The 113,058-nt window shown below is 64.5% G+C and carries 105 protein-coding genes, 1 tRNA gene and 1 pseudogene (1 of these 107 only partly in view); 65 read left to right on the top strand and 42 right to left on the bottom strand.

Annotated elements, in window-relative coordinates; genetic code table 11:
* Positions 1 to 798 precede the first annotated feature (798 nt).
* Together RND78_RS10570 and RND78_RS10565 are read right to left on the bottom strand one after the other, a co-directional pair.
* Positions 799 to 1,227 (bottom strand): GFA family protein, encoded by a 429-nt coding sequence (locus tag RND78_RS10570; RefSeq protein ID WP_312728507.1) that lies wholly within the window; start codon positions 1,225 to 1,227, stop codon positions 799 to 801.
* Positions 1,228 to 1,328: 101 nt separating this feature from the next.
* A complete protein-coding gene (locus RND78_RS10565; protein ID WP_007160531.1) occupies positions 1,329 to 1,610 on the bottom strand; it encodes a peptidylprolyl isomerase in 282 nt (93 codons plus the stop codon).
* 151 nt (positions 1,611 to 1,761) lie between these two features.
* Between RND78_RS10565 and RND78_RS10560 the strand changes: the two genes are divergently transcribed.
* Positions 1,762 to 2,610 (top strand): CAP domain-containing protein, encoded by an 849-nt coding sequence (locus RND78_RS10560; RefSeq protein WP_312728506.1) that lies wholly within the window; start codon positions 1,762 to 1,764, stop codon positions 2,608 to 2,610.
* Between the two features lie 21 nt (positions 2,611 to 2,631).
* On the opposite strand, the gene RND78_RS10555 is transcribed toward RND78_RS10560, so the two are convergent.
* Positions 2,632 to 3,012, bottom strand: coding sequence for a VOC family protein (locus RND78_RS10555; protein WP_312728851.1), 381 nt, complete (start codon positions 3,010 to 3,012; stop codon positions 2,632 to 2,634).
* Between the two features lie 64 nt (positions 3,013 to 3,076).
* On the bottom strand, positions 3,077 to 3,412 hold the full coding sequence (locus RND78_RS10550; RefSeq protein WP_312728504.1) for a DUF305 domain-containing protein: 336 nt from the start codon (positions 3,410 to 3,412) through the stop codon (positions 3,077 to 3,079).
* A gap of 565 nt (positions 3,413 to 3,977) precedes the next feature.
* Here RND78_RS10550 and RND78_RS10545 point away from each other — a divergent pair.
* Together RND78_RS10545 and RND78_RS10540 are read left to right on the top strand one after the other, a co-directional pair.
* On the top strand, positions 3,978 to 5,168 hold the full coding sequence (locus RND78_RS10545) for a sugar transporter (RefSeq protein WP_312728502.1): 1,191 nt from the start codon (positions 3,978 to 3,980) through the stop codon (positions 5,166 to 5,168).
* A gap of 161 nt (positions 5,169 to 5,329) precedes the next feature.
* Positions 5,330 to 5,797, top strand: a complete 468-nt coding sequence (locus RND78_RS10540) for a DUF4442 domain-containing protein (RefSeq protein ID WP_312728501.1) — start codon at positions 5,330 to 5,332, stop codon at positions 5,795 to 5,797.
* Between the two features lie 160 nt (positions 5,798 to 5,957).
* Here the strand turns inward: RND78_RS10540 and RND78_RS10535 are convergent, their stop codons facing one another.
* A complete protein-coding gene (locus tag RND78_RS10535; RefSeq protein WP_312728500.1) occupies positions 5,958 to 6,260 on the bottom strand; it encodes a hypothetical protein in 303 nt (100 codons plus the stop codon).
* A 210-nt stretch (positions 6,261 to 6,470) separates the two neighbouring features.
* Positions 6,471 to 8,870: a DEAD/DEAH box helicase gene (locus RND78_RS10530; RefSeq protein ID WP_312728499.1), complete on the bottom strand. Its 2,400-nt coding sequence runs from the start codon at positions 8,868 to 8,870 to the stop codon at positions 6,471 to 6,473.
* Between the two features lie 179 nt (positions 8,871 to 9,049).
* On the opposite strand from RND78_RS10530, the gene RND78_RS10525 reads away from it, so the two are divergent.
* The 3 genes from RND78_RS10525 (at position 9,050) to RND78_RS10515 (ending at position 11,861) form a co-directional block, all read left to right on the top strand.
* Positions 9,050 to 10,411, top strand: coding sequence for a cation:proton antiporter (locus RND78_RS10525; RefSeq protein ID WP_312728498.1), 1,362 nt, complete (start codon positions 9,050 to 9,052; stop codon positions 10,409 to 10,411).
* 284 nt (positions 10,412 to 10,695) lie between these two features.
* Positions 10,696 to 11,322, top strand: a complete 627-nt coding sequence (gene trhA, locus RND78_RS10520) for a PAQR family membrane homeostasis protein TrhA (protein WP_312728496.1) — start codon at positions 10,696 to 10,698, stop codon at positions 11,320 to 11,322.
* Between the two features lie 164 nt (positions 11,323 to 11,486).
* Positions 11,487 to 11,861 (top strand): septal ring lytic transglycosylase RlpA family protein, encoded by a 375-nt coding sequence (locus RND78_RS10515; protein ID WP_409457041.1) that lies wholly within the window; start codon positions 11,487 to 11,489, stop codon positions 11,859 to 11,861.
* A gap of 6 nt (positions 11,862 to 11,867) precedes the next feature.
* Here the strand turns inward: RND78_RS10515 and RND78_RS10510 are convergent, their stop codons facing one another.
* Entirely contained in the window at positions 11,868 to 12,884 is a 1,017-nt protein-coding gene (locus tag RND78_RS10510) for a GGDEF domain-containing protein (protein WP_312728494.1), read from the bottom strand.
* A 249-nt stretch (positions 12,885 to 13,133) separates the two neighbouring features.
* Between RND78_RS10510 and RND78_RS10505 the strand changes: the two genes are divergently transcribed.
* Together RND78_RS10505 and RND78_RS10500 are read left to right on the top strand one after the other, a co-directional pair.
* A complete protein-coding gene (locus RND78_RS10505; RefSeq protein WP_312728493.1) occupies positions 13,134 to 13,766 on the top strand; it encodes a DJ-1/PfpI family protein in 633 nt (210 codons plus the stop codon).
* On the top strand, positions 13,760 to 14,383 hold the full coding sequence (locus tag RND78_RS10500) for a glutathione S-transferase family protein (RefSeq protein ID WP_312728492.1): 624 nt from the start codon (positions 13,760 to 13,762) through the stop codon (positions 14,381 to 14,383). The genes RND78_RS10505 and RND78_RS10500 overlap by 7 nt, the downstream gene beginning before the upstream one ends.
* A gap of 39 nt (positions 14,384 to 14,422) precedes the next feature.
* Here the strand turns inward: RND78_RS10500 and RND78_RS10495 are convergent, their stop codons facing one another.
* From RND78_RS10495 to RND78_RS10460, 8 genes are all read right to left on the bottom strand, one after another.
* On the bottom strand, positions 14,423 to 14,770 hold the full coding sequence (locus RND78_RS10495; protein ID WP_007160512.1) for a cupin domain-containing protein: 348 nt from the start codon (positions 14,768 to 14,770) through the stop codon (positions 14,423 to 14,425).
* A 102-nt stretch (positions 14,771 to 14,872) separates the two neighbouring features.
* Entirely contained in the window at positions 14,873 to 15,901 is a 1,029-nt protein-coding gene (locus tag RND78_RS10490; RefSeq protein ID WP_312728490.1) for an ABC transporter substrate-binding protein, read from the bottom strand.
* Positions 15,892 to 17,028 carry an FAD-binding oxidoreductase gene (locus tag RND78_RS10485; RefSeq protein WP_312728489.1) on the bottom strand — a complete coding sequence of 379 codons (1,137 nt, stop codon included), beginning with the start codon at positions 17,026 to 17,028 and terminating at the stop codon, positions 15,892 to 15,894. Before RND78_RS10485 ends, RND78_RS10490 begins: the two co-directional genes overlap by 10 nt.
* Complete coding sequence (locus RND78_RS10480) at positions 17,025 to 18,386, bottom strand: FAD/NAD(P)-binding oxidoreductase (protein WP_312728487.1); 1,362 nt, start codon at positions 18,384 to 18,386, stop codon at positions 17,025 to 17,027. The genes RND78_RS10485 and RND78_RS10480 overlap by 4 nt, the downstream gene beginning before the upstream one ends.
* Entirely contained in the window at positions 18,383 to 18,673 is a 291-nt protein-coding gene (locus tag RND78_RS10475) for a (2Fe-2S)-binding protein (protein WP_007160508.1), read from the bottom strand. The genes RND78_RS10480 and RND78_RS10475 overlap by 4 nt, the downstream gene beginning before the upstream one ends.
* Before the next feature lie 17 nt (positions 18,674 to 18,690).
* Positions 18,691 to 19,485: an ABC transporter permease gene (locus RND78_RS10470; RefSeq protein ID WP_312728485.1), complete on the bottom strand. Its 795-nt coding sequence runs from the start codon at positions 19,483 to 19,485 to the stop codon at positions 18,691 to 18,693.
* Positions 19,486 to 19,489: 4 nt separating this feature from the next.
* Positions 19,490 to 20,356: an ABC transporter permease gene (locus RND78_RS10465; RefSeq protein ID WP_160923395.1), complete on the bottom strand. Its 867-nt coding sequence runs from the start codon at positions 20,354 to 20,356 to the stop codon at positions 19,490 to 19,492.
* On the bottom strand, positions 20,353 to 21,372 hold the full coding sequence (locus RND78_RS10460) for an ABC transporter ATP-binding protein (protein WP_312728482.1): 1,020 nt from the start codon (positions 21,370 to 21,372) through the stop codon (positions 20,353 to 20,355). Before RND78_RS10460 ends, RND78_RS10465 begins: the two co-directional genes overlap by 4 nt.
* 239 nt (positions 21,373 to 21,611) lie before the next feature.
* Here RND78_RS10460 and RND78_RS10455 point away from each other — a divergent pair, with 239 nt between their 5' ends.
* Entirely contained in the window at positions 21,612 to 22,442 is an 831-nt protein-coding gene (locus tag RND78_RS10455) for an IclR family transcriptional regulator (RefSeq protein ID WP_312728478.1), read from the top strand.
* A gap of 5 nt (positions 22,443 to 22,447) precedes the next feature.
* Here the strand turns inward: RND78_RS10455 and RND78_RS10450 are convergent, their stop codons facing one another.
* Positions 22,448 to 22,915 (bottom strand): RNA methyltransferase, encoded by a 468-nt coding sequence (locus tag RND78_RS10450; protein WP_184286285.1) that lies wholly within the window; start codon positions 22,913 to 22,915, stop codon positions 22,448 to 22,450.
* Between the two features lie 96 nt (positions 22,916 to 23,011).
* Between RND78_RS10450 and RND78_RS10445 the strand changes: the two genes are divergently transcribed.
* On the top strand, positions 23,012 to 23,755 hold the full coding sequence (locus RND78_RS10445) for a class I SAM-dependent methyltransferase (RefSeq protein WP_312728472.1): 744 nt from the start codon (positions 23,012 to 23,014) through the stop codon (positions 23,753 to 23,755).
* A gap of 139 nt (positions 23,756 to 23,894) precedes the next feature.
* Here the strand turns inward: RND78_RS10445 and RND78_RS10440 are convergent, their stop codons facing one another.
* Entirely contained in the window at positions 23,895 to 24,653 is a 759-nt protein-coding gene (locus tag RND78_RS10440; RefSeq protein WP_312728469.1) for an SDR family oxidoreductase, read from the bottom strand.
* 174 nt (positions 24,654 to 24,827) lie between these two features.
* Here RND78_RS10440 and RND78_RS10435 point away from each other — a divergent pair, with 174 nt between their 5' ends.
* Positions 24,828 to 25,703, top strand: coding sequence for a LysR family transcriptional regulator (locus tag RND78_RS10435; protein WP_312728467.1), 876 nt, complete (start codon positions 24,828 to 24,830; stop codon positions 25,701 to 25,703).
* A gap of 141 nt (positions 25,704 to 25,844) precedes the next feature.
* Here the strand turns inward: RND78_RS10435 and RND78_RS10430 are convergent, their stop codons facing one another.
* The 4 genes from RND78_RS10430 to RND78_RS10415 all read right to left on the bottom strand — a co-directional run bounded on the left by RND78_RS10430 (position 25,845) and on the right by RND78_RS10415 (position 29,006).
* Complete coding sequence (locus tag RND78_RS10430; RefSeq protein WP_312728465.1) at positions 25,845 to 26,375, bottom strand: REP-associated tyrosine transposase; 531 nt, start codon at positions 26,373 to 26,375, stop codon at positions 25,845 to 25,847.
* Between the two features lie 221 nt (positions 26,376 to 26,596).
* Positions 26,597 to 27,061: a GNAT family N-acetyltransferase gene (locus RND78_RS10425; RefSeq protein ID WP_312728463.1), complete on the bottom strand. Its 465-nt coding sequence runs from the start codon at positions 27,059 to 27,061 to the stop codon at positions 26,597 to 26,599.
* 52 nt (positions 27,062 to 27,113) lie between these two features.
* Positions 27,114 to 28,247, bottom strand: a complete 1,134-nt coding sequence (locus RND78_RS10420) for a GGDEF domain-containing protein (protein WP_312728462.1) — start codon at positions 28,245 to 28,247, stop codon at positions 27,114 to 27,116.
* Positions 28,248 to 28,565: 318 nt separating this feature from the next.
* A complete protein-coding gene (locus tag RND78_RS10415) occupies positions 28,566 to 29,006 on the bottom strand; it encodes a BRO family protein (protein ID WP_312728461.1) in 441 nt (146 codons plus the stop codon).
* A gap of 170 nt (positions 29,007 to 29,176) precedes the next feature.
* Between RND78_RS10415 and RND78_RS10410 the strand changes: the two genes are divergently transcribed.
* Complete coding sequence (locus RND78_RS10410; RefSeq protein WP_312728460.1) at positions 29,177 to 29,602, top strand: transcriptional regulator; 426 nt, start codon at positions 29,177 to 29,179, stop codon at positions 29,600 to 29,602.
* 281 nt (positions 29,603 to 29,883) lie between these two features.
* Here the strand turns inward: RND78_RS10410 and RND78_RS10405 are convergent, their stop codons facing one another.
* The 5 genes from RND78_RS10405 to RND78_RS10385 form a co-directional block, all read right to left on the bottom strand.
* Entirely contained in the window at positions 29,884 to 30,930 is a 1,047-nt protein-coding gene (locus tag RND78_RS10405; RefSeq protein WP_312728459.1) for a hypothetical protein, read from the bottom strand.
* Between the two features lie 691 nt (positions 30,931 to 31,621).
* Positions 31,622 to 32,707 carry a putative phage abortive infection protein gene (locus RND78_RS10400; protein WP_312728458.1) on the bottom strand — a complete coding sequence of 362 codons (1,086 nt, stop codon included), beginning with the start codon at positions 32,705 to 32,707 and terminating at the stop codon, positions 31,622 to 31,624.
* 104 nt (positions 32,708 to 32,811) lie between these two features.
* A complete protein-coding gene (locus RND78_RS10395) occupies positions 32,812 to 34,059 on the bottom strand; it encodes a ribonucleotide-diphosphate reductase subunit beta (RefSeq protein ID WP_059226754.1) in 1,248 nt (415 codons plus the stop codon).
* Between the two features lie 102 nt (positions 34,060 to 34,161).
* Complete coding sequence (locus RND78_RS10390) at positions 34,162 to 37,077, bottom strand: ribonucleoside-diphosphate reductase subunit alpha (protein ID WP_312728455.1); 2,916 nt, start codon at positions 37,075 to 37,077, stop codon at positions 34,162 to 34,164.
* A 583-nt stretch (positions 37,078 to 37,660) separates the two neighbouring features.
* Positions 37,661 to 38,485 carry a 4'-phosphopantetheinyl transferase superfamily protein gene (locus tag RND78_RS10385; protein ID WP_312728452.1) on the bottom strand — a complete coding sequence of 275 codons (825 nt, stop codon included), beginning with the start codon at positions 38,483 to 38,485 and terminating at the stop codon, positions 37,661 to 37,663.
* 339 nt (positions 38,486 to 38,824) lie between these two features.
* Here RND78_RS10385 and RND78_RS10380 point away from each other — a divergent pair, with 339 nt between their 5' ends.
* Positions 38,825 to 40,171, top strand: coding sequence for a dicarboxylate/amino acid:cation symporter (locus RND78_RS10380; protein WP_312728451.1), 1,347 nt, complete (start codon positions 38,825 to 38,827; stop codon positions 40,169 to 40,171).
* A gap of 431 nt (positions 40,172 to 40,602) precedes the next feature.
* Here RND78_RS10380 and RND78_RS10375 read toward each other — a convergent pair whose 3' ends face one another.
* The 3 genes from RND78_RS10375 to fabA all read right to left on the bottom strand — a co-directional run bounded on the left by RND78_RS10375 (position 40,603) and on the right by fabA (position 43,816).
* Positions 40,603 to 41,817, bottom strand: coding sequence for a sugar MFS transporter (locus tag RND78_RS10375; RefSeq protein WP_312728449.1), 1,215 nt, complete (start codon positions 41,815 to 41,817; stop codon positions 40,603 to 40,605).
* A gap of 254 nt (positions 41,818 to 42,071) precedes the next feature.
* Positions 42,072 to 43,289: a beta-ketoacyl-ACP synthase I gene (gene fabB / locus RND78_RS10370; protein WP_312728448.1), complete on the bottom strand. Its 1,218-nt coding sequence runs from the start codon at positions 43,287 to 43,289 to the stop codon at positions 42,072 to 42,074.
* Positions 43,290 to 43,300: 11 nt separating this feature from the next.
* On the bottom strand, positions 43,301 to 43,816 hold the full coding sequence (fabA, locus tag RND78_RS10365) for a 3-hydroxyacyl-[acyl-carrier-protein] dehydratase FabA (RefSeq protein WP_058761548.1): 516 nt from the start codon (positions 43,814 to 43,816) through the stop codon (positions 43,301 to 43,303).
* Between the two features lie 433 nt (positions 43,817 to 44,249).
* On the opposite strand from fabA, the gene RND78_RS10360 reads away from it, so the two are divergent.
* The 6 genes from RND78_RS10360 (at position 44,250) to RND78_RS10335 (ending at position 48,331) form a co-directional block, all read left to right on the top strand.
* On the top strand, positions 44,250 to 45,272 hold the full coding sequence (locus RND78_RS10360; protein ID WP_312728446.1) for an NAD(P)H-dependent glycerol-3-phosphate dehydrogenase: 1,023 nt from the start codon (positions 44,250 to 44,252) through the stop codon (positions 45,270 to 45,272).
* Between the two features lie 121 nt (positions 45,273 to 45,393).
* Positions 45,394 to 45,693 carry a DUF4389 domain-containing protein gene (locus RND78_RS10355; protein WP_312728444.1) on the top strand — a complete coding sequence of 100 codons (300 nt, stop codon included), beginning with the start codon at positions 45,394 to 45,396 and terminating at the stop codon, positions 45,691 to 45,693.
* Positions 45,690 to 46,145: a phosphohistidine phosphatase SixA gene (gene sixA / locus RND78_RS10350; protein WP_312728438.1), complete on the top strand. Its 456-nt coding sequence runs from the start codon at positions 45,690 to 45,692 to the stop codon at positions 46,143 to 46,145. The genes RND78_RS10355 and sixA overlap by 4 nt, the downstream gene beginning before the upstream one ends.
* A gap of 19 nt (positions 46,146 to 46,164) precedes the next feature.
* The gene (locus RND78_RS10345; protein ID WP_312728436.1) at positions 46,165 to 46,602 is read left to right on the top strand and encodes a hotdog fold thioesterase; all 438 of its coding nucleotides are present in this window, start codon (positions 46,165 to 46,167) and stop codon (positions 46,600 to 46,602) included.
* Positions 46,603 to 46,630: 28 nt separating this feature from the next.
* On the top strand, positions 46,631 to 47,512 hold the full coding sequence (locus tag RND78_RS10340) for an alpha/beta fold hydrolase (RefSeq protein ID WP_312728434.1): 882 nt from the start codon (positions 46,631 to 46,633) through the stop codon (positions 47,510 to 47,512).
* 6 nt (positions 47,513 to 47,518) lie between these two features.
* A complete protein-coding gene (locus RND78_RS10335; RefSeq protein ID WP_312728431.1) occupies positions 47,519 to 48,331 on the top strand; it encodes a DUF4892 domain-containing protein in 813 nt (270 codons plus the stop codon).
* 174 nt (positions 48,332 to 48,505) lie between these two features.
* On the opposite strand, the gene RND78_RS10330 is transcribed toward RND78_RS10335, so the two are convergent.
* Positions 48,506 to 49,696 (bottom strand): CynX/NimT family MFS transporter, encoded by a 1,191-nt coding sequence (locus tag RND78_RS10330; protein ID WP_312728428.1) that lies wholly within the window; start codon positions 49,694 to 49,696, stop codon positions 48,506 to 48,508.
* 341 nt (positions 49,697 to 50,037) lie between these two features.
* Here RND78_RS10330 and selD point away from each other — a divergent pair, with 341 nt between their 5' ends.
* The 5 genes and pseudogenes from selD (at position 50,038) to RND78_RS28260 (ending at position 54,645) form a co-directional block, all read left to right on the top strand.
* Positions 50,038 to 51,072: a selenide, water dikinase SelD gene (gene selD / locus RND78_RS10325; protein ID WP_312728426.1), complete on the top strand. Its 1,035-nt coding sequence runs from the start codon at positions 50,038 to 50,040 to the stop codon at positions 51,070 to 51,072.
* Positions 51,072 to 52,172: a tRNA 2-selenouridine(34) synthase MnmH gene (gene mnmH / locus RND78_RS10320; protein ID WP_312728423.1), complete on the top strand. Its 1,101-nt coding sequence runs from the start codon at positions 51,072 to 51,074 to the stop codon at positions 52,170 to 52,172. The genes selD and mnmH overlap by 1 nt, the downstream gene beginning before the upstream one ends.
* A gap of 79 nt (positions 52,173 to 52,251) precedes the next feature.
* A complete protein-coding gene (locus RND78_RS10315; RefSeq protein WP_059226769.1) occupies positions 52,252 to 52,542 on the top strand; it encodes a hypothetical protein in 291 nt (96 codons plus the stop codon).
* A 150-nt stretch (positions 52,543 to 52,692) separates the two neighbouring features.
* Positions 52,693 to 53,760 (top strand): annotated as a pseudogene (locus tag RND78_RS28265) (HAMP domain-containing protein); the annotation flags it as partial.
* A gap of 21 nt (positions 53,761 to 53,781) precedes the next feature.
* Entirely contained in the window at positions 53,782 to 54,645 is an 864-nt protein-coding gene (locus RND78_RS28260) for a methyl-accepting chemotaxis protein (protein WP_409457040.1), read from the top strand.
* A gap of 10 nt (positions 54,646 to 54,655) precedes the next feature.
* Here RND78_RS28260 and RND78_RS10305 read toward each other — a convergent pair whose 3' ends face one another.
* From RND78_RS10305 to RND78_RS10290, 4 genes are read right to left on the bottom strand one after another with little or no spacing between them, the layout of a single operon-like run.
* The gene (locus RND78_RS10305; protein WP_312728418.1) at positions 54,656 to 55,393 is read right to left on the bottom strand and encodes a YciK family oxidoreductase; all 738 of its coding nucleotides are present in this window, start codon (positions 55,391 to 55,393) and stop codon (positions 54,656 to 54,658) included.
* An 8-nt stretch (positions 55,394 to 55,401) separates the two neighbouring features.
* Positions 55,402 to 56,073, bottom strand: coding sequence for an N-acetylmuramic acid 6-phosphate phosphatase MupP (gene mupP / locus RND78_RS10300; protein ID WP_312728416.1), 672 nt, complete (start codon positions 56,071 to 56,073; stop codon positions 55,402 to 55,404).
* Positions 56,074 to 56,076: 3 nt separating this feature from the next.
* The gene (ubiG, locus tag RND78_RS10295; protein WP_312728414.1) at positions 56,077 to 56,775 is read right to left on the bottom strand and encodes a bifunctional 2-polyprenyl-6-hydroxyphenol methylase/3-demethylubiquinol 3-O-methyltransferase UbiG; all 699 of its coding nucleotides are present in this window, start codon (positions 56,773 to 56,775) and stop codon (positions 56,077 to 56,079) included.
* A gap of 33 nt (positions 56,776 to 56,808) precedes the next feature.
* Positions 56,809 to 58,134, bottom strand: coding sequence for a TRZ/ATZ family hydrolase (locus RND78_RS10290; RefSeq protein ID WP_312728411.1), 1,326 nt, complete (start codon positions 58,132 to 58,134; stop codon positions 56,809 to 56,811).
* Between the two features lie 118 nt (positions 58,135 to 58,252).
* Here RND78_RS10290 and mtnA point away from each other — a divergent pair, with 118 nt between their 5' ends.
* The 4 genes from mtnA (at position 58,253) to pheA (ending at position 64,579) form a co-directional block, all read left to right on the top strand.
* On the top strand, positions 58,253 to 59,326 hold the full coding sequence (mtnA, locus tag RND78_RS10285) for an S-methyl-5-thioribose-1-phosphate isomerase (protein WP_312728408.1): 1,074 nt from the start codon (positions 58,253 to 58,255) through the stop codon (positions 59,324 to 59,326).
* 233 nt (positions 59,327 to 59,559) lie between these two features.
* A complete protein-coding gene (gene gyrA / locus RND78_RS10280; protein ID WP_312728406.1) occupies positions 59,560 to 62,400 on the top strand; it encodes a DNA gyrase subunit A in 2,841 nt (946 codons plus the stop codon).
* Positions 62,397 to 63,482, top strand: a complete 1,086-nt coding sequence (gene serC, locus RND78_RS10275) for a 3-phosphoserine/phosphohydroxythreonine transaminase (protein ID WP_312728404.1) — start codon at positions 62,397 to 62,399, stop codon at positions 63,480 to 63,482. Before gyrA ends, serC begins: the two co-directional genes overlap by 4 nt.
* Positions 63,483 to 63,484: 2 nt before the next feature.
* Positions 63,485 to 64,579: a prephenate dehydratase gene (gene pheA, locus RND78_RS10270; RefSeq protein WP_312728402.1), complete on the top strand. Its 1,095-nt coding sequence runs from the start codon at positions 63,485 to 63,487 to the stop codon at positions 64,577 to 64,579.
* Positions 64,580 to 64,602: 23 nt separating this feature from the next.
* Here the strand turns inward: pheA and RND78_RS10265 are convergent, their stop codons facing one another.
* Positions 64,603 to 65,079, bottom strand: coding sequence for a DUF4124 domain-containing protein (locus RND78_RS10265; protein WP_312728400.1), 477 nt, complete (start codon positions 65,077 to 65,079; stop codon positions 64,603 to 64,605).
* Positions 65,080 to 65,365: 286 nt separating this feature from the next.
* Here RND78_RS10265 and mgtE point away from each other — a divergent pair, with 286 nt between their 5' ends.
* A complete protein-coding gene (gene mgtE, locus RND78_RS10260; protein WP_409457038.1) occupies positions 65,366 to 66,811 on the top strand; it encodes a magnesium transporter in 1,446 nt (481 codons plus the stop codon).
* A 52-nt stretch (positions 66,812 to 66,863) separates the two neighbouring features.
* Here the strand turns inward: mgtE and RND78_RS10255 are convergent, their stop codons facing one another.
* Positions 66,864 to 67,178, bottom strand: coding sequence for an Arc family DNA-binding protein (locus tag RND78_RS10255; RefSeq protein WP_295518957.1), 315 nt, complete (start codon positions 67,176 to 67,178; stop codon positions 66,864 to 66,866).
* Between the two features lie 259 nt (positions 67,179 to 67,437).
* On the opposite strand from RND78_RS10255, the gene RND78_RS10250 reads away from it, so the two are divergent.
* From RND78_RS10250 to RND78_RS10210, 9 genes are all read left to right on the top strand, one after another.
* A tRNA-Arg gene (locus RND78_RS10250) sits at positions 67,438 to 67,514 on the top strand.
* Between the two features lie 247 nt (positions 67,515 to 67,761).
* Positions 67,762 to 68,781 (top strand): glycosyltransferase, encoded by a 1,020-nt coding sequence (locus RND78_RS10245; RefSeq protein WP_312728392.1) that lies wholly within the window; start codon positions 67,762 to 67,764, stop codon positions 68,779 to 68,781.
* Positions 68,782 to 68,789: 8 nt separating this feature from the next.
* Positions 68,790 to 69,896 (top strand): FAD-dependent oxidoreductase, encoded by a 1,107-nt coding sequence (locus RND78_RS10240; protein WP_312728389.1) that lies wholly within the window; start codon positions 68,790 to 68,792, stop codon positions 69,894 to 69,896.
* A complete protein-coding gene (locus RND78_RS10235; RefSeq protein ID WP_312728387.1) occupies positions 69,877 to 71,508 on the top strand; it encodes a hypothetical protein in 1,632 nt (543 codons plus the stop codon). The genes RND78_RS10240 and RND78_RS10235 overlap by 20 nt, the downstream gene beginning before the upstream one ends.
* A 5-nt stretch (positions 71,509 to 71,513) precedes the next feature.
* Positions 71,514 to 72,302, top strand: coding sequence for a pyridine nucleotide transhydrogenase (locus RND78_RS10230; RefSeq protein ID WP_312728385.1), 789 nt, complete (start codon positions 71,514 to 71,516; stop codon positions 72,300 to 72,302).
* Positions 72,302 to 73,135, top strand: a complete 834-nt coding sequence (locus RND78_RS10225) for a sugar phosphate isomerase/epimerase family protein (protein WP_312728384.1) — start codon at positions 72,302 to 72,304, stop codon at positions 73,133 to 73,135. The genes RND78_RS10230 and RND78_RS10225 overlap by 1 nt, the downstream gene beginning before the upstream one ends.
* Positions 73,132 to 73,488, top strand: a complete 357-nt coding sequence (locus RND78_RS10220) for an SMR family transporter (protein WP_312728382.1) — start codon at positions 73,132 to 73,134, stop codon at positions 73,486 to 73,488. The genes RND78_RS10225 and RND78_RS10220 overlap by 4 nt, the downstream gene beginning before the upstream one ends.
* A gap of 13 nt (positions 73,489 to 73,501) precedes the next feature.
* Positions 73,502 to 74,350: a glycosyltransferase family 2 protein gene (locus RND78_RS10215; RefSeq protein ID WP_312728381.1), complete on the top strand. Its 849-nt coding sequence runs from the start codon at positions 73,502 to 73,504 to the stop codon at positions 74,348 to 74,350.
* Between the two features lie 231 nt (positions 74,351 to 74,581).
* Complete coding sequence (locus RND78_RS10210; RefSeq protein WP_312728379.1) at positions 74,582 to 75,940, top strand: MFS transporter; 1,359 nt, start codon at positions 74,582 to 74,584, stop codon at positions 75,938 to 75,940.
* 39 nt (positions 75,941 to 75,979) lie between these two features.
* Here RND78_RS10210 and RND78_RS10205 read toward each other — a convergent pair whose 3' ends face one another.
* The 4 genes from RND78_RS10205 to flgA form a co-directional block, all read right to left on the bottom strand.
* Positions 75,980 to 76,714 (bottom strand): flagellar regulator YcgR PilZN domain-containing protein, encoded by a 735-nt coding sequence (locus RND78_RS10205; RefSeq protein WP_312728377.1) that lies wholly within the window; start codon positions 76,712 to 76,714, stop codon positions 75,980 to 75,982.
* 89 nt (positions 76,715 to 76,803) lie between these two features.
* Positions 76,804 to 77,274 (bottom strand): flagellar protein FlgN, encoded by a 471-nt coding sequence (locus RND78_RS10200; RefSeq protein ID WP_312728375.1) that lies wholly within the window; start codon positions 77,272 to 77,274, stop codon positions 76,804 to 76,806.
* Positions 77,275 to 77,327: 53 nt separating this feature from the next.
* A complete protein-coding gene (flgM, locus tag RND78_RS10195; RefSeq protein WP_312728373.1) occupies positions 77,328 to 77,636 on the bottom strand; it encodes a flagellar biosynthesis anti-sigma factor FlgM in 309 nt (102 codons plus the stop codon).
* Positions 77,637 to 77,797: 161 nt separating this feature from the next.
* Entirely contained in the window at positions 77,798 to 78,556 is a 759-nt protein-coding gene (gene flgA, locus RND78_RS10190) for a flagellar basal body P-ring formation chaperone FlgA (RefSeq protein WP_312728371.1), read from the bottom strand.
* 67 nt (positions 78,557 to 78,623) lie between these two features.
* Here flgA and RND78_RS10185 point away from each other — a divergent pair, with 67 nt between their 5' ends.
* The 22 genes from RND78_RS10185 to RND78_RS10080 all read left to right on the top strand — a co-directional run bounded on the left by RND78_RS10185 (position 78,624) and on the right by RND78_RS10080 (position 102,248).
* The gene (locus RND78_RS10185; protein ID WP_312728369.1) at positions 78,624 to 79,556 is read left to right on the top strand and encodes a chemotaxis protein CheV; all 933 of its coding nucleotides are present in this window, start codon (positions 78,624 to 78,626) and stop codon (positions 79,554 to 79,556) included.
* 42 nt (positions 79,557 to 79,598) lie between these two features.
* Positions 79,599 to 80,426 (top strand): protein-glutamate O-methyltransferase CheR, encoded by an 828-nt coding sequence (gene cheR / locus RND78_RS10180; RefSeq protein ID WP_312728366.1) that lies wholly within the window; start codon positions 79,599 to 79,601, stop codon positions 80,424 to 80,426.
* 219 nt (positions 80,427 to 80,645) lie between these two features.
* On the top strand, positions 80,646 to 81,068 hold the full coding sequence (flgB, locus tag RND78_RS10175; RefSeq protein ID WP_312728365.1) for a flagellar basal body rod protein FlgB: 423 nt from the start codon (positions 80,646 to 80,648) through the stop codon (positions 81,066 to 81,068).
* A 2-nt stretch (positions 81,069 to 81,070) separates the two neighbouring features.
* Positions 81,071 to 81,508: a flagellar basal body rod protein FlgC gene (gene flgC, locus RND78_RS10170; protein WP_312728363.1), complete on the top strand. Its 438-nt coding sequence runs from the start codon at positions 81,071 to 81,073 to the stop codon at positions 81,506 to 81,508.
* Positions 81,509 to 81,524: 16 nt separating this feature from the next.
* Positions 81,525 to 82,247, top strand: a complete 723-nt coding sequence (locus RND78_RS10165) for a flagellar hook assembly protein FlgD (protein ID WP_312728361.1) — start codon at positions 81,525 to 81,527, stop codon at positions 82,245 to 82,247.
* A gap of 28 nt (positions 82,248 to 82,275) precedes the next feature.
* The gene (gene flgE / locus RND78_RS10160) at positions 82,276 to 83,586 is read left to right on the top strand and encodes a flagellar hook protein FlgE (RefSeq protein WP_312728359.1); all 1,311 of its coding nucleotides are present in this window, start codon (positions 82,276 to 82,278) and stop codon (positions 83,584 to 83,586) included.
* 149 nt (positions 83,587 to 83,735) lie between these two features.
* Positions 83,736 to 84,476: a flagellar basal body rod protein FlgF gene (locus RND78_RS10155; RefSeq protein WP_312728357.1), complete on the top strand. Its 741-nt coding sequence runs from the start codon at positions 83,736 to 83,738 to the stop codon at positions 84,474 to 84,476.
* Between the two features lie 47 nt (positions 84,477 to 84,523).
* Positions 84,524 to 85,309 (top strand): flagellar basal-body rod protein FlgG, encoded by a 786-nt coding sequence (gene flgG, locus RND78_RS10150; protein WP_312728355.1) that lies wholly within the window; start codon positions 84,524 to 84,526, stop codon positions 85,307 to 85,309.
* A gap of 26 nt (positions 85,310 to 85,335) precedes the next feature.
* The gene (gene flgH, locus RND78_RS10145) at positions 85,336 to 86,031 is read left to right on the top strand and encodes a flagellar basal body L-ring protein FlgH (RefSeq protein ID WP_312728353.1); all 696 of its coding nucleotides are present in this window, start codon (positions 85,336 to 85,338) and stop codon (positions 86,029 to 86,031) included.
* A 10-nt stretch (positions 86,032 to 86,041) separates the two neighbouring features.
* Positions 86,042 to 87,145, top strand: a complete 1,104-nt coding sequence (locus tag RND78_RS10140) for a flagellar basal body P-ring protein FlgI (protein ID WP_409457037.1) — start codon at positions 86,042 to 86,044, stop codon at positions 87,143 to 87,145.
* 13 nt (positions 87,146 to 87,158) lie between these two features.
* Positions 87,159 to 88,430 carry a flagellar assembly peptidoglycan hydrolase FlgJ gene (gene flgJ / locus RND78_RS10135; protein WP_312728351.1) on the top strand — a complete coding sequence of 424 codons (1,272 nt, stop codon included), beginning with the start codon at positions 87,159 to 87,161 and terminating at the stop codon, positions 88,428 to 88,430.
* Between the two features lie 9 nt (positions 88,431 to 88,439).
* Positions 88,440 to 90,449 (top strand): flagellar hook-associated protein FlgK, encoded by a 2,010-nt coding sequence (gene flgK / locus RND78_RS10130; protein WP_312728349.1) that lies wholly within the window; start codon positions 88,440 to 88,442, stop codon positions 90,447 to 90,449.
* Positions 90,450 to 90,461: 12 nt separating this feature from the next.
* The gene (locus RND78_RS10125) at positions 90,462 to 92,051 is read left to right on the top strand and encodes a flagellar hook-associated protein 3 (RefSeq protein WP_312728347.1); all 1,590 of its coding nucleotides are present in this window, start codon (positions 90,462 to 90,464) and stop codon (positions 92,049 to 92,051) included.
* A gap of 17 nt (positions 92,052 to 92,068) precedes the next feature.
* The gene (locus tag RND78_RS10120) at positions 92,069 to 92,719 is read left to right on the top strand and encodes a TIGR02466 family protein (protein WP_312728345.1); all 651 of its coding nucleotides are present in this window, start codon (positions 92,069 to 92,071) and stop codon (positions 92,717 to 92,719) included.
* Between the two features lie 74 nt (positions 92,720 to 92,793).
* A complete protein-coding gene (gene rfbF / locus RND78_RS10115) occupies positions 92,794 to 93,564 on the top strand; it encodes a glucose-1-phosphate cytidylyltransferase (RefSeq protein WP_312728343.1) in 771 nt (256 codons plus the stop codon).
* On the top strand, positions 93,546 to 94,625 hold the full coding sequence (rfbG, locus tag RND78_RS10110; protein ID WP_312728341.1) for a CDP-glucose 4,6-dehydratase: 1,080 nt from the start codon (positions 93,546 to 93,548) through the stop codon (positions 94,623 to 94,625). Before rfbF ends, rfbG begins: the two co-directional genes overlap by 19 nt.
* Positions 94,618 to 95,940: a lipopolysaccharide biosynthesis protein RfbH gene (rfbH, locus tag RND78_RS10105; protein ID WP_312728340.1), complete on the top strand. Its 1,323-nt coding sequence runs from the start codon at positions 94,618 to 94,620 to the stop codon at positions 95,938 to 95,940. Before rfbG ends, rfbH begins: the two co-directional genes overlap by 8 nt.
* Positions 95,937 to 97,472, top strand: a complete 1,536-nt coding sequence (locus RND78_RS10100; RefSeq protein ID WP_312728338.1) for an N-acetylneuraminate synthase family protein — start codon at positions 95,937 to 95,939, stop codon at positions 97,470 to 97,472. Before rfbH ends, RND78_RS10100 begins: the two co-directional genes overlap by 4 nt.
* Before the next feature lies 1 nt (position 97,473).
* The gene (locus RND78_RS10095; RefSeq protein ID WP_312728335.1) at positions 97,474 to 99,294 is read left to right on the top strand and encodes a thiamine pyrophosphate-binding protein; all 1,821 of its coding nucleotides are present in this window, start codon (positions 97,474 to 97,476) and stop codon (positions 99,292 to 99,294) included.
* A gap of 13 nt (positions 99,295 to 99,307) precedes the next feature.
* A complete protein-coding gene (locus tag RND78_RS10090; protein ID WP_312728334.1) occupies positions 99,308 to 100,192 on the top strand; it encodes an NAD(P)-dependent oxidoreductase in 885 nt (294 codons plus the stop codon).
* Positions 100,180 to 101,208, top strand: a complete 1,029-nt coding sequence (locus RND78_RS10085) for a GDP-mannose 4,6-dehydratase (RefSeq protein WP_312728333.1) — start codon at positions 100,180 to 100,182, stop codon at positions 101,206 to 101,208. Before RND78_RS10090 ends, RND78_RS10085 begins: the two co-directional genes overlap by 13 nt.
* Positions 101,205 to 102,248: a glycosyltransferase family 2 protein gene (locus RND78_RS10080; protein ID WP_312728331.1), complete on the top strand. Its 1,044-nt coding sequence runs from the start codon at positions 101,205 to 101,207 to the stop codon at positions 102,246 to 102,248. The genes RND78_RS10085 and RND78_RS10080 overlap by 4 nt, the downstream gene beginning before the upstream one ends.
* Here the strand turns inward: RND78_RS10080 and RND78_RS10075 are convergent.
* Both RND78_RS10075 and RND78_RS10070 read right to left on the bottom strand, forming a co-directional pair.
* On the bottom strand, positions 102,245 to 103,720 hold the full coding sequence (locus tag RND78_RS10075; RefSeq protein WP_312728328.1) for an FkbM family methyltransferase: 1,476 nt from the start codon (positions 103,718 to 103,720) through the stop codon (positions 102,245 to 102,247). The genes RND78_RS10080 and RND78_RS10075 overlap by 4 nt on opposite strands.
* Positions 103,717 to 104,973, bottom strand: coding sequence for an iron-containing alcohol dehydrogenase (locus RND78_RS10070; protein WP_312728325.1), 1,257 nt, complete (start codon positions 104,971 to 104,973; stop codon positions 103,717 to 103,719). The genes RND78_RS10075 and RND78_RS10070 overlap by 4 nt, the downstream gene beginning before the upstream one ends.
* Before the next feature lie 232 nt (positions 104,974 to 105,205).
* On the opposite strand from RND78_RS10070, the gene RND78_RS10065 reads away from it, so the two are divergent.
* The 5 genes from RND78_RS10065 to fliD all read left to right on the top strand — a co-directional run.
* The gene (locus tag RND78_RS10065; protein ID WP_312728322.1) at positions 105,206 to 106,261 is read left to right on the top strand and encodes an NAD(P)-dependent oxidoreductase; all 1,056 of its coding nucleotides are present in this window, start codon (positions 105,206 to 105,208) and stop codon (positions 106,259 to 106,261) included.
* 139 nt (positions 106,262 to 106,400) lie between these two features.
* A complete protein-coding gene (locus tag RND78_RS10060) occupies positions 106,401 to 110,708 on the top strand; it encodes a glycosyltransferase (RefSeq protein WP_312728319.1) in 4,308 nt (1,435 codons plus the stop codon).
* A 234-nt stretch (positions 110,709 to 110,942) separates the two neighbouring features.
* Positions 110,943 to 112,094: a flagellin gene (locus RND78_RS10055; protein WP_312728848.1), complete on the top strand. Its 1,152-nt coding sequence runs from the start codon at positions 110,943 to 110,945 to the stop codon at positions 112,092 to 112,094.
* A 71-nt stretch (positions 112,095 to 112,165) separates the two neighbouring features.
* Entirely contained in the window at positions 112,166 to 112,549 is a 384-nt protein-coding gene (locus RND78_RS10050) for a flagellar protein FlaG (protein WP_312728317.1), read from the top strand.
* Between the two features lie 64 nt (positions 112,550 to 112,613).
* A protein-coding gene (gene fliD / locus RND78_RS10045) for a flagellar filament capping protein FliD (RefSeq protein ID WP_312728314.1) crosses the window boundary here: on the top strand, positions 112,614 to 113,058 show its 5' portion. The gene runs 1,052 nt beyond the window's last position; only the first 445 of its 1,497 coding nucleotides appear in the window; its start codon is at positions 112,614 to 112,616; its stop codon lies beyond the right edge, outside the window.

The following is a 113,058-nucleotide window of genomic DNA, read 5'->3' as shown; positions in this document are numbered from 1 at the left end:
TCCCAACGCCTGGCAACGAGGTGGCGGTTGCCACCGGGGTGCCAGTCGCGAAGGCGAGCGGTGGGCCCAGCTGTCGAGTCATGTCGCCGTGCGTGCCTGCATGGATCCGGACGTCACCTCTGGCGACGCTGCCTCGAGCAGCGCGGCGTTCCAGTCGTCTTCTCTTGTAGTGAATTTTTGAAATCACTACGCAAGACGGCCCGAGGGTCACCCGGAGCCCAGGCGAGACCCGTATGGATAGGGGGTTCACGTCTGGTGCAGCTAAAGATTTGCAGGAGATCGAGGGGGCGTCAATGGTGTTTTGTAGTGCTTTCGTATAGTCACTACAAAAGTCGTAGGCCGCACGGAGAGTGGGTTTTGGGCGTCTATTGCTGACTCTTCGGTCGCGGCGCCGGGCAAAAGACGGCCGCAAGCCACGGCGTTGGCCGTGACCCTGCGGTCAGAGGAGGGGTGTTTCCCGCGCCGCCGGTGCTGCGCCCAGGTCGCTATCGCCAGCCGCGCGAGTCAGGCGACTGGCCGGTCGGTGCCGACGAACGGTGGTGACAGCGGATGCTGCCGGCGAGGGGATTCACGTGGAAAAGGATGTTCGGTACCCCACCGAGGACGAGTGTGGTGTTGCAGAAGTTAACTACACAATTTTGGCGGCGCTTTTTCGGCCGCAGCGGCGGACCGTCTGGGCGGCGTTGCCACTCCTCGCCATAGCCCTGCTATGACTTGTCGCGGCGCCTGGTCCAGTCGGAACGCCGAACCGCCAAACAATCACTCGCCAATTCTTGCGCGAACTTCTGAAACACCACACTAGGCGTCGTCGGACTGACCATGCGCGGCGAACAGTTCCGCGCCGGTCAGTTGACGGGTCTGGTTGGCGAAGCAGTACCAGGCCGGCTTCTCTTCGATGAAGACCTCGCTGGCCAGGCTCCAGTCCCCGCCGTCGAGCAGGCCCACCGGAATGGCGTAATGCGGCTCGGCCTTGAGCCGGTAGAACAGATGGGTCCCGCAGTGGATGCAGAAGCCGCGCTCCGCCCAGTCCGACGAGGCGTGGATACCCAGGGCATCGCCGCCGCCGATCACCGGCGGCTGGGCACATTCCACCGCAAGCAGCGGACCACCGCCCCAACGGCGACAGGTCTGGCAATGGCAGGCCGATACCTCAAGGCTATCGAGGCGGCAAGCGAGATGAACGGAGCCGCACAGGCACTGGCCGTGACGTTCGAGGGGAAGGGACATGGCGCTATCCTCGCGAGGGCAGGGGGGAGGCTGCAGGATAGCCGGGAATGCGGAGCAGGACAGTGACGACGCTCCCGCACGGGGCGGGAGCGCCCGCGGGATCAATCCTCGCGGCTGGTGACTTCCACCAGGTGGTAACCGAATTGGGTCTTCACCGGACCCTGGACCTGGTGCAGCGGGGCGCTGAACACCACGGTGTCGAATTCCTTGACCATCTGGCCCGGGCGGAAGGTACCCAGGTCACCGCCCTGGCGGCTGGAGGGGCAGCTGGAGTTGTCCTTGGCCACCTGGGCGAAGTCGGCGCCCCCTTCGATGGCGGCTTTGAGTTCGTTGCACTTGGCTTCGCTGGAAACCAGGATGTGGCGGGCAGAGGCTTTGGCCATGGGATGACTCCTGTTGAATTGACCGGCGAGCCTACCCCAATCCCCCGGGCAAGCAAACTGCCGTCCGTTCCTCGGTTGGCGAGATGTCTGGCTTGCGCCTCGGGATCAGGCCGGGTACATAGCGCTTCCCTGTTCCCGGATCGGCTCGTGCATGTCTCGTCTCCTCGCGGTTTCCCTGCTGCTCACCACTGGCCTGCTGGCCGATGCCGCCCTGGCGGCCACGCCCGAAGAGGCGCGCCTGCTCGAGCTGATCAATGCCTATCGCGCCGCGCCCCAGGGCTGTCCCGGTACGCGCGCCGCCGCACCGCTGGCCGCTGATAACCGCCTGGCAGCCGTTCGCCTGACGGGTAGGGATCGCCTGCAGGGCGACCTGCGCGCCGCGGGCTACCAGGCTGCCGCCGTACAGGTGATCCTGCTGGCAGGTGCGCCCACCGCCCAGGCGGCCATGGCCGGCTTGCGCCAGCAGTATTGCCGCCCGTTGGCCGGCGCCGACTACGCCCAGATCGGCGTGACCCAGCAGGGGCCACGTTGGCAACTGGTGCTGGCGCGGCCGGTGGTGAGCGCCGGCCTGGGCGACTGGCAGACGGCGGGCAAGGCCGTGCTGGCCGAGGTCAATCGCGCCCGCGCCCAGGGACGCACCTGCGGTACCCGCCGCTTTGCTGCCACCGCGCCGCTGCGCTGGAATCTAGCCCTGGCAAACGCTGCCCTGGCCCACAGCCAGGACATGGCCAGCCGCAATTACTTCGCCCATAGCGCCCCAGGTGGCGGCAGCGTGGCCGAGCGGGTGGCCAAGCAGGGTTACGGCTGGACGGGTATCGGCGAGAACATCGCCGCGGGTGCGGGCTCGGTCAGCCAGGCCATGCAAGGCTGGTTGGCCAGCCCCGGTCACTGTGCCAACCTGATGAATCCGGAGTTCACCGAGATGGGCGCGGCCTATGCCCTGAATCCGCGCAGCACCCATAGCCTCTACTGGACCCAGGTGTTCGGCCGGCCGCGCTAGCCCCAAACAGGCCATAGGGAATCAGGATCGGTACTCGGCTATCTCGATCAGGTTCAGATCCGGATCCCGCACATAGACCGAGCGGATCGGCCCCGTGGCACCGGTACGGTCCACCGGCCCCTCTACGATCGGCCAGCCTTCACGCTGGAGATGGGCGATCACCGCCTCCAGGGGCTGGGATGCGATGAAACAAAGGTCGAGGGCGCCCGGCACCGGCAGGTGCGCCTTGGGTTCGAATTCCCGGCCTCGCTCGTGCAGATTGATCTTCTGGTTGCCGTACCTCAGTGCCTTGCGTCCGGCGCCGAACTCTTCCAGGCGCATGCCCAGCACCCGGGTGTAGAAGTCCTCGCAGGCGGCGAGGTCCACGGTGGTCAGGACGAGATGATCCAGATGGTCGATCAGCATGATGACGAGTTCTGCGACAGGACTGGCCTTGCACTGTGCCAGTCCCGCTCACCCTCGGCCACTACTTGCCGTGGGCCTTGATCCAGCGCTTGAGCTGATCGATCTCTTTCTGCTGGGCCTGGATGATGTTCTCGGCCAGCTTGCGCATCTCCGGGTCCTTGCCATGCTCGAGCTCGTAGCGGGCCATGTCGATGGCGCCTTCGTGGTGGGCCAGCATGCCCTTGGCGAAGCCCAGATCCGGATCCTTGGCCTTGAGGCCTTCCGCCATGCCCTGGTGCATGGCGTCCATGCTCTTTTGCATGTCCTGATGGGCTTGGTGAGTGTCTTCGGCAGCGTTGGCGACACCGCTCGCCAGCAGGGTAAGGGCGAGCAGGGTGGTGGAGAGGGCGATACGCATGGGGGGAGGCTCCTGGACTAAGCTGACGATATCGAGGCTAGGCTCTATACGAAAAGTGCCTGCGCTCGGTGATGCTTCGCTGAAAAAGGCTTCGGAATGCTCATTTACCGCTCGTAAACTCCGCTTCCTCAGCCTTTTTCGCCTCGCCTGACCGTCGCTCGGCGACTTTTCGTACAGAACCTAGAGCTTGCCCCTGGGGCAAGGTCAACCGCTATGCTCTCTCCTGTGCGAGCCTGTGACGGCTAAAAGGTTTCGCGATGTTTTGTCGCAGCTCAAAGAGTTTGGCATGGCCTTTGGCTGACCGAAAAAGCGTGGCTAGTCAGCAGCTTGACTGACGATTGCGAAATCCTGACCGCCTGTGGGGCACCGCGCGGCGGTTGTGGTGGTCCGAATCGGCAGCGTAGAATTTTTACTACATCCAATACCAATCCAGACCTACGGCAGCCTTCTCGCTCGCGACCTTCTCGTCGCAGGCGGGCCAAGTCTTTGCTCGTGGGTTTTCGTCGTCGACTGCGCGCCGCGGAGTCGCTGCCCATCCATCCCGCTCTGGAGTAGAAGACCTTCCATGGATGCTACCGCCGAAGCCCGGAAACCCAGCTGGTCGGGCGTCATCGCCCTGGCCCTGGCCGCCTTCATCTTCAACACCACGGAATTCGTCCCGGTGGCGCTGCTCAGCGACATCGGCCGCAGCTTCGACATGCGTCCGGCGCAGGTCGGGCTGATGCTGACCATCTATGCCTGGGTGGTCGCCCTGATGTCCTTGCCGATGATGCTCGCTACCCGCGCCATCGAGCGCCGGCGCCTGCTGGTGTTCGTCTTCGTGGTGTTCATCGCCTGCCATGGGCTGTCGGGGGTGGCCTGGAGCTTCGAGGTGCTGGTGGCCAGTCGCGTCGGCATCGCCTTCGCCCATGCGGTGTTCTGGTCGATCACCGCCTCGCTGGCCGTGCGCATCGCCCCGCCCGGCAAGCAGACCCAGGCCCTCGGCCTGCTGGCCACCGGCACCTGCCTGGCCATGGTGCTGGGCATCCCGCTGGGCCGGGTGCTCGGCGAATTGCTCGGCTGGCGCTACACCTTCCTCGCCATCGCCGCGGTAGCCGTGGGCACGGTGCTCTGGCTGGCGCGCAATCTGCCGCTGTTGCCCAGCGAGAACTCCGGCTCCCTGGCCAGCCTGCCGGTGCTGTTCAAGCGGCCGGCCCTGTTGTGCATCTACCTGCTCACGGTGCTGGTGGTGACCGCCCACTTCACCGGCTACAGCTACATCGAGCCTTTCGCCGTGGAAGTGGCGGGCATGAGCGGCATGATGATCACCGCGCTGCTGCTGCTGTTCGGCGGCTCTGGCGTCATCGGCTCGCTGCTGTTCAGCCGCTACAGCCTGAGATTCCCCAACGGCTTCCTGGTCGTGGCCATCGGCGGTATCGCCCTCTCCCTGCTCCTGCTGCTGCCGTTCGCCTGGAAGGGCTACCTGCTCGAAGGCCTGAGCGTGGTCTGGGGCATCGCCATCATGAGCTTCGGCCTGGCGCTGCAGGCCAAGGTGCTGGCGCTGGCGAAGGACGCCACTGACGTGGCCATGGCGCTGTTCTCCGGCATCTACAACGTCGGCATCGGCGGTGGCGCCCTGCTGGGCAGCGTGGTGGGCACCCATGTCGGCATGCCTTACATCGGCCTCGTCGGCGGCAGCCTGGCAGTGGCCGGCCTGCTGTTCGCGATCTTCATGACCCGTCGCTACGCCGAGCAGCTCAACGCCAATCCGCTCTGATCCAGTCGGCGTCTCGGCATCGTCGAGACGCCGACGGTCGCGCGACCCAGGGGTCGCGAACTGTCTGCCCAGCCGCCTCCCCGAGCCATGGAGTGGCCCGGAATGACGCGCTAAGCTGCGGTACACCTGGCGCCTCAGCCAGGCTGCCGGAAGCGCTCGCCATGAATCGACTGCTGTTCAATCTCTTCGTCTGGACCAAGGTGCCCATCGCCAAGCTCGCCGGCCTGCGCCTGCGTCAGCTGGACGCCTCCGGCTGCCAGATGCAGGTCACCCATGGCTGGCTGAACCAGAATCCCTTCAAGAGCATGTTCTGGGCGGTGGAAGGCATGGCGGCTGAATTCTCCACCGGCATCCTCGCCGACTGGCACATCCGTCGCTCCGGCCAGCGCTACGCCATGCTGGTGGTGGCCCTGAGCGCGAGCTTCACCAAGAAGGCGGTAGGCACCATCGTCTTTCGTTGCGACCAGGGCGAGGCCATCGCCGCCGCCCTGGTGCTGGCCCGGGAGACCGGCGAGCCCCAGCAGGTCGAGCTGCGCAGTGTCGGCACCGACGAAAGCGGCGAGCAGGTGGCGGAATTCTTCTTCACCTGGAGCTTCAAGGCGCGGGTGCCGCTGGCGAAGTCCCTGTAGGAGCGGCAGGGGTTGACGCCTTGGTGGACCAGCCTGCCGCCTCACCGTAGCGTGGAAAACCGCGCAGCGTTTTACACTGGCCGGCTGCCTCGACCGGTGGATAAGGCTTCGCCGTTATCCAGGCCACGCGGCTGATCGCGACCATGGGCCGCTCCTACGGTTACCGCGGTGCCTGGGGCGGCTTGACCGCGATGCCTGCGCTCACCGTAGCGTGGAAAACCGCGCAGCGTTTTCCACTGGCCGGCTGCTTCGACCGGTGGAAGGCTTCGCCGTTATCCAGGCCACGCGGCTGATCGCGGCCATGGGCCGCTCCTACGGTTAGCGCGGTGCCTGCGGCGGCTTGACCGCGATGCCTGCAATCACCGTAGCGTGGAAAACCGAGCAGCGTTTTCCACTGGCCGGCTGCCCCGACCGGTGGATAAGGCTTCGCCGTTATCCAGGCTACGCGGCTGATCGCGGCCATGGGCCGCTCCTACGGTTACCGCGGTGCCTGTGGCGGTTTGACCGCGATGCCTGCGCTCACCGTAGCGTGGAAAGCCGCGCAGCGTTTTCCACTGGCCGACTGCCTCGACCGGTGGATAAGGCTTCGCCGTTATCCAGGCTACGTGGCTGATCGCGGCCATGGGCCGCTCCTACGGTTACCGCGGTGCCTGGGGCGGCTTGACCGCGCGGGCTAGCGGCCGAAGCGTCCGCCGCGGCGTTCGCTCCGTCCCTGGCGGCGTTCGCCCTTGCCTTTGCCCTGGCCTTGCTCCTGGCTACGTGGCCGCCGCCGGCGTGACAACTCGCGGGTGATGGCTTCGTTGAGCAGGCTGCGATGCTCTTCACCGCGGGCCAGAGCCGGAAACAGCTCGGGCAGGCTGCGCGCCAGGTGCAGGTAGGTCTCCACCACGTGCAGGGCGCTTTCCAGGCCGGCGAGATCGGTGCCCAGGGGAATGCGCGGCAGGTCCACCGGTTCGCCGCGGGCGACGCTGCGCAGCCAGCGTTGCGCCTGTCCGCTGGCCGGGCCTTCCAGGCCGCCACGGATCGGCGTGCAGGCGAAGATCCAGCGCAGTTGGAAGTCGATACCGGGCAGGTCGATCAGTTTGATCCATTCCGCCAACTCGTCCGGCAGCACCGAGACGAAGGCATCGCCGTAGTTGATGTTGCGGTTGAAGGTCAGCCAGCTGCGCAGCAGGCTGGGCTCCTGCATGAAGTCCGAGAGGGCGCGCAGGTGTTCCAGGCTCGGCCGCACCTGGAACTGGTGCAGGTCCACCGGATCGTCCGGGCTATGGAACAGCCGCTTGATGTTGCGCAGCACATGAGGCGCCAGGGCGGTGATCTCGCCCTCGGCATGGTGGCCGAAGCGGCCGGCGCGGCCGCCGATCTGCTTGACCTCCTGCACCCGCAGCGGTCGGTTCTCTACCCCGTCGAATTTCTCGTCGGTGTAGAAGCACAGGGTATGGGCGGGCAGGTTGAGGCCCATGCCCACGGCATCGGTGGCGACCATGATCTCGGTCTCGCCTTCGCGGAAGCGCCGGGCCTGTTCGCGGCGGACCTCCGGCGAAAGGGCACCGTAGACCACCGACACCCGGCGCCCGGCCATTTCCAGCATGCCCTTGAGTTCCAGCACCACGCGGCGGCTGAAGGCCACCAGCAGCGAGCCCGGCTCCAGTCGCTCCAGGGTGGTGGCATGGCGAGCCACCGTCACCGGCGACAGGCGCTTGGTGGGCCTGATTTCCAGGCGGTCCTCGCACAGTGCGCAGAGGGTGCGCAGCGAGGGTTCGATCAACGCCGGGCCGGTCATCAGCAGGCGCTTGGTCTGGGCGCTGACCAGGGCGTCGACCCAGGCCCAGCCGCGTTGCGGATCGGCCAGCATCTGTACCTCGTCGACCACCACCACCTCCCACTGCTGGCGTCGGAAGCGGGCGAACTCCTCCACGGTGCAGCAGAAGTGGGTGGCGCCAGGGCGGATGATCTCTTCCTCGCCGGTGACCAGGGAGCAGGGCACCCCGAGGGATTCCAGGCGCTCCTGGTTTTCCAGTGCCATCAGCCGCAAGGGCGACAGGTAGATGGCATGGGTGACCGCCGCCATGGCCTCGATGGACCTGTGGGTCTTGCCGCTGTTGGTCGGGCCGAGCAGGGCGGTCCAGGTACGGGTGAGGCGCCGGGCCGGATAGTTCTGGTGATACTGGCCGAAGCGCGGGTTGTGTTCCAGAAGTACGGCGAAGGCCATCTTCTCGCGCTGCTGCTCCACCGCCTGGCGTAGCGCGCGGCGCAATTTGTCGGTCTCAAGGCGCAACAACTCCTGCAGGCGGGGTGTGCCCAGCTGGTGCAGGTCGAAGTCCAGGGCATCGGCTTCGCCCACCAGCACGGTGAAGCGGGCGCGTAGCTCCTGCTCCGCGTCGGCCTTGAGCGCCACCACATCGGCCTCGCTGAGCAAACGCCCCTGGTTCGCCGCCAGGCGCCGGGGAATCTCCAGGCGAATGTCGTCGTGAACCAGCACCACGCTGAATCTCAGCTCGTGGCAGGTTTCGTTGAGGACGTCCGTCACCCGCGACAGGAAGTCGTCCAGCCGGATCAGCGCCTGGGGCACCCGTTCCAGCACGCGCTGGCGATCCTCGTCCACCATCTCGGCGAAGGGCTGCTGCAATACCTTGAGGCGTTCGCGCACGGCTTCGCCCAGGCGCTGCTGGACCGCTGTCTCGAAGGCGGTGGGCGAGTCGCTGTCGGCCAGCCCCAATGCCCAATGAGGCTCGAGCAATTCACTCGCCGCGCCGCCGGTGAAGAGCTTGGTGCCGCCGAAGACGTCCACTGCATAGCCGAAGGTCTTGCCGGCGCCGAGCAGGGCTTGGCCGAGCAGGCTGTCCGGATCGGGCGCGCTGCCGGCAGCTACCGCGGCGGGCTCGTCGAGGCCCAGCCAGAAGGCCTTGGCGATCCGCCCAAGGTGCGGCAGGGGATAGCCCGCATAGGGCTTGATCCACTGTTCCTGGTGCTGTTGCTTGGCGACGAACGCCGGATGGGTACGGCTGGCCCAGTCGAGGAAACGCTGCAGACGGTCGAGACGGCGTTGCTTGCGGAGGCGGTGATCGCTCATGCGTGAGAAGGCTTTCCTGGGGAGCTATAGGGCATGGGACCCCAGCCGGGGCTCCGGGGTCACTGCCGGGCGCACCATTCGGCAGACCGGGGGCACCGCGGCGGCATTGCCGCAGTCTCCATCATGAGAGTGGCGTTCGTCACTCGCTCTTCGTCTTTCGTTCTGGATCACGCGCTCTCATGACTTTTCTCGTCTGGGTTGGGGTCTTGGGATCGCTGTTGATGATCCTCGCCCTGACCTCTGCCTACCTGCGCTGGCTGCCGGTGACCACCTCGGTGGTCTGCCTGGGCTTCGGCATGCTCATCAGCCCCATCGGCCTGGGGTTGGCCGAGGTCAATTTTCAGGCCTCGGCGACCTGGATTGGCCACCTCACCGAGGTAGCGGTGCTCTTCTCGCTGTTCGTCAGCGGCCTCAAGCTGCGCCTGTCTTTCCATCGTTCCTCCTGGCATGGCGCCTATCTGCTGGCCGGACCGGTGATGGTCCTCAGCATTGCCGGTGTTTGCCTGGTCGCCCATTACCTGCTCGGCCTGCCGTGGGGCGTGGCCCTGTTGATCGGTGCCATCCTGGCACCTACCGATCCGGTGCTGGCCGGGCTGGTGCAGGTCAACCACGCCCAGGATTTCGACCGGGTGCGCTTCGGCCTCTCCGGCGAGGCCGGGCTCAACGACGGCACTGCCTTTCCCTTCGTGCTGCTCGGCCTACTGCTCCTGCAGCACGGTGAACTGCAGTGGGGCTGGACCCTGGAGTGGTTCCTGAAGAGCGTGGTCTGGGGCGTGCCAGCGGGTCTGCTGCTGGGCTATGCCATGGGCAAGGGCGTAGGCCGGTTGATGATCTACCTGCGCACCCGCCATGGCGACAGCACCATTTCCCCCAACGATTTCCTCGCCCTGGCGCTGATCGCCCTGTCCTATGTGCTGGCCGACGAGATCGGTGCCTTCGGCTTTCTCGCGGTCTTCGCCGCCGGCCTCGGCCTGCGTCAGGCGGAGGTCCAGACCTCGGGCCATGCGGAAACGCCTTCCGAGCACCTGGCGCAACCGGTAATCGGTCATCTCACCGGGTCGCCGGAGCGCGCCACCGTGGCCAAGGCGGAAGACATCGAAGAACCGCGGATGGCCGCCGGGGTGATGATGGGCGACATGCTCGCCTTCGGCAGCCTGGTGGAGCGCTCCTTCGAGGTGCTGCTGGTGACCCTGCTCGGTGTGGTGCTCATCACCCACTGGGACAGCCGCGCGCTGCTGCTGGGCGCCTTGCTGTTCGTGGTGATCCGCCCGCTGGGGGTGGCGACCATGCTGCCCTTCACCCGTATCGATCGTCATCAGGGGGCGCTGATCGGCTGGTTCGGCATCCGCGGCATCGGTAGCCTGTATTATCTGTGCTACGCGCTCACGCACCAGGTCACCGCCGACTGGGCCGGGACCATCGTCGACCTGACCCTGTCGGTGGTCGCCCTGAGCATCGCGGTCCATGGCGTGTCCATCCAACCGCTGCTCGACCACTACGAGCGCCTCACCGCCCGTCGCGAGCGCTCGGCCAGACCCTGAGTCGGCCCTTGCGCCCTCGGTCAGGCTCAGTACGAGAGGTGACTACGCGCGGTGATGTTTCCTTGGAAAACCACCCGGATCGCCAGCCCGGCCTGGGCGCCCCGGTCGCAATGGTCATCTACCGCTCGTAAACTCGCAGGCGAGCGCGGTCCGTTACGCTTCCTCAGCGTTTGCTGCGCTGGCACTCGCCCTGCGGGCAAGGCTTCGGCTGTTGCTCCCGTTGGTCGTCATGCCGCGCCTGACCTTCGCTCATCGACTTCTCATCCACAACCCAAGGAGGACGCATGTACCACGGCGAACGGCTCAATGCCTGGACCCATCTCATCGGCGCCCTGCTGGCCCTGGCCGGCGCCATCACCCTGGTGGTACTGGCCAGCCTGCAGGGTGATCCCTGGCGCATCGTCAGCGTCACCATCTACGGGGCGGCGCTGGTGATCCTCTATAGCGTTTCGACGCTCTATCACAGCGTGAAGGGGCGGGCTAAACGCCTGCTGCAGAAGCTCGATCACCTGTCGATCTACCTGCTGATCGCCGGCAGCTACACGCCGTTCTGCCTGGTGACCCTGCGCGGCCCCTGGGGCTGGACGCTGTTCGGCATCGTCTGGGGGCTGGCGCTGATCGGCATGCTGCAGGAGATAAAGCCGCGCTCCGAGGCGCGCGTCCTGTCGCTGGTGATCTACGCCACCATGGGCTGGATCGTGCTGGTGGCGGTCGGTCCGCTCAAGGCCCAGCTGGGGGAGGTCGGCTTCGCCTGGCTGGCGGCGGGCGGAGTGCTCTACACCGTCGGCATCCTGTTCTTCGTCTTCGACGACCGCTTTCGCCACTGGCATGGCATCTGGCATGGCTTCGTCATGGCCGGCAGCGCCCTGCATTTCGTGGCCATCCTCAAGTACGTGCTGCCAGCGCGCTGACCTGGGCGTGAGGCGTGCATCACAGATGGGAAGGCCATTGGCCAGCTCCGCCGAACCTCTCGGCGCCTGGCCCGCTCAGAGCTAGACGCTCGACCCCCTGCGTTGCCTCCCCAGAACGAAGAAGAAGAGGAAGGTGAAACGTGCTCCTCCGTTCCCGCTATCTGATGTTGCTGCTGGTGCTCGCCTGCACCGCCTGCCAGGAAAAGGACGCCAAGACCGTCGCGGCACCCGTGAAGAAGGAAGCGAGCTTCGAACAGCGCGGCAAGGCGTCCTTCTATGCGCGCAAGTTCCATGGCAAGGAAACCGCCAGCGGCGAGACCTTCAACAACAACGAGTTGGTCGCCGCCCACAAGACCCTGCCGCTCGGTACCAAGGTCAAGGTGACCAACCTGGAGAATGATCGCGCCGTCATCGTACGTATCAACGACCGCGGGCCCTACATCCGCGGGCGCATCATCGACCTTTCCCGTGCCGCCGCACGGCGGGTGGACATGGTCGAGGACGGCACCACCCCGGTGAAGGTAGAGAAGCTGGAGTAGGGTGCCTCAGGAAGACCAGACGACCCTGTCCTTGCCCTGGCGCTTGGCCTGATAGAGGGCTTCGTCCGAGCGGCGCATCAGCTCGGTGATGGGTTCGCCCGGATGCGCCTGCGTCACCCCCGCGCTGAAGGTGATGGCCTGTCGTGGGCGGCGTGCCAGGCGCGTGCGCAACTCGTCCAGCAATCCGTCCAGTCGCGCCTGGTCGACACCCTGGGCGAGGATGCCGAACTCCTCGCCGCCGAGCCGGCCCACGCTGAGCACGGGATCGAGGTGGCTGATTTCATCGGCCAGGGCGATCAGGACTTCGTCACCGGTCTGATGGCCCCAGAGGTCGTTGATGGCCTTGAAGTTGTCGATGTCGAGCATGGCGAAATGGCAGGGCGAGTCGCGGCTGATACGCACCGCTTCCTCCAGCTGCGCCAGCAACTTGCGCCGGTTGGCGATGCCCGTGAGGGCGTCCGTTTCCGCCATCAGGCGGTAGCGCTCCTTGAGGGAGAAGGTGCGCCGCATCCAATGGCTGTTGACATAGTTGTAGGCGATACCGATCGCCAGTGTCACTCCGACCAGGATGGCGACCAGCTGTCCAGGCATGGTGGCCGGCGCCAGTCGATCCAGGCCGATGAACAGGATCAGCCAGGATCCGGCCAGGGTGATGAGATAGGCGCTGATGCGATAGGTCATGCCGCAGGTGCCCAGGGTGATGAGCAGGGCGATCGGCAGATTCCAGTAGTGGCCGAGTGGACCGCAATCGTTGATCTGGACGCGAAAGGCGAAGGCGATCACCCAGATGTTGCCGGTGAAGGCCAGGCTCATCAGCCGCGCGCTACGCGCTCTGGCGAGCAGGAGGACGGAGCACAGCAGGAGCACCAGTATCCCAAGGTAGCGCAACTGGTAGGGATCGGCGATGAGGGGATTGCTCACCAGGCTGAGCGGCCAGATCACCAGCAGCAGCGGCTGCAGCACCAGCAGGGGTATGCGGAATACCCTCTTGACGTGGCGCTCGTAACGGATTTCGTCGTCCATGGAAATCTCTGATACCGCTCGTGAAAGGTTTGACCGTGCGGGGCTGGGTGACCAAGGCTATCGACGCCCCCAGCCATTTCTTTAGTGGCTAGAAGCCATTATTGCCATTTTCTTCGCCGCGTATGCACTGATCTAGAGCGGTTTTTGTCGGCCGCTTCAGGCTGTATGGGTGCCTGGACGCCACGCTGTATCTGGTCCGCGGGAGGGCCTGCGCGGAGAATCCGGGCTTTCCTGTCGCGGAGCCATGCCATGCACCTCGCCATCCTCACCTTCGACGGCTTCAACGAACTGGATTCGCTGATCGCCCTGGGCATCCTCAATCGCATCAAGCGCCCGGGCTGGCGGGTCTCGCTGATGGCACCGACGCCCTGCGTGACCTCCATGAATGGCGTACGCCTGGAACGCCAGGCCGGCTTCGACCAGTTGGCGGATTGCGCTGCGGTGCTGGTGGGCAGCGGTGTCCGTACCCGTGAATTCGCCCAGGACAGGACGCTGCTGGAGCAACTGGCAGTGCTCGATCCCAAACGTCAGCTCATCGGCGCCCAGTGCTCCGGCACGCTGCTCTTGGCGCGGCTCGGCCTGCTCGACGGGGTACCCGGCTGTACCGATCTCACCACCAAGCCCTGGGTGCAGGAGGCTGGCATCGAGGTGCTGGCGCAGCCGTTCTTCGCCCGCGGCAACCTGGCCACGGCCGGTGGCTGCCTGGCTTCCAGCTACCTCGCCGCCTGGGCCATCGCCCGCCTGGTAGGACGCGAGGCCGCGGCTGAGGCCCTGCACTACGTGGCGCCGGTAGGGGAAAAGGAAGACTATGTGCAGCGGGCGCTTGGCAATATCGAGCCCTATCTCGTCCACCCACCGCTGGAGGTCGCCTCGGCATGCTGAAGATTCTCGGTCGCGTCTCTTCGATCAATGTCCGCAAGGCGCTCTGGTGCCTCGACGAACTGGGCCTGGGCTATGAGCGCGAGGATTGGGGCGCCGGCTTTCGCTCGGCGCAATCCGCGGAGTACCTGCAGTGGAATCCCAATGGCCAGATCCCGGTGCTGCTGGACGGCGACTTCGTGCTCTGGGAGTCCAACAGCATCCTGCGCTACCTGGCCAACGCCCACGGTGGCGAGGCGCTGTATCCCACCGCACCGCGCGCGCGGGCGCGGGTCGATCAGTGGCTGGACTGGCAGGCCAGCGAACTCAATCCGGCCTGGAGCTATGCCTATCTGGCCCTGGTGAAACAGCAGCCACCAGAGCCCGATCCGCAGCGTCTGGCGCAAGGCATCGCCGCCTGGAACGGACGCATCGCCATTCTGGAAGCGCACCTGGCGCAGCACGGCCCCTACGTGGCCGGCGAACACTTCAGCCTGGCCGATATCGTCCTCGGCCTGTCGCTGCACCGCTGGCGCAGCACCCCGATGGAGCGCATCGCGGCGTCGGCCATCGAGGCCTATCTCGAACGCCTGGCCACCCGGCCGGCCTGGGCCTGCTATGCGAGTGATGCCACGCCTTGAGCAGCCCGCCGGCGAGTACCGGCAGGCATCGCTTTCAGATCAGGCGAAGACGAAATACTTGCGCACCGTCTCGACCACTTCCCAGGTGCCCTTCATGCCGGGTTCGACGACGAAGATGTCGCCGGCCTTGAGGTGAATGGGTTCCTGGCCATCGGGGGTGATGATGCAGTAGCCCTCCTGGAAGTGGCAGTACTCCCACTTCACGTAGTCGACGCGCCATTTGCCGGGGGTGCAGATCCAGGTGCCCATGATCTTGCTGCCGTCATCGGAGGTGTAGGCATTGAGGTTGACGGTATGGGGCTCGCCTTCGATGCGCTCCCATTTGCAGGCATCGACCACGGGCAGGGGTTGGGTGTCGCGCAGAACGGTGATGGGCGGGTTGGCCATGGCGGCTCTCCTGGTGATGGAAGCCGCCAAGGGTGAGGGGTCGCCCCGGACCGGAGTTGTCCAGGGTCGACATCCAGCGGTGCGTTTGCGCTGTTCGAGCGACTAGCGCTCCACCTGCCGGTTCCAGCGCGCATTCCACTGCGGCCGCACCTTGTTGACCTCGTCCCAGTCGATGGTCACGGCGGTCTTCAGGTAGTTCTGCATGGCCTCCACCTGGCCGCGGGTCTTGTCGGTGGTGGGGGTGTTGGGATTGGACGGGATCTGGTCGCCCAGTTCCAGCGCCGGCGCCTGGGCCTCGGGGGTCAGCAGGTATTCCGCCAGTTGCTGGGCGAGCTCGGGCTGGTCGTTGTTGGCGGTCACGCATTCGGCCACGTTGAGCACCACGGCGCCTTCCTTGGGCGGCGCGTATTCCACCGGGATGCCCTTGAGCTTGAGCGCGGTGACCTGGGTGGGCGTGAGCGGGAACAGCGCCGCCTCGTCGGTCTGCACCATCTCCGAGAGCTTGGCCGAACTGGGGATGTACTCCAGCACATTGGGGCCGACGGTGGTGGGCCAGGCCTTGAAGCCGGGGTCGACGTCCTGCTCGGTGCCGCCCTTGAGGCGGTTGAACATCAGGAAGCCGTGCAGGCCGAAGGTCGAGGAGGACAGCGATTGGAACACCACCTTGCCCTTGTACTTGGGATCGGCGAGGTCCGCCCAGGAGGTCGGCGCTGCCCAGCCCTTGTCCTTGAACAGCCGGCTGTTGTAGGCCAGACCGGTCACGCCCAGGCTGACGGCGACGGCCTGGTCCTTGATCTTGGCCTTGTCGGGGATCTGCGCCAGGCTCGCGCTGGGCTTGAGCGGGCTGCACAGATTCATGCCGATGGCGCGGTACATGATGCCGTCGTCGAGAAACATCACGTGGATCGGCGGTTTCTGCGGACTGGCCTGGACCTTGGCGAGGATGTCCGCCGAGGTGCCGGGCACGATCACCACCTTGACGTTGTGCGCCTTCTCGAAGGCGGGCAGCACGCTGTCGGCATAGAGACGCTCCATGGTGCCGCCATTCATGCCGAGGTAGAGCGTCGGTTCGGCCAGGGCGGCCAGCGGCAGGCCGGCAAGGGCCACGAGCAGGGCAGGGGTCAAGCGCATGGGTGGGATCTCCTGGACTGGGAAGGGAAACGGGCGATGGAAAAGGCCTGCAGGCTGTGCCGGGGCGCGCCGTGCAGGATGCATTCGGCCAGGGCTTCACCCGCCGCCGGCCCGATCTGGAAGCCCGCGCCGGCAAAGCCGAAGCCATGCAGCAGGCCGGGGGTGGTGAGGCTAGGACCGAGCACCGGCTGGTGATCCGGCAGATAGCCCTCGACGCCGCTCCAGGTGCGGATCGCCTGGGCACCGGCAAGGGCCGGATAGAGTTCGGCGGCGTTTCTGAGGATGTCGAGGATGGCCAACTGGCCGGGGCGGGCGCGGTCGGCGTCGAGGGCGAAACCGCGCCCGCCGCCCAGCACGCAATTGCCGCGCGCCACCTGGCGGGCATAGATGCCGCCGCCTTCCACGCCGGTGCTGGCGGTCATGAATAGGGGCAGCGGTTCGGTCACCAGCATGGCCGGGTGGGCCGCGGTGAGGGGCACCGGCTCGCCGAAGCGGGCGGCCAGCTCCGCGGCCCAGGCGCCGGCGCAATTCAGCAGCCAGGGCGCGCTCAAGGTCAGGCCGTTGTCGGTGCGGAGCTGGAAGCGCTGACCGTCGTGCTCGACGGCGGTCACGGCGGTACGCTCGAAAATCTGCGCGCCGGCGCGCGCGGCGGCTCGGGCGAAGGCCGGGGAGACCAGCCGCGGATTGGCGTGGCCGTCCTCCGGGCAGAAGGAGGCGCCCACGGCGATGTCGCCGACCCAGGGAAAGCGCCGGCGCAATTCGCTCCGGTCGAGCAGTTGCAGGTCGAGGTCGAAGCCCTGGCTGGCCTGGGCATAGGCCTGCAGGGAGGCGAAGTCGGTGTCGCTGCGGGCCAGCTTGAGGTGGCCGGATCTCAGGTACTCGCCATCGGTGCCCAGCAATTCCTGCAGACCACCCCAGATGTGGTGCGCGCGACTGGACAGCGGCAATTGCACCAGCGGGCGTCCCTGGCGGCGTACCCCGCCATAGTTGACGCCACTGGCCTGGGCGCCGCAGAAGTTGCGTTCCAGCAGGGCGACGCGCTGGCCGCCCTGAGCCAGGAACAGCGCCGCGCTGCTGCCGACGATGCCGCCGCCGATGATCAGGACATCCACGTCCAACCGGCTCATGGCGCCAGCTCCACGCCGAAGGGCAGCGGCTTGATCGGCGCCTGGGCGCGCAACCGGCCGATCTGGTCCAGCGGCCGACCACTGGCGCGGGCGATCAGCTCGGCCGCCGCCGCGCCGCATATGCGGCCCTGACAGCGGCCCATGCCGACCCGGCAGGTGGCCTTGACTCTGTTGATCTCCCAATGGCCCTGGGCCACGGCGGCGCGGATCTCGCCGGCGCTGACCTGTTCGCAGCGACAGACCATCAGCTCATCCGGCGCCTTGGCGGCCCAATCAGTGGGGAAGGGGAAGGCGCGCTCCAGGCCCTGGCGAAAGACCTCTAAGCGGGCCAGGCGTGCTTGCAAGGCTTCGACCCGCGCCGCATCCACCGCCACGCCTCGGTCAGCCAGCAGACTCAGGGCCGCCAGCTCGCCCGCCAGTTCGGCGGCGTCGGCGCCTTGGATACCGGCACCGTCGCCAGCCAGGTAGACCCCGGGCTGGCTGCTGCGACCGCCATTGTCCCGCACCGGCAGCCAGGCGCGATTGAGCGGATTCCATTCGAAGTCACAGCCCAGCAGATCGGCCAGCTGGGTCTCGCTGCGCAGTGTCTGGCCGAAACCAAGGGCGTCGCACGCCAGTCGGTGCTCTTCGCCATCGGCAGCGCGCCAGCGCACGGTATGCACCCGGCGTTCGCCTTCGACGGCCAGAAGTTCGGCGCCCTGGTGCACGGGTACGCCGTGCAGCGCCAGCCAGCTGCGGTAGTAGAGGCCCTTGGCGAAGGTGGCCGGTTGACCGAGCAGGGCCGGGGTGGCCGCGGCCTGGTCGCGGAAGGGCGCGCTGTCCAGCACCGCCAGCGGCTTGGCCCCGGCCTTGGCGTATTGATAGGCGACGAGATAGAGCAGCGGACCGGTACCGGCCAGCACCGGGCGGCTGCCGATGGCGCAGCCCTGGAACTTGAGCGCTACCTGGGCGGCGCCCAGGCTGTAGACGCCAGGCAGGGTCCAACCCGGCACTGGCAGGATGCGGTCGGTGGCGCCGGTGGCGACGATCACCTGGTCGAAGGCCAGGCGATCGATATAGCGGCCCTGGCTGAGCGTATCCAGGGCGCTTTGCTCGGCATTCCACACCAGGGTGTCAGGCCGATAGTCCAGCGTCGTCTGCATCTCGGTCAAAGCGCCGTGCAGCGCCTGGGCCTTGCCCGCTTCGAAGCCGTACAGCGCCTTGCTCGGACGCTGGAAATTGCCCGGTTGCTGGCGATAGATCTGGCCGCCGCCGCGGGCGCTTTCGTCCAGCAGCACCGGCTCCAGGCCATGGGCGACCAGGGTCTGGGCCGCGCGAATGCCCGCCGGTCCGGCACCCACCACCACGACGGCGCTCACAGCGGCCGCCCTGGATCGCGGCTGACCTGCTGGCCCGCTTCGAGAAAGGTGGCGCAGGCACGCACCCGGCGGCCGTCGGCCAGGCGCACCCAGCAGTCCTGGCAGGCGCCCATCAGACAGAAGCCGGCGCGGGGTTCGCCGCCGAAGTCGCTGCCGCGCAGGTGATCGCTCTGGGTGAGGATGGCGGTGAGCAGGGTGTCGCCCTGCAGGCCCTCGGCCGGCTGGCCGTCGAGGGTGAAGGCCAGGGTCGGGCGGTCGCGTTCGGCCACCCGCTTGAGCAGTGCCATGGACGGGTCTCGGCTGTTCATTGTTTGCCCACCAGCACGCGATCCAGGCCATAGATGCGGTCGAGCAGGATCATGGTGGCCGCGGTCAGGGCGATCACCAGGGCCGACACCGCCGCCATCATCGGATCGATGGATTCGGTGGCGTAGACGTACATCCGCACCGGCAGGGTCTGGGTCGCCGGAGAGGTGACGAAGATCGACAGGGTGACCTCGTCGAAGCTGTTGATGAAGGCCAGCAGCCAGCCGCCGGCCACCCCGGGCAGGATCATCGGCAGGGTGATGCGGCAGAACAGCGTCGTGCGACTGGCGCCCAGGCTCTCGGCGGCCTGTTCGGCGCTGCGGTCGATGCCGATGGCGGCGGCGATCACCAGGCGCAGCACATAGGGGGTGATCACCACCACGTGGGCCAGCACCAGCCAGCTGAAGCTGCCATTCACCCCCAGCAGGGCGAATAGCCGCAGCATGGCCACGCCCAGCACCAGGTGCGGGATGATGATTGGCGAGAGGAACAGGCCATTGAGAATGCCCTGGCCGGGAAAGCGGTAGCGGGTGATGGCCAGCCCCGCCGGCACCGCGATCAGCGTCGCCAGGGTGGCCGACAGCGCCGCCAGCTGCAGGCTGTTGTAGAAGGCGGTGAGGAAATCCGCCCGCTCGAACACGGCAGCGAACCAGCGCAGCGAGAAGCCGGAAGTGGGTAGGCTGAGGGTGTTTTCCGGGGTGAAGGCCACCAGGCAGACCACCACCAGCGGCGCCAGCATGAAGATCATCACCAGGGTATGGAAGGCGAGCCCGAGCGGGCCGTTGCGGGTCATGAGGTCAGACTCCCAGGGCACGTTTGTAGCGGCGTTCCACCAGGCGATTCCAGCCCAGCATCACCAGCAGGTTGAGCAGCAGCAGGGCCACCGCCAGGGTGGCGCCCATTGGCCAGTTGAGTTCGGCCAGGTACTGGTCGTAGATCAGGGTGGCGACCATCTTCAGCCGGCGTCCGCCCAGCAGACCGGGAATGGCGAAGGAGCTGGCGGCCAGGCCGAAGACGATCAGCGTTCCCGACAGCACCCCGGGCATCACCTGGGGCAGCACGATGCGCCGCAGCACCGTCAGGTGACTGGCGCCCAGGGACAGCGCGGCCTGTTCGGCGGCGGGATCGAGCTTTTGCAGCGAGGTCCAGACCGGGATGATCATGAAGGGCAGCATCACGTGGACCAGGCCGACGATCACCGCGAAGGGGGTGTAGAGCAGCTTCAGCGGCCGGCCGCCCAGGGCCACGATGGCCTGGTTGACCAGCCCGTCGGCGCCCAGCAGCAGACTCCAGCCAAAGGCGCGCACCACCACCGAGATCAGCAGCGGCGTCAGCACCAGGATCAGGAAGATCGAGCGCCAGGGCGCGCCCATGCGACTGAGGACGATGGCCTCAGGCACCCCGATCAGTACGCAGAGCAGGGTGACCAGGGCGCTGATCCAGAAGGTGCGCAGGAAGATCTCGTAGAAATAGGGATCACCCAGCAGGCTCAGGTAGTGCGCCAGGGTGTAGCTGCCTTCCTTGATCCCGGTTTCGTAGTCGAAGACGTTGAAGGACAGCGCCAGGGTCAGCGCCAGGGGCGCCAGCAGTAGTCCGGCGAACAGCACTAGGGCCGGGGCGCTGAGCAGATAGGCGCGACCGGTGCCGCGCAGCAGGGTGCTCATGCTGCGGCCTCCGCGGCTTCCAGTCGCCGCAGCAGACCGTCGTCCCAGTGCAGCCCGACGCGCTGCCCTTCGTCCAGTGGCGGCAGCCCATCGTTGCTGCGCAGCACCGACACCTCGCCCAGCGCCGTCTCCAGGCGATACAGCCACTGGCTGCCGAGGAAGAAGCGGGTCAGCACCCGTCCTTGCAGACGCCCCTCACCGGCGGGGCGCAACTCGATCTTTTCCGGCCGCAGCGAGATCGCCAGGGCGCCGCCCGCGGTGATCTGTGGCCGACCCTGGGCATCCAGGCTGCCGGGCAGCAGATTGGCCTTGCCGACGAAGTCGGAGATGAATCTGTTGCGCGGGTGTTCGTAGAGCCGATAGGGCGCATCGACCTGGGTGATGCGCCCGGCCTCCATCACCACCACCCGGTCGCTGATGGACAGCGCCTCGGACTGGTCGTGGGTCACCATCAGGGTGGTGATGCCCACCTCGCGCTGGATGCGGCGGATCTCGAACTGCATCTCCTCGCGCAGATGGGCGTCCAGGTTGGACAGCGGCTCGTCCAGCAGCAGCACCGGCGGTGCTATCACCAGCGCCCGCGCCAGGGCGACCCGCTGGCGCTGGCCACCGGAGAGTTCGCGGGGATAGCGCTCGGCGTGCTGACCCAGGTGCACCAGGCCCAGGGCCTCCTCGACGCGCCGTGCCAGTTCGGCGCCCGCCACCTTGCGCATGCGCAGGCCGAAGGCGACGTTGTCGCGCACCGTCATGTGGGGAAACAGCGCATAGCTCTGGAAGACCACCCCGAGGCCGCGACTGGCCGGTTTGGCCTGGGTGATGTCCTGGCCGTCGAGCAGGATGCGCCCGCTGCTGACGTCGACGAAGCCGGCGATCATCTGCAGGGTGGTGGTCTTGCCGCAGCCGGAGGGGCCGAGCAGGGAGACAAATTCGCCGCGCTCGATGGCCAGGGTCGAACCGGCCACCGCGTAGCTGTCGCCGTAGCGCTTGCTGAGATTGTCGAGAGTCAGGAAAGCCATGGCCGCAATGCTCCTCCGGTCGCGCCCACGGGAGAGGTGGGCAAGGTTTTGGCAGGGCGAAAGACAGCCTGGATCTGGGACGTTGGCGCTCGCTCGACTGGCGGCGTCCGGTGATTGTGAGTATCGCCCTATGGACCTGAAGGTAAGGGCGACCTAGGATGCGGGACAAGCAGGTTTTTCACTGAATGAACTCTTTTTTAAGATTTATTCACTCAGTGAAATATTTTGGAGCGCGGTAGATGGAAGATTCCAGTGAAAGAAAGGCAGCGGCAGCTGAGGTAGGCGTCGGCGCCATCAGCCGGGTGTTCGCCGTGGTGCGTGCCCTGGGTGAGGGTGATCCCGAAGGGGAAAAGGTCACCCGCCTGGCCGAGCGCGTGGGCCTGTCGCAACCCACCACCCACCGGCTGCTGCGGGGCCTGGTGGAAGAGGGCATGGTCGAGCAGTGCGCCCGCAGCAAGAGATACCGCCTGAGCCTGGATTTCTTCGCCCTGGCGGCCCGCGCCGGCCAGGTCGGCAATCTGCGCGACCTGGCGCGGCCGAGTCTGCTGCGGCTGTCGGCCTCTCTGGGCGATTCGCTGTTCCTGCTGGCGCGCAGCGGCTTCGACGCCATGTGCCTGGACCGCAGCGAGGGGCCCTATCCGATCCGTACCTTCACCGGCGACATCGGCGGTCGCGTGCCCCTGGGCGGCGGCCAGGGCGCCCTGGCGATCCTGGCCTTCCTGCCCGAGGAAGAGCGCGACGAGGTGATCCGCTACAACCTGCCGCGGCTGCGCGATGCCCATCATTACGATGAGGTGCTGTTGCGCGCCGAGATCGACAACGTCCGCCAGCAGGGCTATGCCGCGCGCAACACCGGGGTGCTGGCCGGCATGGCGGGCCTCGCCGTCCCCATCCTCGACCGTAACGGCCGGGCGGTGGCCGCCCTGAGCGTGGGCACCCTGAGCGAACGCCTCAACCCCCAGCGCCTGCCCACGGTGATCGAACTGCTCCGCCGCGAAGCTGGGGTGATCGCCGCGCGCATCAACCCCTTCGATCCGGTCTTGCGCCGGCCGACCCAAGGGTTTGGCTAACAGCGTTAGAACAGCGGGCCGGAGCGGGTGTTATTGCCCTTCGCCAGGCGGTCATAGAGCACGACGTTGACCGTGGCCGCCAGATTCATGCAGCCCTGGGTGGGGATGTACACCACGTCCTCGCACCAGTCGCGCAGCTCCTGGCTCAGCGAACCGTCCTCCGCGCCGAACAGATAGAGCGCGCGATCGGGATGGGTGTATTCGGGCAGCGGCCGGGCGCCCTCCACCAGCTCCACCGCCACCGGTACGCACCCCAGCGGCAGGATGCGGCGCAGGTCGTCGATGTTGATCAGCGGGATGTCCTGGTGGACCTTCTTGGTGTCGGTGACGAAGTCCTTGGCGCGGTCGTAGCGGGTGCCGGTATAGAACACCGAGGCCACCCCGTAGCAACCCGCCGCCCTCATGATGGACCCGACGTTGGACGGCGACTTGGGGTTGCTCAGGCCGATGCAGGCGTATCTCTTGTTGCTCACGTCAGGGGACTCTCGGGAAAACCGCCAGTATAAGGGTCGGTGATGGCGAAAACCGACTAAGATGCGCGCCCGCGCCTCCAGCCCCGAGCCCCTGCGATGTCCGCCACCGCCCTCTACACCGACCTGTCGGCCTACTACGATCTGCTCTGCGCCGACATCGACTACCGGGCCCAGAGCCAGGCGGTGCTGCGCCTGCAGCGCCTGTTCGGCAACGGCGGCACCCGCCATCTGGACCTCGCCTGCGGCACCGGCCCCCATGTGCGGCATTTCCTCGATGCCGGCTTCCAGAGCAGCGGGCTGGACCTCAATCCGCCGATGCTGGCCCAGGCCGCGCTGCGTTGCCCCGAGGCCCAGTTCTCCTGCCAGGACATGTGCGCCTTCGAACTGGAGCAGCCGGTAGACCTGATCACCTGCTTTCTCTACTCCCTGCACTACAGCGGCAGCCTTGTACGGCTCCAGGCCTGCCTGACGCAGGTCCAGGCGGCCCTGACCGCCGGCGGCCTGTTCTGCTTCAACGCCGTCGACAAGCGCCGTATCGACAATGGCTCCAGCGTCGGCCACAGCATCGAGCGGGCCGATGGCCACTTCAGCTTCGCCTCCGCCTGGCACTACCCCGGCGAGGGCGAGCACCAGCAACTCCGGCTGCGCATCGAACGCCGCCACGCCGGCGAGCAGCAGACCTGGCAGGACGAACACCCCATGGTGGCGGTGGACTTCCCCGAGCTACAGGCGCTGTTGGAGCCACTCTTCGACGTCGAGATGTTGGAGCACGACTACCAGCGCATCGAGCCCTGGGCCGGCGAGGCGGGCAATGCGCTGTTCGTCTGCGTCAGGCGCTAGAGTCTGTTCAAAGTCTCGCGAGCTAGAGCCAAACAAGGCGAAAAGGCCTGAGGAAGCGGAGTTTACGAGTGGTAAATGAGCATTCCGAAGGCCTTTTCAACGCAGTTTGGCCGACGCGCAGCAGACTCTGTACAGAGTCTTAGTGGGCATGGGCATGCATCCCGCCGTCCACCGCGATCACATCACCCGTGAGGTAGCGCGCCAGCGGTGAGGCGAGAAAGGCCACCAGATGCCCCACGTCCTCCGGCTCGCCGAAATAGCCGATGGGAATGTGTCGGACGATAAAGGCCTGGCGCGCCTCGGGTGTCGGATGCAGCCGCTGCAGGATCTGCTCGGAATTGATCCGCCCGGGGGCGATGGTATTGACCGTGATGCCCTCGGCCGCCAGCTGACTCGCCAGCCCCTTGGACCAGAACTGGATCGCCGCCTTGGCCGCGCCGGCCGCGTTGATCTCGCGTGGCTCCATGCTTCCGCTGAAATTCACGATCCGTCCCCAGCGTCTTTCGCGCATCCCTCCCAGCAGCGCCTGGGTCAGGCGGCGGGCGGAGGCGAAGTTCAGGGCGAAAGCTTCCTCCCAGAGATCGTCACCCGCATCCAGGGGGAGGCTGCGATGGCCGCCTGCGGTGTTGACCAGGATATCCACCCGGCCCAGCCCTTCCTCGGCTTCCCGCGCCAGGCGCTGGACGTCCTCGGCATCGGCGATATCCGCCGCGATCACCAGCGGCTTTGGATGACCCGCTGCGGCAATCTCTTCGGCCAATTCTTCCAGGGCTTCCCGCCGGCGCGCGGTGATCGCCAGCCGAACGCCTTCGGCCGCCAGGATACGGGCGATGCCCACGCCTATGCCCATGCTGGCGCCGGTCACCAAGGCGGTACGGTCGTGCAGTTGCAGGTCCATGATCGATTCTCCAAGTCAGGGTCGTAGGGTGGAAAACGGCGCAGCCTTTTCCACGCGGTTGGCTGAGTACCGGAGCCCACCACTCCGCCACCTCATCCACGCCACTAGCCTCACCCACCACCCAAATGAGATAAACGCCCTCCCAATGCGAGGATTCCTTAGCAGGAGTGTGGAATGGATCTGCTCGACAGCATGCAGGTGTTCGTCGCCGTGGTGGAGCGCGGCAGCCTGGCCGCAGCGGCCCAGGCGCAAGGCATCTCGCCGACCATGGCCGGCAACCACCTGCGCGCCCTGGAACAGCGTCTGGGCTTGCAGCTCCTGGTGCGCACTACCCGACGGCAGCGGCTGACTACTTTTGGCGAGGGCTACTACGCCCGTTGCCGCGAGATCCTCGCCCTGGTCGCCGACACCGACCGCCAGGCCGAAACCCAGCGTCTGGCGCCCGCCGGCATCCTGCGCGTCTCGGCGCCGGTATCCTTCGGCACCTATGGCCTCACGCCGCGACTCGGCGAATACCTGGAGCGGCATCCCCAGGTTACCCTCGATCTGGTATTGAGCGACCGGGTGCAGGATCTGGTGGAGGAGGGCATCGACATCGCCATCCGTATCGGCGAACTGGCCGACTCCTCCCTGGTGGCTCGACCGCTGGCACCCTATGTGGTGTGGTGCTGCGCCGCGCCGGATTATCTGGCGCGCCACGGTACGCCCGAAGGCGTGGCCGATCTGCACAGCCACGACTGTCTCGGCATGGACCCCCGCGCCCTGGCCCAGTGGCGTACCCAGACCGGCGCCACCTTCGGCCCGCTGCCACCCGGCCGCCTGCACCTCAGCAACGGCCCTGCCCTGCGCCTGGCCGCCCTGCAGGGCCTCGGCATCATCCTCCAGCCGGCTTTCCTACTGCAGGACGACGTCGCCGCCGGCCACCTGGTGCGCCTCTTCCAGGGCCAGGAACTCACCCGGCCGCTGCATGCGCTCTATCCCCAGACGAGATGGCGCTCGGTGACGGTGAGAAGCTTCGTGGAATTCCTGTTGGCGGAATTCACCCCGTAGCGTGGAAAACGGCGCAGCCTTTTCCACCGACCACTCCAAGCTCCACCCCGTATCCACGTGGACAAGCTTTGCGTTGTCCACTCTACGCCCGCCTCCGGCTGCCTCCGTAGCATGGAAAACGGCGATAGCCTTTTCCGCGGGCTACTCTCCCCAACGTCCCGTCTCCACCACGAAATCCCCACCCCAATCCTCTGGATACAGTCCCTCCCGCACCGCTCGATGAAAGCTCGAATAAGGCCAGTCCTTCACCGCGTCGACGTGGCCATGCCTGACCGGATTGAAGTGGATGTAATCCAGATGACACTGGTAGTCCCGCTCGTCCCGTAGGAGATGCTCCCAATACCGTCGCTGCCACACCCCGCGCTCACCTCGTGCCCGCTGCGTCGGTGTACGAGCTTCATCTGCCGGCAAGCGTTTGGAAAACCCAAACTTGATCACCTTCCAACGCAGCGCAAAATCGGCATCTCCTTCCGGCAAGGTCCAGACGCAATGCAGATGGTCGGGCAGGGTCACCCAGGCATCGATATGGAAGGGATGGCGCAGCCGCGTCGCGTGCACCGTGTCGCGAAGCAGATCGATATGACGAGTCAGAAGATCGCTACGCCGATCCGCGAGGACGACAGTGAAGAAATAGGAGGCACCCGGTATACGGGCACGACGATAACGAGACATGGCAGCTCTTCCTTGAGCGAATGCAGAGACAGTAGCTCATTGCCCGTAGCATGGAAAACGACGCAGCCTTTTCCACTCATGTCTGCCAACGCGTTACCCGCTACTTCCGCGTGGACAAGCTTCGCGTTGTCCACCCTACGGTGTAGGCATCTGTAGCTTGGAAAACGGCGTCAGCCTTTTCCACTCGCACCCATGAAAGCCAGCCAAGTACAAACTCCGTATTATCCATCCTGTAGTGCCAACCGTTTCTCCATGAACACACTCAAGGGATCATCCCGATACCCACCAAAAGGTCCGCGCCGTTCGTAGCCCGCTGCCCTATACAACGCCAGCGCCTCAGGTTGGTAAGGACCAGTCTCCAGCATCGCCCGCTTGCATCCTGTCGTGACCGCCTCAGCCTCCAGCCCAGCGAGCAAACGCCTACCCAACCCCTGACCCCGCCCCGAGGGGCTCACGTACATCCGCTTGATCTCCCCGTAGCCCTCGTTGAGCACCATGGCGGCGCAGCCAAGCGCTCTCCCACGCTCGTCACGCGCCACCAGGAACAGCACCTTCGGCTGCATCAAGGATGCGAGATCCAAGGCATGACGACTCTCGGGTGGATAGAGCCCGTCCTGATAGGCGTCCAGTTCGGCGATCAGGGCGATCACCTCGGGCTGGTCGGGCGATTCGAGGGCGATGGGCATGGCGACTCCGCCCAGGCAATCGCTCAAGCCTAAGCGATCATCCCGTCGCCCTTCACCCCTTACTCAGCCGCACCCCATCGCGTCCGCCGCGCTTGGCCTCGTACAGCGCCCGATCACCCTGGGCCAGCAGGTCCGCCAGGCTCCGCGGTGGCTGATCGAACAGCACCGCGCCGATGCTCAGGGTGACCCGCTCGGGGGTGGCGAGGCGCTGGGTCGCCAGCAGGCTGAAGCGCTCGCGCAGGCCGTCCGCCAGGGCTACCACCTCGGCATGGCCCATGCCGCCCAGCAGCGCCACGAATTCATCGCCGCCCAGCCGCGCCGCCAGCGAATGACGGGGCAGGGCGCTGCGCAGCAGTTCGCTCAGGGCGATCAGCAGGCCGTCGCCCGCCGCATGGCCATGCAGGTCGTTGGCCAGCTTGAAGTTGTCCAGGTCGATCAGCAGCAGGGCGCCCGGGCACGCGGGCGTCGCCATGCCGAGCAGCCGGGGCGCCTCCGTCTCCAGGGCGCGCCGGTTGTGCAGCCCGGTCAGCGGATCGCTGCCCGCCAGGCGCTCGATGCGCTGCTCGCGGCGATAGCGCACCGTGCCGGTCATCGACAGGGCGATCAGCATCACCGCCATCACCCCCTCCACCAGGGACACCTGGATGATCGCCCCGCGATAGGACTCCAGGTTGAGCAGGGCGCCGGGCATCAGCGGCGGGATCATCTTGGCGAAATAGAACGAGCCGTGGCCCAGCAGCACATAGCGCAGTTGCCGCTCGCCGGCATGGCGCCGTCGCAGCAGCAGGCCCGCCCGTACCGCCAGGGTGCCGATCAGCGCCGACTGCACCACCAGCAGCACCTTGGACCACCAGGGCTCGTTCGGCAGCAGCAACAGCCCCAGCCAGAGCAGCGCGAAGGCCCACCAGCCCAGGCTCAGGCGGCGCCCGGTGAAGCGTGCGACACCGAGGAGAAACAGCCCATGGACGAAGACCAGCAGGCCGTTGGCGAACCAAATCCCCACCAGCAGGAATCCCTGGCTGCGCAACAGGGCGAGCACGCAGCCCACGCCGATGAGGGCGAACCCGGTGCCCCAGTAGACCAACGCGGACTCGCGCACCGAGCGCCATTCGATGGCCAGGTAGCCAGCCGCTGCCGCCGCCAGGGCGATGGTGATGGTCAGGAGAGTAGGGGCATCGAGGGCCATGGGGGAGGCGGACCTTTGCAGCGTGCAACGAATACCGGAGCCTGCCCGACGTGCCGTCGAGCACGTAGCGGACAAGGAGAGACCTGGCGCAGGCTGCCAGTTTACCGCGGTCGGGCGCCCTGTCTGACGTCCGATAGGCTAAGATGCCCCGTGGAAAGCCACCAGGGGGCAGGTTGCAAGCGCAGCCGCTGAAGGTTATCGGCCAGACCGATCCTGTCTTGAGGGCAGCAGCAAGAACGCGCCGTCGCCGAGACGACACCCGTGCGCTGGGTGATCGGCAGTTCGAGCAAGGTCCCAGCCGCGGGGTGAGGACTCCGCTCAATACCCCCGGTTGAGCCGCAAGCGCGGTCCGATCGCCTCCGCGACGTCGGCGAGCTTCACCCAGTACTGGTCACGCCAGCACAGCCGGCTCAGCGGCTGGCCGTCCAGCAGCAGCCGGCCTTCGCCGGGCTGCAGGAGGCGGCCGAGGAACAGCTTCAGGCAGTCGCGCCTGAGCCAGTCCTCGAACGGCCCGGCGCGCTCGCTGGTGCTGCCGATCAGCAGGCGCAGGGTGTTGGGGAGATCGATCAGCAGGGTTGGCCGCTCGCCGAGCCCCTGGTGCACGCCGTCGCGCTTGCAGTGACGGCGCACGGCTTCCAGTGGGTCCGGGTAATCCAGCAGCTTGGCGACATCGCGGCAATCGAACCACAGCTGCCCATCGAAGAACTGATAGACCCGCAGGGGACGACCCGCGAAATGCAAAAGATGGGGCGTGGACATTCCCTGATCTCCGTCTCTAGGCACCATCGCTGGGAACGCAGCCACCGAGCGGCCGCTGCCCACCACAGGACCCTCATGGTCCTCCTACCGCCTGGATGAAATCATGAATTTCAATTTTTCCGCAATCGAATGTTCAGTCCAGGCTGGAAGCGGACTTTAACGTCCGCCCCATGAACGACAAACTCGACTTCGCCCAGCGTCTGCGCTCCGCCATGCTCGCGGCCGGCTACCCTGACCGGCCCGCGGTGTTGGAGCGCGAGTTCAACTCCCGTTACTGGGGACGCTCCGTCACCTTCCAGGCGGTGTCCCGCTGGCTGGGTGGCAAGTCCATTCCCGCTCAGGACAAGTTGCAGGTACTGGCCCAGTGGCTGCACATCGAACCCCAGGTCCTGCGCTACGGCGAACAGGCCGTGGCGAACGTGCGCGAGCCAAGGGGCAACTGGGCGAAGCCCGAGCACTATCCCGAGCGCGAAGCCATCGAGGCCTTCCTCAACCTGCCCGACGAACAGCGCAAGGTGGTACGCGACGTCATCCTCGCCTTCGTCAAGGCCGGCCCCAGCCAGCCGAACGCCAAGGGTGGCAAAGGGAAAGAGTGATCCCGCGCCACCGTGCCGCGCCGCCTTCAACGATAGGCTCCCACGACAACCTGCCCACACCGCAACGGCACCGGCCGGGCCTCCTAGGCGAGTGACGGGAGCGCTCTCCCGTAGCGTGGAAAACGGCGCAGCCTTTTCCACTCGCACCCAGTCCCGCGTGGCCAAGCTGCGCGTTGTCCACCCTACGCCCGCTCAAGCCGCTCGCTGAACGCTCTCGCCCGCCCCTGGCCGAGGGCTCAAGCCTTCACTCTCACGTCGGCAAGGGCTGGACCTGGATTCCTCTAGGGCTTCACCAACGCCCGAATCGCCGTGGCCGGCAACCGCGCCGTGCCGCCATCCGCCAGCCGCAGCACGAAGGCCTCTCCTAACGACCAGACCACCTGCACATCCTGCAGCACGCATTGGTCGTTCGTAGGCAGCACCTTGGCCTGTTCCTTGGCGCAATAGGACGCATCCAGCACGATGGCCTTGGCCTGGTAGTTGCCCAGGCCCAGCGTCTTGACCATGGTTTCGGGCAGGGTGGTAAGCACCCCGCTATAGCCGGCTAGAAAGAGCGCGAAGAACAGGGAAAACATCAACGCTGCATTCCAGCCGGCGATGAAGATCATGGAGGTCATCGTCACGACGAAAGCAATGGCGAGGGGCGCGGCGCAAAGCGTCGCCCATTTGGTGAAGAGAGGCCACTCGTTCACCAGTGGATAGGCCTTGCCTAGCATCCATACGATGAAGTAGCCGACGGCCATAACGGGAACATACGCCTGCCAGACGAACTTCAAGAAGCTGAAAGACTGCAGCTTGAAAAGCCACTGGACGACGATACCTGCCAGTAGCGTGATAAGTACGGGAGCCAACAGAGAAACGCCTGGGAATAGCTCTGGGTCAATGAAGAATAGAATAATTGCATCGCTCAGCCCTATTAGTAGATAAGGCACAAAGAACACCAGTGCCATCAATAGCATGAGTTTGCGAAAGCGTCCTTCACCGCGATAGGGAAGTGCATAGTTGATGTCTTCCTTAATCGCCGGCGTATTGATGAATCCGTAATAGACCCAGGCGCCTGGCAGGAAGAGTGCAGCAACGAAGGCGCCAATGGTCAGGAAGCCCAGGCAGGCGGCCGCCAGCAGCAGCGACGAGAACTGGAAGAGATCGAAGCTGGGATAGAAGTGGTTACGGGCGAAATAGGCCAGGAACATCCCGAAGCCGAGAGTTGGCGGTAGCACCTTGGCCAGCAGCGAAGCATGACGCCGCAGGAAGGTACCGGAGAACTCGAGGATGAAATCGAAGACGGCATCCGTGTCGGTGGCGGGTTGGTCGGTCCAAAGGGGCATGGGTCGTCCTTGAGTCCAGTAACACCTGTAGCGAGGTATCAGACTTAAATTAGGGTAGAAAATGGAGCAGCCTTTTCCATGTAAGAGCCGAGGCCAACACTTAGGGGCAAAGCCTCTGTTGGATAGTCTCTGGGTTGGCCAATATTCTTATATAAATAATTTCTGCGAATGTTCAGGTTGCGTGGTTAAGAGTCAAGAAAATTCGTCTATAGATTGTTGGGTGCTCGGATACTGAAAAGATTATTCAATAAGTGATTTTTGCTCTATAGGGAGCTTTGGCTCTTTGAATGCAGTTTGCCATTCACAAAAGTTAGTACAAGGTATATATAAGTAGCGTTTCCCCATGTGTAAGTTTCTACGTTATTAGACATCGCGCTCTGCGTGCCGGGGATCTTTATTATTTCTAAAGTCTCTGCGTAGGTCATGCCTGGTTTAAGTGCATTGTATTGATCTAGTGTTATGTTGGGCTTGTTCTTGCGTATTGCTTCTGGGTTAAAATTTAGCCCTCCATAATTTATAGTGTTTCCGTTTCCATTTACCGCGGGACTGTAATTGCCTGTGGTCGATTGCGCACTGGTGGATTGCGTTAGAAATGAAAGGCATGTAGCGATGGCGCCAATTATTCCAGTCCAAAGCGATATGGTTTTTATGCTTTTTTTCATGGTTTACCTCAAGGTTTGCTATATGGGATTTACCAAGATTTTAATTTTAATATTTCTTCGGAGCTATTGTAGGCAAATTTATGGAAGAGATCAATTTGGTCCTGATTGTGGCTTATGAATTCAAAATTTATATGTTTTAGTATGGAGTATTTTTCCACGAAGTATTTCAATCCCCGCCCTTTTTGAGTAAGGCAGTTAAAAAATATTACTTCAAGCTCTGGCTGTTGAAGCTGTGCTCTCAGCATGCTTGCGTATCTTCTTTTTTCAAAATACATTGTTTTTGGTTCGTTCATGTGCCTATTTCTTTTCTGGCTTTGTGTGGATTTTCTTCCATAGTTATCTATTGTTTTTAATATCTGAAACATGTTTCTGAAGTAGTGATCGAATGCGCCGCCGTTATCCTTTTTTAGGATGTTCTCGGCGCAAGATATCATATGGGCTTTAATGTTGGCTCTCTCGTGAGAATCATAAAGTTCTTTGATGAACTTTTGTTGTTCTATGTTATTTTCGAATTGGTCGCCAAAAATAGCTGATAGCTTATCTTTTACTGGTGTGGTCGATGTGCTGTTTTTAATTTGTTGTTTTATAAGGTGGCTGGTTTTTTTGAATTGGCAGTTTCTGTTGTTGCCGAATCCTCGTAGTTCATCAGCTACAAGCTTATGTATTTCCATAAGTCTAAAAAGCACCGATTCAAAATTTTGCCTTTCAAAGACTTCGGTCTGATAGGCTTGTATTTTATTGGCTGCCTTATATTCTTCTCTTGTTTCATTAAGCTCTTTTCGTTGTAGTCTTACCGTATAGAGTACTGCCATTAGCGCTATGAAACTTAGCAGTGGGTTTAGAAAGCCCCCAAAGAAATCTCCTGCTTGCCCCATTTTTTCTGGGTCTATCGATTTTCCTTCCAGCCATTGGCTTGCCAGATAGGGCTTAAATTCTATATATAATATTGTTGTAGCTGAGATTACGGCTGCGATGCTGAATGTGAATATGGCTAAAGAAGGATTTAGATGCCTTTTGTAATCTTTTATCTTTATTTCGGCAAGTTTGGCTCGGTATTTTGCACGTTTTTTAAGTTCCAAAGCTAAGTGCTGTAGTCTTAGTTTTGCGTTTTGCATTTTTTATCCATAAAAAATTGCCCCGCGGTGCGAGGCAAAGTACTAGCTTTTATTCCGATAGATATCTATCTGATACTTCATTCCGTATCAATGAGCTGACTGTTTTAGTCCCAGCTCAACGCCCCACCCGTTTGATACTCGATCACTCGCGTCTCGAAGAAGTTCTTCTCCTTCTTCAGGTCCATGATCTCGCTCATCCAGGGGAAGGGGTTGGTGGCGCCCGGGTATTCTTCCTTGAGGCCGATCTGGGTCAGGCGGCGGTTGGCGATGAACTTGAGGTAGTCCTCCATCATCGCCGCGTTCATGCCCAGCACGCCGCGGGGCATGGTGTCGCGGGCGTATTCGATCTCCAGCTGGGTGCCCTGGAGGATCATCTGGGTGGCCTCGTCCTTCATCTGGGCATCCCACAGCTGCGGGTTCTCGATCTTGATCTGGTTGATCATGTCGATGCCGAAGTTCAGGTGCATGGACTCGTCACGCAGGATGTACTGGAACTGCTCGGCGGTGCCGGTCATCTTGTTGCGGCGACCCATGGAGAGGATCTGGGTGAAGCCGCAATAGAAGAAGATGCCTTCCAGCACGCAGTAGTAGGCGATCAGGTTCTTGAGGAACTGGCGATCGGTCTCCGGGGTGCCGGTCTTGAACTCGGGGTCGGAGATGGAGCGGGTGTACTTGAGGCCCCAGCTTGCCTTTTTCGCGACGCTCGGGATCTCGTGGTACATGTTGAAGATCTCGCCTTCATCCATGCCCAGCGACTCGATGCAGTACTGGTAGGCGTGGGTGTGGATCGCCTCTTCGAAGGCCTGGCGCAGGATGTACTGGCGGCACTCGGGGTTGGTGATCAGGCGGTAGACGGCCAAGACCAGGTTGTTGGCGACCAGGGAGTCGGCGGTGGAGAAGAAGCCGAGGTTGCGCTTGACGATGCGGCGCTCGTCCTCGGTGAGGCCGTCCGCGCTCTTCCAGGTCGCGATGTCGGCGTTCATGTTCACTTCCTGGGGCATCCAGTGGTTGGCGCAACCATCCAGATACTTCTGCCAGGCCCAGTCGTACTTGAAGGGCACGAGTTGGTTGAGATCGGCGCGGGCGTTGATCATCTGCTTGTCGCCGACGTGCACGCGCGCGGAAGAGCCTTCCAGGTCGTCCAGGCCTTCCTGGATGTCCAGTTCGTTCAGCGCGGCCTTGGCGCGGGCCACGGCGTCGGAGTCGTCGGCGGACAGGGCGCGGGCGTCATGGACCAGGGCGTCGCCCTCGGAGTCCAGGCGCTCGGTCTGGGCGGGGGCCTGGCCGGCCGCTTGGGCGGGCTTGGCGGTGGTGGTGTCGTCGTCTTTGTCGAATTCTTCCCAGTTCAGCATGGGGTGTCTCCTGGGTGGGCCCCGTCTTGGCGGCAGGGCGGATAGAAGGGATCGCGGCCATGGGCCGCTCCTACAGAAAGCGTAGGAGCGGCGGCGCGGGGGTTACTGGCAGGCTTCGCACTCGGGATCGTCGAGGCTGCAGGCCTTGGGCACCGGAGCCGGAGCGGCGGCCGGGGCGGCTTCGACCTTCTGGGCCGGGGCGGGCGCTGCACTGGCCTGGACGCCGGTGATGGGATCGGCGCTCACGGCGTTCAGCTTGCCGGTGTTGATGGTGGACTTCTCGGTGCTGGTGGCGGCCAGGGCACGGAGGTAGTAGGTGGTCTTCAGGCCGCGGAACCAGGCCATGCGGTAGGTCACGTCGAGCTTCTTGCCCGAGGCGCCGGCGATGTACAGGTTCAGCGACTGCGCCTGGTCGATCCACTTCTGGCGCCGGCTGGCGGCCTCGACGATCCACTTGGTCTCCACTTCGAAGGCGGTGGCGTAGAGGTCCTTCAGATCCTGCGGGATGCGCTCGATCTGCTGCACGGAGCCGTCGTAGTACTTGAGGTCGTTGACCATCACCGAATCCCACAGGCCGCGCGCCTTGAGGTCGCGCACCAGGTAGGGGTTGATGACGGTGAATTCGCCCGAGAGGTTCGACTTCACATAGAGGTTCTGGTAGGTCGGCTCGATCGACTGGGACACGCCGGTGATGTTGGCGATGGTCGCCGTCGGCGCGATGGCCATGATGTTGGAGTTGCGGATGCCCTTCTTGGCCCGCTCGCGCAGCGGGGCCCAGTCCAGGGTCTCGGACAGGTCGACCTCGATGTACTTGGCGCCGCGCTCTTCGATCAGGCGCTTCTCGGAATCGATCGGCAGGATGCCCTGGGACCACAGCGAACCCTGGAAGCTGGAGTAGCTGCCACGCTCTTCGGCCAGGTCACAGGAGGCCTGGATGGCGTAGTAGCTGATCACTTCCATGGAGGTGTCGGCGAACTGCACGGCGGCATCGGAGCCGTAGGCGATGTGCTGCAGGTACAGCGCGTCCTGGAAGCCCATGATGCCCATGCCCACCGGACGGTGCTTGAGGTTGGAGTTCTCCGCCTGGGGCACCGAGTAGTAGTTGATGTCGATGACGTTGTCGAGCATGCGCACGGCGGTCTTCACGGTGCGGGCGACCTTGGCCACGTCCAGCTTGCCGTCGACGATGTGGTTCACCAGGTTCACCGAACCCAGGTTGCACACGGCGATCTCGTCCTTGTTGGTGTTCAGGGTGATCTCGGTGCAGAGGTTGGAGCTGTGCACCACGCCCACGTGCTGCTGCGGGCTGCGCAGGTTGCACGGGTCCTTGAAGGTCAGCCACGGGTGGCCGGTCTCGAACAGCATGGACAGCATCTTGCGCCAGAGGTCCTTGGCCTTGATGGTCTTGTGCAGCTTGAGCTTGCCGTACTCGGTCAGGGCTTCGTAGTACTCGTAGCGCTCTTCGAAGGCCTTGCCGTAGAGGTCGTGCAGGTCGGGCACGTCGGCGGGGGAGAACAGGGTCCAGTTGCCATCCTCGAAGACGCGCTTCATGAACAGGTCGGGGATCCAGTTGGCGGTGTTCATGTCGTGGGTACGCCGACGGTCGTCACCGGTGTTCTTGCGCAGCTCGAGGAATTCCTCGATGTCCAGGTGCCAGGTTTCCAGGTAGGCGCAGACCGCGCCCTTGCGCTTGCCGCCCTGGTTGACCGCCACGGCGGTGTCGTTGACCACCTTGAGGAAGGGCACGACGCCCTGGCTCTTGCCGTTGGTGCCCTTGATGTAGGAGCCCAGCGCACGCACCGGGGTCCAGTCGTTGCCCAGGCCGCCGGCGAACTTCGACAGCATGGCGTTATCGTGGATGGCGCCATAGATGCCGGACAGGTCGTCGGGCACGGTGGTCAGGTAGCAGCTGGACAGCTGCGGACGCAGGGTGCCGGCGTTGAACAGGGTCGGGGTGGACGCCATGTAGTCGAAGCTGGCCAGCAGGTTGTAGAACTCGATGGCGCGGGCTTCCTTGTCTTTCTCCATGTGCGCCAGGCCCATGGCCACGCGCATGAAGAACAGCTGCGGCAGCTCGAAGCGGGTGCCGTGGCTGTGCAGGAAGTAGCGGTCGTACAGGGTCTGCAGACCCAGGTAGGTGAACTGCTGGTCGCGCTCGTGATCGATGGCGGCGCCGAGGCGCTCCAGGTCGAAGCTGGCCAGTTTCGGGTCCAGCAGCTCCAGCTCCACGCCCTTGGCGACATAGGCGGGCAGGGCCTTGGCGTACAGCTCGGCCATCTCGTGATGGGTGGCGGACTCGGCCACGCCGAGGAAGCTCAGGCCTTCGGCGCGCAGGCTGTCCATCAGCAGGCGGGCGGTGACGTAGGAATAGTTCGGCTCGCGCTCGACCAGGGTGCGGGCGGTCATCACCAGGGCGGTGTTGACGTCCTTCTCGGCCACGCCGTCGTACAGGTTCTTCAGGGTTTCCTTCTGGATCAGCTCGCCGTTCACCTCTTCCAGGCCTTCGCAGGCTTCGCTGATGATGGTGTTCAGGCGGCCCATGTCCAGCGGCTGGGTGGTGCCGTCGGCCTTGGTCACGCGGATGCTCGGGTGCGGCTCGGCGATGTCGCTGGCGGCGCCCTGCTTGCGCTCCTGGCTGCGGGCTTCACGGTAGATCACGTAGCTGCGGGCGACCTTCTGCTCGCCAGCGCGCATCAGGGCCAGTTCGACCTGGTCCTGGATTTCCTCGATGTGGATGGTGCCACCGGAGGGCATGCGGCGCTTGAAGGTGCTGCTGACCTGGTCGGTGAGCTGCTTGACGGTGGTGTGGATGCGCGAAGAAGCCGCGGCGGTACCGCCTTCCACGGCGAGGAAAGCCTTGCTGATGGCCACGGTGATCTTGTCGTCGGTGTAGGGGACGACGGTACCGTTGCGCTTGATGACGCGCAGTTGGCCGGGGGCGGTGGCGCCCAGGTCCTGGCTGGCCTCTTGCGCCGGGCGGCCCTGCTGGGCTTGCTCGCGGGTCAGGTCGGTGTGCATGCGGATCTCCCTTGATCTGAAATAGGGGACCGGCGGCGAGCCGACGGTCCGGAAGAGGGTTGGCCCAGGGCCTGCGCGACGCGGACGTCACGCGACTACCAATGAAGATTCCCACGAAAAGCCGTGCCGACGCCGACTCCCGAAGGTGTCGACGGGCGGGGTCCAGGACCCTGGAAATTCATAATTCGGACGACAGGATAAGCCCTCCTCGCAAGGAGAGACAGTCTTGACAGGGGGGTGTTTCGCCGTCCCAGCCACCACCGACGAACTGCTATATATGGTGGTGCGATGCGCTACTGGCCACTAGATGTCGCGTTTATCACGTTTTCGGCTGTGGATAACGAGTGGATAAGCTGTTCGGTACTGGGGGGTATCCTGGGGGTAGGCCCAGGCCAGCCCTCGCGAACTCCGGTCTCAGAGCCTGCTGGTCAAATAACGTACAGGCGCCGCCCCTGTCGCATCCAGCAAAGTGGCGGGATATACCGGTTCGCTATGAGCGTCCCAGCCGACATAAGAAAACGATAGATAGACGGTGCGACCTTCCGCCTCGGTGCCGTTTCCCTCCTGCCCACGGTCGCCTTCCTTATATAGCTAGAGAAACGTAGCCATGGTCCTGGGCGCGCACCGCCAGTAGCGTCAGCAGCCGCTGCTCGTCATCCAGCTGGAAGTGACCACTCAGCTCGGCTCCAGCGCTCCAGCGCGGGGACAGGTCGCTGAGCAGGCGGATGGCGAAGCGACCGGACGCTCGATCCCAGGCGAGGATCTCGGCGTCCTGGAAGAAGAACATCCGCTGCACCTGGGGATGGAGCGCCTTGAACAGACTTTCCTTGGCCGAAAAGGCCAGGGTGATGGCGAAGGCCTGCTCGCTTTCGTCGAGAGGATGCAGGCGCGCGAGTTCGGCCGGGGTGAGGATCTGGTCGACCAGGCGCAGGGCCTTGGCGGGTTCGAGCAGCGACTCGGCGTCCAGGCCTATGCCCAGGTACTCCTGCTGCCGACCCACCGCCGCCGCGGCCCAGCCGTGGCTATGGGTGATGGCCCCCACCTGGCCCGCCGGCCAGGCCGGGCCGCGGTCCTGGCTGCGGTGTCCCGGGACCTGGGCGCTGCCGGTCAGGCGCCGCAGGGCTTCCCGGGCGCAGAGACGCCCCGCGAGGTATTCGGCCTGGCGTTTGGCCACGGCGCGCCAGAGGTTGTCCGGTGGCTGCACGCCAAGGCGCGAGGTATCGCGCTCGAAGTCGACCTGGGTGGCATCGAAGCGGCAGCAGAAGACTTCCAGCGACGCCAGGTCTTCGCCCAGGGGGGCGAGGGGGGCGGGCAGGGTGCAGCAGCCCGGTAGATCCTTCACTTGCATGGTGGGTACGGTGGCAGGGTGATCCCGGCATTCTACTTGGCCGGGGAGGTGGCGGTTCATACCGCGGTCCCGCGAAAGGCTGCCGAGGATAGCCGACTACCGATCCTCATGGGCGGAAAACCGCCTGGGACGATGGGGGATTTCCGCCCACTTTCGTCGGGTGGCGGAGTCCCGCCCCGGTTTCGCCACTAGACTTTCGACTGAAAGGTGCATGAAAGCTGGCCATTTGATTGCGCAGGCAAAAGTGGAACGGCTATTGCTTAGCTACAGGCAGATACCGGTGTCACCGTCGCGCGGCCATCGGGTCCACAACAAAAAGCTCTCAGGATGAGAGAGCCACTTTCAGTCAGGTGCCCACTCGAGACAGGACGTCAGGTAGTGGCCACAAGGGAAAGAGCCATGACAGCAACCGTCGACACAACAACTACTACCGCTCCCGCGCCCAAGCTGCCCGTCAAACGACCCCTCTACAAGAGTCTGTACTTCCAGGTGATCGTCGCCATCATCCTGGGTGTGCTGCTCGGCCACTTCTATCCCCAGACCGGCGCCGCCATGAAGCCGCTGGGCGACGGTTTCATCAAGCTGATCAAGATGGTCATCGCGCCCATCATCTTCTGCACCGTGGTGACGGGTATCGCCGGCATGCAGAACATGAAGGCGGTCGGCAAGACCGGCGGCATGGCCCTGCTGTACTTCGAAATCTTCTCCACCATCGCCCTGCTGATCGGCCTGATCGTGGTCAACGTCGTCCAACCGGGCGCCGGCATGAACGTCGACGTCAGCACCCTGGACACCAAGGGCATCGCGGCCTACGCTGCGGCTGGCGAGAAGCAGAGCACCATCGACTTCCTGCTGAACATCATCCCGTCGACGGTGGTCAACGCCTTCGCTACCGGTGAGATCCTCCAGGTGCTGTTCTTCGCCGTGCTGTTCGGCTACGCCCTGCATCGCCTGGGCGAGACCGGCCAACTGGTGTTCAACTTCATCGACCGTATCTCCCACGTCTTCTTCAACATCATCAACGTCATCATGAAGCTCGCCCCCATCGGCGCCTTCGGTGCCATGGCGTTCACCATCGGCAAGTACGGCGTCGGCACCCTGGTGCAGCTGGGCTACCTGATGGCCTGCTTCTACATCACCTGCCTGCTGTTCGTGCTGGTGGTGCTGGGTGCCGTAGCCCGCTTCCACGGCTTCAGCATCCTCAAGTTCATCAGGTACATCCGTGAAGAACTGCTGATCGTGCTGGGTACCTCGTCCTCCGAGTCCGCCCTGCCGCGCATGCTGACCAAGATGCAGAAGCTGGGCGCCGAAAAGTCGGTGGTTGGCCTGGTGATCCCCACCGGCTACTCCTTCAACCTCGACGGTACTTCCATCTACCTGACCATGGCCGCGGTGTTCATCGCCCAGGCCACCAACACCCAGATGGACATCACCCACCAGATCACCCTGCTGCTGGTGCTGCTGATCTCCTCCAAGGGCGCTGCGGGCGTCACCGGTAGCGGCTTCATCGTGCTGGCCGCCACCCTGTCTGCCGTCGGTCACGTACCGGTCGCTGGCTTGGCGCTGATCCTGGGTATCGACCGCTTCATGTCCGAGGCTCGCGCCCTGACCAATCTGGTCGGCAACGGCGTGGCCTCCATCGTGGTCGCCAAATGGTGCGGCCAGCTGGACGAGCAGACTCTGAAGACCGAACTCGCTCGTGGCCCGAACTTCGTCGAGATCGAGGAAGCACGTCAGACCGCCTGAGCCTAGCCGAGGGCCGCTCCCCGAGCCGCTCTCCCGCAACACCGAAACGCCCGTGTCGAGAGATGCGGGCGTTTTCTTTTGTGCGCGATTTGGCCGGGGCAGGGGCGATGGGGTTGTGGCGGGCCTCAGGCTCCGGGTGCTCGGCTGGCTCCGGCACGGCCCTGCCGGAGGCTGCGTTGGCTGCTGCTGAGTGCCAGCGAGAGGGCTTACGGGCCCGCGGGCAATCGCAGGACGCAAGGCGAGGACACCAGGCGTTATCGCACCGCGGGCCAGGGTGTGGCTGAAGGGATGGGCAGTGACGTCAGGCAGGCGAGGGCAGCGCGCCATCCGGGGGGTGACAGGTCGGTTGCGGAAGCGCGAAGCGGGGGAAGAAACGGGAGGGGCAGGAGGAGGGGTGAAGCGCTGGCGGGGCGCCAGCGCTTCGGGGTGGATCAGCGACGCAGGGTGGGGCGGTAGCCCATCACGCCGTAGAACAGGATGTAGACGTAGCAGAGCAGGGGGATGACGAAGGAGGGCAGCAGGCCGATGGTGTCGGCGAAGTAGCCCTGGATGGCCGGCACCAGGGCGCCGCCGACGATACCCATGCACAGCAGGCCCGAACCCTTGGAGGTGAACTTGCCCAGACCCTTGAGCGCCAGGGAGAAGATGGTCGGGAACATGATGGAGTTGAAGAAGCCGATGGCCAGCAGGGACCACATGGCGACCTTGCCGCCCTGCAGCACGGCCACGGCCAGCAGCACGCCGATGGCGATGGCGTTGCAGCTCAGCACCAGGTTCGGCCGCACCTTGGTCATGATCACACCGCCGATGAAGCGACCGACCATGGCGCCACCCCAGTAGAGGGACAGGTACTTGGCGGCGGTGGCGGCATCCAGGCTGGCCACGTCCGGGCTCTCCATCAGGCTCACCAGATAGCTGCCGATGGACACTTCCGCGCCCACGTACATGAAGATGCCGACCACGCCGAGCAGCAGGTGGCGATAGGCCCAGACGCTGTTGGCGGTCAGGGCGTTCTCGTCGGTGGCGTTGTCCTGTTCGGTGTCCTTGATCTGCGGCAGGCGGAACAGGCCGATGATGACGGCCAGGGCGACCAGCATGCCGGCCAGGATCAGGTAGGGCAACTGCACCGAATGGGCGGCGGAGTCTTCACCCACCAGGGCCAGGATGGTCACCGCGCCGACCAGCGGGCCGACGGTGGTGCCCAGGGAGTTGAAGGCCTGGGTGAGGTTGAGGCGCGAGGCCGCGGTTTCCGGCTTGCCGAGGATGGTGACGTAGGGATTGGCCGCCACCTGCAGTACGGTGATACCGGCCGCCAGAACGAACAGGGCGGTCAGGAAGAAGCCGTAGGAGTGGGCTCCAGCCGCGGGATAGAACAGCACGCAACCGACGCCGGCGGTGAGCAGGCCGACGATGATGCCCTTCTTGTAGCCCAGGCTCTCCACCAGGCGACCCGCCGGAAAGGAGACGATGAAGTAGGCGGTGAAGAAGCAGAATTGGATCAGCGAGGCCTGCAGATAGCTGAGGGTGAAGACCGCCTTGAGGTGGGGGATGAGGATGTCGTTCAGCGAGGTGATCAGCCCCCACATGAAGAACAGCAGGGTGAGGACGATCAGGGGTCCGCGGTAGCTCTGGTTTTGATTGTGCATTGGGGCTCCATGGGTACGACGGTTTCTTGTGTCTGCCCGATCTACTCGGACAGCGCTGTCTATGGCAGCTGTGCGGGCACAGCGAAGCGGCGCGAGATTAAGCTATTCGCGCTGCTGAATCCATTCTTCCTGGAGGTTCGCAGGCGAAGCGCTGGCGCCTTCGACCGTGGGGCTCATGACCGGTTCAGCCGGTCCGCGAGCAGAAATGAAAAACGGCGCCAGAGGCGCCGTTTGGATCACACGAGCGAGGCCTGTCAGCCCTGCCAGCGCTTGAGGACCAGGGTAGCGTTGGTGCCGCCGAAGCCGAAGCTGTTGCTCATGATGAGGTTCAGCTGGGCGTCTTCCTTGGTCTCGCGCAGGATCGGCATGTCAGCGACTTCCGGGTCCAGCTCGTCGATGTTGGCCGAGCCGGCGATGAAGTTGCCTTCCATCATCAGCATGCAGTAGATGGCCTCGTGCACACCGGCAGCACCCAGGGAGTGACCGGACAGGCTCTTGGTGGAGCTGATGACCGGTGCCTTGTCGCCGAACACGGCGCGAACGCCCTTGATCTCGGCCACGTCGCCCACCGGGGTGGAAGTACCGTGGGTGTTCAGGTAGTCGATCTCGCCATCGACGGTGGACAGCGCCTGCTGCATGCAGCGGATGGCGCCTTCGCCGCTCGGGGCGACCATGTCGTAACCGTCGGAGGTCGCGCCATAGCCGACGATCTCGGCATAGATCTTGGCGCCGCGGGCCAGGGCGTGCTCGAGTTCTTCGACCACCACCATGCCGCCGCCGCCGGCGATGACGAAACCGTCACGCTTGCTGTCGTAGGCACGGGAGGCCTTTTCCGGCGTCTCGTTGTAGTCGCTGGAGAGCGCGCCCATGGCATCGAACAGCATGCTCTGGGTCCAGTGCTCTTCCTCGCCGCCGCCGGCGAAGACCACGTCCTGCTTGCCGAGCTGGATCTGCTCCATGGCCAGGCCGATGCAGTGGGCGCTGGTGGCGCAGGCCGAGGCCACGGAGTAGTTCAGGCCCTTGATCTTGAAGGGGGTGGCCAGGCAGGCGGAGACCGTGCTGCTCATGGTCCGGGTCACGCGGTAGGGACCGACGCGCTTGACGCCCTTCTCGCGCAGGATGTCCAGGGCTTCCATCTGGTTGAAGGTGGAAGCGCCACCGGAACCGGCGATCAGGCCGGTACGGGGGTTGGACACCTGCTCTTCGGACAGGCCGGAATCCTTGATCGCCTGCTCCATCGCCAGGTAGGCGTAGGCGGCGGCATCGCCGACGAAGCGCTTGACCTTGCGGTCGATCAATTCTTCGAGATTCAGGTCGATGGAACCGGAAACCTGACTGCGCAGACCCATCTCGGCGTATTCCGGGTTGTGACGGATGCCGGCACGGCCCGCGCGCAGGTTGGCGGAAACGGTGTCTTTATCATTGCCCAGGCACGAAACGATACCCAGACCGGTAATGACGACGCGACGCATGCGAAAAGCCCTTAGAAGCTATCGGTGGAAGTGAACAGGCCGACGCGCAGACCTTCGGCGGAGTAGATCTCGCGGCCGTCCACGCTTACGGTGCCATCGGCGATGGCCAGGATCAGCGACCTGTTGATAGTGCGCTTGATATGGATATTGTAGGTGACCTTCTTGGCGGTCGGCAGTACCTGGCCGAAGAACTTCACTTCGCCGGAGCCCAGGGCGCGACCGCGACCCGGATTGCCCTGCCAGCCGAGGTAGAAGCCGACCAGTTGCCACATGGCGTCCAGGCCCAGGCAGCCCGGCATCACCGGATCACCTTCGAAGTGGCAACCGAAGAACCAGAGATCGGGACGGATATCGAGTTCCGCCACCAGTTCGCCCTTGCCGTATTTCCCGCCTACCTCGCTGATATGCACGATCCGATCGATCATCAGCATGTTCGGCGCGGGTAATTGGGCGTTGCCCGGCCCGAAGAGCTCGCCACGGCTGCAGCGCAGCAAGTCTTCGTAGGTAAAGGCGTGTTGTTTGGTCATGCAAGCTCCTGTAGCTGGCCTAGGTCCAGGCTCTGGCGACTCCAAAGGTCGCTCTGGGTATGGCTTCGTGTAGCAGTAGACTGCCGGGGCATGGGGAAAGTCACAGGCCAGCGCCCCGCTCGTTAACGGACCATTGTGCACTTTCCTCAGTCAATTCTCCATCCTGTGAGCCTGTTCAGGATCTCGCGAGCGAGAGCCTGACAAGGCGCAGCGACCAACGGGAGTAACAGCCGAAGGCTGGCCCGAAGGGTGAGCGCAAGCGAATCAAAGGCCTGAGGAAGCGGAGTTTACGAGTGGTAAATGAGCATTCCGAAGGCCTTTTCAACGCCGTTTGGCCGACGCGCAGCAGATCATGAACAGGCTCTGATCCGCGCGAGCGGCTACCGTATACTGGCGACGAGGCCGCGCGATCGCGGTGAAGACGAGAGTTTCGATGACAGTCCAATCCCCCATCGCCGTCCTGGGTGGCGGCAGTTTCGGTACCGCCCTGGCCAATCTGGTCGCCGAGAACGGGCTGCCGGTGCGCCTGTGGATGCGTGATCCGCAACAGGCCGAGACCATCCGTCGCGAGCGCGAGAATCCCCGCTATCTGAAGGGTATCAAGGTGCACGCCGCGGTCGAGGCGACCAGCGACCTGCAGGGCGCCATCGCGGACTGCGAACTGGTGCTGGTGGCGCTGCCGTCGAGCGCACTACGCCATGCCCTGGCGCCCATCGCGACGCAGCTGGAGGGCCGCTTCCTGGTCAGTACCACCAAGGGCATCGAGGCACATTCCTTCATGCTGATGAGCGAGATCCTCGCGGAGATCGTGCCGCGGGCACGCATCGGCATCATTTCCGGCCCCAATCTCGCCCGCGAGATCGCCGAGCACCAGCTCACCGCCACCGTGGTGGCGAGCGAGGACGAAGCCGTCTGCCGCCGGGTGCAGGCCGCGCTGCATGGCCGCACCTTCCGCGTCTATGCCAGTGCCGATCGCCTGGGCGTGGAGCTGGCCGGCGCCCTGAAGAACGTCTACGCCATCATCGCCGGCATGGCCGCGGCGCTGGAAATGGGCGAGAACACCCGCAGCATGCTGATCACCCGTGCCCTGGCGGAGATGACCCGCTTCGCCGTGCAGCGTGGTGCCAACCCCATCACCTACCTGGGCCTGGCCGGGGTAGGGGACCTGATCGTGACCTGCTCGTCGGAGAAGAGTCGCAACTACCGGGTGGGCCATGCCCTGGGTCGTGGGCTGAGCCTGGACGAAGCGGTGGCCCAGATCGGCGAGACCGCCGAGGGCGTCAATACCCTGCGGGTGCTCAAGGAAAAGGCGGACGAGCTGGGCGTCTACATGCCCCTGGTCAATGGCCTCTATGCCATCCTGTTCCAGGGCCGCAGCCTGGGGCAGGTAATCGAGGCCCTGATGGGCGGCGAGCCCAAGACGGATGTCGATGTCGCGGACGCCACTTTCGGCTGAGAGCCTGTTCATGATCTGCTGCGCGTCGGCCAAACTGCGTTGAAAATGCCTTGTTTGGCTCTAGCGCGCGAGATCCTGAACAGGCTCTGAGCCGCTACACTGTTCGAAAAGAGGAATTCCCATGTCTGACCCCCTGCATTCCCGCGAGCTGCTTGGCCTGCGCCTGATCTGGATGCTGTTGTTCCTGTTCGTCTGGCTGGGTGCCCAGTACCTGCTGGCGGTGGTGGTGCTGGTGCAGTTGGTGGTGCGCCTGATCAAGGGTGAACCCCATCCGGGCCTGACCGGTTTCGGCGCCGCGCTGGCGACCTATCTGGGGCAGATCGTGCGTTTCGGCACCTTCGCCAGCGAGTCAAAACCCTGGCCCTTCGCCGAATGGCCGGCCGAGGATCGGCCCGAAGACCGCTCCGCTACTGCGCCATGAAGCTCTGGCTGCTCAGGCATGGCGAGGCCGGGACGCGGGCGGCGAGCGACGAGCTGCGCGAGCTGACCACGGCAGGGCAGCGGGCTGTCCTGCGTAGCGCCGGCCAGTTGCAGGATGCCGATCTGCAGCTGATCCTCGCCAGCCCCTATGTGCGGGCACGGCAGACGGCGGCGCTGGTACAGCGGCAGTTGGCCTGGACCGGCGAGCTGCTCAGCGCCCCCTGGGCGACCCCGGAAGGCCAGCCCGAGCGGGCGTTGCAGGAGCTGGAGCGCCTGGGCGTGGAACGCCTGCTGCTTGTAACCCACAATCCCTTCGTCGGCGAGCTGGCCGGTTGGTTGCTGCATGGACACCGGCAGGCGCCGGTGCCCATGGGTACCGCCTGCCTGCTCTGTCTGGAAGCGCCGCTCCCACTGGCGGGCGGCTTCGATCTGGTCAGCCGTTTCGACGCCTGACGACCTTCGAGGAAGCGACATGACGATCTGGCACACCCCTCCGGACCCCGAGGCCTTGACCCGGCTGCTCGACGATACCCTCGGCCAGCACCTGGACATGCGCATCGAGGCCTGGGACGACGACAGCCTCACCGCCAGCATGGTGGTGGATCGGCGCACCCACCAGCCCATGGGGCTGCTGCATGGCGGTGCCTCGGTGGCCCTGGCCGAGACCGTCGGATCGGTGGCCAGCATGCTCTGTGTCGATCGCTCGCGCTTCTATTGCGTGGGCCAGGAGATCAATGCCAATCACCTGCGTGGCGTACGCTCCGGCCGGGTGACCGCGGTCGCTCGCCCCCTGCACCTGGGACGCAGCAGTCATGTTTGGGACATCCGTCTGAGTGACGAGGGGGGGCGCCTGACCTGCGTGTCCCGCCTGACCGTCGCCGTGGTGCCCCTGCAGCGGGACGCCTCCTGAGCATGGCCGGCTGTCCGGGACACCGTTCATGACGGCTCATGTCCAGGAGTTGCGGCTGGAGTTGCCCCATGTGGAGCTGAGCGCGCGGGTAAGTGGCCCCGAGGATGGCTATCCGGTACTGGCGCTGCATGGCTGGCTGGACAATGCCATGACCTTCGCCCGTCTCGCCCCACGGCTGACAGGGCTGCGCATCGTCGCGCTGGACCTGCCCGGGCACGGACTGTCGGCCCATCGCCCGGCTGGCGTCGGCTACGCCATCCAGGACTATGGGCTGGACGTGCTGGCCGCGGCCGACCAACTGGGTTGGACGCGCTTCGGGCTGCTCGGCCATTCCATGGGCGCCATCGTCGGCATGATCACTGCGGCCGCCGTGCCGGAGCGGATCGAGCGGCTGGCCTTGATCGATGGCCTGTTGCCCTACACCACGCCGGCGGACGAGGTGCCCGAGAAGCTAGGCAAGGCGCTGCTGGCGGAGCGGGAGCTGCCCAACCGCCGCAAGCCGGTCTATGCCCAGGTGGAAGATGCCGTGGCGGCGCGCCTGAAGGGCGCCCTGACCGTGAGTCGGGAAGCCGCGGAGCTGCTCGCCGAGCGTGGCCTGATGGCGGTGCCGGGCGGCTATACCTGGCGCTCCGATCCCTCGCTACGCCTGCCCAGCCGGCTGAGATTCACCCCGGAACAGGCCCGCGCCTGCGTGCGTGCCGTGCGTTGCCCGACAGCGCTGGTGATCGCCGCTGACGGTCTGCTCGCACCCCATGCCGAAGCCATGGCGCTGGCCCGAGAGCAGCCTTCCTTTGCGCTGTGCGAGCTGCCAGGTGGCCATCATCTGCACCTCGACGATGAGGAGGGTGCCGCGGCCGTCGCAGATTGTTTCAATGCCTTCTTTGCCGCCACGGGCGGGCTGCCTGAATAATGCGGCATGCCTAGCCGTCATTGTGATCCATCTCTCATCCTTATCCGCCGTGTGCTGCTGGTGGGCCTGTTGTCGTCCCTGGGCGGGGTACAGGCTGCCGTGATGGCCGAACTCGAACCTTTCGACCACGCGCAGCTCGTCCGCGAGAGCGGACCGGCCGTGACGGAGCGCCTCTATCCGCTGGGGCCGGCCAGCCGCATCGGCGGCCGGCTGCGGCTGGAGGATTCGCTGCAGGTCGAGGGCGAACTGCAGGCCCAGACGTTCGAGCTGGCCAGCGGTCACCCGCCGCTGGCGCGCCTCGATACCGAGCGCCAACGCCTCCAGCAGCACGGCGCGACGCTGCTCTATTGGTGCGAAGGGCGCGACTGCGGTGCCAGCAACGTCATCGCCAACAGCATCCTTGGTGAGGCCATGCTCTATGGCCCCGATGATCAGCAAGGGCTGCTGGTGCTGCAGTTGGCCGAACCTCAGACGGTGCTGACGCTCTATGGCATCACCCGCGGCAATAGACGCGGCTACCTGCATGCCGAGCGCCTGCAGTCCGCGCAGCCGTTACCCGCGCTGCTGCCCAGCGCCAGTACCCTGCTCAAGGAGTTGCAGCGTGACGGTCAACTGCTGCTGCCGATACTGGCCACCGCGCCGGAGCAGGCCTGGGTGGCGCGGCTGGCCGCGGCCCTGGCACTCAATGGCGACGTGGCCGTGATCCTGGGCGGTGCCCAGGCCGAGGCCTGGCAGGATGCCCTGCGCCAGGCGGGCATTCGCGCTGCGCGGCTGCAGAGCGATGCGAGCCGGCCGGCCGGTCTCTATCGGCGGTCCTAGTGTGGTGTTTCAGACGTTATCTACACGATGTTGACGGCGCTTTTTGAGCGTGGGCGGCGTTGCCACTCATCGCCATCGCCCCGCTATGACTCGTCGCGGCGCCTAGCCCAGTCGGAACGCCGAACCGCCAAAAAATCACTCGCCAATTCTTGCGCGAACGTCTGAAACACCACACTAGACGTCGTTGACGTAGCGGGTGCGCCCGGCGCCCAGGCCGCACAGCGTAGCCAGCACGGCGATCAGGGTGAAGAGCATGCCCATGGGCGCCCAGCTCTGGGTGGCGTCGTGGAGGATGCCGACCAGCAGTGGACCGAGGGACGCCAGGCTGTAACCCGCGCCCTGAGCCATGCCGGAAAGCCGTCCGGCGGTCTCGGCATCACGGGAGCGCAGCACCAGCAGGGCAAGGGCCAGGCTGAAGGTGCCGCCCTGGCCCAGTCCCAGCACCACGGCCCAGAGCCATAGCGTGTTCAAGGGCGCATAGAGGCAACCCAGCAGACCCGCGAGGGTAGCGGCCATGACCAGGACTATGGCCAGGCGTTGGTCTCGTCCACGGGTCGCGAGCCAGGGTGCGGTCAAGGCGCTGACCAGTTGGGTCAGTATCGAGCCCGACAGCATCACGCCGGCTTGCACGGTGCCGAGGCCACGATCCATCAGCAGGGTGGGCAGCCAGCCGAACACGATGTAGGCCAGCGACGACTGCAGCCCCATGTAGAGGGTGATCTGCCAGGCCAGGCGGTTGCGCCACAGGGAGACCCCGTTACCCCGATGCGACGTCGCTGTCGGCGGCTGGCGCAGTTGCGGCAGCCACACCAGCAGGGCGACCAGGGCGACCGTCGCCCAGGTCGCCAGGGCGGGTTGCCAGCGCCCGTCGAAGGCCTCGGCCAGCGGGGCGGTGGCACCGGCGGCCAGGGCGGCGCCGATGCACAGCATCATGGTGTAGAGGCCCATGAGCTGGCCGGCCTGGGCGGGGAAGTCGCGCTTGACCAGGGCCGGCAGGAGGACGCCGAGGATGCCGATGCAGGCCCCGGCGATCAGGCTGCCGAGGAACAGGCCCGTGGGCGGCAGCAGGCTGCGCAGGACGATACCGCCTGCCAGCAGCGCCAGGATGGCGCCGAGGGCGCGTTCGCTGCCCCAGCGGCGGGCCAGGCGCGGCGCCAGGGGCGCGAACAGGCCCAGGCAGAGGACGGGCAGGGTGGTGAGCAACCCGATGGCGCTGCTGGAGAGACCGGTGCTGCTTTCGATCTGGCGCAACAGGGGCGCCAGGCTCGACAGCGCCGGGCGCAGGTTGAGGGCGATGAGCATGAGGCTGGCGAGCAGCAGACCGCGTTGCCACGGCGAACGGCAGGAAAGGTTGGAAGAGGACATGCGGAAGGTTGCGATGACGGAAACCGCCAATGCTAGCTCAGTCTGGCCATAACGCACGGCGCCTTCGACCGCCACCCTGCACGGAAAAAAAATAGTCGGAGGGGCGGCTAAAAAATCGCCAGATCGTTCATCGCCGCATCCCCGCTCGCTTGTCCGGGGTCGGTCGGAGGTTTTCCACGAGGTTATCCACAGCAACTGTGGATTACCGCCGAAAAACAGGCCTTTTGCTTTGTCCGGCGATCTGCTAGGCGTGGCCCTCGCCGCCGCTGGGCGGGCTTTTGCTACTATGACGACCCTTCGCGCTGCTCGTCGACCGAGTGCCACGCTGATCCGGAGTACCCATGTCCCATCCCATTCGCCTTACCCAATACAGCCACGGCGCCGGTTGTGGTTGCAAGATCGCTCCCAAGACCCTGGAGACCATCCTGGCGGGGAGCGGTGCCCAGCACCTGGACCCGCGCCTCTGGGTCGGCAACGCCTCGCGCGACGATGCCGCGGTGTACGGCCTGGACGAGGAGCGGGGCGTGGTGTCCACCACCGATTTCTTCATGCCCATCGTCGACGATCCCTTCGACTTCGGCCGCATCGCCGCCACCAATGCGATCAGCGACATCTATGCCATGGGCGGCGATCCCCTGCTGGCCATCGCCATCCTCGGCTGGCCGGTCAACCTGCTGCCGCCCGAGGTGGCCCGTGAGGTCATCGCCGGCGGGCGCCGGGTGTGCGACGACGCGGGCATCCCACTGGCGGGCGGACATTCCATCGATGCCCCCGAGCCGATCTTCGGCCTGGCGGTCACCGGTATCGTCGAAAAGCGCCATCTCAAGCGCAACGACACCGCGACCCTGGGCAGCCGTCTCTACCTGACCAAGCCGCTGGGCATCGGCATCCTCACCACCGCCGAGAAGCGGGCCCTGCTGCGGCCGGCCGACCAGCACCTGGCGCGTGACACCATGTGCCAGCTCAACCGTCCCGGCAGCCGCTTCGGGCGCCTGGCGGGGGTCACGGCGATGACCGACGTCACCGGCTTCGGCCTGCTCGGCCACCTGGTGGAAATGGCCGATGGCAGCGGCCTGACCGCGGAGCTCGACTGCGCCGCCATCCCCCAGTTGCCGGGGGTGGACTTCTATCTCGACCAGGGCTGCGTCCCCGGCGGGACGGAGCGCAACTTCGACAGCTACGGCGCCCGCATCGCCCCGCTCGACGAGCGCCGTCGCCAGCTGCTGTGCGATCCCCAGACCAGCGGCGGCCTGCTGGTGGCCGTCGCGCCCGAGGGTGAGGCGGAGTTCCAGGCGGTGGCTGCCGAGCAGGGCCTGGCCCTACGGCCCATCGGCCGGCTGGTGGCCCGGCGCGCCCATGCGGTCGAGGTGGCCTGATGACCCAGCGTGAGGATGCCCGTGACCTGCGGGCGCTGTTCCTGAGCGAGGTGCCGCTGATCGATGTGCGCGCCCCGGTGGAGTTCGCCAAGGGCGCCTTTCCCATGGCCACCAACCTGCCATTGATGAACGACCTGGAGCGCCAGCGCGTCGGCACCCGCTACAAGCAGCAGGGCCAGCAGGCAGCGCTGGAGCTGGGTCATCAACTGGTGTCCGGCGCGGTGAAAGAGCAGCGTATCCAGGCCTGGGCCGCCTTCGCCCAGGCCCATCCGGAGGGTTATCTGTATTGCTTCCGTGGCGGCCTGCGCTCGCAGATCAGCCAGCAGTGGCTGCGCAGCGAGGGCGGCATCGCCTATCCACGGGTGGTGGGTGGCTACAAGGCTATGCGGACCTTCCTGATCGAGACGCTGCAACAGGCGCTCGCCGAGTGTCGCTTCGTCGTGGTGGGCGGCATGACCGGCACCGGCAAGACCGAGGTAGTCGCCCAGCTCGCCAATGCCGTCGATCTCGAAGGCCACGCCAATCACCGCGGCTCCAGTTTCGGCAAGCGCGCCACGCCGCAGCCGGGGCAGATCGATTTCGAGAATCGCCTGGCCATCGACCTGCTGCGGCGCCGCCATGCCGGACAGACGTCGTTCGTCTTGGAGGACGAATCGCGCCTGGTCGGCCGCTGCTCGCTGCCGCTGGAACTGCATCAGGGCATGCAGCAGTTCCCGCTGGTCTGGCTGGAAGACAGTCGGGAGAATCGCGTCGAACGCATCCTGCGCGACTACGTCGTCGACCTGGCGGCGGAGTTCATTGCCCTGCACGGACCGGAGCAGGGCTTCGCACTGTTCGCCGAGCAGTTGCGCAAGAGTCTCTCCGGCATCGCCAAGCGGCTGGGTGGCGAACGCTTCCAGCGACTGGCGGCCATCCTGGAGGCGGCCCTGGTCGAGCAGGAACGCTCGGGCGACGTGGCCGCGCATCGCGGCTGGATCGAGGGCCTGCTGGCGGAATACTACGACCCCATGTACGCCTACCAGCGCGAGAGCAAGGCCTCCCGCGTGGTGTTCAGTGGCGATCAGGCCGCGGTGGTCGACTATCTGCGCCGCGCCGGCTGAACAGCGCCGCGCGAAAGCGGTCTACGCAGCGACTATCCGGCGCTTTCGGCTAGTCGCCTCAGCTCGCAAGGAGAAGAAGATGAAGTCGAAACTGGTCCCCGTGGTGTCTGCCGCCCTGGCACTCGCCGTGCTCGCCGGCTGTTCGGGCAAGGTGGTCAATCGTGACAGCTGTGCCAGCCAGACCCGTTCCGCCTGGCAGGAACTGGACCTGGCCAAGGCCGAGGGGTTTTCCGGCACGGTGAGCTATTCCAAGGCGCTCGCGCTGCTGTCCACGGCCAAGACGCAGCAGCAGGTCGAGGCCTACGATGGCTGCGTGAAGAATGCGGAAAAGGCGCGTTTCTACATTCGGGAGTCCCGCGCCGGGCGATAAAAGTCAGACAGATAGCCTAGTGCCAGCATCGAAAGCGACTCGTACTTAACCGCTCGCGACGGATAGCGGCGTTTTGGTCTGCCAGCGCCTCAAGAATCAGTCTCCCCTGGCGAAAGTCAGTGTAGAACTGATTCTTTTGGAGGGGGCCTTATGGACGGGATGGCGAGGTATCGGCTGGCCAACTGGCTCACCGCGACGAAACTGGCGGTCGGCTTCGGACTGGTCCTGCTGCTGACCCTGGTGGTCGCCATCCAGGGCGGTCTCGCCCTCAAGGATGTCGAGCACCGCTTCGGCTCTCTCAAGGACATGGCGGCGATCAATCGCCAGATGATGCAGGTCCGGGCGCTGGAGCAGGGCTTTCGCCTCACCGGCGACAAGGCGCTTTCAGAGCATTTGCAAAAGGCCCTGCCCGGCGTCCTCGAAGGGCTCGCCAAGCTCTCCGGCGAGGTGAGCGGCGCCGACGCGGCAGGCGTCAACGCCGCCATGGAGACCATCAAGGCCTACGGCGCGGCCTTCACCGAATTCGAAAGACTCAACACCTCGCGGCGCCTGGCCATGGAGGGGGCGACCTTCCTCGTCGAGGGCGCGGCCAACAGCCTGGACATCCTGCAGTCCGGCCTGCTGGATGACGGCACCTACGCCCTGCGCGACTCCCAGGGCAAGCAGGGCGCCGAGTTGCTCGCACTCTCCCAGCAGGTGGGCGAACTCTATCGGTTGATGCTCAAGAGCCTGGACGAGGCCCAGGCCCGGGCGAGCAAGTCCGCCGTGGACGACTCGCCGCTGCCCTCGGCCGCGGCTGCCCTGGCGCAACTGGCCAAGGTGGAGCCCCAACTGACCGATCCGGCCTATTCCTCGGTCATCCAGGACGTCTCCACCAACATCAAGGAATTCACCGCTCGCCTGGGCGACTACGCCGCTGTACTGGCCAAGGAGCAAACTGCCGGCGCGGGCATCACCACCCTGGCCGACACCGCCGTGCAGCGCGTCGATGCCCTCTATGGGCAGCAGGAAGCCGAACTGCAGGCGATGATGGCCAAGCGCATGCTGGCCATCGCCGGTATCGCACTGCTGGCGCTGGTCGTCGGGACGCTCGCGGCGGTTTTCATCACGCTGGCCATCGTGCGGCCACTGCGCAAGGTGATTGCCGCCGCCGAGCGGATCGCCGAGGGCGAGCTGGATGTCGACCTGAAGGTGGATCGCGGCGACGAGATCGGCCAATTGCAGCGCTCCAGCGCCAGCATGGTAGCCGCCTTGCGCGGCATGGTCCTGCAGTTGCAGAGCGGCATCGCTCGTCTCGGCCAGGCCGCCGAGGCGCTGGCCGAGCAGGCGCGCGAGGCCCAGCTGGGCATGACGCGTCAGCGCGAGGAAACCGACCAGGTGGCCGCCGCCATGGCGCAACTGGCCGCGACCGCCCATAGCGTCGCCGAGGATGCCGAAGGCGCCGCGGGCGCCGTGGACCAGGCCGAGCGTCGGGTGAACGATGGCCAGGCCGTGGTGGGCAGGAGTCTGGCTGGCATCGAGACGCTGGGGGTGGACGTGCGCGCGGCTGCTGAAAGCCTGCAGGCTGTCTCCCGTGACAGCCAGGCGATCAGCGCCGTGCTCGACGTGATCAAGGCCGTGGCCGAACAGACCAACCTACTGGCGCTGAACGCCGCCATCGAAGCCGCCCGTGCCGGTGACCAGGGGCGTGGGTTCGCCGTGGTCGCCGACGAGGTGCGCGCCCTGGCGAAGCGGACGCAGCAATCCAGCATCGAGATCGAACAGCTCATCTCCGTGCTGCAGCGGGGCAGCAACGAGGCAGTCGATCGGATGCAGCAGAGCGAGCAGCTACTGTCCGGTACCGTAACCAATGCAACCGATACCCGGCAGGCGTTCGACGAGATCGCCACGGCGGTGGCCAGCATCCAGCAGAAGAATCAGCAGATTGCCGCCGCGGCCGTACAGCAGAGCGCGGTGGCGGAAGAGGTCGCGGTCAACGTGACGCGGATTCGCGACGGTGCCGATCAAACCAGCGAGGTGATGGCGGCGACCGCCTTGGCCAGTCGCGAACTGGCCGATTTGGGCGACGAGCTCACCAAGCTGGTCCGTCGCTTCCGCGTCTAGCAGGGCGGCATCACTGGGCGTTGAGTGCCTGCCCGGTGGTGCCGCGACTCGCGGAACCGAGCAAGTAGAGATAGACCGGCAAGATGGCCTCTGGCGCGGGCACTCGGGCAGGATCCTCCGCGGGATAGGCCGCTGCCCGCATGGCGGTACGGGTACCGCCCGGGTTGACGCTGTTGACCCGAATGCCGGCGTCCGCCAGCTCCTCGGCCCAGACCTGCATCAGGCATTCGGTGGCGAACTTGGATACCGAATAGGCGCCCCAGCCGGCCCGCCCCTTGCGCCCGACACTGCTCGACGTGAAGATCACCGAGGCGTCGGCTGACGCCCTGAGCAATGGCAGCAGCGCCTGGGTGAGGGCGAAACCGGCGTGCACATTGACCTGCATGACCTGCGCCAGCGCCGCTGGGGACGTACTTTCCAGCGGCACGCGCGGGCCGAGCAGACCGGCATTGTGCACCAGGCCGTCGAGCCGACCGAATTCCGCTTGCAGCCGCTGGGCTACCGTGGCGTAGGTGGTCGCCTCGGCTTGCTCGAGGTCCAGCACCAGCGTTGCGGCGGCCGGGCCACCGCTGGCGAGGATGTCATCGCGCACCCGATCCAGGGCCGCGGCATCGCGCCCCTGGAGGATGACTCGTGCACCGAGCGTGGCACAGCCCTTGGCCAGGGCCGCCCCTATGCCGCGGTTGGCCCCGGTGATCAGGATGATGCGATCTCGGAGCAGGTCGGCTGGGGCGTGGTAGTCGAACATGGAATTTCCTAGCAACCGCACAGGGCGCGATCGAGCAGGGGGCGCAAGTCCAGCGGGTGGTCGATGATGGCATCGGCGCCCCAATGCTCCGGACGGTCATCGGGGTGGATGTAGCCGTAGCGCGCCGCGACCGTCTTGCTGCCCGCCGCGCGACCGGACTCGATGTCGCGCAGGTCGTCGCCGATGAAGAGGGCGGCCTGGGGGGCGACCTCCAGTTGCTGGCAAGCCAGCAGCACCATCTCCGGGTCCGGCTTGCTGCGGGTGACGTGATCCGGGCAGACCAGGCAGGCCGAGCGCTCGGCCAGGCCCAGGCGCTGCATGATCGGCTCGGCGAAGCGCACCGGCTTGTTGGTCACCACGCCCCAGCGCAGCCGGGCGGACTCCAGATCGCGCAGGATCTCGTCCATGCCCTCGAATAGCCGGGTATGGACCGCGCAGTGCTCCTGGTAGCGCTCGAGGAATTCCAGGCGCAGAGGTTCTAGCTCGGCACCCAGGGGATCAACCTCGAAGCCAGCCAGGATCATGGCCTTGGCGCCGCCGGAGATGACGCCGCGCAGGCGGGCTTCATCGGCAGGTGGGAGACCCTGGTCCTGGCGCATGGCCTGGAGGATGGCGATGAAATCCGGCGCCGTGTCCAGCAGGGTGCCGTCCATGTCGAAGAGGACCGCTTGCAGACGCATGGATCAATCCTCGCGCTGGGTGCGCACCATGTAGTTCACCGTCACGTCGCCTTCCAGCTTGTATCTCTTGGTCAGCGGGTTGTAGGTGAGGCCGATGATGTCGCGCACATTGAGGCCGGCGGCGCGCGCCCAGGCGCCCAGTTCCGAGGGGCGGATGAACTTGCGGAAGTCGTGGGTGCCGCGTGGCAGCAGGCGCAGCACGTATTCGGCGCCGACGATGGCGAACAGGTAGGCCTTGGGATTGCGATTGATGGTGGAGAAGAACACCTGGCCGCCCGGCTTGACCAGGTCGTGGCAGGCCTGGATCACCGAGGCGGGGTCCGGCACGTGTTCGAGCATCTCCAGGCAGGTCACCACGTCATAGGTGCCGGCGTGCTTGCGCGCGTGGTCCTCGGTGGTTTCCTGGATGTACTCCACCGGCACGCCGGACTCCAGCTGGTGCAGGCGAGCCACGGCGAGGGGGGCCTCGGCCATGTCGATGCCGGTCACCTGGGCGCCGCGCTGGGCCATGGCCTCGCTGAGGATGCCGCCACCGCAGCCGACGTCCAGCACCTTCTTGCCGGCGAGGCCCGCGTGCTGGTCGATCCAGTTGACGCGCAGCGGGTTGATGTCGTGTAGCGGCTTGAATTCGCTCTCGCGGTCCCACCAGCGGTAGGCGAGGGCCTCGAACTTGGCGATCTCGGCGTTATCGACGTTGGACATGGGATTCTCCAGAGGCAAGGGGAGCGGGGCGCGTCAGGCGCCCTGCTGGATACGGGTGGCCCACTGCTGCGCATTGGCTATGAGTTCGGCCTCGTCCAGGCGGACGAGTTCGCCCTGGCGCAGCAGCGGTACGCCACCGACCCAGACGTCGCTGACGCGGTCCCGGCCAGTGGCGTAGATGAGTTGCGAGACGGGGTCGTAGAGCGGTTGCTGGGCGAGACCGCTGAGGTCGACGGCGGTCAGGTCGGCCGCCTTGCCCACTTCCAGCGACCCCAGGCAGCGCTCCAGGCCCAGGGCGCGGGCGCCATTGAGGGTGGCCATGCGCAGGGCGCCATGGGCGTCCAGGGCGGTGGCCGAGCCGGCGACCGCCTTGGCCAGCAGAGCGGCGGTGCGAGTCTCGCCGAGCAGGTCGAGGTCGTTATTGCTGGCGGCGCCGTCGGTACCGATGGCGACGTTGACGCCGGCCTGCCGGAGGCGCTCCACCGGGCAGAAGCCGCTGGCCAGCTTGAGATTGGATTCCGGGCTGTGGATGACGTGGCTGTTGGTCTCGACGAGATTTTCCAGATCCTCGTCGTCCACCTGGGTCATGTGCACGGCCTGGAAACGCGGGCCGAGCAGGCCCAGGCGTCGTAGCCGGCTGAGCGGCCGCTCGCCGGTCTGCTGCAGCGCCTGCTCCACTTCGAAGGCGGTCTCGTGGACGTGCATCTGGATCGGCGCCTGCAACTGCTCGGCCAGCACCAGGATCTCCTCGAGCTTGGCATCGCCCACGGTGTAGGGCGCATGGGGACCGAAGGCCACGCTGATGCGCTCGTGCAGCTTCATGTCGTCGAACAGCTCCAGGCCGCGACGGATCATGTCGTCGGCGGTACGGGCGCCGGGAATCGGGAAGTCGAGGATCGGCAGGCAGACCTGGGCGCGCACCCCGGTGCGATGGATCGCCTCGCAGGCCACCTGGGGATAGAAGTACATGTCCGAGAAGCAGGTGATGCCGCCGCGGATCTGCTCGGCGATGGCCAGGGTGGTACCGTCGCGGACGAAGTCCTCGTCGACCCAGCGACCCTCGGCGGGCCAGATGTGGTCCTGCAGCCAGGTCTGCAGCGGCAGGTCGTCGGCCAGGCCGCGGAAGAGCGTCATGGCGGCATGGCCGTGGGCGTTGATCAGTCCGGGGATCAGCACCTTGCCGGGCAGCTCCCGGGTTTCCTTGGCTGGATGACGCAAGGCGTCGGCACGCGGGGCGAGCAGGGCGATGCAGCCATCGCGCACGCCCAGGGCATAGTCGCGCAGGACCACTCCCGCGGGTTCTACCGGCACTATCCAGCTGGGGAGCAACAACAGGTCCAGGGGCGCGGGGGTGGGCATCTGCGGCGGTTCCGTGAGGGGCGAACCGGCAGTATAGCGGTCCTTGCGGCGCTACCGCTAAATCCGCGCGCCGATGCCGGTATACTGGCGGGCTACAGATTCAGGTCGAGGAGAGATCATGCGAGAGCGTCTGCTGGCGGCGGAAAAGGTCAAGGCGATCGACTGGCGGGACGGTGCCCTGCACCTGCTCGACCAGCGCCTGTTGCCGCTGCGCGAACACTGGGTCGCCTGTCATGGCGCCGCCGAGGTGGCCCAGGCCATCCGCGACATGCTGGTACGAGGCGCGCCCGCCATCGGCATCAGCGCCGCCTATGGCGTGGTGCTGGGCGCGCGGCAACGTGCGGCGGCCGGTGAAGACTGGGAAGAGACCTTGAGCGCCGACTTCGAATTGCTGGCGGCTTCGCGTCCCACCGCCGTCAATCTGTTCTGGGCGCTCAACCGCATGCGTGAGCGACTGGCGCGGGCGTCCGGCGCAGGGGCCTTGGCGGCACTCGAGGCGGAAGCCGTGGCCATCCACCTGAGCGATCGCGAAGCCAACCTGACCATGGCCCAGTTGGGGGTGGAACTGATCCGCAAGCATGACACCAGCAAGCAGACCTTCCTTACCCACTGCAACACCGGCGCCCTCGCCACCGGCGGCTTCGGCACCGCCCTGGGCGTGCTGCGCGCGGCGCACCTGGATGGCCTGGTGGAATGCGTCCACGCCGACGAGACCCGCCCCTGGCTGCAGGGCTCGCGTCTGACCGCCTGGGAGTTGGCCGGGGAGGGCATCCCGGTCAGCCTCAACGCCGACGCCGCCGCGGCGCACCTGATGAAGACGCGCAACGTCGCCTGGGTGATCGTCGGTGCCGATCGCATCACTGCCAACGGCGACGTGGCCAACAAGATCGGCACCTACAACCTGGCGGTCATCGCCATGCACCACGGGGTGCGCTTCATGGTGGTGGCGCCCAGTTCCACCATCGATATGAAACTCGCGTCCGGTGACGACATCCCCATCGAGGAGCGCGCCGGTCATGAGCTGCTGGAAGTGGGTGGGCAACGCATCGCCGCCGGCGTGGAGGCCTTCAATCCGGTGTTCGACGTCACCCCGGCCGATCTCATCGACGCCATCGTCACCGAGCGCGGCGTGGTGGAGCGGCCGGATGCCAAGAAGATGGCCGAGCTGATGAATCGCCGACGCCTGCATTGAGATGATCGCCAGGGGCGGATACATCCCTGAATGTGTTAGAATTTCGCTCTTTGCACAGGCTTCGTTCGAAAGCCCTCGGCAGGCGGTGATGCAGTGCTGGAAACCGGTCGGAGCGCCCTTTGCGCCGCCGGTGGCAGGTGCCGCCAGACGGGCTTTCGCCTCTCCTATATCAGGCTCGGCCGATGTGCGGACGAGCTCTAGCGCTTTTCAGATCAGAAGGAACCAGGCTTCTCATGGGTGAACTGGCCAAAGAAATCCTCCCGGTCAATATCGAAGACGAATTGCGACAGTCGTACCTCGACTACGCGATGAGCGTCATCGTCGGCCGGGCCCTGCCGGATGTGCGCGACGGCCTCAAGCCGGTGCACCGGCGTGTGCTCTACGCCATGAGCGAGCTGGGCAACGACTGGAACAAGCCGTACAAGAAATCCGCCCGTGTGGTGGGTGACGTGATCGGTAAATACCACCCCCACGGCGACACCGCCGTCTACGACACCATCGTGCGGATGGCGCAGCCCTTCTCGCTGCGCTACATGCTGGTGGATGGCCAGGGCAACTTCGGTTCGGTGGACGGCGACAACGCCGCGGCCATGCGTTACACCGAAGTGCGGATGTCCAAGCTCGCCCACGAGCTGCTGGCCGACCTGGACAAGGAAACCGTCGACTGGGTGCCCAACTACGACGGCACCGAGCAGATCCCGGCGGTGATGCCCACGCGCATCCCCAACCTGCTGGTCAACGGTTCCAGCGGCATCGCGGTCGGCATGGCCACCAACATCCCGCCGCACAACCTAGGCGAGGTGATCGACGGCTGCCTGGCGCTGATCGAGAACAGCGAGCTGACCGTCGACGACCTGATGCAGTACATCCCCGGTCCGGACTTCCCCACCGCGGGCATCATCAACGGTCGCGCCGGCATCATCGAGGCCTACCGTACCGGCCGTGGCCGCATCTATGTGCGGGCCCGCGCCGAGGTCGAGGACATCGACAAGAGCGCCAATCGCCAGCAGATCGTCATCACCGAGCTGCCCTACCAGCTCAACAAGGCGCGGCTGATCGAAAAGATCGCCGAGCTGGTGAAAGAGAAGAAGATCGAAGGCATCACCGAGCTGCGCGACGAGTCCGACAAGGACGGTATGCGCGTGGTCATCGAGTTGCGTCGCGGCGAGACCCCCGAGGTGGTGCTCAACAACCTCTACGCCCAGACCCAGCTGCAGACGGTGTTCGGCATCAACGTGGTGGCCCTGCTCGACGGCCAGCCGCGCACCCTGAACCTCAAGGAACTGCTGGAAGCCTTCATTCGCCACCGTCGCGAAGTGGTGACCCGGCGGACCGTCTACGAATTGCGCAAGGCGCGCGAGCGTGGCCACATCCTCGAAGGCCAGGCGGTCGCCCTGTCCAACATCGATCCGGTCATCGAGCTGATCAAGACCTCGCCCACGCCGGCCGAAGCCAAGGAACGCCTGATCGCCACGCCCTGGGAGTCCAGTGCGGTCCGCGAGATGGTCGAGCGCGCCGGGGCCGATTCCTGCCGCCCGGACGAGCTGCCGGAGCAGTACGGCCTGCACGAGGGCAAGTATCACCTCTCGCCCGAACAGGCCCAGGCCATCCTCGACCTGCGCCTGCATCGCCTGACCGGCCTGGAGCACGAGAAGCTCATCGCCGAGTACCAGGAGATCCTGCAGCAGATCGGCGAGCTGATCCGCATCCTCACCAACCCCGAGCGGCTGATGGAAGTCATCCGTGAGGAGCTGGAGAAGGTCAAGGCCGAGTTCGGCGACAAGCGTCGTACCGAGATCGTCGCCTCCCACGTGGACCTGACCATCGCCGACCTCATCACCGAGGAAGACCGCGTCGTCACCATCTCCCATGGCGGCTACGCCAAGTCCCAGCCGCTGCACGCCTACCAGGCCCAGCGCCGCGGCGGTCGCGGCCGCTCGGCCTCGGCGGTCAAGGACGAGGACTACATCGAACACCTGCTGGTCGCCAACAGCCACACCACCCTGCTGTTGTTCTCCAGCCTGGGCAAGGTCTACTGGAAGCGTACCTACGAGATCCCCGAGGCCTCCCGTGTTGCCCGCGGCCGTCCGCTGGTCAACCTGCTGCCGCTGGCCGAAGGCGAGCGCATCACCGCCATGCTGCCGGTGGACCTTGAGGCCGTGCGCCAGCAGGCGCCCGCGGGTGACGAGGACCTGGGCGAGCAGGACGACAACCTGGACATCGAAGACGCCGTGCTGGTGGAAGACGACGTCGAGGCCGAGGTCGAAGGCGAAGAGGGCGAGCTCCTCGAGGCGGGCCAGGACGAGCCCACCGGGGCCTATATCTTCATGGCGACCCGCAACGGCACCGTGAAGAAGACCCCGCTGGTGCAGTTCAGCCGCCCGCGCAGCAACGGCCTGATCGCGCTGAAGCTGGAAGAGGGCGACAGCCTGATCGCCGCTGCCATCACCGATGGCGCCCGCGAAGTCATGCTGTTTTCCGACGGTGGCAAGGTCATCCGCTTCAAGGAGCGCCATGTGCGCACCATGGGCCGTACCGCCCGCGGCGTGCGCGGCATGCGCCTGGCCGAAGGCCAGCGGCTGATCTCCATGCTGATCCCCGAGCCGGGCGCCGAGATCCTCACCGCCAGCCTCAACGGTTTCGGCAAGCGCACCGCCATGGCCGAATACCCGCAGCGTGGCCGCGGAGGCCAGGGCGTGATCGCCATGGTCATCAACGAGCGTAACGGCCCGCTGATCGGCGCCATCCAGGTGCTCGAGGGCGAGGAGATCATGCTCATCTCCGACCAGGGCACCCTGGTGCGGACGCCGGTCGAAGGCATCTCCCGCACCGGGCGCAACACCCAGGGCGTGACCCTGATCAAGCTCGGCAACGGTGAGAAACTGGTCGGCCTGGAGCGGGTGCAGGAGCCTTCGGTGGACGAGGAGCTGCTGGACCACGAAGCCGAACTGGACGGCGAGGTGCTGGACAAGGAATTGCCCGTCGACAGCCACGAGCCGGACCAGGACGATGTCCTGCCCGGCGCCAGCGACGTGCCGAGCGATGACCTTCCCGACGAGGATGACGAGCGATGAGCAAGCGTGCCTACAACTTCTGCGCCGGTCCGGCGGCCCTGCCCGAAGCGGTGCTGCGCCAGGCTCAGGCCGATCTGCTGGATTGGCAGGGGCGTGGCCTGTCGGTGATGGAGATGAGCCACCGCGGTGAGGACTTCACCGCCATCTCGAGCCAGGCCGAAGTCGACCTGCGCGAGTTGCTGGTCATCCCCAGCGACTACAAGGTGCTGTTCCTCCAGGGCGGCGCCAGCCTGCAGTTCGCCCAGTTGGCGATGAACCTGATGCCAGAGGGCGGCAAGGCCGACTACATCGACACCGGCATCTGGTCGCGCAAGGCCATCGAGCAGGCGCAGCACTATGGCGCCGTCAACGTCGCCGCCAGCGCCAAGCACTACGACTACTTCGCCATTCCCGGGCAGAACGAATGGCAGCTGTCCAAGGACGCCGCCTACGTCCACTACACGCCCAACGAGACCATCGGCGGCCTGGAGTTCGACTGGATTCCCGAGGTCGGTGACGTGCCCCTGGTGGCGGATGCCTCTTCCGATATCCTGTCGCGCCCGCTGGACGTCTCGCGCTTCGGCCTGATCTACGCCGGTGCCCAGAAGAACATCGGCCCCAGCGGCCTGGTGGTGGTGATCGTCCGCGAGGACCTGCTGGGTCGCGCCCGCGCCGCCTGTCCGACGCTCTTGGACTACAAGGTCGAAGCCGACAACGGCTCCATGTACAACACCCCGGCGACCTTCTCCTGGTACCTGTCTGGCTTGGTGTTCAAGTGGCTCAAGGAACAGGGCGGACTGCCCGCCATGGAGCGCCTGAATCGCCAGAAGAAGGACCTGCTGTACGGCTTCATCGATGCCAGCGACTTCTACAGCAACCCCATCGCCAAGAACGACCGCTCCTGGATGAACGTGCCCTTCCGCCTGGCCGACGAACGCCTGGACAAGGCCTTCCTCAAGGGCGCCGACGAGCGCGGACTGCTGTATCTTCAGGGACACCGTTCGGTGGGTGGCATGCGTGCCTCCATCTACAATGCCGTCACCCTGGAGGCCGTCCAGGCCCTGGTGACCTATCTGGCCGAATTCGAGAAGGAGCACGGCTGACGATGTCGGAACACGAGCTCAAGGCCCTGCGCCTGCGGATCGACAGTCTGGACGAACGCATCCAGGAGCTGATCAGCGAACGCGCCCGCTGCGCCCAGGACGTGGCACGGGTCAAGATGAAGACGCTGGCGGAGGGCGAGAAGCCCGTGTTCTATCGACCCGAGCGCGAGGCCCAGGTCCTCAAGCGGGTGATGGAGCGTAACAGCGGTCCGGTGGGCAACGAGGACATGGCGCGGCTGTTTCGCGAGATCATGTCCTGCTGCCTGGCCCTGGAAGAGCCGCTGCACGTGGCCTACCTCGGCCCGGAAGGCACCTTCTCCCAGGCCGCTGCGCTCAAGCACTTCGGCAAGGCCGTGGTGACGCGGCCCATGGCCGCGATCGACGAGGTGTTCCGCGAGGTCGCCGCCGGCGCCTCCCAGTTCGGCGTGGTGCCGGTGGAGAATTCCACCGAGGGCGCGGTCAACCACACCTTGGATAGCTTCCTCGAACACAACCTGTCCATCTGCGGCGAGGTGGAGCTGCGCATCCACCACCACCTGCTGATCGGCGAGAACACCAAGGCCGACAGCATCACCCGCATCTATTCCCATGCCCAGTCGCTGGCCCAGTGCCGCAAGTGGCTGGATTCCTACTACCCGAGCGTCGAGCGGGTGGCGGTGGCCAGCAACGCCGAAGCGGCGCGGCGGGTGAAAGGGGAGTGGAACAGCGCGGCCATCGCCGGCGACATGGCGGCCTCGCTCTACGGCCTGACCCCGGTACAGCAGAAGATCGAGGATCGGCCGGACAACTCAACGCGCTTCCTCATCATCGGCAACCAGGACGTGCCGCCCAGTGGCGACGACAAGACCTCCATCATCGTCTCCATGCAGAACAAGCCGGGCGCCCTGCACGAGCTGCTGCTGCCGTTCCACGCCAACAACATCGACCTGAGTCGCATCGAGACGCGCCCTTCGCGCAGCGGCAAGTGGACCTATGTCTTCTTCATCGACTTCGTCGGCCACCAGGCCGATCCGTTGATCCGCGACGTCCTGGAGCGACTATCTGCCAGCGCCGTCGCGCTCAAGGTCCTCGGCTCCTATCCTCGCGCCGTGCTCTGACGCGTCCCGAGCGGTTGCGTGCGTCAGCGCCGACGCACGCAGCCGTGCTCGTCGAAGGTCACCAGACGCGAGCGCTCCTTGCGCTGGCGCGCCTCGTAGTGATAGCGAGTCAGGGTATCCAACTGGGAGATCCGTTGTGGTTGGCCCAGGGCGTTCTCCACGTCCGCGCGGCTCATGCCGGCCTTCACCTGCCCCCGAATGATCGCCTGGCGCCTTTCGCTGGCGCTGAGCAGGTCACCGCACCCATCCGTCTTGGCGGCGACTACCGTCGGCTCCTGTGCCTTGCGCTTGCGGGGCGCGGCTTTCGGTTTCGCCATCAGGGTGGGCTTGGCGCCGCCCGGACGAGGATTGTCCGCACGCTGCAGGTTGCTATCGCTGTCCGGGGCGCAGCCCGTGGCGGAAAAGGTGACATGGCCGGCGGCATCTTCGCAGCGATACACCGTGGCCGCTGGCGCGGTGGTGCAGCCCAGCAACAGGCCGAGTACGAGCAGCTTCTTCATGGGACGTCCTCCTTGACGTAGGGGCTCAAGCTTAGCGGAGCGGGGGGCTCGCGACGAGGGGTGGGGCACTGTGTTCACACCCGCCTGGAGCCTTGCAAATAGCTGTTTTGAAAACCTTTTGCCTTCGCACCCGTAAGCGGTCCGGTGTATCATCCCCGCCGTCAGCCCCGCCGGGGCAGTGGTCATCCCCCTTATGGACTTACCCAGTCAACACTCAATCGCCTTTTTCGTCCCGTTGTTGAGATAGGGTTCGTCGGTGTGCTCCGCCGGCGGGCCGGAGTGCGCTATGACCGTAGTGAACGAAGCAGAGATCAGAAAGCCCCACGAGACGCTGCAAGAGCGGCTCGCCCAGGTCGTCGAGTTGCTGGAGCGCTACGACCTCGCCGTCGAGGCGCGTGAAGACCAGGACCGCGGCCCCGTATCCCCCGCCGATATTCCCGAGGAAGGCCTCGAAGAGCTGCGCGCGCGCCTGGACGAGCTGCACCCGGCCGACGTCGCCTTCATCCTGGAAGCCTTGCCGCAGGAAGATCGGCTGACCGTCTGGGGGCTGGTCAAGACCGAACGCGACGGCGAGATCCTGCTCGAAGTCTCGGACGCGGTCCGCGAGACCCTGATCGCCGACATGGACGATCAGGAGATCCTGGCGGTGGCCGGCCAGCTCGATGCCGACGAGCTCGCCGACCTGGCGCCGGACCTGCCGCGCGATGTGGTCCATGAGCTCATGGAAGCCCTCGACGCCCAGCAGCGCGAGCGCGTGCGTTCCGCCCTGTCCTACGACGAGGACCAGGTCGGTGCCCTGATGGACTTCGAGATGGTGACCATCCGTGACGACGTCGCCCTGGAAGTGGTGCTGCGCTACCTGCGGCGGCTCAAGGAGCTGCCCGACCACACCGACAAGCTGTTCGTCGTCGACAATGACAGCATCCTCAAGGGCGTCCTGCCGATCAAGCGCCTGCTGGTCAACGATCCGGAAAAGCTGGTGGCCGACGTCATGGCCAAGGAGGCGGTGGCCTTCCATCCCGACGGGGATGCCTACGACGCTGCCCAGGCGTTCGAGCGCTACGACTTGGTCTCCGCGCCCGTGGTGGACAAGAACGGCAAGCTGATCGGGCGTCTCACCATCGACGAGATGGTCGACCTGATCCGCGAGGAGAGCGAGAGCGAAGTTCTCAACATGGCCGGTCTGCGCGAAGACGAGGATGTCTTCGCCTCGGTGTGGAAATCGGTGGGCAACCGCTGGACCTGGCTCGCCACCAATCTCATCACCGCCTTCATCGCTTCGCGGGTCATCGGCCTGTTCGAAGGTTCGATCGAGAAGCTGGTGGCCCTGGCCGCGCTCATGCCCATCGTGGCCGGGATCGGTGGCAATTCGGGCAACCAGGCCATCACCATGATCGTCAGGGCCATGGCCCTGGGGCAGATCAGCGTGACCAGCACCGCGCGCCTACTGCGCAAGGAAATGGGCGTGGCGCTGTGCAATGGGGTGATCTGGGGTGGGGTGATCGGCCTGGTGGCCTTCTATCTCTACAGCAGCTGGTCGCTGGGGCTGGTCATGATGGGGGCCATGACCCTGAATCTGCTGCTCGCCGCCTTCATGGGCGTGCTCATTCCCATGACGCTGCAGCGCTTCGGCCGTGATCCGGCGATGGGGTCCAGCGTACTGATCACTGCGGTGACCGACAGCGGTGGCTTCTTCATCTTCCTGGGACTCGCCACCCTGTTCCTGATGTAGGCCAGGGGCTGGCTGCCACGGGCTGCCCGATCACCGGGCAGCCTGGCCATGGCTAGGAAGCGGCGTCTATGTCGTGGGCAATGAGGGAGATCAGCGCGTTCTGCTGTCGGCCGGACAGCTGGCGAAAGCGCTGCAGCAGCTCCCGCTCGTTGGCGTTGATCTCCGGGCTGTCCAGGCGTAAGCCTGGTTCGTCGCCCAGGGCGCCTTCCTGCTGCAGGCTCTGCTCGAGACGCGCGATGATCTCGGAGTTCATGCTGCGGTGATGGTTGCGGGCCACATCCGCTATGCGCTCTCGCATGCCCTCGGGCAGGCGCACGACGAATTTGTCAGCGGTACGGCTTGAGTAGGATCTAATGGCCTGGGTCATTGAGGTACTTCATCTGGAGTCAAAAATCAGTGAAGGCGTGAGCCCTCGTTCGTTCCGCTAGCACTCACGGGCACCTGGGACGCTGAGAACACCCTTCCCTAGGTAACTGTTTTTATTGACGTCAATTTACCGACGTACTGCCTAAATTGCAAAACTATAAGCTCGAACGGCAAGGCAGCCGACGTTCCAGCGCGTCTGGTCGGCATCAGTGGAGGCATGACAAACCTCCTGGTGATCGTTACCATGGTCGCCCTTTCCTGTCCCAGTAGCTCAATTGGATAGAGCATCCCCCTCCTAAGGGGAAGGTTGGTGGTTCGACCCCACTCTGGGACACCAGATTCCTTTCCGTTCTTCTTCTTCTCGGCTTTCAGCCGACCCTATCGCCTTGCCGAACCGATACAGCAGTTCGGCAGCATAGGATAAAAACAGCGACACTGTCCGACTTCCAGGCTCTTCAGATACCGATTTGTGGCTATGGTCACAGCGTAGCGCAGCAGAATAAAACCTGACGAATTTATCTGTACTCTCCGATGGCTAACCGTCTGCATTGCATGAATCTGGAACACCTCTGGAGGTTCGCGTCATGGCCTTTTATCCCGTCCTACTTTCAGTCGTGTTCGTCGTTCGTAATCAGGCAACTGAGCTGCAGAGCGCCTTGGAGCGTGCCGCGGCTGTCGTCGGTCCTCTGGTAAGTGACTACGAACTTATCATCGTCGATAACGCGTCCGCTGATGACAGCGTAGCTCGATTAAAGCAACTGACCAGTGTTGATGGACTTCCCAATCTGCAGGTATATGCCCTCACCAAGGAAGTGGACTCCGATACCGCTGCCTGGGTAGGCCTGGAGAACGCGCTGGGTGACTTCGCGGTAGTTATAGATCCCGAAACGGATGACATCGGCTTCCTGCCCGACATGCTGAGTCGTGCCGCCGAAGGTACCGACGTGGTGTTCGCCAATAACCAGCAGAAAGTTCGGCAGACACTCTCGTACAGCCTCTGCGCCAAGGGCTTCAACAGCCTCTACAAGAGATTCAATGGGGTCGATCTCGCCAAGGATGCGCCCCAGTACCGCATGCTCAGCAAGAAGGTCATCAACTACATCCTGCGCCATCCGGCGCCGGCGCTGACCTATCGTCACCTGCCTGCCACCGCGGGCTTCTCCCGCAGCAACCTGGAATACAGCGTGCCGCCGCGCAATGTCCGGCCCAAGCGGCTGTCCGGCAGTTTCGACCGGGGCGCGCGGTTGCTGGTGTCGTCCACGCGCAAGCCGATGCGGATGGTCAGCTTCCTGTCCATCGTCGGCGCCTTGTCGAACCTGCTCTATTCCGTTTACGTGATCGCCATAGGATTGTTCAAGGATGACGTGGCTCCAGGTTGGGTGACGATTTCGTTGCAGCAGTCGGGCATGTTCTTCCTTATATCGCTGGTGTTGCTGGTCCTGGGCGAATATGTCCTGCAATTGACCCACAGGGCCAATGAAGGTCCGCTGTATCACGTGGCCCAGGAGTTCACCAGCGCGGTCATGACCCGTCGGGACAAGCTCAATGTGGAAGTAGTGCAGGGCGGTAGCGCGAGACCTATCACCCAGACCGGCGTGGCCTGAGGACGATCATGAAAGACGCGATCGTCATAGGGGGCGGATTCTATGGGGCCATGACCGCCCTGTATCTGATGCGGGTAAGAGGCTTCGCCAAAGTCACCTTGATCGAACGCGAGCAGGGTTTGTTGAAGCGTGCTTCTTATCACAATCAGGCACGGGTCCATAATGGTTACCACTATCCGCGAAGTTTCGTCACGGCCTTTCGCAGCCGGGTCAACTTGCCGCGCTTTCTGCAGGACTATCCCGATGTCGTGGTGAAGGACTTCACCAAGTTGTACGCCATCGCCCGCAACAACTCCAAGGTCACTGCCAAGCAGTTCGAACGCTTCTGCCAAGGTATCGAGGCGTCGCTGCAGCCGGCGCCGGAAGAGTTCTCCCGGCTCTTCGATGACCGACTCATAGAAGCCGTTTATCTGACCGAGGAATACGCCTTCAACTCGGCCATCCTCGCCGCCGAAGTGGGGCGTGAACTCGAGTCCGCCGGCGTCGAGCTGCTGTTCGACAGCCGGGTCACGGCCATCCATGGCACGGCCGATGGCCTGAGTGTCGAGGTGGTGGGGAAGGGCGGCGCCCAGCAGGAACGGCACGGCCGCTATCTGTTCAACTGCACCTACAGCGGCCTCAACCAGTATGGCGGGGATTTCCCCGGTACGGCCACCCGCCTGCGCCACGAGATCACCGAGATGGCGCTGGTGCAGATGCCGCCGGAGCTGTGCAATCTCGGCGTTACCGTGATGGACGGCCCCTTCTTCTCGATGATGCCGTTCCCGGCACGGGGCCTGCACACCCTGTCCCACGTGCGCTACACGCCGCACCTGAACTGGGAGGATGTCAACGGCACGGATCCCTATGGGCTGCTCGACGACTACGATCGTGCCTCCCGGGTCGACTGGATGGTGCGTGACGTGTCGCGCTACATGGCGGATGTGGCACGAGTGGAGTACCGCGATTCGCTGTTCGAGGTGAAGACCATCCTGATGAAGAACGAGGGGGACGATGGCCGTCCCATCCTCTTCGAACAGCACCCGCAATTGCCCGGCTGCTATTCGATGCTGGGCGGCAAGATCGACAACATTTTCGATGCCTTGGAGCGCCTCGATGCGGAACCCTTCCACTGAAGCGGCGCCCAGGGGGGCGTCCAGCGTTGCCGGTTTCATCACCGTCCTGGTCTTTTCCGTCATCAACTTCTTTCTGTTCGGCAAGGGCGTCATCCTCGATCCCTTCCATCAGGGCGAATACTTCGCCACCTTGCCGACCCTGCTGCACAGCCAGCCGGGTGCCCATGCCTTCACCATCCATGGTGGATTGGACTTCGTTCCGGTGTGGCTGGCGCAGAGCTGGTTCGGGCCGCAGCACACCTTCCTGGTGACGCAGCTCCTCTATGGCCTGTGCAATACCGCCGCAGCCTTGCTGCTCTGGGGGACGGCGCTGTTGCTCTGCCCGCTGCCGAACGGCCGCGGCCGGCTGATCCTGCTGGTTGCCGTGGGAGCGCTGGCCACCCAGGTGGTGGGCTACCGCGATCTCTTCCTGCTGCTGTCGCTGTTCCTGTTCTGCCTGCACCGCAAGGTGGAAACCCCCACGGCACGACTGCTCTGCGAGCTGCTGCTGGGCCTTGCCGCCGGCTTCAACCTGTTCTGGTCCTACGATCGCGGTATCGCCGGGGTACTGGCGATCGGTTCGGCGGTATTGCTGACGCTGCTGCTGCAGCGTCGCCACCTGCTGTCGATCCTGACCTTCGGCGTGACCGTCGCCTGGCTGGGGCTGGGGACCGACTTCTTCGCGCTGACCGACTACGTGAAGAACCTGACCTTCCTGCTCGAAACCTCTTCCCAGTGGGGCTATGGGCTGAGCGCCCGTCCGCTGGCGCTCAGCCTGCTGCTGGCGGTGCCGACGGCGCTGGCGGCCTTTGCCCTGATCCGCTGCCTGCCCTGGCCGTGGCGCTGGAGCGAGGATCTGCCGCTGATCGGTGCCCTGGCGGTACTGCTCGCGATCTTCTTCAAGATCGGGGTCAACCGTGCGGACTTCCAGCATATCCAGATGGGCTTCTGGGTACCCCTGCTGAGCCTGCTCTACGCCGCGCGCCGTCAGCGCCTGGCGCGCAACGGCGGCTGGGACCTCTCGGCCCATCCGCGCGCTGCCTACGCCTTCGTCGCGGCAGCGGTGCTGCTCGGGCTGGTAGGGCTCAATCCGTCACCTTTCTTCGCCGTGTTGCTGGGGGGGGCGCTCCTGGCCTTCACCCGGCGTCTGCTGCTGCCGGCGCTGGCGGCCCTGGTGCTGCTGCTGGCGGCGTTCAATCTCTACAAGTCGCCGGTCGAGCGGGTCTGGTCCCAGGGACTCGCCTGGGTCCCCGAGCTGGCTGCCATGCCGGACGATGCGGCGCTGGCGACGCCCGGCGTGCAGTGGGCCGCGCAGCGGTTGCTGGACAGCGGCGCCCAGTGCGTGTTCGACCTCGCCAACAATGGCGTGATCAATGGCGTGACGGACCTGCCGGCCTGCACCAAGTACATCTATCCGGTCTATGCCACGCCGCCCTATGAAGCGGACCTGCTCAGCGATCTGCAGCGGGCCGATCCGCCGGCGGTGGTGTATTCCACGACATTCTGGTCGTTCAACCTGAACAACCTGTCCATGCACGACAAGTTTCCACGACTCAAGGCCTACCTGGACGAGCATTACCCCGTCGAGGAGTGCCAACCGGACTATTGCCTGAGATTCAAGACCAAGGGGTGAGCAACATGAAGACCGACGCGTTGATAGGGTACAGCGGCTTCGTGGGGTCGACGCTGCTCAAGCAGAAGGCCTTCGGTGCGCTGTTTCGCTCCACCAATATCGATCAGATCGGCGACCAGCCCTATGGCCAGGTCATCTGCGCCGGTGCGCCCGCGCAGAAGTGGATCGCCAACCGTGATCCCGAGGCGGATCGCCAGAAGATCGATGGGCTGATCGCCCACCTTTCGCGCATCCAGTGCGATTCCTTCGTGCTGATCAGCACCGTGGACGTCTTCAAGCACCCGCTCGGCGTGGACGAAACCACCCCGGTGGACGAAGAGGGCCTGCATGCCTATGGTGCCAATCGCTATCGCCTCGAACAGTTCGTGCGCGAGCACTTCGCCAAGGCCCTGATCGTGCGCCTGCCTGGCCTGGTCGGCCCGGGGCTGCGCAAGAACGTGATCTACGACCTGCTCAACGACAACAACCTGCAGGCGGTGGAAAGCCGGGGCGTGTTCCAGTTCTATCCCATGGTCAATCTCGGCTACGACATCCAGACCGCCCAGGCGGCCGGTCTGGAACTCGTCCACCTGACCGCCGAGCCCATCAGCGTGGCGGACATCGCCAGCCAGGGATTCGGTCGGGAATTCGGCAACACCCTGGAAGGGACGCCGGCGCGCTACGACTTCCGCAGTGTCCATGCGGAAGTGTTCGGCGGCCGTACCGGCTACCAGTACAGCGCCCGCGACACCCTGCTGGCGGTCCGTGCCTATGCGCAGTCGGAACCGCCGGTGATCAAGGCGGAGGGCCAGTGATGCGCGTCGCCATTTCCAACATCGCCTGGGAGACCGCCGACGACGCCATGGTCGCCGAGATCCTGCAGCAATACCGGGTGGACGCCATCGACATCGCGCCCGGCAAGTATTTCGCCGATCCCAAGACCGCGACCGCCGAGGAGATCCAACAGGTACGACTGGCGTGGCAGGCGCGGGGCATCGAGATCACCGGCATGCAGGCCCTGCTATTCGGTACCTCGGGGCTCAACGTGTTCGGCGACGCTGACGTCCAGCAGGCCTTGCTCGCGCATCTGGAGGGTGTCTGCCGGGTCGCCGAAGGCCTCGGCGCCACGCGCCTGGTGTTCGGCTCGCCACGCAATCGGGACCGCTCCGGCCTGGGCGACGACCAGGCGCTGGCCCAGGCCAGCGCCTTCTTCCGTCGTCTGGGCGAGGTAGCCGCGGCCCGCGGTGTGCTGATCTGCCTGGAGCCCAATCCACCGCGTTATGGCGCCAACTTCATGATCGACAGCGACTCCACTGCCGCCGTGGTACGGGCGGTGGATCACCCGGCGATCCGCATGCAGCTGGATACCGGCGCCCTGACCATCAACGAGGAAGATGCCGCTCGGGTACTGGAAGAGCACGCCGAGCTGATCGGCCATGTCCATGCCAGCGAGCCGGACCTGGTGACCCTGGGGGAGGGCGGAACCAACCATGAGGGGATCGCCTTCGCCCTGACCCGGCGCCTGCCGGAGCAGGTCGTCAGTATCGAGATGCTGCCGGCCAAGCAGGGTTCCAACCTGGCAGCGCTGGAGCGTGGGGTGCAGGTGGCGATCCGCGCCTACCGCGATCTGCCGGAGACAGCCGCATGAAGTGGCTGATCCTGATTCTTGGCATCGCTTCGAACGCTTCCGCCAGCGTGCTGGTCAAGCTTGCCATGCTGCCGCCGCGGCGCTTTCCTAGCCTGAGCGATCCCCTGGGCGCCCTGGCCAACTGGCCCTTCTGGCTCGGCCTGTTCATGTATGGCCTGGCCTTCCTGTTGTACGCCGCGGCCCTGGCGAAGCTGCCCCTGAACGTCGCGCACCCGGTCCTTACCGCCGGGGCCATCGCCAGCGTCGCCCTGCTGTCGGTGGTGATCTTCCGCGAAGCCTTTCCCTGGACCACGGCGGCGGGGATCGTGCTGATCATCGCCGGTGTGGCGCTCATCACGGCCCGTGTCGGTTGACCCTGGAGGATCCATGACTACTCAAATTCCCGCCGCCGAGCGTGCCCTCTGGCAGGTACCCAGCTACAAGACGACCTTCTGGAATGGCCGTAGCCGCCCGCATTGCGTGGTGATTCCGGTCATCAACGAAGGCGACCGCATCCTCAACCTCTTGCGGCGCATGGCGGCGATAGACATCGCCGCCATCGCCGATGTCATCATTATCGACGGCGGCAGCACCGATGGCTCTCTGGAACCCCAGCGCCTGCAGGAGCTGGGCGTACGGGGTCTGCTGGTGAAGACGGCACCCGGCAAGCTCAGCGCCCAGTTGCGCTGCGCCTATGCCTTCGTGCTCGACGAGGGTTACACCGGCATCGTCACCATCGACGGTAACGACAAGGACGATCCCGATGCGATCCCCCGCTTCATCACGGCCATCGAGCAGGGCTACGACTTCGTGCAGGCCTCGCGTTTCCTCGCTGGCGGCGTGGCGGAGAACACCCCCAAGTCCCGCGACTTCGCCATCCGCTTCATCCATGCGCCCATGCTGAGCCTGGCGTCGGGCTTCCACTGGACCGATACCACCCAGGGTTTCCGCGCCTACAGCCGGGCCATGTTGCTGGATCCCCGGGTCGCACCGTTCCGTGACGAATTCACCACCTACGAGCTGCTCGCCTATCTGTCCTATCGCGTGCCGAAATTAGGTTACCGCTGCGTGGAACTCCCCACCGTGCGCCGCTATCCGAAGGGCGAGGTACCGACCAAGATCAGTAGCGTGAGAGGTAATCTCTCGGTACTGCAGGTACTGATGAAGGCCTGTGCGGGGCAGTACAATCCACGCCTGGGCGCAGATGCCCAGATGGCGGCGCAACGACGAAGCTGATCCCGTCGCGCTCGCCCGGTGCGGAAGAAGCTGTTCACGATCTACTGTGCGTCGGCCAAACGGCGTTGAGAAAGCCCAGGAAGGCTAGCCCCGCTTAGGCGGCCCCCGTCGAAATGCTCGTTTACCATTCGTAAACTGGGCTTTCTCGGGCGTTTCGCGGGGCCACCCAGGCCTTGTCTGGCTCTAGCTCGCGAGATCGTAAACAGCTTCCAAGAGACGATGGAGTAGGTGATGGGGCGTGTGCTGTCGGCGTTTCGTGGACTTTATTTCGCGACGCTGTTGATGTTGATCGGAACCGGTCTCTTGAGCACCTACCTGGGGCTGCGGCTGGCCGCGGAGCAGGTGCAGGGACTCTGGGTAGGTGCCCTGACTGCCGCCTATTACCTGGGACTGGTGATCGGCGGCAAGCTGGGACACCGACTGATCGCCAAGGTCGGCCATATCCGCGCCTATGTCACCTGCGCCGGGGTCGCGGGCGCCGCGGTGCTCGGCATTGGCCTGCTGCCCTGGTTGCCGGTCTGGGTCGCGCTCAGGATCCTCATCGGCATGGGCATGATGTGCCAGTACATGGTGCTGGAAAGCTGGCTGAACGAGCAGGCCGGCCCTGGCGAGCGGGGCAAGGTGTTCTCCGGCTACATGACCGCCTCCTATCTCGGCCTCGCGCTGGGCCAACTGGTGCTGATGGCCTCGCCCGATCTTGGCGTCGACAAGGTGATGCTGGTCGCCATCTGCTATGCCCTGTGCCTGGTGCCGGTGGCCGTGACCGGCAAGATCCACCCGGCGCCGCTCAAACCGGCGCCGCTGGAGCCGGCCTTCTTCATTCGGCGTATTCCACAGTCCCTGACCACCACCCTGGTGGCCGGACTGGTGATCGGGGCCTTCTACGGCCTGGCACCGCTCTACGCCAGCGCCCAGGGTCTGCCGACCGAACGCATCGGTCTGTTCATGGCCTGCTGCATCTTCGCCGGTCTGATCGCCCAGTGGCCGATCGGCTGGCTTTCGGATCGTCATGATCGCAGCTGGCTGATCCGGATGGTCGCTATCGCCCTTACCGTGGCGGCCCTGCCGCTGGCGGTGCTGCCCCATGTCCCGCCGGTGGTGTTGCTGCCGCTGGGCCTGATCGCCAGCCTGCTGCAATTCGTGCTCTACCCCCTGGCGGTGGCCCTGTCCAATGACCATATCGAGGGGGAGCGGCGGGTATCCCTGAGCGCCATGCTGCTGGTGACCTTTGGCTTGGGGGCCTGTATCGGTCCGCTGGTGGTGGGCGCCCTGATGAATCTGGTCGGCCCGAACATGCTCTATGCCTTCGTCGTACTCTGCGGCGGCATCCTCATCTGGCGCATTCGGCCCGATGCCGTCACGGGCAAGCACCTGGTGGACGAGGCGCCGCTGAACCACGTGCCCATGCCCGAGGGCTCCACCAGCTCGCCCCTGGCCGCCGCCCTGGATCCGCGGGTGGACACCCAGGTAGTGCAGGAGCAGATGCAAGGCGAACCTGTAGCGACGGAAGCTGCGGTGGAAGAGGCGACAGTGCCTACCGCGACGGAAGAGGGGCACGACGAGACGCCAGCCAAGCCGGCGACGTCGTGATCGCGATGCGCCCGGATCGACCGGGCGCGCTGCCGTCATTCATTCGAAGCGGCGATTTTCCCGCTGCAGCTGATAGACGAAGCGCTCGATCTGGCGCTGGTCCGCGCCACTGAGATTATCGAAGCTGACGCCCACGTCGCTGTACTCCAGGCGACTCAGGCAGGCCACGTGACGGATGTTCACCGCAGCTTCTATGGTGCCTATGGGTAGCTCGGCGGTGAAGCGCTGGATCAACTGGCCGGGTTGCAACAGATGGGTGATGTTGCCGGGGAAGCGCAGCTTGCAGCCAGTGGCCGACAGATCGATCAGCTGTCCCTGGAGTTGCAGCTGATCACCGCCCTGGAGCAGCTTGGCCTTCGCCGGACGATTGAGCAGCAGCTTGACGCGGTACGCATTGCGCCGTTGATGGTAGGTGAGGGCGCTGGGCAGCGCGATCCAATAGCAGCGCGTGCCATTGAGATCTCCCCGTCGCGCGGGCTGTTCGCTGCGCCAGGTCACCTTGATGCCATCGTGGAAGCTGTCCACCAGGAAGGGCAGGCCTTGCTCCAGCATGCGTTCGCCATCGCTAGGGACGAATTCGTCCAGGGCGATCAGTCCCTTGGCCTCGTCGAGCTGGACGATGAAGCTCTGGAATTGCGGACCTTGCTGGCCGAAGGTGATGCGCAGGGGCAGATGTTGTTCGACGGCCGGGCGCAGGCACATCAGGATCTCTCCCATGGAGCGGTATACCTGGGGCGGCTGGGGCGCGTTGTCGCTGACGGAAGAGCCTCGCACCTGGGAACTCCTGTAAATGGCGGTACGCAAGGATAATGGCTACCTGCCAGCAATGCAGCTAAAACGCAGTAGCAGACGAACGACGGTCGTCAGGCCGAGCTCAATGGTCGCTGATAGCCGCTACGGGTTTGATTGCCGCGGCTATTATAGAGGGTAGGTGTCGCGCTGCTGCCTTGTAGCAGGTTGAGCACGCGCGATGTACCGACCTGGCTAGCCTGGATGATCTGGCCATTACGCACGTTGAGCTGCTTGCAGGCGTCGATCAGTTCGCCCAGTCGTGCGGAAGCCGCCAGTAGATCCTGTCCTTCCTCCTGACCGCTCGCGTACTGCTGCAGCCCACTGAGATCATTGCTGAAGCCCGCCGCACGGAGCAGGCTGGAGCGGTGCTGGGCGTGCTGGTCGAGCTGCTTGAGGATGATCTGCTTGCCGCCGAGCAGATTTTCCAGAGCGACGAGTTCGCGTTGAGCGAGCGCCTGAAACTCGTCCTCCAGGAGTACGAGCAACTGTTCGGCGAGCTCAACGTCGGTAAGAGTAATGGTAAGGAGAGGAGTAGCGGGCATGGCTCTGGATCTCTTGATTTAGGTTTTCACCAGGTACACCCGTCGCTTCTGTCTCAGGACTCGAGGGCGATCAGCTTGTCGGCGACCTTCTGGCTGTCGACCTTGTAGGAGCCATCGGCGATGGCCTGTTTCAGGCGGCTGACCTTGTCGCTGTCGACCACCGGCAAATCCTTGAGCCCTGCCGTCAGGGAACTCAGTTGCTGGGCCTGGGCGCTCAAGCTGACCGACTCGCCGGAGGCGGTGCTGGTGGTAGCTTTGACATCGCTGGTCTGAGCCGGAGCCGCTTCCTTGTTGCTTGCAGCCTTGGTGCCGCCCATGCCGGAAGTGGAGGACGGATTCAGGCGATTGATATCTAGAGCCATGAGTGAAAATCCTCGTGTAGTCTCGTTCGCATACCCGGCTTATCGGCGTGATAGACCGAAACTTTAGCCATAGACCTGTGCGGCGGTTCACATCCTTCGACAGGATGTTACGCAGAGGTTCAGGGTGCGGACGCTCCAAGGTACTCCTTTTGGCTCTGTGACTAAAGCGCTACCTCCACCTGTCCCTGATCGACCACGCGACCCCGGATCACCCGGTTCGAGCTGAGGTTGCGCACGCGGATCTCTTCATCCTTGGCGCCGTCGGCCAGGGCCTCGCCCTGCATGCGTATATTGAAGGAGGCGCTGCGCGCGTTGATGACCACCTGCTCACCCTTGCGGATCAGCTCGGCCTGTTCGATGAAGGCCGGGGCGAGTATCTGCTCGTTGACCACCTGGCGCTTGAGCTTGGTTCCCACCACCTGTTGCAGGCTGGTCAGGTAGCCCTGGGTCAAAGTCCCGACATCCCGTTCCATGAGCGCCACGTTCTGGTCGTCCAGCACCGTTCCGCGTAACAATGGCTGGACGGCGACCACCACGGGGCGGTATAGCTTCACCTGCACCGGCACGAATACCGTCCAGGGGCTGCTGCCTTCGCACCGCACCTTGATGCTGATTCGACCCACCGGCGTGGGGGTACCTTGCTGTGACAGCGTCAGCGGCTTGTCGCATGCAGCGAGGCGCAGCCGTGGGTCCAGGGCATTGATCTGATTTTCGTGGCGGGCGTTGAAACCCGCTTCCAGCAAATATTCCTGCACACGCTCCTCAAGAAAACTTTCGACAGCGCCGATAAGTTCGTCAGATGAGGTGTAGTCGTCTTCTGCAAAGGCCTTTCCGCCCAGGCATGCCAGGATCAATAAGAGATTCGCTGCCCAACGGCTGGAGGTTTTCATAGGTCGGAAACACGTCGCTTCGGTCTTCATGATTTAACCTAAGCAAGCCCTGTGCCGAGTTTTCCGACCGGCTCGCGGCAACGAGAGGAGTCGCCAAATGGCTGGTGTATTGGACGCCGTCAACCAACGTACCCAACTGGTGGGCCAGAACCGTCTGGAGCTGCTGCTGTTCCGCCTGGATGGCTCGCAGCTCTATGGCATCAACGTCTTCAAGGTGAAGGAGGTGCTGCAGTGCCCCAAACTCACCGTGATGCCGAAATCCAGTCCGGTCGTACGGGGCGTGGCCAGCATCCGTGGCGGCACCTTTCCTATCATCGACCTGGCCATGGCCACCGGTCGCCGTGGACTGGAAGACATCAACAACTGCTTCGTGATCATCACCGAGTACAACACCAAGGTGCAGGGTTTCCTGGTGCGTTCGGTGGAGCGGATCGTGAACATGAACTGGGAAGGCATCAACCCGCCGCCCAAGGGTACCGGCCGTGACCATTACCTGACCGCGGTCACCCGGGTCGACAACCAACTGGTCGAGATCATCGACGTGGAGAAGATCCTCTCCGAAGTCGCCCCATCCGTGGAAACCGTCTCGGCTGGCGTGATCAGCGAGGTGGTGCAGGCCAAGGCCGTCACCAAGCGGGTACTGATCGTCGACGACTCCTCGGTGGCGCGCAAGCAGGTCAGCCGCTGCCTGGAAACCGTCGGCGTGGAGGTCATAGCGCTCAACGATGGCCGGCAGGCGCTGAACTATCTGCAGACGATGGTCAGTGAGGGCAAGCGTCCGGAAGACGAGCTGCTGATGATCATTTCCGACATCGAGATGCCGGAAATGGATGGCTACACCCTCACGGCGGAAATCCGTCATGATTCGCGGATGCAGAAAGTGCATATACTGCTGCATACCTCCTTGTCCGGTGTCTTCAACCAGGCGATGGTCAAGAAGGTTGGAGCGGATGACTTCCTGGCCAAGTTCCGCCCCGATGATCTCGCCTCCCGGGTGGTCGAACGCATCAACGCGGTCGACAGTCACTAGGTGAAGGCGTCTCCATACCGGTATCCAGAAGGCGGAGCGGCAGTGTCAGCAGTCAACGCGGATTTTGTGCTTTTTCGCGATTTCCTCGAGAAATCCAGCGGGATCCTGCTCGGCGACAACAAGCAGTACCTGGTCTCCAGTCGGCTGAACAAGCTGATGGAGACCGAGGGAATCAAGACGTTGTCTGAGCTGGTCCAACGCATCCAGATGCAACCCCGTGGTGGCCTGCGGGAGAAGGTCATCGATGCGATGACGACCAACGAAACCCTCTGGTTCCGCGATACCTACCCCTTCGAGGTGCTGAAGAACCGCCTGCTGCCGGAATTGACCAAGAACACCTTCGGCCAGCGCCTGCGCGTCTGGTCGGCGGCCTGTTCGTCCGGGCAGGAACCCTATTCGCTGTCCATGACCATGGACGAGTTCGAGCGCAATGCGCCGGGGCAGGGCCGTGGGGGCATGCAGATCGTGGCGACCGACCTGTCGGGTGCCATTCTCACCGCCGCCAAGTCGGGCGAGTACGATTCGCTGGCCATCGGTCGAGGGCTTTCCCAGGAGCGACTGCAGCGTTATTTCGATGTCCTCCAGCCGGGGCGCTGGGCGGTGAAGCCGGCGATCCGCAGCCGCATCGAGTTCCGCGCGCTGAATCTGCTCGACAGCTACGCCAGCCTCGGCAAGTTCGACATGGTGTTCTGCCGCAACGTGCTGATCTACTTCTCCGCCGACGTGAAGAAGGACATCCTGACGCGCATCCATGGCACCCTCAAGCCGGGTGGCTATCTGTTCCTCGGCGCGTCCGAGGCACTCAACGGGCTGCCGGATCTCTATCAGATGGTGCAGTGCAATCCAGGCATCATCTACAAGGCCAAGTGAGCCGGCTCAAGGGATGACAAGGCAGACTTCGGTCTGCCTTTCTTTTGCGCCAAAGTTTTGCCACATGGCGCGCCCCGGCCGGCAAGGACGGCGGAAAAACCTTGCCGCTTGCCGCCTTTCCGTCTGCCCTTTTGCCCTAACTCCTTGATCTTGAAGGGTGAGAGAGTCTGGCATGAGGCTTGCTAAGAGTCAGGCAAGCCACGTCAAAGGTCTCTCGACATGAGCATCAGTTTCGATAAAGCACTCGGATTGCACGAGCAGGCGCTGAACTTCCGCTCGCAGCGCGCCGAGGTGTTGGGCAACAACCTGGCCAACGCCGATACCCCTGGCTACAAGGCGCGGGATCTTGATTTCAGCGCGGTGCTGGCGGAGCAGGCTGCCAAGGGGGCGTCTGGCGCGTCGGGCCACTATCAGCTGGAAACCACCAACAGCAGGCACATAGCCGCCGAGGGTTTCGACATGGGCATGGGCGATGCGGCGCTCAAGTACCGCATCCCCACCCAGCCCTCGGTGGACCAGAACACCGTGGATGCCCAGGTGGAGCAGGCCAACTATGCCGAGAACGCCATGAATTTCCAGGCCAGCTTCACCTTGCTCAATAGCAAGTTCAAAGGGCTGATGTCGGCCATCAAGGGAGAATAGCCATGTCCCTAAGTTCCTTGTTCAACATCGCCGGCAGCGCGATGAGCGCCCAGAACGTTCGTCTCAATACCGTGGCCAGCAACATGGCCAACGCCGAGTCGGTCGCTTCCAGCGTCGACCAGACCTACAAGGCCCGCCATCCGGTGTTTGCCACCCAGCTCAGTGACGCTCAGGGCGGTTCCTCGCTGTTCGATGACCAAGGCCAGGCCGGGGTCGGAGTGGAAGTGAAGGGTATCGTCGAGGATCAGAGCGAGGTCCAGAAGCGCTACGAGCCCAACCACCCCATGGCGGACAAGGACGGCTATGTCTACTACCCGAATGTGAATGTGGTGGAGGAAATGGCCGACATGATCTCGGCCAGTCGTGCCTTCCAGACCAATGCGGAAATGATGAATACCGCCAAACAGATGATGCAGAAGGTGCTGACCCTGGGTCAGTGATCGCTAGGGAGTCGACATGACTACTACCTCTTCCACCACTAGTAGCAGCGCGCTGCTGTCGTCGGTGCTGTCCAACAGTACCGTATCGAGCAGCTCGGCGACGTCCAGCGGCGCGACGACGTCGGGAAGCACCACCAGTAGTCTTGGGAAGAATGACTTCCTGAAGCTGTTGGTTACCCAACTCAACAACCAGAACCCATTGAATCCGCAGGACAATACCGAGTTCGTCGCACAACTGGCGCAGTTCAGCAGCGTCGAGTCCTTGCAGAACCTCAACACCTCGGTGGATTCCATTCTCAGCAACTACAGCTCTTCTCAAGCGCTGCAGGCTTCTTCGCTGGTGGGGCGTTCGGTGATCGCCGCTGGCAACACCGCGGTGGTCGATACCACCACCGGCATGACCGGCAGCGTTGTGCTGCCGTCATCGGGCAGTGATCTCTCGGTGGGCGTCTACAACAGTGCCGGCTCGCTAGTCGACACCATACCCCTGGAAGCCACCAGCGCCGGCAGCCATTCCTTCAGCTGGGATGGCAAGGACAGCTCCGGCCAGACGCTGGCCTCCGGGACCTACACCTTCAAAGCCACGGCCGCCATCGGTGGCACCTCCACGGCGCTGACGACCTACCTGCCGAACACCGTGAGCAGCGTGACCCTGGGTACCAGCGGCAGCGACATGACCCTCAACCTCGCCGACGGCACCAGCGTCGCCTTGGCGAACGTCAAGACCATAGGCCAGTGAGCCGGCCCCGCCGGACAGGAGTACAACCATGAGCTTCAATGTCGGCCTCAGTGGCCTCAATGCCGCCGCCACCGATCTCAGCGTGACCGGCAACAACATCGCCAACGTGGGCACCACGGGCTTCAAGTCCTCGCGCGCCGAGTTCGCCGATGTCTATTCCAGCTCCATGTACCTGGGGTCGAGTTCCAACCAGCCCGGCGCCGGCGTGCGAACCGCGGCCGTGGCCCAGCAATTCACCCAGGGCAACGTGACCAGCACCGGCAACGCCCTGGACATGGCGATCAACGGTGGCGGCTTCTTCGTCATGAACAACAACGGCTCCAATCTCTATTCGCGGGACGGGACCTTCAAGACCGACGCCAATGGCTTCGTGGTCAACAACTCCGGCTACAACCTCCGCGGCTACGCGGCGGATAGCGATGGCAACGTGATCAGCGGTATCGCCACCAACCTGAAGATCGACACCACCAACCAGGCGCCGAAGGCCACGACCAAGGACACCGAGGTGCTGAGTCTCAACTCGTCGGCGACCATTCCCACCACGACCACCTTCAACCCCAGCGATGCCACGAGCTTCAACAACTCGACATCCACCAGCATCTATGACTCCCAGGGTAACGCCCATACCTTGACGTACTACTTTGCCAAGACCGGCACCAACACCTGGAACATGTACAGCCTGGTCGACGGTCGCAACCCGGCCGACCCGACGTCCACCACTCCCCTGAGCAATACCCTGACGTTCGATAGCACCGGCAAGCTGAGTGCCACTGGCGGCACGGGCCTCACCGTCACCAGCACCGGCAAGTTCGCGCTGAACACCTGGGTGCCGGCCACCGTGACCAACGCGTCCACCACCCCCCAGACCTATGGGGCCAACGGCGCGTCCGCGTCCACCACCGGCATTGCCATCGACCTGAGCAGCACCACGCAGACCGCGACCCCCTTCGCGGTCACCAGCAAATCCCAGGATGGCTACACCACTGGCCAGCTGTCGGGTCTGTCCATCGATACTGAAGGCAAGCTCTACGCGAGCTTCACCAATAGCCAGTCCAAGGTGATCGGCCAGGTGATCCTGGCCAGTTTCGCCAACAACCAGGGTCTGACGCCGCTGGGCAGCAACACCTTCGCCCAGTCGTCCACCTCCGGCCAGGCCGTAGTGGGGACCCCATCCTCCGGGACTCTTGGTACCCTGACCTCGGGATCCCTGGAAGCGTCCAACGTCGATCTCAGTACCCAGCTGGTCAACCTGATCGTGGCCCAGCGTAATTACCAGGCCAACGCCAAGACCATCGAGACGGAAAACACGTTGTCGCAGACCATCATCCAGATCCGCTAACGGTTCTTTGACGGTCGCTGTGAAAAAGCCCTCCTTGCGAGGGCTTTTTTCTTTTAGATCAATGTGTTGGGAAGAGTGGCACGTGCCTTGCTGAGTGGGTTTGGACAGTTTCAGATCCCTGGCGATACCGATCGCCCTGCGAGGACCCTATGGACCGATTGCTATATCTCGCCATGACCGGCGCCAGCCAGAACACCATGGCCATCCAGGCGCACTCAAACAACCTCGCCAACATCTCCACCAGTGGTTTTCGCCGGGATTTCGAGCAGGCGCGCTCTATGCAGACCTTTGGCGAAAGCTACCCGTCGCGGGTGTATTCCATGAGTGAGCGTCCGGGAACCGACTTCACCCCAGGTACCCTGCAGGAAACCGGTCGGGACCTCGATGTCGCCATCCAAGGCAACGGTTGGATGGCGGTGCAGGGGGCCGATGGCAAGGAAGCCTATGTCCGTACCGGCAGTCTCAAAGTGGATGCCCTGGGCATGCTGCGCACCGGCAACGACTTGCCGGTGCTCGGCAATGGTGGGCCGATCGCCGTGCCGCCCAATCAGCAGATCGAGATCGGTCAGGATGGCTCCATCACCGTCCGCGGTGCTGGGGAAAACACCAATGCCCTGGCCGTCATCGATCGCATCAAGTTGGTCAATCCGGACCCCAAGAATCTCGAGAAGGGCCTGGACGGCACCATCCGGACCAAGGATGGCAAGCCTGCGGCGGCTGACGCCGCTGTCCAGGTTGTCTCCGGTTTCACCGAGTCGAGCAACGTCAGTGCGGTGGAGGAGATGACCTCGATCCTCTCGCTTTCGAAGCAGTTCGAATTGCAGATCAAGATGATGAAGTCCGCCGAGGACAATGACGCCGCCATGGCAAAGGTTTTGCAATTCAGCTGATTGAACGCTGTTGACGCCTAATTCCTGGCGCCGAAGGAGAAAAAACTATGATGTCCGCCCTCTATGTCGCCAAGACCGGCCTGGCCGCTCAGGACACCAACCTGACGACCATTTCCAACAACCTGGCCAACGTCTCGACCACCGGCTTCAAGCGTGATCGAGCCGAATTCCAGGATCTGCTCTATCAGATCCGTCGCCAGCCAGGTGCGCAGTCCACCCAGGACAGTGAATTGCCCTCGGGTCTGCAACTGGGTACCGGTGTGCGTATCGTCGGTACTCAGAAGACCTTTACCCAAGGCTCACTGCAAACCACCGAGCAGCCCCTGGACATGGCCGTCAACGGTCATGGTTTCTTTCAGGTGCAGATGCCTGATGGCACCACCAACTATACCCGCGACGGCTCCTTCCACCTGGATGCCAACGGGCAGATCGTAACCGCCAATGGCTTTCCGGTGCAGCCGGCCATCACGGTACCGGCTGATACCCAAACCTTCACCGTGGGGCAGGACGGTACCGTTTCCGTGACTCAGGCCGGTTCCTCCACCGTGACCACCATCGGCACCATTCAGACTGCCCAGTTCGTCAATCCGGGCGGCCTGCAGGCCATGGGCAACAACCTGTTCGCCGAGACGACCAGCAGCGGCGCGCCTCAGGTCGGTACGCCGGGCAGCAACGGGCTGGGCACCATCCAGCAGAACACCCTGGAAACCTCAAACGTCAGCACCGTGGAAGAGATGGTGAACATGATCACCACCCAGCGCGCCTACGAGATGAATTCCAAGGTCATTTCCACCGCCGATCAGATGCTCGGCTTCGTGACCCAGAACCTGTAATAGCAGCACCTGCGAGGTAGCGCTCCATGAATCGTTCTTTTGCCGTCGCTTCCCTGATCGGAACGCTCTTTCTCGCAGGATGCATGGCTCCGGCTCCCAAGCCGGACGACCCCTATTATTCTCCGGTGTTGCCGCGCACCCCGGTGCCCGCCGCACAGAACAATGGTGCCATCTTCCAGTCGGGCTTCGAGCAGAACCTCTATACCGATCGCAAGGCCTTTCGCGTAGGCGACATCATCACCGTCACGCTGCAGGAAAAGACCCAGGCGAGCAAGAACGCCAGCTCCGACATTGCTAAGAATACCAAGAGTTCGCTGGGTCTGACCTCGTTGTTCGGTGCCAAGCCTGCGGTCAACAACCCGCTGGGGTCCGGAGACCTGAGCCTGGATGCCGGTTTCTCCGGCAACCGTTCCAATACCGGCAAGTCCACGGCAGCCCAGGGCAACAGCCTCACCGGCTCCCTGACCGTGACCATCGCCGAGGTGCTACCCAACGGTGTCCTGGCGGTGCGCGGGGAAAAATGGTTGACGCTCAACACTGGCAAGGAGCTGATGCGCATTCAAGGGCTGGTGCGGGCCGACGACATCGCTACCGACAATACGGTGCTTTCCACGCGAGTGGCGGATGCCCGCATTACCTACTCCGGCACCGGGGCGTTCGCCGATGCCAGCGAGCCGGGTTGGCTCAGTCAATTTTTCGGCAGTGCTCTGTTCCCCTTCTGAGATGATGACCATGTGGAAGACTTTCGTGGCTGCGCTGGTACTGCTGCTGTTCACGGCAGAGGTCCAGGCCGATCGGCTCAAGGATATCGCCTCTATCCAAGGCGTACGGACCAACCAACTGATCGGCTATGGCCTGGTGGTGGGGCTGCCGGGCACGGGTGACCAGACCACCCAGACTCCGTTCACTATCCAGACCTTCAACAACATGCTGGCGCAATTCGGCATCAAGGTGCCTGCGGGTACCTCTTCTGCGCAGCTGAAGAACGTCGCCGCGGTCTCCATCCATGCCGACCTCCCGGCGTTCGCCAAGCCCGGTCAGACCATCGATATAACGGTATCTTCCATCGGGAACTCGAAAAGCCTCAGAGGTGGCAGTCTTTTGCTGACACCGCTCAAGGGTATCGATGGGCAGGTCTATGCCGTCGCTCAGGGCAATCTCGTAGTAGGGGGATTCGACGCGGAAGGTCGCGACGGCTCCAAGATCACCGTCAATGTTCCGTCGTCGGGCCGCATTCCCAATGGTGCCACCGTCGAGCGCCCGGTACCGAGCGGCTTCGATCAAGGTAACAGCATCACCCTGGACCTCAATCGTAGCGACTTCACCACCGCCAAACGTATTGTCGACAAGATCAACGAGACTCTTGGCGCGGGTGTTGCATCCGCTCTTGATGCGGGGTCGATTCGCGTCACCGCGCCGGTGGATCCCAGCCAGCGCGTCGACTACATCTCGATCCTGGAGAACATGGAAGTGGACCCGGGGCAGGCGGTGGCCAAGGTCATCGTCAACTCCCGGACCGGCACCATCGTCATCGGCCAGAACGTCAAGGTGTCGCCGGCGGCGGTGACCCAGGGCAGCCTGACCGTGACCATCAGCGAGGACCCCCAGGTGAGCCAGCCTAATCCCTTGTCGGGCGGGCAAACGGTGGTGACGCCCCAGTCGACCGTCAAGGCCAAGCAGGAGGCCAAGCCGATGTTCAAGTTCGGTCCGGGAACCACTCTGGACGAGATCGTGAGAGCGGTGAATCAGGTGGGCGCTGCGCCTAGCGACCTGGTGGCCATTCTCGAAGCGTTGAAACAGGCCGGCGCGCTGCAGGCCGACCTGATCGTGATCTGATGGAGTAATGGCGATGACTGCACGCCTGGGCGGGACTTTCGATTCGGTGGATTCCGGTGCCTATACCGACCTGAACCGCTTGAACAACCTCAAGAACGGGGCCGATCGCGACAGTGAAGGCAACGTCCGCAAGGTTGCCCAGGAGTTCGAGTCGGTGTTCCTGAACCAGATGCTCAAGTCGATGCGCTCGGCCAACGAGGTCGTCGCCCAGGACAGTCCGTTCAACAGCCAGACCACCAAGCAGTTCCAGGACATGTACGACCAGCAGCTGTCGGTCAACCTCGCCAAGAACGGCGGCGGCATCGGCCTGGCGGACATGATGACCCGGAGCATGCTCAAGGATGCCGGCAAGACCCCGTCGACCGAGATCGCGGCCACCAAGACCGCCGCCCCGGTGACCGCCAGCACCGCTCAGGCAGGTGCCGGCGTGGCGATGGACATGCGTCGCGCCCTCTGGGATGGCAAGGCTTCGCAAGCAGCGGCGGTTGCCAGCTCGAACGGTAGTGCCAGTGCCAGCGAGCGCAAGGACGTGTCGGCGCTGCTGAACTCCCGCCGTCTGGCCATGCCCAGCAAGGCCAGCGCGGCCCAGAGCCAGGAGGCCCTGCTGGCCGCGGCGGCCAATGCCGCCAGTGCCAATGGCAACAGCGCGACGGCGGCCAATGCCACCAACTGGAAGGCCGTGCAGCAGTTGGGCACCCCGGCCACGGCCAGCGTGAGCGGTAGCGCCCGGCTGAATGGCGGCAGTGTCGCCCCCCTGGGGCAGACCGCGGGCAAGTCGGTGTTCCGGACGCGTCAGGAGTTCGTCGACACCATGCTGCCCATGGCCCAGGAAGCGGCGAAGAAGATCGGCGTGGATGCCCATTACCTGGTGGCTCAAGCCGCCCTGGAAACCGGCTGGGGCAAGTCCATCATCCGCGAGCGGGATGGCAGCACCAGCAACAACCTGTTCGGCATCAAGGCCCATTCGAGCTGGGGCGGCGACGTTGCAACCACCATGACTACCGAGTACCGCAACGGCAAGGCGAGCAAGGAAGCCGCGGATTTTCGTTCCTACGATTCCTTCAAGCAGAGTTTCGACGACTACGTGAGTTTCCTGCAAAGCAACGATCGCTACGGCAAGGCGCTGGCCAAGGGCGGCGACTCCAGCCAGTTCATGCACGAGCTGCAACGTGCCGGCTACGCCAGCGATCCGCAGTACGCACGCAAGGTCAGTCAGATCGCACGGCAAATGAAGAGTACCTACGAAAACATCGCTGCGGTCGATACTTCGGTAAAGCGTACCTAAGGAAAATCCATGGCCAGTCTCATTTCCATCGGTCTCTCGGGTATCCAGGCCAGCCAGTCGGCGCTCAGCACGACCGGCAACAACATCACCAACGTCGATACCGCCGGCTATTCCCGTCAGGCGACGGAGCAGCACGCGGCAGCGGCGCAGAACGTCGGCGTCGCCTACATCGGCAACGGCACGACCCTGGCGGACGTGCGTCGCTCCTACAGCCAGTACCTGACGACCCAGTTGCAGACCAGCACTGCGCTGGACAACGAAGCCCAGACCTTTTCCACCGCCGCGAGCTCGGTGGACTCCCTGCTGGCCGACAGCACCACGGGAGTCAGCACCGCCCTGAGCAAGTTCTTCTCGGCGCTGCAGACGGCGTCGGCGACGCCCACCGACAGCGCCTCGCGTTCCCTTGTGCTGACCAGCAGCTCGACGCTGAGCCAGAGATTCAATTCGCTCGCCAGTCAGCTCTCCGACCAGAGCAACTACATCAATACCCAACTGAGCGCGTCGGCGACCCAGGTCAATACCCTGGCGAACAAGATCGCCCAGTACAACCAGGCCATCACCGTGGCCTCTGCCGGCGGCACTACCCCCAACTCGCTGCTGGATGCGCGAGACCAGGCCATCAACGACATGTCCAAGCTGGTCGGGGTAAGCGTGGTCAACCAGGACGGCAACTACAACGTCTACATCGGCTCCGGCCAGCCGCTGGTGGTGGGGGGCTCGGTGAGTTCGCTCAGTGCCCAGTCCAGTACCCTGGATCCCTCGCAATACGCCCTGACGCTGACGATGCCCAGCGGGATCGCGGTGGATGTCACCCAGTCGATATCCGGCGGCTCCATGACCGGCCTGGTGCGGTATCGCGATGAAGTGGTGAATCCATCGCTCAACAGCCTGGGGCGGCTGGCCCTGGTGGCCTCGGATTCGATCAACAAGCAGCAGGCCCAGGGGCTGGATCTGAAGGGCAATTTCGGCAGCAAGGTATTCAACGACATCAACAGCGCCACGGCCATCGCCTCGCGCAGCATCGGGCGCTCCACCAACAGCGATGTCAACGCTAACCTCAATGTCACCATCGCCGACAGCAGCGACCTGACCGTCAGCGACTACCGCGTGGTTTTCACCAGCGCCACCCAGTACAGCGTTACCCGCCTGTCCGATGGCCAGGATCTGGGTAGCCACAGTCTCACCGCCTCGCCGGCGGACGAGATCGACGGCCTGCAGCTTGGCCTGAGGACGGGCAGTGTGACGGCGGGCGACACTTTCACCGTGCAGCCCACGCGCCTGGCTGCCAGCCAGGCATCGGTCACCATGACCGATGCCCAGGACCTGGCGTTCGCCTCGCCGTTGAAGGCGGCGAGCAGTGCCGCCAACATCGGCACCGGTACCGTGAGCGCACCGACCCTGGTCACCCAGCGCAGCATCTACGACAGTGCCTCGGCCAGCAGCCTGGCGACCAGCGTCCAGAATGCCATGCCGGTGAAACTGCAGTTCGGGGCCGCGGCCAGTGATGGTAGCCAGAGCTACACCATCTACGACGCGGGCGGTAACAGCCTCGGCACCGGCTCCATCGTCGCCGGTCAGAGCAACACGGTGAACGTCAATATCGCGGCCAACGCCCCCACGGTACCGAGTGCCTTCACCTTCCAGCTGACGCTGGCGGGCAAGCCCTCCAGCGGGGATACCTTCAGCGTCTCCTTCGGAGCCGCCGGCAGTACCGACAACACCAACGCCCTGGGCTTGCTGAACCTGCAGACGTCGGCCACCGTTGGCAACGCGAGCATGAACAACACCTACAGCAGCCTGGTGGAAACGGTCGGCGCCAAGACCAACCAGGCCAGCCTGGATGCCAGCGCGACGTCGGCGATCCTCAAGCAGGCGCAGGCGAGCCAATCCTCGCTGTCGGGTGTCAACCTCGACGAAGAGGCGGCCAACCTGATCAAGTACCAGCAGTACTACAGTGCCTCGGCGAAGATCATCGAAATCTCGCAGACCGTCTTCAATACACTGATTCAAGCCTTCTAAGGGATGCTGGCCATGCGTATCTCCACACCCCAGATGTTCTCGTCCAGTACCCAGGGCTACTCCGATGGCTATTCCAGCCTGACCAAGACCATGGAGCAGATCTCCAGCGGGGTGCGCATCCAGACGCCGGCGGACGATCCGGTCGGTTCGGCGCGGCTGCTGCAGCTGGATCAGCAGAAGACGCTGCTGACCCAGTACAGCGGCAACATGACCACCGCCAACAATGCGCTGACCAACGAGGAGTCGGTGCTGACCACCATCACCAACGTGCTGCAGAACGCGCGGGCGCTGGCTGTGCAAGCCGGCAATGGCTCCTATACCGATGCCAACCGGAACGCCATCAGTGACCAGCTGGGCGATATCCAGGATCAGCTGTTCTCGCTGATGAACAGCAAGGATGCCAACGGCAACTACATTTTTGCCGGCAGCAATGGCACGGTGCAGCCTTTCGTCAAGAATCCCGATGGTAGCTACAGCTACAAGGGTGACCAGAGCTCGCTGTCGGTACAGGTGTCCGACACCCTCAACCTGGCCATCAGCGACGACGGCTGGAGCACCTTCCAGAGCGCCAAGAATGCCGACCTGACCACCTCGAGCCTGACCAACAATCCCAACGCCGACGGGACCCAGCGCGTCTTCCTTTCCCAGGGCACCGTGACCGACGACAACAGCTTCAACAGCAGCTTCCGCAGCGGCGCGCCCTACAAGCTTCAGGTGCTCAGCAGCACCCAGTTCAAGATCTTTGACGCCAGCAACAACGATGTGACCAGTGAAGTCAGCGGCAATGGCTCCTACCAGACGACCACGGGTGACGCGGTAACCGTCAATTTCCGCGGCGCGCAGCTGGCACTCGACGTCTCCTTGAAGTCCAGCGACGACCCCACGGCCATCAATTCGCTGGTATCCGGCTACAGCTTCAGCTTCGGGGTCAAGCCGGAAACCTTCGACATCACCCGGACCGCGTCCAATACCTCGACCGCCCAGCTCAGTGGCGGCACCGTCACCAACGCCACCACCTACAGCACCACCTTTCCCAACAACGGCGTCCTGCTGAAATTCAGCTCGGCTACCGACTATTCGGTTTATGCGCTGCCGACCACCACCAGCAGCACCCCGCTGTCCACCGGTACCCTAAGCGGCACCTACCCAGCCGCTATCACCATCAGCGGCGCCCAGTTCAGCATCAATTCGGCCGCGGCCAGCGGTGACCAGTTCACCGTGGCCGGCAGCAGCAACCAGACGCAGAACATCCTCGACACCATCAAGAACCTGCGCACCGCCCTGGATACGCCGACGACCAACAATCCCCAGGCGGAGCTGGATATCCGCAATGCCGTGGCCTCGGCCATCACCAACCTCGACAACGGCATGAACCAGGTCTACAAGGTCACCTCATCGCTAGGGGCCCGGCAGCAGACCATCGACACCCTCACCACCGAGAGTCAGAGCCTGTCGCTGTCCAACGCCACCAACCAGTCGTCCATCCGCGACACCGACATGTCCGAGGCCACCTCGAAGCTCACCTTGCAGCAGACCATGTTGCAGGCCGCCCAGGCCGCCTTTGCCAAGGTTTCCCAGCTAAGCTTGTTCGACAAGATCTGAAGGGGAAGCCAGCCGTCATGAGCCAGCCATTCGACACGGCCAACATCGAGATCAAGAAGCTCTTCGTCACGCCCTTGGCACAGCTCGTCCATCCCGACGCCGGGCGGCTCAATGCCGAACTCAGCGCGGTGATCCTGGCACGCCGCGAACAGGACGCCGGGACCCGCCATAGCAACGAAGGCGGGTGGCAATCCAGCCATGACTTCGACAGCTGGGCAGGTTCCCCGGGCGCAGAGCTCGCCGCCTTCGCCCGGGCCTTCGCGACCCAGCTCACTGCCGTCCACTCCGCGGAGCACGGCCTCATCGAGCCGACCTTCGAGTGGCGCCACAATGCCTGGGCCAACGTCAATGAAGCCGGGCAGGGTAACGCCCTGCATGGTCACCCCGGGGCCTTCTGGTCGGGCGTCTATTGGGTGGACGATGGTGGCGCCCAGGATGCAGATTGTGCCGGCGAGCTCGAATTCGTCGACCCCCGCGGGCTGATGCCCTCGGTCTACAATCCCGAGCTGCGCATGCGCATCGAGGGCTGCCTGACCGCCGGCTACTCGACCACCGTCATACCATCCAGCGGCACCTTCGTGATGTTCCCGTCATGGCTGATGCACGCGGTGCGTCGATTCAAGGGGCAGAGACCGCGCATTTCGGTGGCGTTTAATTTTGGGATTTGATTCACGAACCGGTTGTTGGAGAACAGAGGTTGCTAGACTAACCCGATAACCAGAAGAGCTGCGGAGAACGACAGGTGAAGGCAGTGATCCTCGCGGGGGGACTGGGCACGCGCATCAGCGAGGAATCCCACCTCAAGCCCAAGCCCATGATCGAGATCGGCGGCAAGCCGATCATCTGGCACATCATGAAGATCTACTCCCATTACGGTATCAACGACTTCGTGATCTGCCTGGGTTACAAGGGCTACGTCATCAAGGAGTACTTCGCCAACTACTTCCTGCACATGTCGGACGTCACCTTCGACATGGCGGAAAATCGCATGCATATCCACGAGCGCCACGCCGAACCCTGGCGTGTCACCCTGGTGGACACCGGTGAGCACACGGCGACCGGTGGGCGGCTAAAGCGGGTTCGCCATTATCTGGATGAAGAGACGTTCTGCTTCACCTATGGCGATGGCGTGGCGGACATCGATGTTGGTCGGCTGATCGCCTTCCATCGTAGTGCTGGACGTTTGGCGACCGTTACCGCGGTGCAGCCGCCAGGACGCTATGGCGCCTTGGAAATTGACGCAGGACAGGTGACGGGATTTCAGGAGAAGCCCCAGGGCGACGGCGGCTGGATCAATGGCGGCTTTTTCGTGCTTGAGCCCAGTGTTCTGGATTTCATCTCTGGCGATGACATGCCCTGGGAGAGCGATCCCATGCGGGACCTTGCAGCGGCTGGTCACCTGGGCAGCTATCTGCACAGCGGTTTCTGGCAGCCCATGGACACGCTACGCGACCGCATGGCGCTGGAGGATCGCTGGCAGAGCGGGACGGCGGAATGGAAGCTATGGCCCTAGATCCTACCTTCTGGCGTGAGCGTCGGGTCTTCCTGACTGGCCACACCGGTTTCAAGGGCGGTTGGCTACTGGCCTGGCTGCATGCCCTGGGCGCTCGGGTGAGCGGCTACGCGCTGCCTGCCGAGACATCGCCCTCGCTCTGGCAGAGCGCGCGCCTGGAAGGCTGTCTCGAGCGGCACGAACTGGCGGACATCCGCGATGCCCAGACGCTACGCCAGGCGCTGGAGCGCAGCGGCGCCGAGATCGTCCTGCACCTCGCTGCCCAGCCGCTGGTACGGCGTTCCTACCAGGCGCCGGCCGAAACCTATGCGACCAACGTGATGGGTACCGTCAATCTGCTGGAGGCTGTGCGCCAAGTGGAGGGCGTGCGGGCCGTGGTGGTGGTGACCACCGACAAGAGCTACGAGAATCGTGAATGGCCGTGGCCCTACCGGGAAACCGATCGGCTGGGTGGCCATGATCCCTACAGCAACAGCAAGGCGTGCGCGGAGCTGGTCTGCGCGGCCTACCGCGACTCCTTTCTCGCTGCTCGCTATGTTGGCCTGGCCACTGCCCGGGCGGGCAACGTTATCGGTGGCGGCGACTGGTCGGCCGATCGCCTGCTGCCCGATCTATTCCGTGCCTGGGCGCGGGGCGAGCGTGTCGAGCTGCGCTATCCTCAGGCGACGCGTCCCTGGCAGCACGTTCTGGAACCCTTGGCCGGCTATTTGCTTCTGGCCCAGAGCCTGGCGATGAATGGCCGGGATTTTGGCACGGCCTGGAATTTCGGCCCCCCGCCCGACAGCGTGCAGAGCGTGGAGACCGTGGTACGCCGGCTGGCGGCCCGTTGGTCGGAGCCGGTCGCCTGGACGGTGACGTCGGAAGCCCAGCCCCACGAGGCCGGTGTTCTCGCCCTGGATTCCAGCCTAGCCCGCCAGCGGCTGGGGTGGCAGCCGCGCTGGAGTCTCGACGAGGCGCTGGCGCAGACGAGCGCCTGGCAGACCGCCTGGGCGGCCGGGCAGGACATGCGTCAGGTGACCCTGGATCAAATCAATCTCTATCAAGGCTTGGATAATGAGTGACGAGCGTCTGCGTGGTCTCCGCGCGCAAATCGACCAACTGGTCGGTGAATACGCCGAGTTGGCCTTCGCCACACGCCCCTTTCGTGCGGGGCAGGATGCCGTGCCGCCCTCTGGCAAGGTCATAGGCGCGGGCGAACTGCGCCTCATGACCGAGGCGGTCCTGGATGGCTGGCTCACCACCGGCCGTTTCAACCAGGCCTTCGAGCGCCGCCTGGCCGCCTTTCTCGAACAGCGCTGCGTGCTGACCACCAACTCCGGCTCCTCGGCCAATCTGCTGGCCTTTTCGGCGCTGACCTCGCCGCGCCTGGGCGAGCGGGCCATCCGTCCGGGCGACGAGGTGATCGGCGTGGCGGCGGGCTTTCCCACCACGGTCAATCCGATCCTGCAATTCGGTGCGGTACCGGTGTTCGTCGACGTCGAGCTACCCACCTACAACATCGATCCGGCCCGCATCGAGGCCGCGATCGGGCCCAAGACCAAGGCCATCATGCTGGCCCACACCCTGGGCAACCCCTTCGACCTGGGTACCGTCCGTGCGCTGTGCGATAAGTACGGCCTGTGGCTGATCGAGGACTGCTGCGATGCCCTCGGCTCGACCTACGCCGGGCGCAAGGTCGGCCAGTTCGGCGACATCGGCACCCTGAGCTTCTACCCCGCGCACCACATCACCATGGGCGAGGGCGGCGCCGTCTTTACCCAGAGTCCCAAGCTGCGGCGGATCTTGGAGTCCTTCCGCGACTGGGGGCGCGATTGCTATTGCGCGCCCGGCGAGGACAACACCTGCGGCAAGCGCTTCGGCTGGCAACTGGGCGATCTGCCGGCCGGCTACGACCACAAGTACACCTACTCGCACCTCGGCTACAACCTCAAGATCACCGACATGCAGGCGGCCTGCGCCCTGGCGCAGATGGAGCGTCTCGAGGACTTCATCGCCGCGCGCAAGGCCAACTTCGCCTGGTTGCACGAGCGCCTGCGGCGCTGCGAGGAGCACCTGATCCTGCCCGCGGCCACGCAGGGAAGCGATCCGTCCTGGTTCGGCTTTCCGCTGACCCTGCGTGATGGCCGACGGCACTCGCGCGTCGAGTTGCTGCGTCACCTGGATGCCCAGGGCATAGGCACGCGCCTGCTGTTCGCCGGCAACCTGACCCGGCAACCCTACATGGCCAACCAGCGCTACCGTATCAGCGAGTCCTTGGACACCACCGACCGGATCATGCGCGACACCTTCTGGGTCGGCCTCTGGCCGGGCCTGGGGGAGCCCCAACTGACGCACCTGGCGGATCAACTCGAAGGTTGGTTCGGCGGTGCCTCTTGACCTTTCACAAGCACAGCGAGTTCGTCATGCAGAACGTCTTTCCGCTGCCATTGTTCGTTCTGGAAATGGCCAACAACCACATGGGCGATCTGGAGCACGGGCTCAAGGTCATCCGTGCCTTCGGCGACGTCTGCCGCAAGTTTCCCTTCACCTTCGCCTTCAAGCTGCAGTATCGAGACCTGGACACCTTCGTCCATCCGGCGATGCGTGGCCGTGACGACGTCAAGTACGTCAAGCGCTTCAACGAGACCCGCCTGAGCCGCGCGCAGTTCGACACCCTAGTGGCGGAGATCCGCGCCAATGGCTTCCTCTGCCTGGCCACGCCCTTCGACGAGGCCTCGGTGGCGCTGATCGAGGAGCAGGGGTTGGACGCCATCAAGATCGCCAGTTGCTCCATGACCGACTGGCCGCTACTCGAGCGCGTGGTACGCAGCGACAAGCCGATCATCGTCTCCACCGCCGGCTCCAGCACCGAGGACATGGATCGGGTGATCAGCTTCCTGACCCACCGGCAGAAGCCATTCGCCATCCTGCACTGCGTGGGCGAGTACCCGACGCCGGACGCCAATCTGCATCTGTCGCAGGTGGACTTCCTCCAGCGGCGCTATCCCGGCGTGCTGGTGGGTTTCTCCACCCACGAGGATCCCGAGCATACCGACGTGGTCAAGATTGCCCTGGCCAAGGGGGCCCGCATCTTCGAGAAGCACGTGGGAGTGCCGACCTCGGACTATCCGCTGAATGCCTATTCGGCCAGTCCCGAGCAGGTGGAGCGCTGGCTGGAGGCGGCGCAGCGGACCCTGCTGCTGTGCGGCGAGGGCGAGCAGCGCCTGCCGGTCAATCCCGCCGAACGGGCCAGCCTGGACTCGCTGCGGCGGGGTGTCTTCGCCCGTCGTGCCATTCGGCGTGGCGAACTGGTGCAGGCGCAGGACGTCTACTTCGCCTTTCCGCCCGCGACCGGGCAGTACACCGCTAACGACTGGTCGAAGTACGCCCATTTCACCGCTCGCGAGGACATCGCGGCCGATGCGGCGCTGACCCCCGAGAACAGCCAGCGGCAAGACGTCCGCGACCGGGTCTGGAGTATTGTGCAACGCGTCAAGGCGCGGCTGGCGGAAAGCCACGTGGTCGTTCCGGGGCGGGTCGACCTGGAGATCTCCCATCACTACGGGCTGGAACGTTTTGACGAGGTGGGGCTGACCATGCTGACCATCGTCAATCGCGGCTACTGCAAGAAGCTGCTGCTGCTGCTGCCGGGCCAGCACCATCCGGAGCAATACCATCGACAAAAGGAAGAAACCTTCCATGTCCTCGAAGGGGAGTTGCTGCTGAGCCTGAACGGTGTGGAGCAGCGCTATGGCCCGGGTGAGGTGATCACCGTCGAACCGGAGGTGCGGCACGCCTTCCATTCGCCCACCGGTGCCATCATCGAGGAACTATCTTCCACCCATAGGCACGATGACTCCTTCTATACCGATCCGGCGATCACCGCCAATCGAGAGCGCAAGACCCTACTCAGTTACTGGATGGATTGACGTGCAGAACTCCTATCGAGTCGCCGACTACATTGCCGACTTCATCGCCGACCAGGGGGTGGGCCACGTGTTCCTACTGCCCGGCGGCGGTGCCATGTTCCTCAACGACGCCGTCGGCAAGCATCCGCGTCTGGAGGTGGTCGCCTGCCTGCACGAACAGGCTGCGGCCATCGCCGCTGAGGCCTATTGCCGCATCAACGAGAACCTGGGCGTCGCCATGGTGACCACCGGGCCGGGCGCCACCAACGCGGTGACCGCCGTCGCCGGGGCTTGGATCGAGTCGGTGCCGCTGCTGATCGTGTCTGGCCAGGTGAAGCGCCCGGATCTGCTGCGCCGCGCCCCGCTGCGGCAACGTGGCGTGCAGGAAGTGGATATCGTCAGCGTGGTCAAGCCGATCACCAAGTACGCGGTGACGGTGGAACGTCCGGAAGACATCCGCCGTGAGCTGGAGCGGGCCGTGCACCTGGCTCGTGAGGGCCGCGCCGGTCCGGTGTGGCTCGACGTGCCGCTGGACGTCCAGGGCGCGCCCGTGGATCCCACGGCGCTGCCGGGCTGGACCCCGCCGGAGGAGGCGCCGCTGCCGACGGTACTGGCGCAGCAGCTCGACGCCATCCGCGAATTGCTGCAAGGGGCCCGGCGCCCGCTGATCCTGGCCGGCCACGGCGTGCGGCTGAGCGGTGGTGCCAAGGTATTCCGTGAGGTCGTCGAAGCCCTCGGCGTGCCGGTGGTGATGACCTGGAACGCCATGGACCTGCTGCCCTGGGATCACCCCCTCTATGTCGGCCGGCCCGGCGTGGTGGCCCTGCGGGCACCTAACTTCGCCGTGCAGAGCGCCGACCTGCTGATCACCCTGGGTTGTCGGCTGGACAACGTGGTCACCGCCTATGCCCCGCGCGATTTCGCGCGCCAGGCCACCAAGGTGGTGGTGGACGTCGATGCCCACGAATTGGACAAGCTGGACATGGACATCGCCATCCCGGTGGTCAGCGATGCCGCAGCCTTCCTCGAAGCCCTGCGCCCAGGCTGCGCTGGCCTGCCGTCGTACCGGGAATGGGTGGAGCGCTGCAACGACTGGAAGCGGCGCTATCCGGTCAACGACGGCCGACCCTTCGCCACCGACGGTGAGATCAGCCATTTCCAATTCGCCGATGCGCTGTCCGAGGCCATCCCGGCGGATACCCTGATCAGTACCGGCAGTTCGGGCCTGGCGGTGGAGGTCTTCTACACGGTGTTTCGCAACCGCCCCGGACAACGCATCTTCCTCACCTCCGGCCTGGGGGCCATGGGCTATGGGCTGCCTGCGGCGATTGGCGCCTGCTTCGCCAACGGCCTGAAGCCCATGGTGGCGGTGGAAAGCGATGGCAGTCTGCAGCTCAATATCCAGGAGCTGGCCACGCTGCGCGCCTTCGATCTGCCGATCTGCCTGGTGGTGATGAACAACGGTGGCTATGCCTCCATCCGCAATACCCAGCGCAACTACTTCGCGGCTCGCTATGTCGGTACCGGTCCCGAGGCTGGTCTCTGGTTGCCGGATCTCGAGGAAATCGCCCGTGCCTACGAATTGCCCTTCGTACGCCTGGCAGCGCCCGAGGACCTGGCGATGCGTCTACAGGAGGCTGTCTCCCAGGCGCGACCGCTGATCGTCGAGGTGATGCTGATGAAGGACGAGGCCCTGGCACCCAAGGTTGCGGCGGTACCCCAGAAGGACGGTTCCATGCTCTCCATGCCGCTCGAAGACATGAGTCCGCTGCTGCCCCTGGCGGTGCTGGAAGCCGAGATGGACGGCGCGCTAAGCGACGTCTCCCGGCGTTCCCGCCGTTGAGCGCGAGTCGTCCATGCATGTCTTGCTGACCGGCGCCACGGGGTTCTTCGGCAGCCACCTGGTACGACGTTTCCAGGCCGATGGTCATCGGGTCAGCGTCCTGGTGCGTGGCGACCTGGCTGGCTCCCGGTTGGCTGGCAGTCGTGCCGCCCTAGAGGTGCTGGACGCCCAGGCGGCGCTGGCGCCGCAGGTGGCCGCCGCCGGACCTGACGTGGTGGTACATGCCGCCACCTGCTACGGACGGCGCGGGGAGGGCGACCAGGAGTTGCTGCAGGTGAACGTCCAGTGGGCGCTGGAGTTGCTGCTCGCCTGCGGGGCGGCCAGGGTCCCGGTATTCGTCAACCTGGATACCAGCCTGCCGCATGGCATCAATGCCTATGCCCTGTCCAAGCATCATTTTCGCGACTGGTTGCGCTTGCGCTGTGCGACCGCCGCTCCCCGTGTGCTCAACATCCGGCTCGAATCGCTCTATGGGCCGGGAGACGATGCGAGCAAGTTTGCTACTGGCCTGATCCGCGCCCTGCTCGCCGGAAGGCCCGACTTCCCGCTCACCGCCGGCCTGCAACGACGGGATTTCATCCATGTCGAGGACGCGGTGGTGGCCTTTGGGCTACTGCTGGAGGATTTCCTCGGCCACACGGCGGTGTTCCGCGAAGCCGCGGTGGGCACCGGGCAGGCGGTGACCATCCGCGAGTTCGCCGAGACCGCCAAGCGGCTCAGCGATAGCGCGACCCGGCTGGCGTTCGGCGCCTTGCCCTATCGCCCGCAGGAACTCATGTGCACCGCGGCCGACACCACCGAATTGCAACGCCTGGGCTGGGCCGGCGCGCGCGATCTCGCGACCGGTCTGGCGCAGACCATCGACCAGGAACGGCGGAATCACCCATGCGACTACTGATCACTGGCGGCTGCGGCTTCCTGGGGAGCAATCTGGCGGCCGAAGCGCTCAGGCGCGGTTGGGAGTTGACTGTCTTCGACAACCTGTCGCGGGTCGGCGCCGAGCGGAATCGGCAATGGCTGGAGGCCTTGGGCAATTTTCACTTCGTCGCTGGCGACGTCGCCGATGCCGAGGCGGTCGAGCGCTGCGTGGGCGACTGGGCGCCCGAGGCGATCTTCCACCTCGCCGGCCAGGTGGCCATGACCTCGTCGCTGCGCGATCCGCGGCGCGACTTCCTGACCAATGCCCAGGGCTCGCTCAACGTGCTCGAAGCCGTACGGCGTCTCGCCCCCCGCTGCGCCGTGCTCTATTCCTCGACCAACAAGGTCTACGGCGATCTCGAACAGTTCGATTACGAGACCACCGGACAGCGCTATCGCTGCGTCCAGCGACCGGAAGGCTTCGACGAGCATACGCCGCTCGACTTCCAGTCGCCCTATGGCTGCTCGAAGGGCAGCGCGGACCAGTACATGCTGGACTATGCACGGATGTTCGGCCTCAGGACCCTGGTGTTCCGGCATTCCTCCATGTATGGCGGGCGGCAGTTCGCCACGGCGGATCAGGGCTGGATCGGCTGGTTCTGCAGCGAGGCCCAGGCCCTGGCACGGGGCGAGCGGCGCGAGCTGAGCATCGCCGGCAACGGCCTGCAGGTACGCGACGTGCTGCATGCCGACGACATGGTCGCCCTCTATTTCAAGGCATGTGAGCGACTCGACGTCGTCGCCGGCCAAGCCTTCAACATCGGTGGAGGCATGGCCAACAGCCTGTCGCTGCTGGAACTGTTCCAGCACCTGGAGCAGGCCTTGCGGGTCAAGCTGCCGGTGCAGCATGGCCCGGTACGCCACAGCGACCAGAAGGTCTTCGTCGCCGACCTGACCAAGGCCCGAGCCTTGCTCGACTGGCAACCGCAGGTTTCCACCGAGGCCGGCCTCGCCGCCATGCTCGCCTGGACCCAGGGGCTGGAGGCACAGGCATGAGGCTGTCGATCTGCATTCCCACTTACAATCGGGCGGAGTTCCTGTCTGCGACCCTGGACAGCATCGTCGCCCAGTGGACCGAAGGGCTAGAGATCACCATTGCCGACAACGCATCCACCGACGCCACGCCCGCCATCGTGGAGGCCTATCGTCAGCGACTCGGTCCGGCGGCGATTCGTTACGCCCGCTCGGACACCAACCGCGGCGCGGATGCCAACTACCTCAAGGCCGTCGAACTGGCGACCGGCGACTACTGCTGGATCCTCGGCAGCGACGATCCCCTGGTGCCCGGCGCCATCCGGCATTTGCTAGCGGTACTTCGTGACGAGACGCCGACCCTGGTGCTGTTCAACCGGCTGCTGTGCAACAAAGCTCTCGCGCCGATTCGCGAGGATCGCTTCTTCGAGCTGGGCCAGGCCCGCAGCCGGACCTTCGCCTTCGAGCGTCCCGGAGTTTTGCGGGACTATCTGCGGGAAGCCCGCTCGCTCTGCGCGGCCTTTTCCTACCTGAGCTCGATGGCGTTCCGCAAGTCGGCCTGGGACGCTGCGACCGAGCACCAGGAGTTCATCGGTGGCGCCTACGTGCACGCCTACAAGCTGCTCACCGCCTGTGCGCGTGGAGCGCGCCTGACCTATCTGAATGAAGCGCTGGTGTACTGCCGGCTGGGCAACGACTCCTTTCGGGATCAGGGGCTGGCACGGCGTGTCCTGCTCGACCTGGAGGGCTACACCCTGCTGGCCGAGCGGTGCCTGGCGGGGCGCCACTCGGCGGAGGGACGGGCATTGCTGGCGATCCTGCGCCATGAGTATTCCCTGGCCCGGATCATGCGCTACCAGAAAGTCCTCGGGCAGGATCCGGTATGGCCGACGATCCTCGAGCTGCTCGCCGAGCGGGCGGGCTATGCGCGCTGGATGCTCGGAGCGGCCACCTTGCTGGGCCGTAGCCGCTGGCTGGTGGATTGCTCCTTCCGCTGGCGGGATCACCGGCAGGCGCAGCTCGGCCGGCGCGAAGCCCAGGCGCGGCGGGTGAAAGTGAACTAGCCACCCGCCTGGTCGGCCAGTGCCTTCGCTCGAGCGGTGTAGGCCACTGTCTCGTAGGCCAGACCGGTGTAGTGGCGTAGCCCGATGGCGCTGTCACCCAGCAGACCAAGCACTGCAGGGACATCCACTAGATCACCCGCCCGGTGATAGGCCGCGATCGCGCCCAGTGCGCCCGCGGCCAGGGTCCTTTGCGCGCCTGCCAGTGCCGCCGCCTCGTTACCTTCCACATCGAGCTTGAGCATCACCTGACCATCCGGTAACGCCTGTACGACCTCGTCGATGGCGACCAGCGGCACCTCGATACCTGCTTCGTCCGGCCTGGCCAGTGCCCCACTCATACCCTCGACTGTCACAAAGCGCGCGCTGCCAGTGTGGGCACCGACGGCGGCCTGGATCACCTCGGCGGAGCACCCACGCAGGTTGACGCGTGCCCGGGCCGCCAGGCGCGGATCGGGCTCGATGGCGATCACGCGACCATCCGGTACAGCCGCCAGGTAGGCGAGGGCAGTGTCGCCATCGAAGCCACCACAATCGATCAGCAGCCGGGTCGCGGTCTCGAGGTAGTCGGGATCGAACCACTGCTGCTGAGTGCTACGCACCTGCCAAAGGGCAGTGTCCTCCAAGGTCCGGCGGAACCTGAGCAGCCCGGTCAGCACCCGCAGCGATTCCACGCCGTCGAGCCGGCCGCCCAGCGCCAGGTAGTGGCCTGGGCGGAGGAGGGCATCGGCCTGCCACTGGTGCTCCGGTTCGCGTGTTTCACCCGTCGCCCAATGCAGCGTGGACAGGCCATAGGCAGTGCTACCCCGCGCCGCGAGCCAGAGCTCGCCGAGTACTTGGGCCGCGCCTGCAGCCAGCACCACCGGAGCCTGGGGCGCGGTGGGCGGCGTGTAAACAGGTAGGCCATCCTGGTAGGCGTCGGTCCCAGGTGCCTGGCTGTCCACCCAGAAACTCGTGGTCAGGCCGTGCCGCTCGGCGCAGGCCCGGGCGGCACGGCCGACCATGCCGCGGCCATAGAGACCGATGCCGCCTGCCGCATGGGCCTCGGCGAGCAGGCGTTCGGCTCGTTGCGCGGCGCTCCAGCGATGTGTGTCCTGGTAGGCGCGACACTCTTCGAGCCATTCGAGCACCCCGGGGATGGTGCAGGAGGGCGGGCCCATCCGCCAGGCCGGGGCCCAGCGTCCTGCCGGCTGCTGCAAGGCCGCATTGAAGCCCAGGGCGCCGGGCGGCAGGTCGGCATCGAGGTGGTCGGCCAGTACCATCAGCCGAGAGGTCTCGACCACGGGGAGGGCAGCGGCCGCTTCGAGCTGTTGACGCTGCTGCCCCGAGAGGTGCGCCCGGGCGGCGGCGGAAAGGCGATAGTCGAGACGGTGCCCGGCTAGGCGCCAGGCGTTCAGGGCCTCGTTCCAGGCCGACAGCCGGGCTCCGGCGGTGGCTTCGTCAAGTACCAGGCGCAATGTCCAGACCTTACTCATGGCTGCTGCTCCAGGCAGGCGGCCAGGCGCCACGCCTGTTCGGCGCCGAGCGGCACGGGGCATTCCTTGTCGCACCAGACGCGATCGGCGAGTACCCGGTCGACGACGGCCGCCTGCGCCGCCGTCAGATTGCCGGAGGCGGCGAGGCGCGCCAGCGCTGCGGCGAGCTGAGCGCGACTGCCGGCGCGTCCCAGCAGCTCCTGCCACCCGTCGAGGACCTCGGCGAAGGTGGCGAAGCCCATGGTCCGGGCCAGCTCGGCCTGTTGCGCGCGTCCAGTTTCGCTCGCAGCCGTCTGCTGTAGGCCTTCGCGCAGGAACAGCCAGAGCGTCTGGGCGTGGCTGACGCCCTCCAGCCACTCCAAGGCCGCTCCTCCGGCTTCATGGACATGGCCGGTACGGGCATTGGAGATGGCGGTCCCCGCCAAGGAGGCGGCGACCAGCAGCTCGGTCGCCTGGTCGGCGTCCAGTGCGCCACCTGCGAGCAACAGGCGCAAGGTCTGGCCGATTACCTGGAGTGCTTCCCGGCACAGAGCGCGAGTGAGGAGATTGGCCTCGCCACGGCAGGAAAAGGATTCGCAGGCATGCACGAAGGCATCGAATGCCGGCTCCACCACCACCCTAGGCGGCGCCCCCACCAATAACTGGCCATCGAGCAGGGTGACGTCCGCCGTCAGCTGCCAGCTCTTGCCATGCACCTTGGTCCAGTGCGCGCCACGCTTGTCGTAGGTCACCAGGTAGCGACTGCTGTCGGCACCACTGCCGGCCGTGGAGGGCACCGCGATGAATAGCGGTTTCACCCGTTCCGGTCGGGCCGCTTCGCCGCGCCTGCTACCCAGGCCGATGCCGGCATAGCCCTCGGCGAACAGATAGTCCCCGAGCAGGGCCTTGGCACTGTCCAGGGCACTGCCGCCGCCGATGGCGACGATCGCCGCCAGCGCCGACCAGTCGAGCGTGGCGGCAGTCTCGCGCAGGGCCACGGCATCCGGCAGTGGTGCCGCGGTCAGCACCTGGGCGCGCGTGCCGAGCCGGGTCAGCAGGGCTCGTACGAGCCGATGTTCCACCAGTGCGGCGTCGAGCATCACCAGCACCTGGCCGGTGAAGCCCTCGGTCAATCGCCGCAAGTGCCCGTCGGCGCAATCGGCGCCCCACAACAGGCGTGTCGGACTGTAGAAGCCAGCCGCGTCGCGTTGGCCGAAGAAAAGCTCCAGATCCAGCCAGGCGGCCTGTCGTGCCCTTTGCTGCACGCTCGTCATAGGGATCGCTCCTGTCGTTCGATCGGGACGCCACGCGGGGCGCCATTATCCGTCATGATGAAACGGGTTGCGCCGCGACGCCACTCGCGTATCTTGAGGACGCGTCGAATCCCGGCTGGGGCGGTGCTCCAGGCGTGTCCGTGGCAGGACCCGACAGGCTTCGACCAGCCGCCCCGGGTGCTGCCTGCGAGGCGTGCTTGCCGGGTGTACCAGACACTCGGAGTTCGCCTGCGTGACCCAGCCGCCGCTACATCTCGACCATCCCGTCATCGCCACCGCCTTCACCCGCCTGGCCGCGCCGCTCGCCAACTGCCGGCTGGAGCGCCTGGCCGGCCGGCACCTGCTGCTGACCGGAGCCACCGGTTTCTTCGGCAAATGGGTGCTGGTGCTATGCGATTGGCTGAATCGCCAGGGCATAGCGCTGCAGGTCAGCGCCACGTCACGGGCACCGGAACGCTTTTTGCGCGACCTTCCGTACTATGCAAGCTGTCCCTGGCTGACTTGGCAAACCGTCGACCTAGGGCGCGCCTGCCCCGACACTCGCGGTATCGATTACCTGCTGCACTGTGCCACCGACAGTTCGGCCACGGTGCAGGCACGGCGCCTGGAGTTTTTCAGCGACCTGCTGAGGACCACGGAAAACGTCCTCGCCGCGGCGGCAGCCGGTGGTGTTGCCAGAAGTCTGCTGGTGGGTTCCGGAGCTCAGTACGGCGTCCTCGAACAGGGCTGTCCGGTGGCCGAGGATAGGCGGCAGGCCTGTCTCAGCAACCGCGCTCAGGACGCCTATGCGGAAGGCAAGCGGGTACAGGAAATGCTCGGGGTGCTGCATGCCGAGCAGCATGGGCTGGAGGTCGTGTTCGCCCGGGCCTTCGCCTTTCTCGGACCAGGCTTGCCCCTGGACGGCCATTTCGCGGCAGGCAACTTCCTCCGCGACGCCCTGTTGGGCGAGGCGATCGTACTGCAGAGCCAGGGGACGGCGGTACGTTCCTACCTCTATGGTGCGGACCTGGCGATCTGGCTGTTGGTCCTGCTACTGGACGGCGAGTCGGGACAGGCCTACAACGTCGGTTCCGACGAGGGCATCCGGCTGTTCGATCTGGCCTTGCGCATGCGTGATCTACTGGCGCCGCGCAAGGCCGTGCAGCGACCGGCGGCCAGCGCGGACGGCGAGCGAGGCTCTTTCTACGTTCCGGCTCTCGCCAAGAGCCGGGCATTGGGCCTTGATATCTGGACTACGCTGGATCAGGCGATCCTCGAAAGCGCTCGCTGGCAGTCGAGCGCGCTCTAGCCTTTCAAAAGACCCGACCGGTATCGGTCACAAGGACAAGTTCTCGGAGGTTTCGATGCGTTCGCTGTACGCCCCTCGGCCGGCTCCCTACTACATCTATGCTTACGACTATCGCCGTACCTCGGCCGGCGTACGCATCATGCACATGCTGGCCGATACGCTCAATCGCTCTGGGCACGAGGCCTATGTGTTCGCCAATACGGTCAGTCCGGAACTGCTGACGCCACGCCTGACGATGGATGTCGTCAACCTCCACCGCACCCTGAACATCGAACCTATCGTGGTCTATGCCGAGGTTGCCGAGGGCAATCCGTTGAACGGCAACGTGGTGGTGCGCTACCTGCTGAACAAGCCCGGCTTCCTCTTCGGCTCGGGAAAGTATGGCGCGGACGACATCCTGTTCGCCTTCGCCCGGGAGTTGATTCAGGACGGCATGCCGGACGATCAATGGTTGCACCTGCCGGCCTTGGATCTGCAAATCTTCCAGCCACCGGCCGATCCTGCGACCCGAGTGGCGGGGCGAACCTGCTATTACCAGGGACGCGATGGGGCGGCGAAGATAGACCCGGCGCTGCTGTCGCCCGATGCCGTCGAGATCACCCAGTCGTTTCCCAGCTCCTGGGAGGAGTTGGCGGAGATTTTCCAAAGCTGTGAAATCTTCTATAGCGGTACCGCCTCCGCCCTCTGCGCCGAGGCGGTGCTCTGCGGTTGCCTGGCCGTGGTCATTCCCAGCGAGTGGGCTCCGGACCCCATCGCCAGGGATACCACCGGCTCCTATGGCTGCGCCTGGGGAATGGAGGTCGAGGAGCTGGCCCGTGCCAAACGCACCCTGCCGCAGGCGCGCGAGCGTTATCGGCAGCTCGAAGTCCAGTTCTGGCAGCAACTGGACCACTTCATCGACGTGACGCAGGCGGCGGCCAAGCGCCTTCAGCACGAACGGCAGCACAACCTGGCGATCGCCCTGGGTTCGCCAATGGCGCCGTTGCCGCTGGCCGCACTGCGCCTGCGACGCTTGAACGCCATCGAGGACACTCGGCACTACCGGGCCAACATGGTCGTCCAGACGCCCGTGCGCCGCGAAGGTGAAGAGGCCGTGCTCGGTGTCGTCCTGCATGTGACCGATCTGAGCCTGTGCCAGGATATCCTGGTGAGCCTGGGCCAGTTGGGACAACCCCTGCATCTCTATGTCAGTTGCCAAGATCGGCTGCTGCTTTCCGTCGCCTATCTGCTCCAGGAAAGCGAATTGCCGCATTCGCTGATGCGTGCCGATGGGCGCGGCCGTGATCTCCTACCTTTCCTCAAGCTGCTGCCACTGCTGCAGGAAGACGGTATCCACAACGTGCTCAAGCTGCATACCGATGTGGAGCAGGGGCACACCGCCGAGCAGTTGCGCGAGCGTATCGCGGGCCTGGCCTTCGGCGAAGGCGCTCGTCAGGCCGTCGAGCGACTGGAGCGTGGCGAGGCCCATATCCTTGCCTCCCAGGCGGCGCATTCACGGCTATCGGTCATGCAGCAGGTCGGCGAGGCCCGGGCCGCCCTTCTGGCTCTGGCGCCGAGGGCGGGATTGTCCGAGGGCAGTGTCCTGGCCAGCGACTTCATCGTCGACGGCATGTTCTACGTACGGCTCGAAGCGCTCGGTTGCCTGGAAGCCCTGCAGCTCAGCGACGATGAGTTCGAAGACAATGACCGGCCATACGGTGGCAGCTTCACCCGCGCGTTGGCGATGTTCCTCAGCGTCTTGGTCGAGGCGCGCAACGGTAGCGACCTGGCGCTTTCCTACCGTAGCTGGTTGGATCGTCACTCCTTCCCTGAAGAGCGATTCCCGGCCTTGCAGGGCCGCGTCGACTCCTGGACGCGACAGGCAACCATCCTGGTGCTGATCCTCGATCCCCATGGGCAGTTGGAGGAAGTGCAGCGGACCCTGAGTCGACTGCAAGGCCAGCTTTACAGTGCAGCGGCGATCGTGGTCTTGTCGAGTGCCTCGCCCGAGGGCGTGGCGGCTGCCGACAACCTGCTCTGGCAGTTGATCGAGGGTTCCTGGCTCGACCAGCTCAACGACCTCGTCGCGCAGATCGAGGTGGACTGGATATATCTACTGGGCGCAGGCGACGAGTTGGAGCCGCATAGCCTGTTGCTGCTCGCCGAGCGCATCGATGCCTTCGACCAATGGACCGTCTGCTATAGCGATGAGGATTCGCGGCTCGGCGACGTCTATCAGGCGCCGGTGTTCAAGCCGGACTTCAATCTGGATCTCTTGCGCAGTTATCCCTACATCGGCGGTACCTTGGCCTTCGCCCGCCAAGCCCTGCTGGATACGGGAGGCTTTGACGGTCGGTTTGCTGGACTGGCGCCCGTTGACGCAGCGTGGCGTCTGCTTGAGACGCATGGCGTCGGTACTCTTGGCCATATCGACGAGATCATGGTGCACAAGCGGGAGAGCCTGGGCGAATGGCTGGTAAGAGCGGACGTGGCGCCCTATATCGCAGCCGTCACACGGGCGCATTTGAACCGCCTGGGTGTTGCTCACGAGGTGCGGCGTGGCGTCCTCGACGTTGTCAATAGGGTTCACTACCGGCATGAGAGGCTGCCGCGCGTATCCATCGTGATTCCAACCAAGGACCAACTGCGCCTGCTTCGCCGCTGTGTAGAGTCGCTGGTCGAGGTAACCCGCTACCCCAATTACGAATTGCTGATCGTCGACAATAACAGCGAACAGGCCGATACCAAGGCTTGGCTCGCCAATCTGGCGGAGCGGGGCGGCGAAAACATTCGGGTAGTGCGTTACCCACATCCTTTCAACTATTCGGCCATCAACAACACCGCCATCGCCCAGGCCCGCGGTGAATATGTGGTGCTTCTGAACAATGACACCGCCGTGAATCAGGCCGACTGGATTGAGGCCATGCTCAATCACGCTCAGCGCCCCGAGGTCGGCATCGTCGGGGCAAAACTGCTGTATCCCGATGGCCGTATCCAGCATGGCGGTGTCGTTCTAGGTCTACGCGGACCGGCCGATCACCCGTTTGCCGGCGAGGAGGCGAACGCACCGGGTTACATGCATCGATTGCATGTCGATCAGAATTACAGCGCGGTAACCGCTGCTTGTCTGATGATCCGTAAGGCTGTCTATGACGAAGTGGGCGGGATGGACGAGGAGCGCTTCAAGGTCTCCTTCAACGACGTGGACCTGTGCCTGAAGGTAGGTGCCGCCGGTTACCTGACGGTATGGACGCCCTATGCCGTTTTGCTCCATGAAGGCAACGCCAGCCAAAACACCGTGGATACGACGGCCTTCGATGCCAAGGTGGTTCGCTTCCAGGGTGAGCAGGCCCACATGTACGAAAGTTGGCTACCCAAGATCGCCCGCGATCCGGCCTACAACAAGAACCTGGTGCTGGAGGGGACCGGCTTCGCGTTCAGCAGCACATCGGTCACGCCTTGGTACCCCTTCGTTCAGCGTGCGCAGCCCTATGTGCTCTGTCATCAGGCCGACCCCTACGGCTGCGGTCACTATCGCGTACTGAAGCCACTGCAGGCTATGCAGTCTGCCCAGCTGGTCGAGGGCGCCTCGACTGAGATGCTGCTGACTCCGGTCGAAACGGAGCGACTCTTGCCGGATTCCATTGTTTTTCAGCGCCAGCTTTCCGAAGTGCAGCTAGGCGTCCTGCGCAACACTCGACGTTTTTCCAAGGCGTTCAAGGTGTATGAGCTGGATGACTATATCGTCGATCTACCACACAAGAGTCTGCACCGCTCGCAAATGCCCAAGGATGTCGTCCAGCAACTGGGCAAGGCGGTAGGTCTCTGCGATCGCCTTGTGGTTTCGACATCTGCCCTGGCAAACGCCCTGGGCCATCTACATACCGATATTCGCGTCGTCGAGAATCGTCTGCCAATTGACTGGTGGAGTGGATTGCAGGGTCGCCGCCGTGCCGGACGCAAGCCTCGGGTCGGCTGGGCGGGCGGTTCCAGTCACAGTGGTGACTTGGAGCTCATCTCTGAGGTCGTGAAAGCACTGGCGAGTGAGGTCGAGTGGATTTTCATGGGCATGTGCCTCGAGGAGATCCGGCCCTATCTGCACGAGTTCCATGCGGGAGTACCTATCGATACCTACCCGGCCAAGCTAGCCAGCCTGGACTTGGACCTCGCACTGGCACCCTTGGAGTTCAATCTCTTCAACGAGTGCAAGAGCAACCTGCGCCTGCTGGAGTACGGCGCCTGCGGTTTCCCGGTGATCTGTACGGACATCGAGTGTTACCGCGGCGCCCTGCCTGTCACCTTGGTAGGCAATCGTCCCGAGGATTGGATAAAGGCTATCCGCGCCCACCTGAGCGACCTGGATGGCACCGCGCGGATGGGCGACGCGCTGCGTGAAGCGGTGCTGCGGAACTGGATGCTCGAGGGCGAACACCTGGCACGGTGGAAACAGGCTTGGCTGGCGGATTGAGCCAGCATTCGCCCAGCCTCGCGCATGACAGGATCTAAAGATTTTGGAGATCGGCCGATAGGTTATTTGCGGAAAGCATTTCTTGCCAAAAGGAAAGCTCTTTTTGAGAACCCAGCAAAAAGAGCTAAAGAAATCCCAAGGCAAGACGATAACCATATCGAAGGTTCTCCAGGTCACATCGGGCGGTCCCCTTGGCCGGGAGCTAAAGCAGTATCCTAATCCACGAGGTTCTCCATCATGATGACCGTCAATACCAACATCGCTTCCTTGACTGTTCAGAAGAACCTGAACAATGCCTCGGGCAACCTGACCACCGCCATGACCCGCCTGTCCACCGGCCTGAAGATCAACAGTGCCAAGGACGATGCGGCCGGCCTGCAGATCTCCAACCGTCTGACCAGCCAGGTCAAAGGCCTGGACCAAGCCGTATCCAACGCCAACGATGCCAACGCCATCGCCCAAACCGCCGAAGGCGCTCTGCAGGAATCCACCAACATTCTGCAGCGTATGCGTGTCCTCGCCGTCCAGTCCTCCAGCGGCAGCAACAGCACCGAAGACCGGACCTCGCTGAACCAGGAATTCGAGTCCCTGACCTCGGAATTGACCCGTATCTCCAGCACCACCACCTACGGCGGTGGCAGCAGCGGCATCAACCTGCTCGATGGCACTGCCGGTACCAATGGCACCCTGACCTTCCAGGTCGGCGCCAACGCCAACCAGACCGTCAGCTTCACCCTGAGCAACATGAGCGCCAGCAGCCTGTCGGGCTCCTCCTCGGTGGCCACCGGTGGTCTCGACCTGAGCAGCCTGGGTGTCTCGGCATCGGGCGGTACCACCAGCGCCAGCGGCACCCTGAGCATCGCCGGTCAGACCGTGACCTACGCCTCCGGCGCCAGCTTCAACGACATCGTCAGTGCCATCAACAACAACATCAGTGGTGTGTCGGCTACCGCCGCTACCTCGGGTAGCTCCACCATCAACCTCAGCTCCGCCAAAACTATTGCGATCGGTGCTGGTACTGGTGGCGCCACCGGCGTATCCAGCGGCTCCTACGCAGTGGTCACCAGCACCGGCAGCGTCCAGTCGCTGGACATCACCACGGCGGCCAACGCCCAGAGCGCGATGCAGGTCATCGACGGTGCCCTGAAGCAGATCGATACCCAGCGTTCCACTCTCGGTGCCGTGCAGAACCGTCTGGACTCCACCATCTCCAACCTGCAGAACATCTCGGAAAACGCCACCGCAGCCCGCAGTACCATCCAGGATGCGGACTTCGCGGCGGAAACCGCCGAGATGACCAAGCAGCAGACCTTGCAGTCGGCAGCGACCTCGGTACTGGCCCAGGCCAACCAGCAGCCCGCCTCCGTACTGAAACTGCTCCAGTAATTCTGATCAGGGAAAGGGGAGGGCGCTGCGGCGCCCTTTCCGCGTTGCTAGGTTTTTGGGGAGGGTGAAAAATGAGTATCAACTTGAGTTCGGTCGTCCCGGGAAGTGGCACTACTACTCCATTGGCAGAGACGAAATCAGGCAATGTCGCTGACGTCGCTTCCGCGATGGCTAACGCTGTTGATGCTGGCGCGGCGCATGCTGACCACAAGGGGGCAGCACCTGTGTCGCCCAGTCGAGAAGAGCTCGAAAAGACCGTCAAGGATTTGAATTCCAGCGCTCAGGACTCACACCGCAATCTCGAGTTTTCCGTGGATCAGGATTCCGGTGTCACGGTGGTCAAGGTAGTGAACAGCGCCAACGGTGAGCTGATCCGACAAATCCCTTCGGAGGTCGTGGTCAAGCTCGCCGCGGACTTCAAAAAATCCAGTAACCTGCTAAGTGAAAAGGCCTAGTTGGTGCGTCTTTTGCTTCAAAGACCCGAAAGCAGCTGGATCGTCAAAGTTTTGAGGACAGATCATGACCACTATCTCGTCAACTTCTTCGACTAGTTCGACCACCTCAAGCAGTTCGACTAGCTCGACGACGAGCAATTCTGCGTCCAGTGCCTCCGCTACCTCTGGGGCGATCAAGTCATCCACCGGTCTCGGTTCCGGGATCAACATCGGTTCGATCGTCGAGGTGCTGGTCAACGCGCAAACCGCTGGAAAGCAGCAGCAGATCACGACCCTGCAGAATTCGGCGCAGAATCGTCTGACTGCGGTAGGCACCCTGACGTCGGCGTTGAACGACTTCCAGTTGGCCGTGGCCAATCTGAACACCACCACCTCCTTCGCCGGACTGACCGCGACCTCCAGTACGGCAGCGACGGCGACGGCGACGGTGGATTCCACCGCAGTGGCAGGGACCTATGCCCTGGATGTCAAGCAATTGGCGACGGCATCGAAGGTCGGGTCTCAGTACA

The organism is Pseudomonas oryzihabitans (assembly GCF_032027545.1).
Classification (GTDB): Bacteria; Pseudomonadota; Gammaproteobacteria; order Pseudomonadales; family Pseudomonadaceae; genus Chryseomonas; species Chryseomonas oryzihabitans_F.
This window is presented reverse-complemented; position numbering and strand designations above follow the sequence as displayed.

Bases quoted from the DNA above. Each gene is read 5' to 3' on its own strand.
- RND78_RS10570 (WP_312728507.1), bottom strand. From the start codon at position 1,227: ATGTCCCTTCCCCTCGAACGTCACGGCCAGTGCCTGTGCGGCTCCGTT.
- RND78_RS10565 (WP_007160531.1), bottom strand. From the start codon at position 1,610: ATGGCCAAAGCCTCTGCCCGCCACATCCTGGTTTCCAGCGAAGCCAAG.
- RND78_RS10560 (WP_312728506.1), top strand. From the start codon at position 1,762: ATGTCTCGTCTCCTCGCGGTTTCCCTGCTGCTCACCACTGGCCTGCTG.
- RND78_RS10550 (WP_312728504.1), bottom strand. From the start codon at position 3,412: ATGCGTATCGCCCTCTCCACCACCCTGCTCGCCCTTACCCTGCTGGCG.
- RND78_RS10545 (WP_312728502.1), top strand. From the start codon at position 3,978: ATGGATGCTACCGCCGAAGCCCGGAAACCCAGCTGGTCGGGCGTCATC.
- RND78_RS10540 (WP_312728501.1), top strand. From the start codon at position 5,330: ATGAATCGACTGCTGTTCAATCTCTTCGTCTGGACCAAGGTGCCCATC.
- RND78_RS10535 (WP_312728500.1), bottom strand. From the start codon at position 6,260: ATGGCCGCGATCAGCCGCGTAGCCTGGATAACGGCGAAGCCTTATCCA.
- RND78_RS10530 (WP_312728499.1), bottom strand. From the start codon at position 8,870: ATGAGCGATCACCGCCTCCGCAAGCAACGCCGTCTCGACCGTCTGCAG.
- RND78_RS10525 (WP_312728498.1), top strand. From the start codon at position 9,050: ATGACTTTTCTCGTCTGGGTTGGGGTCTTGGGATCGCTGTTGATGATC.
- trhA (WP_312728496.1), top strand. From the start codon at position 10,696: ATGTACCACGGCGAACGGCTCAATGCCTGGACCCATCTCATCGGCGCC.
- RND78_RS10515 (WP_409457041.1), top strand. From the start codon at position 11,487: ATGTTGCTGCTGGTGCTCGCCTGCACCGCCTGCCAGGAAAAGGACGCC.
- RND78_RS10510 (WP_312728494.1), bottom strand. From the start codon at position 12,884: ATGGACGACGAAATCCGTTACGAGCGCCACGTCAAGAGGGTATTCCGC.
- RND78_RS10505 (WP_312728493.1), top strand. From the start codon at position 13,134: ATGCACCTCGCCATCCTCACCTTCGACGGCTTCAACGAACTGGATTCG.
- RND78_RS10500 (WP_312728492.1), top strand. From the start codon at position 13,760: ATGCTGAAGATTCTCGGTCGCGTCTCTTCGATCAATGTCCGCAAGGCG.
- RND78_RS10495 (WP_007160512.1), bottom strand. From the start codon at position 14,770: ATGGCCAACCCGCCCATCACCGTTCTGCGCGACACCCAACCCCTGCCC.
- RND78_RS10490 (WP_312728490.1), bottom strand. From the start codon at position 15,901: ATGCGCTTGACCCCTGCCCTGCTCGTGGCCCTTGCCGGCCTGCCGCTG.
- RND78_RS10485 (WP_312728489.1), bottom strand. From the start codon at position 17,028: ATGAGCCGGTTGGACGTGGATGTCCTGATCATCGGCGGCGGCATCGTC.
- RND78_RS10475 (WP_007160508.1), bottom strand. From the start codon at position 18,673: ATGGCACTGCTCAAGCGGGTGGCCGAACGCGACCGCCCGACCCTGGCC.
- RND78_RS10470 (WP_312728485.1), bottom strand. From the start codon at position 19,485: ATGACCCGCAACGGCCCGCTCGGGCTCGCCTTCCATACCCTGGTGATG.
- RND78_RS10465 (WP_160923395.1), bottom strand. From the start codon at position 20,356: ATGAGCACCCTGCTGCGCGGCACCGGTCGCGCCTATCTGCTCAGCGCC.
- RND78_RS10460 (WP_312728482.1), bottom strand. From the start codon at position 21,372: ATGGCTTTCCTGACTCTCGACAATCTCAGCAAGCGCTACGGCGACAGC.
- RND78_RS10455 (WP_312728478.1), top strand. From the start codon at position 21,612: ATGGAAGATTCCAGTGAAAGAAAGGCAGCGGCAGCTGAGGTAGGCGTC.
- RND78_RS10445 (WP_312728472.1), top strand. From the start codon at position 23,012: ATGTCCGCCACCGCCCTCTACACCGACCTGTCGGCCTACTACGATCTG.
- RND78_RS10440 (WP_312728469.1), bottom strand. From the start codon at position 24,653: ATGGACCTGCAACTGCACGACCGTACCGCCTTGGTGACCGGCGCCAGC.
- RND78_RS10435 (WP_312728467.1), top strand. From the start codon at position 24,828: ATGGATCTGCTCGACAGCATGCAGGTGTTCGTCGCCGTGGTGGAGCGC.
- RND78_RS10430 (WP_312728465.1), bottom strand. From the start codon at position 26,375: ATGTCTCGTTATCGTCGTGCCCGTATACCGGGTGCCTCCTATTTCTTC.
- RND78_RS10425 (WP_312728463.1), bottom strand. From the start codon at position 27,061: ATGCCCATCGCCCTCGAATCGCCCGACCAGCCCGAGGTGATCGCCCTG.
- RND78_RS10420 (WP_312728462.1), bottom strand. From the start codon at position 28,247: ATGGCCCTCGATGCCCCTACTCTCCTGACCATCACCATCGCCCTGGCG.
- RND78_RS10415 (WP_312728461.1), bottom strand. From the start codon at position 29,006: ATGTCCACGCCCCATCTTTTGCATTTCGCGGGTCGTCCCCTGCGGGTC.
- RND78_RS10410 (WP_312728460.1), top strand. From the start codon at position 29,177: ATGAACGACAAACTCGACTTCGCCCAGCGTCTGCGCTCCGCCATGCTC.
- RND78_RS10405 (WP_312728459.1), bottom strand. From the start codon at position 30,930: ATGCCCCTTTGGACCGACCAACCCGCCACCGACACGGATGCCGTCTTC.
- RND78_RS10400 (WP_312728458.1), bottom strand. From the start codon at position 32,707: ATGCAAAACGCAAAACTAAGACTACAGCACTTAGCTTTGGAACTTAAA.
- RND78_RS10395 (WP_059226754.1), bottom strand. From the start codon at position 34,059: ATGCTGAACTGGGAAGAATTCGACAAAGACGACGACACCACCACCGCC.
- RND78_RS10390 (WP_312728455.1), bottom strand. From the start codon at position 37,077: ATGCACACCGACCTGACCCGCGAGCAAGCCCAGCAGGGCCGCCCGGCG.
- RND78_RS10385 (WP_312728452.1), bottom strand. From the start codon at position 38,485: ATGAACCGCCACCTCCCCGGCCAAGTAGAATGCCGGGATCACCCTGCC.
- RND78_RS10380 (WP_312728451.1), top strand. From the start codon at position 38,825: ATGACAGCAACCGTCGACACAACAACTACTACCGCTCCCGCGCCCAAG.
- RND78_RS10375 (WP_312728449.1), bottom strand. From the start codon at position 41,817: ATGCACAATCAAAACCAGAGCTACCGCGGACCCCTGATCGTCCTCACC.
- fabB (WP_312728448.1), bottom strand. From the start codon at position 43,289: ATGCGTCGCGTCGTCATTACCGGTCTGGGTATCGTTTCGTGCCTGGGC.
- fabA (WP_058761548.1), bottom strand. From the start codon at position 43,816: ATGACCAAACAACACGCCTTTACCTACGAAGACTTGCTGCGCTGCAGC.
- RND78_RS10360 (WP_312728446.1), top strand. From the start codon at position 44,250: ATGACAGTCCAATCCCCCATCGCCGTCCTGGGTGGCGGCAGTTTCGGT.
- RND78_RS10355 (WP_312728444.1), top strand. From the start codon at position 45,394: ATGTCTGACCCCCTGCATTCCCGCGAGCTGCTTGGCCTGCGCCTGATC.
- sixA (WP_312728438.1), top strand. From the start codon at position 45,690: ATGAAGCTCTGGCTGCTCAGGCATGGCGAGGCCGGGACGCGGGCGGCG.
- RND78_RS10345 (WP_312728436.1), top strand. From the start codon at position 46,165: ATGACGATCTGGCACACCCCTCCGGACCCCGAGGCCTTGACCCGGCTG.
- RND78_RS10340 (WP_312728434.1), top strand. From the start codon at position 46,631: ATGACGGCTCATGTCCAGGAGTTGCGGCTGGAGTTGCCCCATGTGGAG.
- RND78_RS10335 (WP_312728431.1), top strand. From the start codon at position 47,519: ATGCCTAGCCGTCATTGTGATCCATCTCTCATCCTTATCCGCCGTGTG.
- RND78_RS10330 (WP_312728428.1), bottom strand. From the start codon at position 49,696: ATGTCCTCTTCCAACCTTTCCTGCCGTTCGCCGTGGCAACGCGGTCTG.
- selD (WP_312728426.1), top strand. From the start codon at position 50,038: ATGTCCCATCCCATTCGCCTTACCCAATACAGCCACGGCGCCGGTTGT.
- mnmH (WP_312728423.1), top strand. From the start codon at position 51,072: ATGACCCAGCGTGAGGATGCCCGTGACCTGCGGGCGCTGTTCCTGAGC.
- RND78_RS10315 (WP_059226769.1), top strand. From the start codon at position 52,252: ATGAAGTCGAAACTGGTCCCCGTGGTGTCTGCCGCCCTGGCACTCGCC.
- RND78_RS28260 (WP_409457040.1), top strand. From the start codon at position 53,782: ATGGTAGCCGCCTTGCGCGGCATGGTCCTGCAGTTGCAGAGCGGCATC.
- RND78_RS10305 (WP_312728418.1), bottom strand. From the start codon at position 55,393: ATGTTCGACTACCACGCCCCAGCCGACCTGCTCCGAGATCGCATCATC.
- mupP (WP_312728416.1), bottom strand. From the start codon at position 56,073: ATGCGTCTGCAAGCGGTCCTCTTCGACATGGACGGCACCCTGCTGGAC.
- ubiG (WP_312728414.1), bottom strand. From the start codon at position 56,775: ATGTCCAACGTCGATAACGCCGAGATCGCCAAGTTCGAGGCCCTCGCC.
- RND78_RS10290 (WP_312728411.1), bottom strand. From the start codon at position 58,134: ATGCCCACCCCCGCGCCCCTGGACCTGTTGTTGCTCCCCAGCTGGATA.
- mtnA (WP_312728408.1), top strand. From the start codon at position 58,253: ATGCGAGAGCGTCTGCTGGCGGCGGAAAAGGTCAAGGCGATCGACTGG.
- gyrA (WP_312728406.1), top strand. From the start codon at position 59,560: ATGGGTGAACTGGCCAAAGAAATCCTCCCGGTCAATATCGAAGACGAA.
- serC (WP_312728404.1), top strand. From the start codon at position 62,397: ATGAGCAAGCGTGCCTACAACTTCTGCGCCGGTCCGGCGGCCCTGCCC.
- pheA (WP_312728402.1), top strand. From the start codon at position 63,485: ATGTCGGAACACGAGCTCAAGGCCCTGCGCCTGCGGATCGACAGTCTG.
- RND78_RS10265 (WP_312728400.1), bottom strand. From the start codon at position 65,079: ATGAAGAAGCTGCTCGTACTCGGCCTGTTGCTGGGCTGCACCACCGCG.
- mgtE (WP_409457038.1), top strand. From the start codon at position 65,366: ATGACCGTAGTGAACGAAGCAGAGATCAGAAAGCCCCACGAGACGCTG.
- RND78_RS10255 (WP_295518957.1), bottom strand. From the start codon at position 67,178: ATGACCCAGGCCATTAGATCCTACTCAAGCCGTACCGCTGACAAATTC.
- RND78_RS10245 (WP_312728392.1), top strand. From the start codon at position 67,762: ATGGCCTTTTATCCCGTCCTACTTTCAGTCGTGTTCGTCGTTCGTAAT.
- RND78_RS10240 (WP_312728389.1), top strand. From the start codon at position 68,790: ATGAAAGACGCGATCGTCATAGGGGGCGGATTCTATGGGGCCATGACC.
- RND78_RS10235 (WP_312728387.1), top strand. From the start codon at position 69,877: ATGCGGAACCCTTCCACTGAAGCGGCGCCCAGGGGGGCGTCCAGCGTT.
- RND78_RS10230 (WP_312728385.1), top strand. From the start codon at position 71,514: ATGAAGACCGACGCGTTGATAGGGTACAGCGGCTTCGTGGGGTCGACG.
- RND78_RS10225 (WP_312728384.1), top strand. From the start codon at position 72,302: ATGCGCGTCGCCATTTCCAACATCGCCTGGGAGACCGCCGACGACGCC.
- RND78_RS10220 (WP_312728382.1), top strand. From the start codon at position 73,132: ATGAAGTGGCTGATCCTGATTCTTGGCATCGCTTCGAACGCTTCCGCC.
- RND78_RS10215 (WP_312728381.1), top strand. From the start codon at position 73,502: ATGACTACTCAAATTCCCGCCGCCGAGCGTGCCCTCTGGCAGGTACCC.
- RND78_RS10210 (WP_312728379.1), top strand. From the start codon at position 74,582: ATGGGGCGTGTGCTGTCGGCGTTTCGTGGACTTTATTTCGCGACGCTG.
- RND78_RS10200 (WP_312728375.1), bottom strand. From the start codon at position 77,274: ATGCCCGCTACTCCTCTCCTTACCATTACTCTTACCGACGTTGAGCTC.
- flgM (WP_312728373.1), bottom strand. From the start codon at position 77,636: ATGGCTCTAGATATCAATCGCCTGAATCCGTCCTCCACTTCCGGCATG.
- flgA (WP_312728371.1), bottom strand. From the start codon at position 78,556: ATGAAGACCGAAGCGACGTGTTTCCGACCTATGAAAACCTCCAGCCGT.
- RND78_RS10185 (WP_312728369.1), top strand. From the start codon at position 78,624: ATGGCTGGTGTATTGGACGCCGTCAACCAACGTACCCAACTGGTGGGC.
- flgB (WP_312728365.1), top strand. From the start codon at position 80,646: ATGAGCATCAGTTTCGATAAAGCACTCGGATTGCACGAGCAGGCGCTG.
- flgC (WP_312728363.1), top strand. From the start codon at position 81,071: ATGTCCCTAAGTTCCTTGTTCAACATCGCCGGCAGCGCGATGAGCGCC.
- RND78_RS10165 (WP_312728361.1), top strand. From the start codon at position 81,525: ATGACTACTACCTCTTCCACCACTAGTAGCAGCGCGCTGCTGTCGTCG.
- flgE (WP_312728359.1), top strand. From the start codon at position 82,276: ATGAGCTTCAATGTCGGCCTCAGTGGCCTCAATGCCGCCGCCACCGAT.
- RND78_RS10155 (WP_312728357.1), top strand. From the start codon at position 83,736: ATGGACCGATTGCTATATCTCGCCATGACCGGCGCCAGCCAGAACACC.
- flgG (WP_312728355.1), top strand. From the start codon at position 84,524: ATGATGTCCGCCCTCTATGTCGCCAAGACCGGCCTGGCCGCTCAGGAC.
- flgH (WP_312728353.1), top strand. From the start codon at position 85,336: ATGAATCGTTCTTTTGCCGTCGCTTCCCTGATCGGAACGCTCTTTCTC.
- RND78_RS10140 (WP_409457037.1), top strand. From the start codon at position 86,042: ATGTGGAAGACTTTCGTGGCTGCGCTGGTACTGCTGCTGTTCACGGCA.
- flgJ (WP_312728351.1), top strand. From the start codon at position 87,159: ATGACTGCACGCCTGGGCGGGACTTTCGATTCGGTGGATTCCGGTGCC.
- flgK (WP_312728349.1), top strand. From the start codon at position 88,440: ATGGCCAGTCTCATTTCCATCGGTCTCTCGGGTATCCAGGCCAGCCAG.
- RND78_RS10125 (WP_312728347.1), top strand. From the start codon at position 90,462: ATGCGTATCTCCACACCCCAGATGTTCTCGTCCAGTACCCAGGGCTAC.
- RND78_RS10120 (WP_312728345.1), top strand. From the start codon at position 92,069: ATGAGCCAGCCATTCGACACGGCCAACATCGAGATCAAGAAGCTCTTC.
- rfbG (WP_312728341.1), top strand. From the start codon at position 93,546: ATGGAAGCTATGGCCCTAGATCCTACCTTCTGGCGTGAGCGTCGGGTC.
- rfbH (WP_312728340.1), top strand. From the start codon at position 94,618: ATGAGTGACGAGCGTCTGCGTGGTCTCCGCGCGCAAATCGACCAACTG.
- RND78_RS10090 (WP_312728334.1), top strand. From the start codon at position 99,308: ATGCATGTCTTGCTGACCGGCGCCACGGGGTTCTTCGGCAGCCACCTG.
- RND78_RS10085 (WP_312728333.1), top strand. From the start codon at position 100,180: ATGCGACTACTGATCACTGGCGGCTGCGGCTTCCTGGGGAGCAATCTG.
- RND78_RS10080 (WP_312728331.1), top strand. From the start codon at position 101,205: ATGAGGCTGTCGATCTGCATTCCCACTTACAATCGGGCGGAGTTCCTG.
- RND78_RS10075 (WP_312728328.1), bottom strand. From the start codon at position 103,720: ATGAGTAAGGTCTGGACATTGCGCCTGGTACTTGACGAAGCCACCGCC.
- RND78_RS10070 (WP_312728325.1), bottom strand. From the start codon at position 104,973: ATGACGAGCGTGCAGCAAAGGGCACGACAGGCCGCCTGGCTGGATCTG.
- RND78_RS10060 (WP_312728319.1), top strand. From the start codon at position 106,401: ATGCACATGCTGGCCGATACGCTCAATCGCTCTGGGCACGAGGCCTAT.
- RND78_RS10050 (WP_312728317.1), top strand. From the start codon at position 112,166: ATGAGTATCAACTTGAGTTCGGTCGTCCCGGGAAGTGGCACTACTACT.